This window comes from Streptomyces sp. NPDC102270 (assembly GCF_044766405.1).
In the GTDB taxonomy this organism is placed as follows: domain Bacteria; phylum Actinomycetota; class Actinomycetes; order Streptomycetales; family Streptomycetaceae; genus Streptomyces.
This window is the reverse complement of the sequence record NZ_JBIWLX010000001.1, coordinates 154,461-269,803: the sequence shown is the minus strand read 5'-3', so window position 1 is coordinate 269,803 and position 115,343 is coordinate 154,461. Positions and strand designations below refer to the sequence as shown.

The 115,343-nt window shown below is 70.3% G+C and carries 96 protein-coding genes and 3 tRNA genes (2 of these 99 cut by a window edge); 67 read left to right on the top strand and 32 right to left on the bottom strand.

From position 1 onward, the window contains the following. Positions 1-495: the 5' portion of a hypothetical protein gene (locus ACIRP7_RS01140; RefSeq protein ID WP_403652185.1), read on the bottom strand. Its footprint begins 201 nt before the window's first position; 495 of the gene's 696 nt are visible here — the first part of the coding sequence; its start codon is at positions 493-495; its stop codon lies beyond the left edge, outside the window. Between the two features lie 143 nt (positions 496-638). Here ACIRP7_RS01140 and ACIRP7_RS01135 point away from each other — a divergent pair, with 143 nt between their 5' ends. Next, entirely contained in the window at positions 639-1,049 is a 411-nt protein-coding gene (locus ACIRP7_RS01135) for a hypothetical protein (protein WP_403652182.1), read from the top strand. A gap of 26 nt (positions 1,050-1,075) precedes the next feature. On the opposite strand, the gene pepN (ACIRP7_RS01130) is transcribed toward ACIRP7_RS01135, so the two are convergent. Beyond that, positions 1,076-3,652 carry an aminopeptidase N gene (pepN, locus tag ACIRP7_RS01130; protein WP_403652178.1) on the bottom strand — a complete coding sequence of 859 codons (2,577 nt, stop codon included), beginning with the start codon at positions 3,650-3,652 and terminating at the stop codon, positions 1,076-1,078. A gap of 150 nt (positions 3,653-3,802) precedes the next feature. Here pepN (ACIRP7_RS01130) and ACIRP7_RS01125 point away from each other — a divergent pair, with 150 nt between their 5' ends. After that, the gene (locus ACIRP7_RS01125) at positions 3,803-4,282 is read left to right on the top strand and encodes a DUF1203 domain-containing protein (RefSeq protein ID WP_403652175.1); all 480 of its coding nucleotides are present in this window, start codon (positions 3,803-3,805) and stop codon (positions 4,280-4,282) included. Here the strand turns inward: ACIRP7_RS01125 and ACIRP7_RS01120 are convergent. After that, a complete protein-coding gene (locus ACIRP7_RS01120; protein ID WP_403652173.1) occupies positions 4,279-5,295 on the bottom strand; it encodes an aspartate-semialdehyde dehydrogenase in 1,017 nt (338 codons plus the stop codon). The genes ACIRP7_RS01125 and ACIRP7_RS01120 overlap by 4 nt on opposite strands. Before the next feature lie 207 nt (positions 5,296-5,502). On the opposite strand from ACIRP7_RS01120, the gene ACIRP7_RS01115 reads away from it, so the two are divergent. Both ACIRP7_RS01115 and ACIRP7_RS01110 read left to right on the top strand, forming a co-directional pair. Further along, complete coding sequence (locus ACIRP7_RS01115) at positions 5,503-6,030, top strand: sigma-70 family RNA polymerase sigma factor (protein ID WP_403652170.1); 528 nt, start codon at positions 5,503-5,505, stop codon at positions 6,028-6,030. A 1-nt stretch (position 6,031) separates the two neighbouring features. After that, positions 6,032-6,730 carry a hypothetical protein gene (locus tag ACIRP7_RS01110; protein WP_403652167.1) on the top strand — a complete coding sequence of 233 codons (699 nt, stop codon included), beginning with the start codon at positions 6,032-6,034 and terminating at the stop codon, positions 6,728-6,730. Between the two features lie 61 nt (positions 6,731-6,791). Here ACIRP7_RS01110 and ACIRP7_RS01105 read toward each other — a convergent pair whose 3' ends face one another. Beyond that, the gene (locus tag ACIRP7_RS01105) at positions 6,792-10,100 is read right to left on the bottom strand and encodes a S8 family serine peptidase (protein ID WP_403652164.1); all 3,309 of its coding nucleotides are present in this window, start codon (positions 10,098-10,100) and stop codon (positions 6,792-6,794) included. A gap of 242 nt (positions 10,101-10,342) precedes the next feature. Continuing rightward, complete coding sequence (locus ACIRP7_RS01100) at positions 10,343-10,885, bottom strand: CGNR zinc finger domain-containing protein (protein ID WP_403652161.1); 543 nt, start codon at positions 10,883-10,885, stop codon at positions 10,343-10,345. Positions 10,886-11,007: 122 nt separating this feature from the next. On the opposite strand from ACIRP7_RS01100, the gene ACIRP7_RS01095 reads away from it, so the two are divergent. The 5 genes from ACIRP7_RS01095 to ACIRP7_RS01075 all read left to right on the top strand — a co-directional run bounded on the left by ACIRP7_RS01095 (position 11,008) and on the right by ACIRP7_RS01075 (position 16,045). Next, on the top strand, positions 11,008-11,451 hold the full coding sequence (locus tag ACIRP7_RS01095) for a VOC family protein (RefSeq protein WP_403652159.1): 444 nt from the start codon (positions 11,008-11,010) through the stop codon (positions 11,449-11,451). A gap of 11 nt (positions 11,452-11,462) precedes the next feature. After that, positions 11,463-12,344, top strand: coding sequence for a pyridoxamine 5'-phosphate oxidase family protein (locus ACIRP7_RS01090; RefSeq protein WP_403652156.1), 882 nt, complete (start codon positions 11,463-11,465; stop codon positions 12,342-12,344). Between the two features lie 9 nt (positions 12,345-12,353). Beyond that, entirely contained in the window at positions 12,354-12,800 is a 447-nt protein-coding gene (locus ACIRP7_RS01085; protein ID WP_403652153.1) for an NUDIX hydrolase, read from the top strand. Between the two features lie 231 nt (positions 12,801-13,031). Then, positions 13,032-14,798, top strand: a complete 1,767-nt coding sequence (locus tag ACIRP7_RS01080; RefSeq protein WP_403652150.1) for a TIGR03767 family metallophosphoesterase — start codon at positions 13,032-13,034, stop codon at positions 14,796-14,798. Between the two features lie 98 nt (positions 14,799-14,896). After that, complete coding sequence (locus tag ACIRP7_RS01075; protein ID WP_403652147.1) at positions 14,897-16,045, top strand: serine hydrolase domain-containing protein; 1,149 nt, start codon at positions 14,897-14,899, stop codon at positions 16,043-16,045. An 89-nt stretch (positions 16,046-16,134) separates the two neighbouring features. On the opposite strand, the gene ACIRP7_RS01070 is transcribed toward ACIRP7_RS01075, so the two are convergent. Both ACIRP7_RS01070 and pepN (ACIRP7_RS01065) read right to left on the bottom strand, forming a co-directional pair. Then, positions 16,135-17,193 (bottom strand): hypothetical protein, encoded by a 1,059-nt coding sequence (locus tag ACIRP7_RS01070; protein WP_403652145.1) that lies wholly within the window; start codon positions 17,191-17,193, stop codon positions 16,135-16,137. Between the two features lie 206 nt (positions 17,194-17,399). Further along, a complete protein-coding gene (gene pepN, locus ACIRP7_RS01065) occupies positions 17,400-19,997 on the bottom strand; it encodes an aminopeptidase N (protein ID WP_403652142.1) in 2,598 nt (865 codons plus the stop codon). A 138-nt stretch (positions 19,998-20,135) separates the two neighbouring features. Between pepN (ACIRP7_RS01065) and ACIRP7_RS01060 the strand changes: the two genes are divergently transcribed. Continuing rightward, positions 20,136-20,798 carry a DsbA family protein gene (locus ACIRP7_RS01060; protein WP_403652139.1) on the top strand — a complete coding sequence of 221 codons (663 nt, stop codon included), beginning with the start codon at positions 20,136-20,138 and terminating at the stop codon, positions 20,796-20,798. Here ACIRP7_RS01060 and ACIRP7_RS01055 read toward each other — a convergent pair whose 3' ends face one another. From ACIRP7_RS01055 to ACIRP7_RS01045, 3 genes are all read right to left on the bottom strand, one after another. Further along, the gene (locus ACIRP7_RS01055; protein ID WP_403652135.1) at positions 20,799-21,005 is read right to left on the bottom strand and encodes a hypothetical protein; all 207 of its coding nucleotides are present in this window, start codon (positions 21,003-21,005) and stop codon (positions 20,799-20,801) included. It lies immediately after the preceding gene. A gap of 492 nt (positions 21,006-21,497) precedes the next feature. Then, complete coding sequence (locus tag ACIRP7_RS01050) at positions 21,498-22,925, bottom strand: FGGY family carbohydrate kinase (RefSeq protein ID WP_403652132.1); 1,428 nt, start codon at positions 22,923-22,925, stop codon at positions 21,498-21,500. A gap of 18 nt (positions 22,926-22,943) precedes the next feature. Next, positions 22,944-23,987 carry a 2-hydroxyacid dehydrogenase gene (locus ACIRP7_RS01045; protein WP_403652129.1) on the bottom strand — a complete coding sequence of 348 codons (1,044 nt, stop codon included), beginning with the start codon at positions 23,985-23,987 and terminating at the stop codon, positions 22,944-22,946. A gap of 97 nt (positions 23,988-24,084) precedes the next feature. On the opposite strand from ACIRP7_RS01045, the gene ACIRP7_RS01040 reads away from it, so the two are divergent. From ACIRP7_RS01040 to ACIRP7_RS01030, 3 genes are all read left to right on the top strand, one after another. After that, entirely contained in the window at positions 24,085-25,542 is a 1,458-nt protein-coding gene (locus ACIRP7_RS01040; RefSeq protein WP_403653011.1) for an FGGY-family carbohydrate kinase, read from the top strand. A 67-nt stretch (positions 25,543-25,609) separates the two neighbouring features. Further along, positions 25,610-26,239 carry a histidine phosphatase family protein gene (locus ACIRP7_RS01035; RefSeq protein ID WP_403652126.1) on the top strand — a complete coding sequence of 210 codons (630 nt, stop codon included), beginning with the start codon at positions 25,610-25,612 and terminating at the stop codon, positions 26,237-26,239. A gap of 12 nt (positions 26,240-26,251) precedes the next feature. Continuing rightward, positions 26,252-27,028 (top strand): SAM-dependent methyltransferase, encoded by a 777-nt coding sequence (locus tag ACIRP7_RS01030; RefSeq protein WP_403652123.1) that lies wholly within the window; start codon positions 26,252-26,254, stop codon positions 27,026-27,028. 113 nt (positions 27,029-27,141) lie between these two features. Here the strand turns inward: ACIRP7_RS01030 and ACIRP7_RS01025 are convergent, their stop codons facing one another. The 9 genes from ACIRP7_RS01025 to ACIRP7_RS00985 all read right to left on the bottom strand — a co-directional run bounded on the left by ACIRP7_RS01025 (position 27,142) and on the right by ACIRP7_RS00985 (position 35,928). Beyond that, a complete protein-coding gene (locus tag ACIRP7_RS01025) occupies positions 27,142-27,783 on the bottom strand; it encodes a superoxide dismutase (protein WP_403652120.1) in 642 nt (213 codons plus the stop codon). Between the two features lie 127 nt (positions 27,784-27,910). After that, the gene (locus tag ACIRP7_RS01020) at positions 27,911-29,296 is read right to left on the bottom strand and encodes an amino acid permease (protein ID WP_403652117.1); all 1,386 of its coding nucleotides are present in this window, start codon (positions 29,294-29,296) and stop codon (positions 27,911-27,913) included. 112 nt (positions 29,297-29,408) lie between these two features. Then, on the bottom strand, positions 29,409-30,305 hold the full coding sequence (locus ACIRP7_RS01015; RefSeq protein WP_403652114.1) for a TauD/TfdA dioxygenase family protein: 897 nt from the start codon (positions 30,303-30,305) through the stop codon (positions 29,409-29,411). Positions 30,306-30,319: 14 nt separating this feature from the next. Then, entirely contained in the window at positions 30,320-31,654 is a 1,335-nt protein-coding gene (locus ACIRP7_RS01010) for an LLM class flavin-dependent oxidoreductase (RefSeq protein ID WP_403652111.1), read from the bottom strand. 129 nt (positions 31,655-31,783) lie between these two features. Next, positions 31,784-32,488, bottom strand: a complete 705-nt coding sequence (locus ACIRP7_RS01005; protein WP_403652108.1) for an ABC transporter ATP-binding protein — start codon at positions 32,486-32,488, stop codon at positions 31,784-31,786. After that, entirely contained in the window at positions 32,464-33,309 is an 846-nt protein-coding gene (locus ACIRP7_RS01000; protein ID WP_403652105.1) for an ABC transporter permease, read from the bottom strand. Before ACIRP7_RS01000 ends, ACIRP7_RS01005 begins: the two co-directional genes overlap by 25 nt. Beyond that, on the bottom strand, positions 33,306-34,388 hold the full coding sequence (locus tag ACIRP7_RS00995) for an ABC transporter substrate-binding protein (protein ID WP_403652102.1): 1,083 nt from the start codon (positions 34,386-34,388) through the stop codon (positions 33,306-33,308). Before ACIRP7_RS00995 ends, ACIRP7_RS01000 begins: the two co-directional genes overlap by 4 nt. 180 nt (positions 34,389-34,568) lie before the next feature. Beyond that, entirely contained in the window at positions 34,569-35,777 is a 1,209-nt protein-coding gene (locus ACIRP7_RS00990; protein ID WP_403652099.1) for an ROK family protein, read from the bottom strand. 64 nt (positions 35,778-35,841) lie between these two features. Next, entirely contained in the window at positions 35,842-35,928 is an 87-nt protein-coding gene (locus tag ACIRP7_RS00985) for a putative leader peptide (protein WP_353963568.1), read from the bottom strand. 289 nt (positions 35,929-36,217) lie between these two features. Between ACIRP7_RS00985 and ACIRP7_RS00980 the strand changes: the two genes are divergently transcribed. After that, positions 36,218-36,793, top strand: a complete 576-nt coding sequence (locus ACIRP7_RS00980; RefSeq protein WP_403652096.1) for a biotin transporter BioY — start codon at positions 36,218-36,220, stop codon at positions 36,791-36,793. A 96-nt stretch (positions 36,794-36,889) separates the two neighbouring features. On the opposite strand, the gene ACIRP7_RS00975 is transcribed toward ACIRP7_RS00980, so the two are convergent. After that, the gene (locus ACIRP7_RS00975) at positions 36,890-37,615 is read right to left on the bottom strand and encodes an LPXTG cell wall anchor domain-containing protein (protein WP_403652094.1); all 726 of its coding nucleotides are present in this window, start codon (positions 37,613-37,615) and stop codon (positions 36,890-36,892) included. Between the two features lie 239 nt (positions 37,616-37,854). On the opposite strand from ACIRP7_RS00975, the gene ACIRP7_RS00970 reads away from it, so the two are divergent. Next, the gene (locus ACIRP7_RS00970) at positions 37,855-40,818 is read left to right on the top strand and encodes a protein kinase (RefSeq protein ID WP_403653008.1); all 2,964 of its coding nucleotides are present in this window, start codon (positions 37,855-37,857) and stop codon (positions 40,816-40,818) included. 70 nt (positions 40,819-40,888) lie between these two features. On the opposite strand, the gene ACIRP7_RS00965 is transcribed toward ACIRP7_RS00970, so the two are convergent. After that, complete coding sequence (locus ACIRP7_RS00965; RefSeq protein WP_403652091.1) at positions 40,889-42,301, bottom strand: amino acid permease; 1,413 nt, start codon at positions 42,299-42,301, stop codon at positions 40,889-40,891. 205 nt (positions 42,302-42,506) lie between these two features. On the opposite strand from ACIRP7_RS00965, the gene ACIRP7_RS00960 reads away from it, so the two are divergent. Both ACIRP7_RS00960 and ACIRP7_RS00955 read left to right on the top strand, forming a co-directional pair. Then, positions 42,507-42,992, top strand: a complete 486-nt coding sequence (locus ACIRP7_RS00960) for a ribose-5-phosphate isomerase (protein ID WP_352383960.1) — start codon at positions 42,507-42,509, stop codon at positions 42,990-42,992. 123 nt (positions 42,993-43,115) lie between these two features. Next, on the top strand, positions 43,116-43,925 hold the full coding sequence (locus tag ACIRP7_RS00955; protein ID WP_403652088.1) for an Fpg/Nei family DNA glycosylase: 810 nt from the start codon (positions 43,116-43,118) through the stop codon (positions 43,923-43,925). Between the two features lie 27 nt (positions 43,926-43,952). Here ACIRP7_RS00955 and ACIRP7_RS00950 read toward each other — a convergent pair whose 3' ends face one another. Beyond that, complete coding sequence (locus tag ACIRP7_RS00950; protein WP_403652085.1) at positions 43,953-45,182, bottom strand: GNAT family N-acetyltransferase; 1,230 nt, start codon at positions 45,180-45,182, stop codon at positions 43,953-43,955. Positions 45,183-45,351: 169 nt separating this feature from the next. Between ACIRP7_RS00950 and ACIRP7_RS00945 the strand changes: the two genes are divergently transcribed. Together ACIRP7_RS00945 and ACIRP7_RS00940 are read left to right on the top strand one after the other, a co-directional pair. Beyond that, a complete protein-coding gene (locus tag ACIRP7_RS00945) occupies positions 45,352-46,533 on the top strand; it encodes a PP2C family protein-serine/threonine phosphatase (RefSeq protein ID WP_403652082.1) in 1,182 nt (393 codons plus the stop codon). A gap of 153 nt (positions 46,534-46,686) precedes the next feature. Further along, positions 46,687-47,142 carry an HD domain-containing protein gene (locus ACIRP7_RS00940; protein ID WP_403652079.1) on the top strand — a complete coding sequence of 152 codons (456 nt, stop codon included), beginning with the start codon at positions 46,687-46,689 and terminating at the stop codon, positions 47,140-47,142. 10 nt (positions 47,143-47,152) lie between these two features. Here ACIRP7_RS00940 and ACIRP7_RS00935 read toward each other — a convergent pair whose 3' ends face one another. Continuing rightward, positions 47,153-48,274, bottom strand: a complete 1,122-nt coding sequence (locus ACIRP7_RS00935; RefSeq protein WP_403652076.1) for an acyltransferase family protein — start codon at positions 48,272-48,274, stop codon at positions 47,153-47,155. A gap of 364 nt (positions 48,275-48,638) precedes the next feature. Between ACIRP7_RS00935 and ACIRP7_RS00930 the strand changes: the two genes are divergently transcribed. Together ACIRP7_RS00930 and ACIRP7_RS00925 are read left to right on the top strand one after the other, a co-directional pair. Continuing rightward, positions 48,639-48,833: a hypothetical protein gene (locus tag ACIRP7_RS00930; RefSeq protein ID WP_381331885.1), complete on the top strand. Its 195-nt coding sequence runs from the start codon at positions 48,639-48,641 to the stop codon at positions 48,831-48,833. Positions 48,834-48,902: 69 nt separating this feature from the next. After that, positions 48,903-49,124, top strand: a complete 222-nt coding sequence (locus tag ACIRP7_RS00925; protein WP_403652071.1) for a hypothetical protein — start codon at positions 48,903-48,905, stop codon at positions 49,122-49,124. A gap of 93 nt (positions 49,125-49,217) precedes the next feature. Here ACIRP7_RS00925 and ACIRP7_RS00920 read toward each other — a convergent pair. Then, positions 49,218-49,288, bottom strand: a tRNA-Gly gene (locus tag ACIRP7_RS00920). A gap of 479 nt (positions 49,289-49,767) precedes the next feature. Between ACIRP7_RS00920 and ACIRP7_RS00915 the strand changes: the two genes are divergently transcribed. The 5 genes from ACIRP7_RS00915 to clpX all read left to right on the top strand — a co-directional run bounded on the left by ACIRP7_RS00915 (position 49,768) and on the right by clpX (position 54,556). Beyond that, positions 49,768-49,844 (top strand) — tRNA-Pro (locus ACIRP7_RS00915). A gap of 182 nt (positions 49,845-50,026) precedes the next feature. Further along, on the top strand, positions 50,027-51,424 hold the full coding sequence (tig, locus tag ACIRP7_RS00910) for a trigger factor (RefSeq protein WP_352383945.1): 1,398 nt from the start codon (positions 50,027-50,029) through the stop codon (positions 51,422-51,424). A 328-nt stretch (positions 51,425-51,752) separates the two neighbouring features. Then, positions 51,753-52,358 (top strand): ATP-dependent Clp protease proteolytic subunit, encoded by a 606-nt coding sequence (locus ACIRP7_RS00905; protein WP_403653005.1) that lies wholly within the window; start codon positions 51,753-51,755, stop codon positions 52,356-52,358. Positions 52,359-52,428: 70 nt separating this feature from the next. Then, positions 52,429-53,109: an ATP-dependent Clp protease proteolytic subunit gene (locus ACIRP7_RS00900; protein ID WP_352383943.1), complete on the top strand. Its 681-nt coding sequence runs from the start codon at positions 52,429-52,431 to the stop codon at positions 53,107-53,109. A gap of 160 nt (positions 53,110-53,269) precedes the next feature. Further along, a complete protein-coding gene (clpX, locus tag ACIRP7_RS00895; RefSeq protein WP_389991338.1) occupies positions 53,270-54,556 on the top strand; it encodes an ATP-dependent Clp protease ATP-binding subunit ClpX in 1,287 nt (428 codons plus the stop codon). 74 nt (positions 54,557-54,630) lie between these two features. Here the strand turns inward: clpX and ACIRP7_RS00890 are convergent, their stop codons facing one another. Beyond that, on the bottom strand, positions 54,631-55,659 hold the full coding sequence (locus ACIRP7_RS00890) for a hypothetical protein (RefSeq protein WP_403652066.1): 1,029 nt from the start codon (positions 55,657-55,659) through the stop codon (positions 54,631-54,633). A gap of 136 nt (positions 55,660-55,795) precedes the next feature. Here ACIRP7_RS00890 and ACIRP7_RS00885 point away from each other — a divergent pair, with 136 nt between their 5' ends. The 12 genes from ACIRP7_RS00885 to ACIRP7_RS00830 all read left to right on the top strand — a co-directional run bounded on the left by ACIRP7_RS00885 (position 55,796) and on the right by ACIRP7_RS00830 (position 72,140). After that, a complete protein-coding gene (locus ACIRP7_RS00885) occupies positions 55,796-58,420 on the top strand; it encodes a valine--tRNA ligase (protein WP_403652063.1) in 2,625 nt (874 codons plus the stop codon). A gap of 115 nt (positions 58,421-58,535) precedes the next feature. Then, on the top strand, positions 58,536-60,020 hold the full coding sequence (locus tag ACIRP7_RS00880; RefSeq protein ID WP_403652061.1) for a bifunctional folylpolyglutamate synthase/dihydrofolate synthase: 1,485 nt from the start codon (positions 58,536-58,538) through the stop codon (positions 60,018-60,020). A 9-nt stretch (positions 60,021-60,029) separates the two neighbouring features. After that, a complete protein-coding gene (locus ACIRP7_RS00875; protein ID WP_403652058.1) occupies positions 60,030-60,413 on the top strand; it encodes a DUF4233 domain-containing protein in 384 nt (127 codons plus the stop codon). A 64-nt stretch (positions 60,414-60,477) separates the two neighbouring features. Then, complete coding sequence (gene ndk / locus ACIRP7_RS00870; protein ID WP_403652055.1) at positions 60,478-60,891, top strand: nucleoside-diphosphate kinase; 414 nt, start codon at positions 60,478-60,480, stop codon at positions 60,889-60,891. 309 nt (positions 60,892-61,200) lie between these two features. After that, complete coding sequence (locus ACIRP7_RS00865; protein WP_371584296.1) at positions 61,201-62,220, top strand: rod shape-determining protein; 1,020 nt, start codon at positions 61,201-61,203, stop codon at positions 62,218-62,220. Between the two features lie 115 nt (positions 62,221-62,335). Then, positions 62,336-63,283, top strand: a complete 948-nt coding sequence (gene mreC, locus ACIRP7_RS00860) for a rod shape-determining protein MreC (protein ID WP_403652053.1) — start codon at positions 62,336-62,338, stop codon at positions 63,281-63,283. 11 nt (positions 63,284-63,294) lie between these two features. Next, on the top strand, positions 63,295-63,972 hold the full coding sequence (gene mreD, locus ACIRP7_RS00855) for a rod shape-determining protein MreD (protein WP_403652051.1): 678 nt from the start codon (positions 63,295-63,297) through the stop codon (positions 63,970-63,972). Positions 63,973-64,052: 80 nt separating this feature from the next. Continuing rightward, positions 64,053-66,302 carry a penicillin-binding protein 2 gene (gene mrdA, locus ACIRP7_RS00850; RefSeq protein WP_403652048.1) on the top strand — a complete coding sequence of 750 codons (2,250 nt, stop codon included), beginning with the start codon at positions 64,053-64,055 and terminating at the stop codon, positions 66,300-66,302. Continuing rightward, positions 66,299-67,498, top strand: a complete 1,200-nt coding sequence (gene rodA, locus ACIRP7_RS00845) for a rod shape-determining protein RodA (protein WP_403652045.1) — start codon at positions 66,299-66,301, stop codon at positions 67,496-67,498. The genes mrdA and rodA overlap by 4 nt, the downstream gene beginning before the upstream one ends. A gap of 64 nt (positions 67,499-67,562) precedes the next feature. Next, positions 67,563-69,062: a CHAD domain-containing protein gene (locus ACIRP7_RS00840; protein ID WP_403652042.1), complete on the top strand. Its 1,500-nt coding sequence runs from the start codon at positions 67,563-67,565 to the stop codon at positions 69,060-69,062. Positions 69,063-69,138: 76 nt separating this feature from the next. Next, on the top strand, positions 69,139-71,109 hold the full coding sequence (locus ACIRP7_RS00835; RefSeq protein WP_403652039.1) for a TIGR03960 family B12-binding radical SAM protein: 1,971 nt from the start codon (positions 69,139-69,141) through the stop codon (positions 71,107-71,109). A gap of 347 nt (positions 71,110-71,456) precedes the next feature. Then, positions 71,457-72,140, top strand: a complete 684-nt coding sequence (locus ACIRP7_RS00830) for a replication initiator (protein WP_403652036.1) — start codon at positions 71,457-71,459, stop codon at positions 72,138-72,140. 220 nt (positions 72,141-72,360) lie between these two features. On the opposite strand, the gene ACIRP7_RS00825 is transcribed toward ACIRP7_RS00830, so the two are convergent. From ACIRP7_RS00825 to ACIRP7_RS00810, 4 genes are all read right to left on the bottom strand, one after another. Continuing rightward, positions 72,361-73,980 carry a recombinase family protein gene (locus tag ACIRP7_RS00825; RefSeq protein ID WP_403652033.1) on the bottom strand — a complete coding sequence of 540 codons (1,620 nt, stop codon included), beginning with the start codon at positions 73,978-73,980 and terminating at the stop codon, positions 72,361-72,363. 151 nt (positions 73,981-74,131) lie between these two features. Next, on the bottom strand, positions 74,132-74,971 hold the full coding sequence (locus ACIRP7_RS00820) for a class II glutamine amidotransferase (protein WP_403652030.1): 840 nt from the start codon (positions 74,969-74,971) through the stop codon (positions 74,132-74,134). A gap of 116 nt (positions 74,972-75,087) precedes the next feature. Beyond that, on the bottom strand, positions 75,088-75,786 hold the full coding sequence (locus ACIRP7_RS00815) for a DUF899 family protein (RefSeq protein ID WP_403652027.1): 699 nt from the start codon (positions 75,784-75,786) through the stop codon (positions 75,088-75,090). 181 nt (positions 75,787-75,967) lie between these two features. Further along, on the bottom strand, positions 75,968-76,552 hold the full coding sequence (locus tag ACIRP7_RS00810) for a TerD family protein (protein WP_393599833.1): 585 nt from the start codon (positions 76,550-76,552) through the stop codon (positions 75,968-75,970). Between the two features lie 122 nt (positions 76,553-76,674). On the opposite strand from ACIRP7_RS00810, the gene ACIRP7_RS00805 reads away from it, so the two are divergent. The 16 genes from ACIRP7_RS00805 to ACIRP7_RS00730 all read left to right on the top strand — a co-directional run bounded on the left by ACIRP7_RS00805 (position 76,675) and on the right by ACIRP7_RS00730 (position 100,337). Then, positions 76,675-77,862 carry a hypothetical protein gene (locus tag ACIRP7_RS00805; RefSeq protein WP_403652024.1) on the top strand — a complete coding sequence of 396 codons (1,188 nt, stop codon included), beginning with the start codon at positions 76,675-76,677 and terminating at the stop codon, positions 77,860-77,862. A gap of 48 nt (positions 77,863-77,910) precedes the next feature. After that, positions 77,911-78,675 (top strand): TIGR03936 family radical SAM-associated protein, encoded by a 765-nt coding sequence (locus tag ACIRP7_RS00800; RefSeq protein ID WP_403652021.1) that lies wholly within the window; start codon positions 77,911-77,913, stop codon positions 78,673-78,675. 263 nt (positions 78,676-78,938) lie between these two features. Then, positions 78,939-83,045 (top strand): Rne/Rng family ribonuclease, encoded by a 4,107-nt coding sequence (locus tag ACIRP7_RS00795; RefSeq protein WP_403652018.1) that lies wholly within the window; start codon positions 78,939-78,941, stop codon positions 83,043-83,045. Positions 83,046-83,256: 211 nt separating this feature from the next. Then, the gene (locus tag ACIRP7_RS00790) at positions 83,257-84,324 is read left to right on the top strand and encodes a glucose-1-phosphate thymidylyltransferase (RefSeq protein WP_403652015.1); all 1,068 of its coding nucleotides are present in this window, start codon (positions 83,257-83,259) and stop codon (positions 84,322-84,324) included. Continuing rightward, a complete protein-coding gene (gene rfbB / locus ACIRP7_RS00785) occupies positions 84,321-85,307 on the top strand; it encodes a dTDP-glucose 4,6-dehydratase (RefSeq protein WP_330266958.1) in 987 nt (328 codons plus the stop codon). Before ACIRP7_RS00790 ends, rfbB begins: the two co-directional genes overlap by 4 nt. Beyond that, on the top strand, positions 85,304-86,200 hold the full coding sequence (rfbD, locus tag ACIRP7_RS00780; RefSeq protein WP_403652013.1) for a dTDP-4-dehydrorhamnose reductase: 897 nt from the start codon (positions 85,304-85,306) through the stop codon (positions 86,198-86,200). The genes rfbB and rfbD overlap by 4 nt, the downstream gene beginning before the upstream one ends. Next, entirely contained in the window at positions 86,197-88,197 is a 2,001-nt protein-coding gene (locus ACIRP7_RS00775; RefSeq protein WP_403652010.1) for a glycosyltransferase family 2 protein, read from the top strand. The genes rfbD and ACIRP7_RS00775 overlap by 4 nt, the downstream gene beginning before the upstream one ends. A 10-nt stretch (positions 88,198-88,207) precedes the next feature. After that, a complete protein-coding gene (gene rfbC / locus ACIRP7_RS00770) occupies positions 88,208-88,810 on the top strand; it encodes a dTDP-4-dehydrorhamnose 3,5-epimerase (RefSeq protein WP_352383905.1) in 603 nt (200 codons plus the stop codon). 208 nt (positions 88,811-89,018) lie between these two features. Then, the gene (rplU, locus tag ACIRP7_RS00765; RefSeq protein WP_007381993.1) at positions 89,019-89,339 is read left to right on the top strand and encodes a 50S ribosomal protein L21; all 321 of its coding nucleotides are present in this window, start codon (positions 89,019-89,021) and stop codon (positions 89,337-89,339) included. A gap of 14 nt (positions 89,340-89,353) precedes the next feature. Beyond that, entirely contained in the window at positions 89,354-89,608 is a 255-nt protein-coding gene (rpmA, locus tag ACIRP7_RS00760; RefSeq protein ID WP_007381992.1) for a 50S ribosomal protein L27, read from the top strand. Between the two features lie 107 nt (positions 89,609-89,715). Then, the gene (gene obgE / locus ACIRP7_RS00755; protein WP_403652006.1) at positions 89,716-91,152 is read left to right on the top strand and encodes a GTPase ObgE; all 1,437 of its coding nucleotides are present in this window, start codon (positions 89,716-89,718) and stop codon (positions 91,150-91,152) included. 103 nt (positions 91,153-91,255) lie between these two features. Further along, on the top strand, positions 91,256-92,776 hold the full coding sequence (locus tag ACIRP7_RS00750; protein ID WP_403652003.1) for an FG-GAP and VCBS repeat-containing protein: 1,521 nt from the start codon (positions 91,256-91,258) through the stop codon (positions 92,774-92,776). A 202-nt stretch (positions 92,777-92,978) separates the two neighbouring features. Further along, positions 92,979-94,529 (top strand): alkaline phosphatase D family protein, encoded by a 1,551-nt coding sequence (locus tag ACIRP7_RS00745; RefSeq protein ID WP_403652001.1) that lies wholly within the window; start codon positions 92,979-92,981, stop codon positions 94,527-94,529. A gap of 779 nt (positions 94,530-95,308) precedes the next feature. After that, positions 95,309-96,808, top strand: coding sequence for an SDR family NAD(P)-dependent oxidoreductase (locus tag ACIRP7_RS00740; RefSeq protein ID WP_403651999.1), 1,500 nt, complete (start codon positions 95,309-95,311; stop codon positions 96,806-96,808). Between the two features lie 149 nt (positions 96,809-96,957). Continuing rightward, complete coding sequence (locus ACIRP7_RS00735) at positions 96,958-99,033, top strand: hypothetical protein (RefSeq protein WP_403651996.1); 2,076 nt, start codon at positions 96,958-96,960, stop codon at positions 99,031-99,033. Between the two features lie 110 nt (positions 99,034-99,143). Then, complete coding sequence (locus ACIRP7_RS00730) at positions 99,144-100,337, top strand: glycosyltransferase family 2 protein (protein ID WP_403651993.1); 1,194 nt, start codon at positions 99,144-99,146, stop codon at positions 100,335-100,337. Here ACIRP7_RS00730 and ACIRP7_RS00725 read toward each other — a convergent pair. Continuing rightward, positions 100,321-102,339 carry a hypothetical protein gene (locus tag ACIRP7_RS00725; protein WP_403653002.1) on the bottom strand — a complete coding sequence of 673 codons (2,019 nt, stop codon included), beginning with the start codon at positions 102,337-102,339 and terminating at the stop codon, positions 100,321-100,323. The two genes, ACIRP7_RS00730 and ACIRP7_RS00725, sit on opposite strands and share 17 nt — an antisense overlap. A gap of 313 nt (positions 102,340-102,652) precedes the next feature. Here ACIRP7_RS00725 and proB point away from each other — a divergent pair, with 313 nt between their 5' ends. The 5 genes from proB (at position 102,653) to ACIRP7_RS00700 (ending at position 107,695) form a co-directional block, all read left to right on the top strand. Next, positions 102,653-103,759, top strand: coding sequence for a glutamate 5-kinase (gene proB / locus ACIRP7_RS00720; RefSeq protein ID WP_403653000.1), 1,107 nt, complete (start codon positions 102,653-102,655; stop codon positions 103,757-103,759). Between the two features lie 209 nt (positions 103,760-103,968). Next, entirely contained in the window at positions 103,969-104,520 is a 552-nt protein-coding gene (locus ACIRP7_RS00715) for a hypothetical protein (protein ID WP_403651990.1), read from the top strand. An 87-nt stretch (positions 104,521-104,607) separates the two neighbouring features. Next, complete coding sequence (locus ACIRP7_RS00710; protein WP_352383894.1) at positions 104,608-105,894, top strand: glutamate-5-semialdehyde dehydrogenase; 1,287 nt, start codon at positions 104,608-104,610, stop codon at positions 105,892-105,894. 58 nt (positions 105,895-105,952) lie between these two features. After that, complete coding sequence (locus tag ACIRP7_RS00705; protein ID WP_403651987.1) at positions 105,953-106,546, top strand: hypothetical protein; 594 nt, start codon at positions 105,953-105,955, stop codon at positions 106,544-106,546. A 78-nt stretch (positions 106,547-106,624) separates the two neighbouring features. Then, positions 106,625-107,695, top strand: coding sequence for a hypothetical protein (locus ACIRP7_RS00700; protein ID WP_403651983.1), 1,071 nt, complete (start codon positions 106,625-106,627; stop codon positions 107,693-107,695). Between the two features lie 95 nt (positions 107,696-107,790). On the opposite strand, the gene ACIRP7_RS00695 is transcribed toward ACIRP7_RS00700, so the two are convergent. After that, on the bottom strand, positions 107,791-108,891 hold the full coding sequence (locus ACIRP7_RS00695) for a M48 family metallopeptidase (RefSeq protein ID WP_403651980.1): 1,101 nt from the start codon (positions 108,889-108,891) through the stop codon (positions 107,791-107,793). Between the two features lie 148 nt (positions 108,892-109,039). Between ACIRP7_RS00695 and ACIRP7_RS00690 the strand changes: the two genes are divergently transcribed. The 7 genes from ACIRP7_RS00690 (at position 109,040) to ACIRP7_RS00660 (ending at position 113,417) form a co-directional block, all read left to right on the top strand. After that, positions 109,040-109,198 (top strand): hypothetical protein, encoded by a 159-nt coding sequence (locus ACIRP7_RS00690; RefSeq protein ID WP_088245276.1) that lies wholly within the window; start codon positions 109,040-109,042, stop codon positions 109,196-109,198. A 129-nt stretch (positions 109,199-109,327) separates the two neighbouring features. After that, positions 109,328-109,492, top strand: coding sequence for a hypothetical protein (locus ACIRP7_RS00685; RefSeq protein WP_403651977.1), 165 nt, complete (start codon positions 109,328-109,330; stop codon positions 109,490-109,492). A 79-nt stretch (positions 109,493-109,571) separates the two neighbouring features. Continuing rightward, positions 109,572-110,210: a nicotinate-nucleotide adenylyltransferase gene (gene nadD / locus ACIRP7_RS00680; RefSeq protein ID WP_403651974.1), complete on the top strand. Its 639-nt coding sequence runs from the start codon at positions 109,572-109,574 to the stop codon at positions 110,208-110,210. A gap of 16 nt (positions 110,211-110,226) precedes the next feature. After that, the gene (locus ACIRP7_RS00675) at positions 110,227-112,050 is read left to right on the top strand and encodes a LytR C-terminal domain-containing protein (RefSeq protein ID WP_403651971.1); all 1,824 of its coding nucleotides are present in this window, start codon (positions 110,227-110,229) and stop codon (positions 112,048-112,050) included. 113 nt (positions 112,051-112,163) lie between these two features. Beyond that, positions 112,164-112,607, top strand: coding sequence for a ribosome silencing factor (gene rsfS / locus ACIRP7_RS00670; RefSeq protein WP_352383883.1), 444 nt, complete (start codon positions 112,164-112,166; stop codon positions 112,605-112,607). Further along, a complete protein-coding gene (locus tag ACIRP7_RS00665) occupies positions 112,604-113,263 on the top strand; it encodes a histidine phosphatase family protein (RefSeq protein ID WP_403651968.1) in 660 nt (219 codons plus the stop codon). The genes rsfS and ACIRP7_RS00665 overlap by 4 nt, the downstream gene beginning before the upstream one ends. Before the next feature lie 81 nt (positions 113,264-113,344). Further along, positions 113,345-113,417: transfer RNA gene (locus ACIRP7_RS00660), tRNA-Ala, on the top strand. Between the two features lie 57 nt (positions 113,418-113,474). Here ACIRP7_RS00660 and ACIRP7_RS00655 read toward each other — a convergent pair. Then, entirely contained in the window at positions 113,475-114,338 is an 864-nt protein-coding gene (locus tag ACIRP7_RS00655) for a helix-turn-helix transcriptional regulator (RefSeq protein ID WP_403651965.1), read from the bottom strand. Between the two features lie 120 nt (positions 114,339-114,458). Here ACIRP7_RS00655 and ACIRP7_RS00650 point away from each other — a divergent pair, with 120 nt between their 5' ends. After that, a protein-coding gene (locus tag ACIRP7_RS00650; RefSeq protein ID WP_403651962.1) for an MFS transporter crosses the window boundary here: on the top strand, positions 114,459-115,343 show its 5' portion. 588 nt of this gene lie beyond the right edge of the window; 885 of the gene's 1,473 nt are visible here — the first part of the coding sequence; the start codon lies at positions 114,459-114,461; the stop codon falls past the right edge of the window.

Here is a 115,343-nt window from a genome sequence, read left to right as displayed (position 1 = left end):
ATCACTCCGGTCGTGAGGGGGCGGTGCCGTCCGTCGCCGGATCGGGTGCCCCTGGGCGCGCCTGCCGATCGCCACGGCGGCAGCGTCGTCCCGGGTCGTCTTGCGGTTTGTGCTGGTGAGGGGCTTCTGCCAGTGCTGGGCGCCCCACTTGGAGGTGTAGGCCGGGTCCACGGCGAGAGACTGGATGTGCGCGAGCTGACCAGGGCGGGCCAGCGCCCACTGATCATGCGTGGCCTTGGTGAGCGAACCCGCCCACCGGGACGACGACACCGCCGTCAAAGCCCGCTTACGGGCTGCCCACGTCTGTGCGGAATGCTCCAGGCCCTGCCCGCACCGCATTTTCAGATCCCGGGAGGCGAGGGATCCGAGGTGCGCGCCCACCAGCGCGAGGACCTTCTCATCGGCGGGCGTCAGCTGCTTGAGCCTCGTACGGACCGCCACCCCGGCAGGGCCGGGCACGACGAACGACGCCGCCAGCTCCCGCAACCCGCCCACCCCACACCCCCCATACAGCCCTTCGACAACCCGCTCACCACACCCAACGAGCCCTACCCGCAAAGGTCACACATTCGACGGACGAACTCTCATTCACCTCGCGCGACAACAGCACCCACCGGGAGGCCGCGCGGCTGGGCGAGGTGCTGCTGGGCCGGACCCGGGAACTGACGGCCGTCCTCGGGACACGGCTCGACACGGCCGTACCGCAGGAGCTGGCGCCGCTGCGGGACGCCGCGCGGGAACTCCTCGACGTGGCGCCGTCGATCGTGGCGGGCTGGGCCGCGGAGGAACCCCGGCGGTTCCACGGCCACTTCGCGACCCGGGGGATCTCCGCCCGCCGTATCCCGCTCAGGGTGGCGGCGATGGCGAGCCGCGCCCTGGCCCGCACCGAGCCCCGGACCACCGAGGTCCTCGACGACCTGGTCCGCGAGTGGTGCCAGGAGCTGGAGAAGACCTACGACCTGCGCTGGGTGCCGGTGGCCGCGCAGACCGGGGTGCATGTGCGGACGATGCTGCACACGGCCCGGCTGGTGTGTCTGGGAGGCGGATGACCGGGGCCACCCGCCTCCCCGCTGTCCTACTGAGCCGCCTGCGCGTCCGCCGCCTGGGCCTTCAGCGCGCGCTCCACGCCCGCGCGGGACTCGGAGACGAGCCGGCGCAGGGCCGCGTTCGGCTCGGCCGAGGCCAGCCAGGCGTCCGTCTTGTCCAGAGTCTCCTGGGAGACCTGGAGCGACGGGTAGAGGCCGACCGCGATCTGCTGGGCGATCTCGTGCGAGCGGGACTCCCAGATGTCCTTGACCACCGCGAAGTACGTGTCCGTGTACGGCGCGAGCAGCTCACGCTGGTCGGTCTGGACGAAGCCGCCGATGACGGCCTCCTGGACCGCGTTGGGCAGCTTGTCGGACTCGACGACCTGCGCCCACGCCTCCGCCTTCGCCTCCTCGGTGGGCCGCGAGGCACGCGCGGTCGCCGCGTGGCGCTCACCCGCCGCCGTCTTGTCCCGCTCGTACTCGGCGGCGATCTCCGACTCGTCGTAACGGCCCACCGAGACCAGCCGCTGCACGAACGCCCAGCGCAGCTCGGTGTCGACGGCCAGGCCCTCGACGACCTGGGACCCGTTGAGCAGCCCCTCCAGGAGGTCCAGCTGCTCCGGCGTACGGGCCGTCGCCGCGAACGCCCGCGCCCACGCCAGCTGGTGGTCGCTGCCCGCCACCGCCGACCGCAGGTGGGCCAGCGTGGCGTCGGTCCAGCGGGTCAGCAGGGTCTCGCGGGCGGTGGGGGCGGCGTACAGCTCGATCGCCAGCTTCACCTGCCGGTGCAGCGACTGCACGACACCGATGTCGGACTCCTTGCCGATGCCCGACAGCACGAGGGAGAGGTAGTCGCGGGTCGCGAGCTCCGCGTCCCTCGTCATGTCCCACGCCGACGCCCAGCACAGCGCGCGCGGCAGCGAGGACTCGAAGTCGCCGAGATGCTCGGTGACGAAGGCCAGGGACTGCTCGTCGAGGCGGACCTTGGCGTACGAGAGGTCGTCGTCGTTGAGAAGCACGACCGCCGGGCGGCGCTTGCCGACCAGCTGCGGTACGGCCGTCAGCTCGCCGTCGACGTCCAGCTCGACGCGCTCGTCACGCACCAGCTTGCCGCTGTCGTCGTCCAGTTCGTACAGGCCGACCGCGATGCGGTGGGGCCGCAGCGTCGGCTCGCCCTTCGCGCCCGCGGGCAGCGCCGGGGCCTCCTGACGGATCGCGAACGAGGTGATGACACCGTTCGCGTCCGTGTCGATCTCGGGGCGCAGGACGTTGATCCCGGCCGTCTGGAGCCACGCCTTGGACCAGGACTTCAGGTCGCGCCCGGAGGTGGTCTCCAGGGCGCCCAGCAGGTCGGACAGGCGCGTGTTGCCGTACGCGTGCGCCTTGAAGTACGCCTGTACGCCCGCGAAGAACTCGTCCTCGCCGACGTAGGCGACGAGCTGCTTGAGGACGGAGGCGCCCTTGGCGTACGTGATGCCGTCGAAGTTGACCAGCACGTCGTCCAGGTCGCGGATCTCCGCCATGATCGGGTGCGTGGACGGCAGCTGGTCCTGGCGGTACGCCCACGTCTTCATGGAGTTGGCGAACGTGGTCCAGGAGTGCGGCCACCGGCTGTCCGGGGCGTACGCCTGGCAGGCGATGGAGGTGTAGGTGGCGAACGACTCGTTCAGCCACAGGTCGTTCCACCACTCCATGGTCACGAGGTCGCCGAACCACATGTGGGCCAGCTCGTGCAGGATGGTCTCGGCGCGCATCTCGTACGCCGCGTCGGTCACCTTGGACCGGAAGACGTACTGGTCGCGGATGGTCACCGCGCCGGCGTTCTCCATCGCGCCCGCGTTGAACTCCGGCACGAACAGCTGGTCGTACTTCTTGAACGGGTACGCGTAGTCGAACTTCTCCTGGAACCACGCGAAGCCCTGCCGGGTCACCTCGAAGATGGCGTCCGAGTCGAGGTGTTCGGCGAGCGAGGGGCGACAGTAGATGCCCAGCGGGACGGACTGGCCGTCCTTCTCGTACACGCTGTGCACGGAGTGGTACGGGCCGACGATCAGGGCCGTGATGTACGACGAGATCCGCGGGGTCGGCTCGAAGACCCAGACGTCGTCCTTCGGCTCCGGCGTCGGGGAGTTGGAGATGACGGTCCAGCCGGTCGGCGCCTTCACGGTGAACTGGAAGGTGGCCTTCAGGTCGGGCTGCTCGAAGGAGGCGAAGACGCGGCGGGCGTCCGGCACCTCGAACTGCGTGTACAGATAGGCCTGCTGGTCGACCGGGTCGACGAAGCGGTGCAGGCCCTCACCGGTGTTGGTGTACGCGGCGTCGGCGACGACCCGCAGGATGTTGCGACCCTCCAGCAGGCCCGGCAGGGCGATACGGGAGTCCGCGAAGACCTCCGCCGGGTCGAGCGGGTCCCCGTTCAGCGTGACCTCGTGGACCGTGGGAGCGACGAGGTCGATGAAGGACTCGGCTCCGTTTTCGGCCACGTCGAAGCGCACCGTGGTCACGGACCGGTAGGTACCGCCCTCCTGCGCGCCGGAGAGGTCGAGATCGATCTCGTAGGACTCGACGCTCAGCAGCTTCGCCCGCTGCTGCGCCTCTTCGCGAGTCAGGTTTGTGCCAGGCACGCGGTCATCTCCTCGTTATGTGTGGGTTCGGCGGTTCGGTCATCCTTCCACGAACTGCCTCCCACGGATCGGGGGATTACCCTGCGGTTGCGGGGGCGCCACGTCCGATTTCCGCCGGTCATCCGTGCTCGGCCGCGTCAGCCTGGTCCCATGACGACCTACACCGCACGCCCCGTCGACTTCGCCGCCCTCAAGGAACTCCGCACCACCGACGACGCCGGCCGCTCCCCGGCCCCCTTCACGGACGAGGAGGGCGGTGCCCCGCTCCGCTGCTGTCTGCGCCGCAGTGCGCCCGGCGAGCGGATCGCGCTCGTCTCCTACGCCCCCCTGCGCCGCTGGGCGGCCGAGACCGGCGCCCGGCCCGGGGCGTACGACGAACAGGGGCCCGTCTTCATCCACGCCGACGAGTGCGCCGGGCCGGACGGGCGCGACGGGTACCCCTTCGCCCAGGCTCACCGGACGGTGCGGCGGTACTCCGCCGACGGACGCATCCTCGGCGGTGAGCTGGTCGAGGCTCCCGACGACGACGCCTTCCGAAACGCGTTCGACGACCCGTCCGTGGCACTGGTCCACGTCCGGGCCGTCGAGTACGGCTGTTTCCTCTACGAGGTGCGCAGGCCCCCGGCCTAGCCCTTGAGCTCGGCCGCCACCAGCTCCGCGATCTGCACCGCGTTCAGCGCGGCGCCCTTGCGGAGGTTGTCGTTGGAGATGAACAGGGCGAGGCCGTGGTCGACCGTCTCGTCGCGGCGGATGCGGCCGACGAAGGAGGCGTCCTGGCCGGCGGCCTGCAGGGGGGTCGGGATGTCGGAGAGGGTCACGCCGGGGGCGCCCGCCAGGAGCTCCGTCGCGCGCTCCGGGGTGATCGGGCGGGCGAAACGGGCGTTGACCTGGAGGGAGTGGCCGGAGAAGACCGGGACGCGCACGCAGGTGCCGGAGACCTTCAGCTCGGGCAGCTCCAGGATCTTGCGGGACTCGTGGCGGAGCTTCTGCTCCTCGTCGGTCTCGTTCAGGCCGTCCTCGACGAGGTTGCCGGCGAAGGGCAGGACGTTGAAGGCGATGGGCCGCTTGTAGACCTGCGGCTCGGGGAAGTCGACCGCCCCGCCGTCGTGGGTGAGCTTGTCCGCGTCGGCGGCGACCTTCTGCACCTGGCCGTGCAGCTCCGCCACGCCCGCGAGGCCCGAGCCGGACACCGCCTGGTAGGTGGTGGCGATCAGCGTCTCAAGGCCCGCCTCGGTATCCAGCACCTTCAGGACCGGCATCGCGGCCATCGTGGTGCAGTTCGGGTTGGCGATGATGCCCTTGGGGCGGTCCGTGATGGCGTGCGGGTTCACCTCGGAGACGACCAGCGGGACCTCGGGGTCCTTGCGCCAGGCCGAGGAGTTGTCGATCACGACAGCGCCCTGCGAGGCGACCTTCTCGGCCAGCGCCTTCGAGGTCGAGCCGCCCGCGGAGAACAGCACAATGTCCAGGCCGGCGTAGTCGGCCGTCGCCGCGTCCTCCACCGTCACACCGTCCAGCTCGGTCCCGGCGGAGCGGGCCGAGGCGAACAGGCGCAGCTCCGTGACCGGGAAGTCGCGCTCCTTGAGGATCCTGCGCATGACCGTGCCGACCTGACCGGTGGCTCCGACGATTCCGACCCTCACGGTGACTCCCTATCTCTTCGCACGTGACCGAGGCTTTTCCATCATGCGGCCGACCCGGGGCTCCCTGTCCAATTCTTTGCGCTCCATGCCCGAGGAATGGAACGCCTGAGCGTGTGATGTACGCCTCTGGACAATTTCCCGGGGATCCGCCGAACGTTTCCGCACCCTGCGGCGTCGTAGAGGAAACGCGGTGAGGGGAGGGTGTCTGTGCTGCGCGGAATCGCCCGCCGTGGCCAGGGGGAACAGCGGGAGGACCCCCTGGACGCGGCGCAGGAACGCCGGGTGCGGGCCGTGCTCGCCCTGGGCGGAGTGCCGCAGGCGGACCTGCCGGACGGGGTGCAGCAGGTCCGCCTGCGGTTGCTGGAGCGGGCGGCGAAGGGGTACGAGGCGCCACGGGACGTGTCCGCGTGGGCCGCCGTCGTCGCCTCCAACCTCGCCATGGACTGGCACCGGGCCAAAAAGCGCCAGGACCGGCTGGGGGAGCGGCTGGCCTCGCTGCGCCAGCACGAGCACCCCTCCGGGGAGGACACCAGCGTGCTCTCCCTCGCCGTCGCGCAGGGCCTGGACGAGCTGCCCGACCAGCAGCGCCAGGTCGTCGTGCTGCGGTTCTTCGCCGATCTGCCGGTGCGCTCGATCGCCCAGGAGCTGGGCGTCCCGGAGGGCACGGTCAAAAGCCGCCTGCACACGGCGGTCCGGGCCCTGCGCGCCCGCCTGCACGAGGACGAGGTGGTGTGAGATGACCGCGGAACACGACGGTCTCGACGCCCTGATGGCCGCCATCACCGACGAACCGCTGCCCGGGAGCGCCGCCGACGACCCGGCCTTCCTCGCCGAGCACCGCTCGGCCCGGGCCGATGTCGCCCTCCTGCGCGAGCAGCTGCGGATCATCGGCGAGACGCTGACGGAGGCCGCACCGGTCGCGGAACCCGTGCCGCCACGACGGCCCCTCGCGGCCCGTCGTCGCGCCCGCGTGCTGGCCTTCGGCACCCTCGCGGCGGCCGCCGTCGCCGGTGTCGTCACGGGTCTCGGCTGGCTCGCAGGGCACAACGGTGCGAACAGCCTGAGCTCGGCCGACTCGGGGTCCTCCAAGGCGGAAGCCGGCGTCCGCTTCGGCAGCCCGGCCTACCTGGCCTGTGCCACCACGGTCGCCGAGGGCGAGGTCACCGTGGTCAAGCGGGTCCCCAGCACCGGCGAACTCCAGGTCACCGTGCAGGTCACCCACTACTACAAGCCGACCCGGGGCCTCGCCCACCTCACCTACGTGATCCGTGAGTACGACCTCCCCGAACCCCTGGCCAAGGGCACCCGTGTCCTGTTCGGCGTGACCGAGGGCTCGCCGAGCCCCGACCACTGGGCGGTCGGGGAGCAGGAGATCGCCGTGGAGCGGGCCTGGATCACCGCTTCGCTCCCGGCCTCGCGCGGGCTCGCCTGCTAGGGCACGAGAAAGGGCGGGCGCCCATCGGACGCCCGCCCCTTTGCCGCCGTACGGAGAAGTGTTACGGCGTGACCTTCTCGATCTTCACGTTGCCGACGCCCGCGACCGTGCCGCGCGCGTTGACGAGGCTGACCTGGCCGAAGAACTCACGGCCCTCCGGCGCGGCCGCCAGGGCGGTGACGCTGCCCGAGACGGTCGTCGAGGCGCCCGTGGCGAGCTTCACCGGCGCGTCCGGGACGGTGACGGTGCCCAGGGTGCTGGAGAAGAACACGTCCTGGTAGTCGTACGCCGTGGAACCGGCCGGGACCGAGTAGCCGGCGACCTCGATGGTGTACGTGCCGGCGGCGGGCGAGGCGACCGAGACGGCCTCCTCCGAGTCGCCGTCGGCGGACGTGCCGACCACGGTGCCCGCCGCGTCGTAGACCGTCAGGTCCAGGTCGGCGGAGACGTCCGAGACGTTGCCGATGGCGACGTCGAGCGACTTCGCGCCCGCGGACACCTCGACCGTGGTGGTCTGGGTGGCGCCCTCGGCGATGGTCGGGCGGGCCGTCTTGGACGAGCCGAGCGGACCGCCGGCCAGCTTGCCGTCGATCGCGGCGAGCGTGTTGGTCACCTTCCAGGAGGCGGTGGCCGGGGTGCCGACCTTGGCCTCGGGGACGGTCACGGTCTCCGGGTCGAAGAGCGCGCCGTAGACGGCGACGTCCAGCTTGTACGGGTTGTCGAGCAGCGGCGAGGTGCGGCGCGACTCGACCTCGATCTCCCAGACACCGGCCTGCGGGTCGGCGTAGGAACGGGCGTCGGGCTTGCAGCCGTTGCCGTCGAGGTAGTTGTTGTAGCAGTACGGGGTGCCGGTGTTGTCGACAGGGACGCCGTAGGGGTGGATGGCGATGAAGCGGGTCTGGCTCTTGTCCTTGAGCCCGCCGATCGCGACTTCGAGGGACTTGGCGCCCGCGGGCACGGTCACGAAGTACGACTGGGTGCTGTTGCGCTGCACGGTGTTCGACGCGGTGTAGGTGTACTTCACCGGCGCCGAGACGACGACCGTGGTGAGGATCTGCTGGTCGAGGCCCTCGGTCTTCGGGTCGTCGACGACCAGGATCGCGCTCTTGAGGCCCGCGGACTTCGACTGGGCCTGGACCTTGACGGTCACCGGCTGGTTCAGCGGGAGCCTGATGTCGTCCTTGCCGAGGATCCGGAAGGTGCCACCGGCGTTGTTGTGGAAGTGCAGGGTGTGGAGGAGCGCCTTGTCCGCGCCGGACGTACGGGTGATGGTGACGTCGTACGTCTTCTTCTGACCGGCCTTCAGACCGCCCTCGCGGTCGTAGAGACCGGTGCCGTAGCCCGGGGTCTTCAGGAGCTGGTCGATCGCGGTGTCGACCGGGGCCTTCACGGTGTAGTTATTGGGCACGGCGTCGTGAGCGGTGGCGCCGTCCTTGATGGCGTCCCAGGCGTCCACGATGTCGATGAGGCCCGCGCCCTCCTCGTACGCCTGCACACCCTTGATGTGGTCGGCGGTCGAGGTCAGGGCGGTGCGCAGAGTGGCCGGCGTCAGCGCGAGGTGCTTCTGCTTGGCGGCCGAGATCAGCAGCGCGGACGCGCCCGTGGCCTGCGGCGAGGCCATCGAGGTGCCCTGGAGCATCGAGTAGCCGGCCGGCAGCGTGTAGCCCGACTCGGCGACCGGGGAGCCCGGCAGCCAGGTCTGCGTGGTGTTGATGGCCGCACCCGGGGCGGACAGGGTCGGCGTGAAGCCGCCGTCCTCACGCGGACCGCGCGAGGAGAACGGCATCATCGCGTACTTCTTCTCCACGGCGGAGCCGTAGTTGGAGGCCCAGGTCGCCTTGGAGATGGTCGCGCCGACCGAGATGACCTTGTCGGCCAGGCCCGGGTCGCCGATGGTGTTCGCGCCGGGGCCGGAGTTGCCCGCGGAGATCACCAGCTGGACGCCGTAGGTGTCGATGAGGCGCGTGTAGAGCTCGGCGCGCGCGTTGTTGCCGTCGTTGAGCGCGGGCAGGCCGCCGATCGACATGTTGACGATGTCGACGCCGCGGTTGACGACGAGGTCGATCATGCCCTCGGTCAGCGCCACGTTGGTGCAGCCGCCGGTCCAGGTGCAGGCGCGGGAGGAGACGAGCTTCGCGCCCGGGGCCGCGCCGTTCATCCGGCCGCCGAACAGGCCGTTGGCGGCGGTGATGCCGGCGACGTGGGTGCCGTGCTCGGACTCGATGACACCGATGTTGACGTAGTCGGCCTTGCTGCCCGCGGCGTCGTAGACGACGTCCTTGCGGATCTCGACGACGAACGGCTGGCGCTCGGCGACGTCCGTCGACGGGTCGTCGGTGCCGAAGTAGCCGACCTGGTAGCCGTCCTTGTACGGCTTCATCGGCGTGTCGTCGGCGAAGTTCTGGTTGTTGTTCAGGTCGACCCTGACGGTCCCGGCGGCCTTGTCGTACAGCACGCCCCAGGTGTCGGTGGTGTCGCCGTCCCGGTTCGCGTCACCCTTGGCGTCGCCGCCCGCGGTCGCGGCCTCACGGAACAGGTTGACCTGGTAGGAACCGGCGGGTGCGGTCCAGGTGCGGCCGTCGAAGGTGAAGCTCGGGCCGGAGACCGAGGTGGTCATGCGCCGCCAGGTGGCGTCACCGTCGGAGACCGGGTCGGTCGCCGTCACCCAGTCGACGATCTTCCGCTCACCGGTGGTGGTCTTCTGCAGCGCCGGGTGGCCGAGGTCCACGCCGGAGTCCAGGATGCCGATGGTGACCCCGCGGCCGTCCGCCTTCGGGTGGTCCTTCACGAAGTCGACGGCGCCCGTCTCGAAGGACGGGTTGTACGGGTTCTCGGCGGGGGTCTTCGCGCTCGGCGCCGGGTAGGTCTTCGCGGCCTTGTGCGCGGCGCCCTTCGCGGTGTCGGCGCTCGGCGTCGGGTCGTCCAGCGGGATGTCCTGCTTGACGTCGATGCCGTGCACGGAGGAGAGCTTCGCGGCGCCGGCGATGGCCGAGTCCGCCTTCGCGGTGGGGACGGTCGCCCGGACGTAACCGAGCTTGTCGTACGTGAGGCCCACCAGGCCGCCCTTGACCGCGTCCAGCTCCTCGGCGACCTGCTCGGTCTTCCCGGGGGCGGTGGCGACCATCAGCGTGATGTTCTTGGCGCCGTCGGCCTTGGCCTCGGCGAGCGCGTCGGCGTCGTCCGAACCGAGCTTCTCGTCGGCGGACTTCAGGCCCGGGTCCGACGCCGCGGGGGTGGTGCCCGCCTCGGCGGAGAAGGCCATGGGTATCGGCCCCGCCGCGGAGAGCGCGGCGACCAGTCCCGCGGCCGCCGCTATGCGCGCCACACGTCTCGCGCCCGATATCGGAGCGTGCTGGGGGGTGAGGGTCATCGGCATCCCTTGTAGGTAAAGGAACGAGCGGGTGTGTGACCGGATCCGATCGGACCTGGCCACGGTGATCCGGAAGAAGACCCCGGATGACCGCACAGCTTTACGCATGGGAAGGATGTTTAGGGAGAGTTGACCGAATCGATATGGGTGTATGGGGAAAACCCGCGATGCCCTTTGGGGACATCGGTGAAGAGGCATGAGAAAGCGGGCAATTCACCCCATGGGCCCTTGGGGATGCCTTTTCAGGCGTCCTTCGTGCGCGCGTAATGCCGGGACGCCTTCGCCCGGTTGCCGCAGGTCGCCATCGAGCACCAGCGCCGGGTGCCGTTCCTCGACGTGTCGAGGAAGTGGAGTACGCACGAATCGTGGGCGCATGACCGGATCCGGTCCGGCGCGGTGCTCAGCAACTCCAGGTAGTCGCGGGCGGCGAGCCACCCGGGCCCCCAGGCGGGGTCGCTCAACTCCGGGTGCTCGACCGGGCCTTGGAGGGTGAGCGCAATCCTGATCCGCCCGTGCTCCAGCACGGCGTCGACCAGCGGTGCCCCCTCCTCCGGTGACCCGTCCACCGCCGTGCGCAGCGCCTCCCGGGCCTGCCGGACGTGTCGCAGCATCGCGGCGTCGGGGGTGTGACCGTCACTCAGTCCGGTCGAGTCGAGCCACACCGCGAGCCCGTCGACGTCGGTGAGGAGGTCCTGGAGGGTCCCCTCGCTCATCCACCGCGTGTTGAGCAGATCGAGCGCGAGCGGTTCGCCGGTGAGCGGGCGGGGATCGCGGGGGGCGGACATGCGGGGCTCCCTTCCGTGCTAACCACTCAAGCGTACGTGACTGGTTGCACCTCTTGCTTCTAACCTCTAAAGTCGATTACAAGGGTTAATCGTTCGGGTTACCCACGATGAAGGGGACAGTCGTGACCTTGCGCACCGGCCACATCGGCCTGAACGTCACCGACCTCGACCGCTCGCTCGCCTTCTACCGGGACGTCCTCGGCTTCACGCCCCTCGCCGAGGGCAAGGAGGAGGGCCGCCGGTACGCCTTCCTCGGCGACGGCGACACTCTCGTTCTGACCCTCTGGCAGCAGGCGGAGCAGCCGTACGGATCCGACCGTGCGGGCCTGCATCACCTCGCCCTGGAGGCGGACTCGATCGACCGCGTCAGGGAGTACGAGGAGGCGCTGCGGGCGTACGGGGCGGATTTCGCCCACGAGGGTGTGGTCGCCCACCGCGAGGGCGCCGGGTCGGGCGGCATCTTCTTCCACGACCCCGACGGCACCCGCCTGGAGATCTTTGTGCCGAGCGGTGCCGAGGACGCGCCGGCACCCTCCGGTACGGCCCCGACCTGCGGGTTCTTCTAGCCGTGGGAGCCATGGGGATCTATCACGCGGGCTCGCGGGCCGTGCAGGACCGGGTGGGAGTGCGCGAGCAGGCGGATCACGTGGGCCGCTCGGTCGGCCGGGGCATCCGGGAGGTCGCCGCGGCCTTCCTGGAGCTCCAGCCCCTGCTGGTCGCCGGTGCCGCGGACCCCTCGACGGGCCGGGTCTGGGCGTCCCCGCTCACGGGGGAACCGGGCTTCGTCAGGGCGACGGGCCCGGACCGCGTCTCGGTCGCGGGCGGATGGCTCCCGTCCGACCCCCTCGCGACGGCCTTCACCACCCCCGGCACCCCTGTCGGCACGATCGCCCTCGACCCCCGCACCCGCCGCCGGATGCGCCTCAACGGCCGACTCGGGCCCACGGCACGGGGGTTCGCGATCGAGGCCGACCAGGTGTTCTCCAACTGCCCGAAGTACCTGCAGAAGAGGCAGGCGTACGAGATCGTCGCGGACCGGCACCGGGGCGCCGCGCGGCACGGCAGTGAACTGACCTCCGAGCAGGCGGAGTTCGTGTCGGCGGCCGACACCTTCTTCCTGGCCTCCGTGCACGAGGGCGGCGCCGATGTCAGCCACCGGGGCGGCAACCCCGGCTTCGTGCGCGTCGTTTCACCGGGCGAGCTCAGCTGGCGCGACTACCCGGGCAACTCGATGTTCCTCACCCTGGGCAACCTCACCGCGGACCCCCGGGCCGGCCTGCTGTTCCTCGACTGGACGACCGGCACGACCCTCCAGCTGACCGGGGAGGCGACCACCGAGTTCGGCCCGGAGCGCAGGGTCCGCTTCACCGTACGGGGGGCCGTCGAGACCCCGTCGGCGCTTCCCCTGCGCTGGTCCGCACCCGAATACTCACCGGCCAATCCGGACCCGGCGGACTAACTTGCCCGTATGCGCGAGAAACTGAGGGTGGCGGCCTACGCCATATGCGTCCGCGACGGACAGGTCCTTCTCGCCCGGTGGCTCAACGACGGCAGCCCGGCGTGGACGCTGCCCGGCGGCGGCATGGAGCACGGCGAGGACCCCTACGACACCGTCCTGCGGGAGGTGGCGGAGGAGACCGGCTACCACGTCGAGGTCACCGGAATGCTCGGGGTGCGGTCGGTGCGCTTCCCGTCCCGGCGGCGCTTCGGCCGCACCGTCGACCAGCACAATGTGGGGCTCATGTACGAAGCCCGGGTCACCGGAGGGGAGCTGCGCTTCGAGGTCGGCGGCTCCACGGACATGGCCGCGTGGCACGACCTGGACGCGGTACCCGCGCTGGAACGAGTGCCCATGGTCGACTTCGGCCTACGGCTGTGGCGGGAGCGGCCGGTGTCCGGCCGGCCAGGGGAATAGGTGTCGTACCCCGCGAGATGAACACGGAGTGACCACCCCCGGGCCGTTCGGCGAGCGCTCCCGAACGCGCGGGGTGGGCCAAGATCCACGTACGGTGATCGGCGTTGCGCGTTGCCGTCTCGTTCACGCGCAGGCCATTCCCGGTGCCAAGCATCCAGAGCGAGCGGGAAATTCGCAGCAGTGACTCCCGCGACCACTGCCGACGCAGTTCGCACTCGGGGAGATCGCGCCATGTCGCGCACACGCTCTGTCGCCGGCGCCACGCCGGTGGTCCACCGCCGTACCGTCCTCGCCGCCGCGGGCGCGGCCGTCGTCTCCGCGGGCGTCGGCCACGCCCTGCGGCCCACCGACAGCCAGGCCGCCACGACCACCGGTGCCGCCGAGGCGCCGGTGGCCCAGGCCGTCCACCGGGCCGCCGCCCCGGTCCAGGTCCCCCTCGCCCCGTACACCCGCGGCACCACCGTCGCCTCCGTCGCCGCCCCGCGCACCGGCTCCGGCTACCGGCGCCTGGGCAACGGTCCCGGCTGGAGCCGCAAGGTGCGCTCCGACCTCGCCGCCCCGAAGACCGGGCGGGCCGGCCGCCGTACCGCGCTGGCCGCGTTCGTACAGCTCACCGACCTGCACCTGATGGACAGCCAGCACCCGATGCGCCTGGAGTACCTGCGCTCGACCGACGTGCACGCCTGGCGGCCCCAGGAGGCGCTGACCGTGCCGGGCGCGATCTCGCTCGTCGAACGGATCAACGCGCTGCGCGGCGCCCCCGCCACCGGCGCCCCGCTCCAGTTCGCCATGACGACCGGCGACAACACCGACAACAACTCCCGCACCGAACTCGACTGGTTCCTGACCGTCATGAGCGGCGGCCGGATCACCCCAAACTCCGGGGACCCGCGCCACTACGAGGGCGTCCAGAACAGCGGCCTCAAGCAGTACTGGCAGCCCGACTCGACCACCCGCGACGCCGACAAGCAGCTCGGCTTCCCACATCTGCACGGCTATCTCGCCGCCGCCATACGCCAGTTGAACAGCCCCGGCCTCACCATCCCCTGGTACTCCACGGTCGGCAACCACGACAGCCTGCCGCTCGGCTGCTACGGCCACGGAGACTCCTGGCTCGCCGAGTACGCCGTCGGCGGCAAGAAGCTCATGTCGCTGCCCGCGTCCGAGGCGAAGAAGCTCCAGGACCTGATCCGCAAGGCCTCCGACCCGCAGGGTCACGCCTTCCGCGACCTGCTCAAGGCGCACGCCCGCAGCATGCGCTCGGTCACCCCCGACGAGCGGCGCGCCCCCTACACCGCCCGCGACTACCTCACGGCCCACCTCGACCCCGCGCACCGGGGCGTGGGCCCGGTCGGCCACGGCTACTCCACCGCCAACCTCGACGCGGGCACCCAGTACTACAGCTTCCGCATCGCCGACGACGTCATCGGCATCAGCCTCGACACCACCGACCCGGGCGGCCACTACCAGGGCTCCATCGGCACCGGGCAACTGCGGTGGCTGGACCGGACGCTGCGGGAGAACAAGGACTCCTTCGCCGTCGTCTTCAGTCACCACACCAGCGACTCGATGGACAACACCCGCCCCGACCCGGCCCACCCCGGCGAGCGCCGGCACAACGGCCAGGAGGTCGTCGCCCTCCTCGCGAGCCACAGCAACGTCCTGGCCTGGGTCAACGGCCACATCCACCGCAATGTGATCACGCCGCACCGGGCCTCGGGCGGCCGTTCCTTCTGGGAGATCTCCACCGCCTCCCACATCGACTTCCCGCACCTTGCCCGGGTCGTCGAGCTGGCCGACAACAAGGACGGCACCATCTCGGTCTTCACCACCCTGGTCGAGTCCGCGGCCCCCCACCGCACCGACTTCGCCGACCTCTCCCAGACCGGCCTCGCGGCCCTCTACCGCGAACTGGCCTACAACGCCCCCGGTTCCAGCAACAAGCTCGGCGGCAGTGCGGGGGACCGGAACACCGAGCTGATCCTGAAGAAGGGCTGAAAACGGCTCAACCGGCCGTACCGCCTCAACCTTTCCCTCCCGGTCCGGGTCTCTCCCGCCGATCACGCTCGCCGAGCGTGTCCGGACAGGGGGAAGACATGACCGTACGTACGACCGTGGCGGTGGCGACGACGGCGGTGGCGCTCACGGCCGGCTTCGCCGCCCCGGCGATGGCGGCGCAGGCCACCGGAGCCACTGACAATCACCGCGCGACCCGGCAGGCCGTCCGCGCCGCTGTGAAGGACGGCGTGCCGGGGGTGACGCTCACCGCGAAGGACGGCCGGAGCACCTGGTCGACCACCGCCGGGGTCGGCAACCTCAGGACGCACGCTCCGCGTTCGGCCGACGACCGCTACCGCGTCGGCAGCATCACCAAGACCTTCGTCTCCACCGTGCTGCTCCAACTGGAGGCGGAGGGACGGCTGTCGCTCGACGACACGGTGGAGAAGTGGCTGCCCGGCGTGGTCCACGGCAACGGCCACGACGGCAGCCGGATCACCGTCCGGCAGCTTCTCAACCACACCAGCGGGATCTTCAACTACACCGCCGACGAGACGTTCGCGCGCACGTACTTCCTCAAGGACGGCTTTTTCGAGCACCGGTACGACCGTAAGACGCCCGGGGACCTGATCGCGATCGCCATGTCCCACAAGCCCGAGTTCGCGCCGGGCACCTCTTGGTCGTACTCGAACACGAACTACACCCTGGCCGCGCAGGTGATCGAGAAGGCCACGGGGCGGCCGTACGGTGAGGAGATCCGCTCCCGGGTGATCGAGCCCCTCGGTCTCACCGGCACCTCGGTGCCGGGCACCCGCGTCACCGTCCCGCAACCCAGCAGCCGCGCCTACTCCAAGCTCGCGGAGACGGCGACGGGGCCGACGTACGACGTCACCGAGTTGAACCCGGCACTGGCCTACGGCTCGGGCGAGATGATCTCCGACTCGGCCGACCTGGACCGCTTCTACACGGCCCTGCTGAAGGGCCGGCTGCTCCCGCCGAAGCAGCTGAAGGAGATGAAGACCACGGTGGCCATCGAGGGCCTCCCGAACGCCGGCTACGGCCTCGCTCTCATCGACCGCGAGCTCAGCTGCGGGGTCCACGTCTGGGGCCACGACGGCGGCATCCACGGCTCGACCTCCGTGGCCGTGACCACCGCCGACGGCAAGCACTCCCTCGCCTTCAACTTCAACGGCGACTGGTCGGGGGACACCGACGCGGTGATCGACGCGGAGTTCTGCGGCGAGTAGCCGCCCGGCCCCACGGCACGAGGAGGGGCCCCGGCTCCCCTCGTGCCGTGACCCCTCCTCCCCCCTCCTGGTCCCGCCCCGGTCCGTCGCTACCGGGGCAGCACCACGACATAGGCGGCGGGATCCCGGTCGCCGGAGGCCATCAGGGCGGTACGGATCACCGTCGCCTGCTGGTCCATCGCGTCCCGGAGTTTGCGCGGGGTGATGTGGACGACCGTGATGCCGAGCCGCTCCAGGTGCTCGCGCTTGCGGGCGTACTCGGACCAGAGCGCGTCGTCGTCCTCCCGGTGACCCTGGCGAGGTGCCCGGGTGTCCAGCTCCACCGCGACCGCCTGCTCCGGCCAGTACGCGTCCAGGCCGCCCAGGTGGGGGCCGCCCGGCAGCCTCAGGTCGACGTTCCACACCGGGTCGGGGAGGCCGTACTCCTGGACCATGCGGTACAGACGGTCCTCCGCGATGGCACGGCCCTCGGCGAGCAGGGAGTCCACCGCGTCCACCACGTGCGGGCGGCTCAGCAGCTTGGCATTGCTCAACTCCCGCACGACCGCGGCCGGTTCGCAGTGGCCGCCGCGTACCGCCTCGGTGAGGAGCCGGCGCACCGCGCCCGCGTCCGTGAGCTCGGTGACCGCGTCGGCGAGGGCGCGCGGCACCGGGGCGACCGGGACGCCGGTGACCTGTTCGGCGGCGGGGAGCGCCGAGGTGCGGACGATCCGCGTGCCGCCCGCCGAGCGCAGCCGGCGCATCCTCGGGACCAGGACGTCGATCCGGTCCAGGGAGGGCAGCGGCGGGGTCGAGCTGAAGCCGTGCAGCGTCAGCGCCGCGAGGCCGGTGATCATCGCGTCCGCGTACACCGGGCGGTGCGGCTCCTCCGCACCCGGCTGCGTCGGGACCCCGGCGGTCTGCTCCCGTGCCGCGTACATCAGCACCGCGTGCAGCCGCTCCTCGCTGGTCGGCGGGCCCGGGTGGAGCAGGAAGACGCCCGGGAGGATCTGCTGCCAGGGGCCGCCGGGCCGGCACTGCTCGTTGGCCTCGGCGGCCGAGACGCCGGTCGTGCGCAGCCGGCCGGCCGTCACGACACGGCGGTGCACCTCGGAGAGGTGACGCAGGGGGCGGGGGGAGAGCGGGGGGACCGGGGTGTTGTGGTTCATGCGACGGAGATTCCCGCCTTCGGACCGCCCGATAACCGCTGTTACACGCCTGTCGACAAATGCGGACAAGGTAGTCCTAAAGGACGGGTGTTCGGGTGCCGAGTAGGGACCGAAAACCCCTGGTCCATTCGGGTAGGCCCAGGGGTTACGGCTCCTATTGACCGTATTTCGTAACGGCTACCAGGCGCCCAAGCTCAGGCCAAAGGTCACTCGGTGTTGACGGTGTTGACGGCCTGCGCGTCGCACTCCTGCCCCCGCAGCGCCCGCGCCAGATCGTCCCGCCCCTCCAGCACCAGCCTGCGCAGCGCCGGCGCCGCGTTCTCGTGCGCCGCCAGCCACGCGTCGGCCGCGTCCAGCGTCGCCCGCGAGTCCTGGAGGGAGGGGAACAGCCCGGAGACGACGTTCATCGCGATCTGGATCGAGCGGTCCTGCCAGATCCGCTCGAGCACCGCGAAGTACTTCTCCGTGTAGGGCGCGAGCAGCTCCCGCTGGGCCGGCTGCCGCCAGCCCGCGATCGTCGCCTCGGCCAGCGCGTTGGACAGCGCGTCCGACTCCACGATCTGCGCCCAGCCCTGTGCCTTCACCGCCGCCGACGGACGCGCGGCCAGGCAGCGCACCTGATGGCGCTTGCCGGACGCGGTGTCGTCCCGGGCCAGTTCGGCCTCCAGCGCCTTCTCGTCGGCGAACCCGTGCACGACGAGCGGCTCCAGGAACGCCCACCGCAGCTCCTGGTCGACCTTCAGACCCGGCACGGTCGTCGTGCCGTCAAGCAGCCCCTGCAACATGTCGAAGCCGCCCGGGTCCTCGGCCGTGCGGGCGAAGAAGCGCGCCCACGCCAGCTGGGGCTCGCTGCCCGGCTCGGCCCGCTCCAGCAGCTCGCGCTCGGCACATTCGGCGAGCAGTGCCGCGCCGCGCGGACGCCAGTCGGGGGCCGCGTAGTGCGTGACCGCACCGTCGGCCCAGGCGTGCAGCATCTGCAGCACCCCGATGTCCGACTCGCGCCCCGCGAACCGCGTCACCAGCTCCACGAAGTCCCGCGCGGGCAGCAGCGCGTCCCGGGTCATGTTCCACAGCGCCGACCAGCACAGGGCGCGGGCGAGCGGGTCGGCGAGGTCACCGAGTCCCGCCTTCAGGGTCTCCAGGGAGCCCGCGTCGAAGCGGGTCTTGCAGTACGTCAGGTCGTCGTCGTTGACCAGCACGAGCTCCGGCGCCTCGGCACCGGCCAGCTCCGTCACGACCGTACGCGGGCCGTCGACGTCCACCTCGGCGCGCGCGTACCGCTCCAGCGCGCCCCCGCCGGAGCGCCGGTACAGGCCCACCGCCACCCGGTGCGGCCGCAGCTCCGGGTGCGACTCCGCCGCCTCCTGCACGACCGCCAGCTCGTCGACCCGGCCCTCGGCGTTCAACAGCACCTGGGGAGTCAGGGAGTTGACCCCGGCCGTCTGGAGCCAGGACCGCGACCACGCGCCCATGTCCCGCCCGCTGGTCTCCTCCAGCACCGACAGCAGATCGCCCAGGCGCGTGTTGCCGTACGCGTGCCGCTTGAAGTAGCGCCGCGCGCCCTCCAGGAACGCGTCCTGGCCGACGTAGGCGACGAGCTGCTTCAGTACGGAGGCGCCCTTGGCGTAGGTGATGCCGTCGAAGTTGAGCTTGGCGTCCTGCAGGTCGCGGATGTCGGCGGTGATGGGGTGCGTGGAGGGCAGCTGGTCGGCGCGGTAGGCCCAGGCCTTGCGACGGTTGGCGAAGGTGATCCAGGCGTCGGTGAAGCGGGTCGCGCCGACGTTGGCGAAGGTGCCCATGAAGTCCGCGAAGGACTCCTTCAACCACAGGTCGTCCCACCACACCATGGTGACCAGGTCGCCGAACCACATGTGGGCCATCTCGTGCAGGATGACGTTGGCCCGGCCCTCGTAGGACGCCTGGGTCACCTTGCCCCGGAAGATGAACTCCTCGCGGAAGGTCACGAGCCCCGGGTTCTCCATCGCGCCGAGGTTGTACTCGGGCACGAACGCCTGGTCGTACTTCCCGAAGGGGTACGGGTAGTCGAAGTGCTCGTGGAAGAAGTCCAGGCCCTGCTTGGTGACGAGGAACACGTCGTCGGAGTCGAAGTGGGGGGCGAGCCCCTTGCGGCACAGGGCGCCGAGGGGGATCTCCAGCCGGGTGCCGTCCTCGAGGACGCGCTCGTAGGAGTCCGTCACGTAGTGGTACGGCCCCGCCACCACACACGTGATGTACGTCGAGATCGGCTTGGTCTCCGCGAACCGCCAGACGCCGTCGCTCTGCGAGCCGACCCCGTTGCTCCACACCGTCCATCCTTCGGGCGCCCGCACCTCGAAGCGGAAGGGCGCCTTGAGGTCCGGCTGCTCGAAGTTGGCGAAGACGCGGCGGGAGTCGGCCGGCTCGTACTGCGTGTAGAGGTAGACCTCGCCGTCCTCGGGGTCGACGAAGCGGTGCATGCCCTCGCCGGTGCGGGAGTAGGCGCACTGGGCGTCGACGACCAGTTCGTTGTCGGCGGCCAGGTCCTCCAGGACGATCCGGGAGCCGTCGAAGACCTCACCGGGATCGAGGTCCCGGCCGTTCAGCGAGAGGGCCGTGACGCTCGGCGCGATGAGGTCCGCGAAGCTCGTGCCCCCCGGCTCGTTGCACCGGAAGCGGATCGTGGTCACCGACCGGAAGGTGCGCGGACCGTCCCCGGCCTGGTCACCGACCGCCGAGCGCAGGTCGAGGGACACCTCGTACCCGTCGACGGACAGCAGGGCGGCCCGCTCCCGGGCCTCGTCACGGGACAGATTCTCACCGGGCACGGGCGATGCTCCCTCGGGTGGTGTTCAGCATGCGGACAGGCCCGATCCTGCCATGCGCTCCTGACATCGGTCAGCCGGGAATGGGGTGGGCGACGAGCGGTGTTGGGGGTTGGAGCGAACACTTTTCTTAGGAGACCCATGTCCGAGACCTCGAACGCCTCCGCCAAGACCCCCGTCGACTTCTGGTTCGACCCGCTGTGCCCCTGGGCCTGGATGACCTCCCGCTGGGTCCTGGAGGTGGAGAAGGTCCGGGACATCGAGGTGCGCTGGCACATCATGAGCCTGGCGGTGCTCAACGAGGACAAGATCGACCAGCTGCCCGAGGAGTACCGGGACATGCTGGCGACCAAGGCGTGGAAGCCGGTCCGGGTGGTCACCGCGGCCTGGCAGAAGCACGGCGCCGATGTCCTCGGCCCGCTCTACACCGCGCTCGGCACCCGCTTCCACAACCAGGGCGAGGGCCCGACCGTCGAGGCCATCGCCGCCGCGCTCGACGAGGTGGGCCTGCCGGCCGACCTCATCGACTACGCGGACCAGGAGGACTTCGAGTTCGACGCCGAGCTGCGCGCCTCCCACAAGGAGGGCATCGAGAAGGTCGGCCAGGAGGTCGGTACCCCGGTGATCGCGGTCCCCGGTGCGGACGGCGAGCAGATCGCCTTCTTCGGCCCGGTCGTCACGCCGGCCCCCAAGGGCGAGGACGCGGCGCGGCTGTGGGACGGCACGCTGGCGGTCGCCTCGGTACCGGGCTTCTACGAGCTCAAGCGCACGCGTACGAAGGGCCCGGACTTCAGCAACCTGTGATCACTTCTGCGGCTCGGGGAAGGTGCCGCCGTCGTTCACGTCACCGAGCCGCTGGTATCGCCGGCAGCTCCCGCGTGAGCAGCGGTAGTACGCGTGCAGGCCGGTCCACTTCGGCTTGTTGGCCCGGACGTATGCCCTCTCCTTCTCGTCCCTGAGCGGTTCGAACTCCTCGGACGAGCGGCAGTTCGGGCACGGCATCTTCGGCATGTGACCCTCCACTGGCCAGAGGCCGACCGCCTCGACCCCGCGAGAGCAGGCCCTCGCGGGGCCAAGGCATCAGCCCGGAATCGGTCCCGCCGCACCATCGGCGGAACCGGGCGTTGCTCCGACCCTCCTGACATCGCCGGGGCCGGCCTTGTTCTGAGTTCCTTGAGTGACGAGCGCCGGACTCGCTCCGGGTTTCTTCGCGTTGCCGGGGCCTGGGCTGCTTCGAGCCTCCTCGCGTCGCCGGGGGGCCCACTTCAGGTCTCGTCGTAGCGCCAGCGCCAGGCCGCTCCGAGGCTCCTCGCATCGCCGGTGCCCTTCTGCGCGGAGCCTGCTCACATCGCCGGTGCCCGTCTGCGCGGAGCCGGGCTGCTTCGAGCCCCTCCCGTCGCCGGGCTCAGGCCGCTCCTAGCCTCCTCGCATCGCCGGTGCCCGTCCGCTCGGAGCCTGCTCGCGTTGTCGGCACACCGGCGTGCTCCGGGCCCTTTCACAGCGTCACCGCCTCGCTCGTCCCCGAGCCTCCTTCAGCCGGCCCAGGTGCTCCTCGTACCGCTTGGAGTAGTACGCGGAACGCCCCGGATCCGGCTCGACGATCGCCGTGGGTTCGGTCCAGGCACCCGTGTCCAGAGAGACCCCGTGACGCTCTGCTGCCGCCAGCACCGCTCCACGGGCCCCCACCTCCCCCTCGACAACCCGCAACGGCCGCCCCAGCACATCCGCCAGCAACTGCATCCACGCGGGGCTTCGGGTCCCTCCGCCGCACACCGCGAGCGACCCCGTCAGCCCGGCCGCCTCCAGACAGTGCCGGGCCGCGTAGCCGATCCCCTCGCAGGTCGCCCGGATCAGGTCGGCCTTGGTCGTCTCCAGGGAGACACCGCTGAGTTCGGCCCGCAGATGGGGCTCGACGAAGGGGGCCCGCTCCCCGGAGGGAGCGAAGTACGGCAGCACCCGGACCCCGTGCGCCCCCGGCGCGGTCGCCGCCAGCAGGTCGTCCACCTCGGCGTGGGTGACGCCGGTCGTCGACAGCACCCAGTCCAGCGCCGCCGTCCCCACCATCGCCGGCATCGCCCGCAGCCGGTGCCCGGGCCGGTCGGTGGAGATGTACAGCCCGGCCGGCTCCCCGGTCAGGTCCAGCTCGGTCGTGGCGACCAGCGCGGCGAGACACGTGCCCACGATCAGCAGCCCGTCCCCCGGCGACACCACCCCCGCGCCCAGCGCGCAGGCCGGCAGGTCGTACGGCCCGTTCGTCAGCCGTGTCCCGGACGGCAGCCCCTCACCCCGCGCCTCGCCCGTGGCGATCGGATCGCCGACGGACGCGAGCAGCCGCCGCCGACGGGTGAGCCCCAGCAGCTCCACCACCCGGTTGTCGTACGTCCGGGTCCGCGGGTCGAGGAACGGCATGGACGCGTCCGACACGTCCGTCGTCGCCCGCGCGGCCCCCGTGAGCCGCTGGAAGACCATGTCCTTGCAGTACACGGCGGCCCCGGCGGCGTCCAGGGACTTCGGGTCGTACCGGTCCAGCCAGGCCAGCAACGGCCCCGGCGAGCCCGGGAACATCGCGCCGCCGGTCCGCCGGAACACCGTCTCGAAGGTGCCGTCCGCGAGCCACTGGTCGAGCAGTTCGTGCGCCCGCCCGTCCATCCAGGACAGCGCCGACCGCACCGGCCGCCCTTCCCCGTCGACCAGCCACACCCCGTCGCCCTGTCCGGTCAGCCCGGCCAGCTCCACCGGCTCCGGCACCCGCCCGGTCAGCGTGCCGAGGACGTCGACGACGGCGTCGTAGATCTCGTCCATGTCCTGCTCGACGTACCCGCCGTGCAGGGAGAGCTCCACCGGGCGCGACTCGACGGCCAGTTGACGGCCCTCGGCGTCGAAGGCGGCGGCCTTGACGACGGACGTGCCCACATCGATACCGACGTACATGAAGAAAACCCTCCTAGGTCACGTCAAGCAGTGCGCCAACCGCTCCCCCCGCGCCCAGCGGCCCACCTCCTCCGCCGCGATCCTCGCCGCCTTCTCGGCCACCGCGCGGCTCGCCCCGCCGAGGTGCGGGGTCAACACGACCCGGTCGGCCAGGGCGCGCAGGCGGGAGTCCTGGGGCAGCGGTTCGTGCTCGTAGGTGTCGAGGGCGGCCGCGGACACCCGGCCGGCTTCGAGGGCGTCGCACAGCGCGGACTCGTCGATAAGCGGGCCGCGGGCCACGTTCACCACGACCGCCCCCTCCGGCAGCAGCGCCAGCTCGCGGGCGCCGATCAGACCGCGGGTCTCGGCGGTGAGACGGGCGTGCAGGGTGATCACCCGGGAGCGGGTGAGGAGCTGGTCGAGGGAGGACACGCGCAGGCCGTGGATCTCGCCGCGCACATAGGGGTCGTACACCATCACCTGGGCACCGAAGGCGCACAGCACGCGCGCGACCCGGCTGCCGACGGCGCCGTAGCCGACGAGTCCGACCGGCAGGTCCTCCAGCTCCAGGCCGCTGTGCTCGTACGTGTAGTAGGCGGCGCCGCCCTCCCAACTGCCCTGTCCGGCCAGCAGGTCGTGCGCCTGCGGGATGCGGCGCACGGCGGCGAGCAGCATGCCGACGGTGAACTCGGCGGTGGCGGCGGCATTGCGGCCGGGCGCGAAGCACACCCGTACGTCACGGGCCTTGGCCGCGTCGAGGTTCACGTTGACCGGGCCGCCCCGGCACACGACGACCAGCCGCAGGCTGTCGGCGGCGTTCAACACCCGCTCGGTGACCGGGCCCATCTGGGTGACGAGGACCTCCGCGCCGTCCAGCGCCTCGATCAGCTCGTCCTCGGCGTCGCTCGCCTCCACCACCTCCGCCACGGGCCCGAAGGGTTCCAGGGGCCAGCCGAGCGTCAGCTCCTTCGTCCGGGCGGCGATGCCGCCCAGCTCGGCCTCGACGGCCCCGGCGATCAGCCCCGGCAGTACGAAGTGGTCGCCGGCCGCCACGACACGTACGGGATCGGTCCTCTGGGTCATCGTCGACCTCCGAGTCGTCGCTTCACTGAGACGATGTTGAGCCGCGGATCCCGGGTACGCATAGACCCCGTGCGGGTGGGAGGTCCCGATGACCGGTATGACTGACGAGAACGAGACGGCGTGGCTGGGGATCGACCTCGGCACGCAGAGCGTGCGGGTGCTGGCGGTCACGGCCGACGGGACCGTGCTGGGCCAGGGCTCCGCCCCGCTCGGCGGCCGGCGTGAGGGCGTGCGGCACGAACAGGATCCGGAGCAGTGGTGGGACGCCGTGCGTACGGCGTCCCGGTCCGCGCTGCTCACTCTGACGGGCGTACGGATCGGCGGTCTCGCGGTGTGCGGGACGTCGGGGACGGTCCTGCTGACGGACGCGGAGGGCCGGCCGACGAGCCCGGCGCTCATGTACGACGACGCACGCGCGGCGGGTGAGGCGGCCGGACTGCGGGAGGCGGGGCTCGCGGTCCAGGACACGTGGGCGCTGCCGAAGGCGCTGTGGCTCGCCGGTGCGCAGGGGAAGGGCCGGGTCACCCACCAGCCCGATGTCGTCACCGCGCGCCTGACCGGCGGGCCGGTGCCCACCGACTCCAGCCACGCGCTCAAGACGGGCTACGACGTCGAGCGCGGCGCCTGGCCGGATGTCGCCCTGGACCTACCCGAGGTCGTCCTGCCCGGCACCCGGCTCGGCGAGGTCTGCGCGGCCGCCGCGGAAGCGACCGGCATCCCCGTCGGCACGCCCGTCGTCGCCGGGATGACCGACGGCTGCGCGGCCCAGATCGCCGCGGGCGCCCTGCGGCACGGGTCGTGGAACTCGGTACTCGGCACCACCCTCGTGCTGAAGGGGGCCACCCCGGACCCGGTCCGGGACCCGACCGGCGTGGTCTACAACCACCGTGCGCCGGGCGGCACCTGGCTGCCCGGCGGGGCGTCGAGCGTGGGCGCGGGGGCGCTTCCGGCGGACGCCGACCCCGTCGCGATGGACGAGCGCGCGGCCGCGTTCGAGCCGTCCGGCACGGTGGCCTACCCGTTGGTGTCACGGGGGGAGCGGTTCCCCTTCCTCGCCCCGGACGCCACCGCGTTCCAGCTCGGCACCCCCGCCGACGATGCCGACCGCTGGGCCGGGCTCCTGCAGGGCGTCGGGTTCGCGGAACGCCTCTGCCTCGACTACCTGCACCACCTGGGCGCCCCGCTCGACGGCCCCCTCACCTTCACCGGCGGCGCGGCCCGCAGCCCGTACTGGAACCAGCTCCGCGCCGACATCCTCGGCCGCCCGGCCCGCGTACCCGAACAGACCGAACCGGCCCTGGGCATGGCCGCGTTGGCGCTGCACGGCACGACCGGCACCCCTTTGGCGGAGGCCGCCGAGCACATGGTCCGCATCCGCACGGTCGTGGACCCGCGCCCGGGCCGTACGGCCCTCTTCGCCGAGCCCTACGCCCGCCTCGTCGACGAACTCACCGATCGCGGCTGGCTCCCCGCACCGGTGGCGGCGCACGCGCACAGCCGACTGGACCGGGACGCCCGCCGGTGCTCCCACCCACCCAGGGGAGCGGGGCTGTGACATCAGCGGCTCCGCCGCGGGGCGCGACCAGCCACGACGGCACCGCACCTACCGACAGGACCACACCATGAGCACGAGCACGACCCTGCTGCTGGCCCGGCACGGGCAGACCATCTGGCATGCCGAGAACCGTTACGCGGGCGTGAGCGACATCGGGCTCACCGACAAGGGGCGGGCCCAGTCCGAGGCGCTGGGGCGGTGGGCCGCCGTACACCGTCCCGACGCGATCTGGACGTCCCCCCTGTCGCGGGCGATCGCCACCGCCGACCCGGCCTGCCGGGCCCTCGGCGTCACCCCGCACCGCGAACCCGGCCTCAGGGAGTGCGACTTCGGGGTGCTGGAGGGCCGTACCCTCGCGGAGTTCGCCGCCGAGGTGCCCGACGCGGCCGAGGCCTACCGTGCGGACCCGGTGGCGTACCCCTTCCCCGGCGCGGAGGATCCGACGGCCGCCGCCGCCCGGGGCACGCAGGCCCTGCGCCGCATCGCCGCCGCCCACCCGGGCGAGCGCGTCCTGGTCGTCGCCCACAACACCCTGCTGCGGCTGGTGCTGTGCACGCTGCTGTCGATCCCGCTCGGGCAGTACCGCAGAGTGTTCCCCCGGTTGCGCAACGCGGCGATCACCGAACTCCGCCTCGGCGAGGACGGATCCGCCGCACTTCTCTCCCTCAATGTGCCGTGCGAGCAGGACCGGTCGTAGCACGATAGGTCCATGACGGAGATCGACACCTCGGTGCCGCATTCGGCCCGGATCTGGAACTACTGGCTCGGCGGCAAGGACAACTACCCCGTCGACGAGGCGGCCGGCGACGCCTATACGGCGGTCTTCCCCGGCATCGTCACGATTGCCCGCAGCAGCCGCGCCTTTCTCGGCCGCAGCATCCGCTACCTGGTCGAGGAGGCGGGCGTCCGCCAGTTCCTGGACGTCGGTACCGGGCTGCCCACGGTCGACAACACCCACGAGGTCGCCCAGCGCATCGCCCCCGAATCGAAGATCGTCTACGTGGACAACGACCCGCTGGTCCTCGCCCACGCCCGAGCCCTGCTCACCTCCACACCGGAGGGCGAGACGGCGTACGAGGACCTGACGCTCTACGAGCCGGAGAAGATCCTGGAGGCGGCCTCCCGGACCCTTGACCTCACCCGCCCCACGGCCCTGATCCTCAGCGGCCTGCTGGGCCATGTCGCCGACTACGACCTGGCCCGGGACCTGGTCCGCCGGCTGGTGGCGGGCCTGCCCTCGGGCAGCTACCTCTGCGTCAACGACGGCTCGCGCGGCACCGACCCGGACTACGAACAGGCCCAGGACGCCTACAACGAGACCGGCGCGGTGCCCTACTTCCTGCGTCCGGTCGACAAGATCGAGGCGTTCTTCGAGGGCCTGGAGCTGGTGGACCCGGGCGTGGTCTCCGTCCCGCTGTGGCGCCCGGACGGCGACACGGCCCCCGCACCCATCGGCCAGCACGGCGGTCTGGCCCGCAAGGCCTGACCGGACCCGGGAAGCCCCCGCGAGTCACGTCCTCGCGGGGGCTTCCGTCATTCCGCCCGCCGCATGAAGGCTGAGAAGACGATCACGAGGCGGGACGCTTCGGTGCGGGCCGGTCAGGGCGCCAGGAGCAGCACATCCGCACGGGACCTGGCGGCCTCGTAACGGCGGGCCACGTCCTGCCAGTTGACGACGGCCCACATGGCGTCGATGAAGTCGACCTTCTGGTTCTTGTACTGCAGGTAGAAGGCGTGCTCCCAGGCGTCGAAGACGAGGATCGGGGTGGCGCCCTGCCCGACGTTGCCCTGGTGGTCGTAGACCTGCTCGACGATCAGCCGCCCGCTGAGCGGCTCGTGGGCGAGAACTCCCCAGCCGGAGCCCTGCGTGGTGGCCGCGGCCTTGGTGAGCTGGGCCTTGAAGCCCGCGAACGATCCGAACGACTCGGCGATCGCGTCCGCGAGCGCGCCCACCCCGTCGGCCTCCAGCGGTTCGCCGCCGCCGTCGCCGGTCATGTTGTGCCAGTAGATGGAGTGCAGGATGTGCCCGGAGAGGTGGAAGGCCAGGTTCTTCTCCAGCCCGTTGACCGCTCCCCACGACTCCTTGTCCCGTGCCTCCGCCAGCTGCTCCAGGGTGTCGTTCGCCCCCTTCACATAGGCCGCGTGGTGCTTGTCGTGATGCAGCTCGATGATCTCGGGACTGATCACGGGCGCGAGCGCGGAGTAGTCGTACGGCAGGTCGGGCAACGTGTAGACGGGCATGGGTGGGTCCCCTCCGAACCTCTTATTGCAAAGAGCTTGCAACTACACGCTAGCAACAAAAAGACCCCCGCGGGTGGACCGGGGGGTTTTTCGAAGGGGCGTCCAGGTCTCCAGGGGCGCGTGGGGATCAGTCCTCGGTGCGCGCCCTCTGCCAGGCGAATCCCGCGCCCGCCAGGACCAGCGTCATGCCGCCCGTCCCGTACAGCTGTACGCGGGTGTCCGGCTCCCTGGCCATCAGGACCAGGATCGCCGCCATGCCGGCCAGGGCGACCCACGTCAGATACGGGAAGCCCCACATCCGGACGGTCAGGTTCCCGGGGGCCTCGCGCTCCAGGGCGCGGCGCAGCCGCAGTTGGGAGACGGCGACGAAGCCCCAAACGACCAGGACGACCGCCCCGATCATGTTGAGGAGCCAGGAGAAGACGTCGTCGGGGCGCCAGTAGCTCAGCACCACGCAGACGAAGCCGAACACGCTGGAGGCGAGGACCGCGGCGCGCGGCACACCGCCGCGGACACGGCCGAGGAACCCGGGTCCCATGCCCCGCTCGACCAGGGAGTAGGCGATGCGCGAGGAGCCGTAGACGTTGGCGTTCATCGCGGAGAGCAGGGCGACCAGGACGACGACGTTCATGAGCGGGCCCGCTCCCGGGATGCCCAGTTCGTCGAGGGCGGCGACGTACGGGCCCTTCTCCACGACCGCCTTCGCGTTCCAGGGGACCAGAGTGACGATGACCGCCATCGAGCCGACGTAGAACAGCGCGATACGCCACATCGCCGTACGGACCGCGCTCGCCACGCCCCGCACCGGGTCCTCGGACTCGGCGGCCGCGATGGTGACCGTCTCCAGACCGCCGTACGCGAAGACGGAGGCGAGGAGGCCGACGACCAGGCCCTCGCCGCCGCCCGGGAAGAAGCCCCCGCGGCCGGTGAGGTTCACGGTGCCCGGGGCGGCCGTGCCCGGCAGGAGGCCGCCGATCGCGAGCACCCCCAGGACCAGGAACAGGACGATCGCGCCGACCTTCAGGGCCGCGAACCAGAACTCGAACTCGCCGAAGTTCTTCACCGCGGCCAGGTTCGTGACGCAGAAGACCAGCATGAACAGGGCCACCCAGGCCCATTCCGGGGTCCCCGGCAGCCAGCCGGTCACGATCTTCGCGGCGCCGATGCCCTCCAGGCCCACGGCCGTGCACAGCAGGACCCAGAACGACCACCCGGCGGTGAAGCCGGCCCAGGGGCCGATCGCCCGCTCGGCGTGCGCGGAGAAGGAGCCGGAGGACGGATACGCGGCCGACATCTCGCCGAGCATCCGCATGACCAGCATCACGAGGAGGCCGGAGAGCGTGTAGGCGAGGACGATCGACGGTCCGGCGGCGGCGATCCCCGCGCCCGAGCCGACGAACAGTCCGGCGCCGATCACCCCGCCGAGAGCGATCATCGACAGGTGGCGCTGCTTGAGGCCGTGGGAGAGCGGAGCGTCGGACTCTTGTGGGGTCCTGACGGTGGTGCTGGGCATGGGCGCGGTTCGTCCAGTGCGTGAGACGGCAAAAACGCCCACAGTGTGGGCGGTCTTCCCTGGTCAAAGGGGAGACCGCCCACGATGCGGACCGGTCCGGCACCGGCTGTGACTACGCGGCTACGACCGTGTAGTGCGAGGCGTCGCCCTCGATCGAGTAGCTCTCCTTGCCCTCGATGCCCACCGGCACGTCCCCGGCGACCGTCACCCGGTGCAGCCGGCGCGGCAGACCGTCGTAGTTGTCGACGGCGTAGTGCTGGGTGATGCGGTTGTCGAACAGGACCAGCTGGTTCTCCGACCAGCGGTGGCGCAGCAGGTTCTCCGGGCGGGTCACGTACGACTGGAGGATCTCGAGCAGCTTGCGGGACTCACTCGTCGACAGGCCCACGATCCGCTGCGCGAACCCGCCGATGAACAGCCCGCGTTCACCGGTCAGCGGGTGCACCCGGACCACCGGGTGGACCGTGCGGTACTTGATCGAGGTGAACTGGGCGCGCCGCGCGGCCTGTTCCTCGTCCAGGCTCTCCTCCGGTACGGCGTAGTCGTAGTCGTTGGTGTGCTCGGCCCACAGGTCGTCGGCGAGGCGCCTGAGCGGCTGCGGCAGATCCCGGTACGCGGCCGCCGAGTTGGCGATCAGGGTCTCGCCGCCGTACGGCGGGATCGTCAGGCTGCGCAGGGTGCTGGCCTGGGGCGGGTTGAGGACGAAGGTGACGTCGGTGTGCCAGTGGTTGGCGGCCCGGCCGCCCTCGCTGTCGACGGGCAGGATGTTCGGGGTGCCGTCGACGGCCGGCACGGTCGGGTGGGCGGTGGTGAGTTCGCCGAAGTGCCGGGCGAAGGCCTGCTGGCCCTCGTCGTCGAGGTTCACGTCGCTGAAGACCAGCGCCTTGTGGGTGTTGAGGGCGTCGCGCAGCGCGGTGGCCGTGTCCTCGTCCAGGGGCTTGGAGAGGTCGACACCGGCCACGTGGGCGCCGATGTTCGCGGTGACCTTGCGGATCTCGATACCGGACATGAGAGGGGTCCTTCCTAGGCGTGGACGGGCTGGACGTGCTGGTTGGCGGGGCGGGGGAGGCCGTAGCGCTCCCGCAGGGTCTGGCGCGGTCCGTACTCGGTGCGCAGCAGGCCGCGGGCGCGCAGGATCGGGACGACGTGGTCGACGAAGGTGTCGAGTCCCGAGGGGAGCACCGCGGGCATGATGTTGAAGCCGTCGGCGGCGCCCTGCGTGAACCAGGTCTCGATGGCGTCGGCGACCTGCTCGGGCGTGCCGGCGAAGGTGAGGTGGCCGCGGCCGCCGCCGAGTCTGCCGATCAGCTGCCGCACGGTGAGGCGGTCGCGCCGGGCCAGCTCCACGACGAGCGTGTACCGGCTCTTGGCGCCCTCGACGGCGGACTCGGGCGGCAGGTCGGACGGGAGCTGCCTGTCCAACTCCAGGCTGTCCGCGGGGAGTTGCAGCAGCCGCTCCAGGTTGGCCACGCCGTGCCGGTGCACGATGTGGTCCTCCAGCTCCTGTTCCTTCGCGAGCGCCTCGGCCTCCGTGGCGCCGATGACGGGGACGATGCCGGGCAGCACCTTGATGTGCTGGGGGTCGCGACCCGCTTGTGAGGTCCGTGCCTTGAGGTCGGCGTAGAAGGCCCGCGCGTCCTCGATGGTCTGCTGGGCGGTGAACACGGCCTCCGCGTACCGGGACGCGAACTCCTTGCCGTCCTCACTCGAACCGGCCTGCACGAGCAGGGGGTAACCCTGGGGTGTGCGGGGCACGTTGAGGGCGCCCTCGACGCTGAAGTACGTCCCCCGGTGGCGGGGCGGGTGGATCTTCGCGTCGTCGCCCCAGACGCCGGCCGCCTTGTCGCCGAGGATCGCGTCGTCCTCCCAGCTGTCCCAGAGTTTGAGGGCCACGTCGAGGAACTCGGAGGCTCTGGCGTACCGCTCGGCGTGTGCGGGTTCCGCGTCCAGGCCGAAGTTGCGGGCGGCCTCCGCGCCGGCGGTGGTCACGATGTTCCAGCCGGCCCGGCCGCCGCTGATGATGTCCAGCGAGGCGAACTTACGGGCCAGGTTGTAGGGCGAGTTGTAGGACGTGGAGGCGGTCGCGATCAGCCCGATGTGCTCGGTGGCCGTCGCCAGCGCGGTCAGCAGCGTGAGCGGCTCCAGTGCACCGGCGGGCCGCTGGGCGAGGTTGCTCCACAACTGCGGCCCGTCGGCGAGGAAGAGCGAGTCGAAGGTCCCGCGCTCGGCGATCCGGGCGAGGCGGACGTAGTGGTCGAGCGAGACATGCGCGAAGGGATCGCTCTCGGGCAGCCGCCAGGAGGCTTCGTGGTGGCCGGTGTTCATGAGGAAGGCGTTGAGGTGGAGGTGGCGGGGCATGGGGGTCCTTTGCGGCGTGCTCGGGGGAGTGGCTCGGGTGCCGGCCGGCTGCGCTCAGCCCGTCCGGCGTTTGAGGACGAGGCCCCTTCAGGGCCGGTGGGGTCTGGGGGCGCAGCCCCCCAGGGACGGTCATCTGACGTCTGCGGTCACTCCCAGCGCCGTCAGCAGCCGCGCCCGGTACTCCTCCCGGGGCCGGGCCCGGTCGATGGTCTCGTCGAGGCCGATCCGCCCCTCCTCCAGAACCAGCACCCGGTCGGCCAGCGCGATCGCCTCGTCCACGTCGTGCGTCACCAGCAGCACCGACGGCTGATGCCGCTTCCACAGCTCCCGCAGCAGCGCGTGCATCCTGATCCGGGTCAACGCGTCCAGCGCCCCGAACGGCTCGTCCGCAAGCAGGAGTTCGGGCTCCCTGACCAGCGACCGGGCCAGTGCGGCGCGCTGTTGCTCACCGCCGGACAGCTCGTTCGGCCAGGCCCGCTCGCGCCCGGCGAGACCCACCTCGGCAAGCGCCTCGCGCCCCCTGTCCTCCCCGTCCGTCCCCAGCAGCACGTTGTCCAGCACCCGTCGCCACGGCAGCAGCCGGGAGTCCTGGAACACCACGGACACCCTCTCGGGGGCCGTCAGCTGCCCGCTCCCCACCACCTCGTGGTCCAGCCCCGCCACCGCCCGCAGCAGCGTGCTCTTGCCGGAGCCGCTGTGCCCGAGCAGGGCGACGAACTGTCCGGCCGGGATGTCGAGGTCGATGCCGTCGAGGACCGTACGCCCGTCGAACGACCGGGTCAGCCCCCGGATCCGTACGGCCGGCCGGGTCAGCTGCTCAGTGTGCGGCGCCATGACAGCACCCTCCGTTCGACGAGACGGACCGCGCTGTCGGAGACCAGGCCGAAGACCCCGTAGACCACGAGACCGACGAGGATCACATCGCTCTGGCCGTAGTTCTGGGCCTGGAACATCATGTAGCCGAGTCCGCTGGTGGCGTTGATCTGCTCCAGGACGACCAGGCCCAGCCAGGAGCCGGTGACACCGAGCCGGAGTCCCACGAAGAATCCGGGCAGCGCGCCGGGGATGACGATCTGCCGTACGAACGCGAACCTCGACAGCCCCTGTACCTCGGCGAGTTCGACGAAGCGGTGGTCGATGCCGGCCAGTGCGGCATGGGTGTTCAGATAGATCGGGATGTAGACGACGATCGCGATGATCGCGACCTTGAAGGACTCGCCGATGCCCAGCCAGAGGATGAACAGCGGGATCAGGCCCAGCGTCGGAATCGCCCGGTTGAGGTTCACCGTCCCGTCGATCAGCGCCTCACCGACCCGGCTGAGCCCGGCGGCCAGGGCCAGCAGGACACCGGCGGCCAGCCCGATGGCGAAGCCGGACGCGGCCCGCTCGAGCGAGGTCACCATGTCGGTGGGCAGCGTCCCGGCGGTCCACAGATGGACGCCGGTCCTGACCACGGTCCAGGGCGCGGGGACCGCGGCCGGGTCGAGCCGCCCCGCGGCGGAGGCCGCGGCCCACAGCGCGAGGAGGAGAACCGGGCCGACGAGCCGGGCCGCGGGCAGGCGCTTGCCGGGGGAGAGCCGGCGTCGCCTGCGGACCGGGGACGCGTCCGGGGCGACCACGGTCGTGGTGGCGGTCGCGGTGGTCACGGCGCTCACCTCCGGTACTCCGCGGGCACGGCCTTCGCGGCGATGCCCTCGAAGCGGTGGTCGAAGAGGCCGCCCACATCGAACTTCTTCACGAAGCCGCCCTCGGCCAGCAGATCCGCGGTCTCCTGCTCCCACTTGATCGCCTCGTCCCAACTCGTGGGAAACAGAGGCTTGTTGGCGAGCGCTGTGACGGCCTTCGCCTGGGCGAGGGTCAGGTTCTGCGTCTTCACGTAGAACTCCTCGTTCCAGATGTCGGGGTTCTCGTACGTCCACACCTGGCCCTTGGCCCAGTACGGGATGTAGGCGGCGACCGCGGCGGCCTTCGCGGGGTCGCTCAGCACGGAGGCCGGCGCCCACAGCAGGTTGAGCAGGTCGACCACGTCGGTAGTGATGGCGCGGGCACCCTTGTGCCCGTACTGCTGGAAGTAGGCGGGCGACTGGCTGTTGGGCAGCGGTGCGACGTCCACCTGGCCGGACTGCAGGGCCGTGAAGAACTGGTTGCTGGTGAGCGGGACGAGCTTGACCTCGTCGTAGGCGAGGCCGGCCTTCTTCAACGCCCGGAGCAGGACCACCCCTTGGGCCTGCCCCTGCGAGAACGCCAGCTTCTTGCCCTTGAAGTCCTCGACCGATCGGATGTCGCTGCCGGGCTTGGTGGCGAAGAGGTAGTTCGGCTTACGGGTGATGTTGAGCGCGACGATTTTCGCGTCGTAGCCCTGGAAGTGCGCCTGGATCGGCGGGATTCCCGCGTTGTTGGCGACGTCGAGGGAGCCGGCACGGAAGGCGTTGATGACGTCGGGGCCGGCGCTGATATTGGCCCAGGTGCTCACCTTGAACGGAGGAGCGCCCAACTTACCGAGTTTCAGCTGTAGTTGTTGGGTTCCGGAGTACGAGGCGATCTTCAGGCTGGTACCGGCCGGGACCTTGGCGACGAGCGGCGCGGACAGGGCGTCCTTGCTGTCGGCGGCGGCACTGCTGTCGGCGCAGCCGCTGAGGCCGGCGACACCGGCCGCGGCGCCGAGGACCGAGGTGAGGAACAGCCGCCGGTCGATTCCGGACGTGCCGATTCGGGACGTGCGGGAAAAGGGCATGGGAAGGCTCCCTGAATCAGTGCATGAGAAAGTCACGGAGAAATGAGTTCATGCAGGGGAAATGAGCGCGTCACGCGGGGCAACGTGTCAGCAACAAAGGGCGCGACAGTACAGGTGCGGGCTAATGAACAGGATGTTCGCGGCCACAAGGAGCCCCTGTCAACATTCGGAGTTTCTGAATTAAATAGCCTCAGGTGACGCGGCCAATGGATCCCGGTAGAGCACGTCGAGGGCCACCGAACCGCCCGCCACGGCAAGGACGGAATCCGGGAAACTCGACGGAATGACGGAAGCCGCGCGGTCGTCGCCGACGCCCTCGCGCAGGGCGACGAGGCAGTCCTCCCGGTGGAGGATGCCGACCTCGGTCACCACGACCGTCTCCGGGTTCAGCACGTCGAGGAGCAGCCGCGCCGCCCGCCCCACGGCGCCCGCCCGCTCGGTCAGCAGCCGGGCCGCCGCCGGGTCGCCCGTGGCCGCCGCCGCGACCACGTGCATCGGGTTCACGCCCTCGACGATTCCCGCCTGCCGGGCCCGTCGGCACAGTGTCCGCTCGCTCAGCTCGACCTGCAGGCACCCGGTTCGCCCGCAGTCGCAGGGCTCGGTGCCGCCCGGCACCGGGAGATGGGCGATCGCGCCCGCCTGGGAGCGCGGCCCGTGGTGCACCTCGTCGTTGGTGGCGAACGCCGAGTCCACCACGTTGCCGACGAACAGGTGCAGCACGCTCCGGCTGCCGCGCGCCCGCCCGAACAGCCGCTCCGCGTTGACCAACGCCCGCGCGTGCCCGTCCACATGGACCGGCAGACCGGTCCGGGCGCCGAGCAACTCCCGTACCGGCACGTCGTGCCAGCCCAGCAGGGGGTGCTCGACGACGGTCCCGGAGTCCCGGTCCACCCAGCCGCCGGCCGCGAAGCCGACGCCCAGGCAGCGCAGCCGCGGCGACCGCCCCAGCAGTGCGCCAAGCCCGTCGGCGGCCCGCGCCAGGATCTCGGAGGCGCCGGCCCCGTTGTGCCGGAGCTCCCGTGCGGCCACCACCCGGCCGCGCAGATCGAGCAGGGCAACGGTCGTATAGGGGACGGCCACATGGACCCCGCCCACGACGAACCGTGACTCGTCCAGGTCGACGGGCACATGGGGGCGGCCCACACCATGGGACTGCCGGGGCGTCTCCGACTCACGGATGAGACCGAGCTCGGTGAAGCGCGAGCAGTAGTCCGTCACGGACGCCGGGGACAGTCCGGTCAGCCGCGCGATGGTGCTGCGTGCCACCGGCCCGTGCTCCAGCACGGACCGCAGGACGACGCTGGCGCTGGTACGGCGCCGGGACGTGGAAGGGGGAGTGGAAGGGCGAGTGGCGGGAGCGGTGGCAGGGGGTGCCGTGGTACGGGGCATGGAAGACCGTCCTCGGGAACGGGGGCCGACACGTCTCGGAGAGTGAGGCGCGCCGGAGCCCGCCTCACACCGGACGGCGACAGACAGCCGTGCCCACGCGTCGCAGGTCGACGTGGCGACGCGAGGAGAAGTACCGGGACTGGGCGACCATGCCTGGAAGGGTAGGTCAGAAACGGTGAATCCGACCAGACCACTAGGGTTCGTTCGGTGATTCCGTTCGTTTGGTGATTCCCAACAGCGGCCCGACCTCGCCCCCCTGTAGCCGGTGCCACCTCACCTCAGTGACCGGCATCACGCCGAACCGGGTGTAACCGGCATCCTTTGTCCGGAGCCCACCAAGCCCCGGCTCCCGCCTTTGTCGGGCGCTGACGGTGATCGGCCGGAACACGCTGGGATAGCGTCACGATGTCCCCCGCCGTTCACACCCTCGCGGAGTCCCCATGAGCACCGCCGTCGCCCCCGCCCGCACCGGCCAGGTCCTCGCTGACCTGATCCCCGCCTCCCGCGTCCGGGACGTCGCGCTCGTGGTGGGCGGCGCCGCGCTCACCGGCCTCGCCGCACAGCTCTCCGTGCCCGTGCCGGGCTCCCCGGTGCCGGTGACCGGCCAGACCTTCGCCGCGCTGCTCGTCGGCACCACCCTCGGCGCCCGCCGCGGTGTCGCCTCCCTCGCCCTCTACGCGCTGGCCGGCCTCGCCGGACTCCCGTGGTTCGCCCAGGGCACCTCCGGGGTCTCCGTCTCCTTCGGCTACATCCTCGGCATGATCCTCGCCTCCGCCGCCGTCGGCGCCCTGGCCCGCCGCGGCGCCGACCGGAACGTGTGGCGGACGGCGGGCGCCATGCTGGTCGGCGAGGCGATCATCTACGCGATCGGCGTCCCGTACCTCGCCTACGCCGCCGACATGTCGCTGTCCGCCGCGATCGCGGCCGGCCTCACTCCCTTCCTCCTCGGCGACGCCCTCAAGGCGGCCCTGGCGATGGGCGTCCTGCCGACCGCCTGGAAGCTCGTCAAGCGCTGACATTCCTCCGGTTTCCCGCAGAGGTTCATGCCGGACATGCCGAAGGCATGACCTGACAACCCGTCAGGTCATGCCTTCGCCGTTTTCCGCTCCGGATCAGCCGGTGCGCTGCGGCCGCCGCTGCGACCACCACAGCCCGGCCACGCCCGCCGCCATCAGCGAGGCGCCCGCGGCCCCGAGCGGCAGCAGGTCCCGCCCGACACCGGTCTTCGGCAACTCGCCCGGGGTGTCACCGCCGGGCGCCACCGGCTTGTTGTCGGTGCCCAGCAGCAGCGGGGTGGCCGGGGCGTTCGGCGACGGATTCGTCGTACCGAACGGAACCGGGCCCTGCTGCCAGAACGTCTTCTTCCCGTCACCGGCCTGCACCGGCAGACAGATCTTTCCGGTCTTGTCGAGATCGAATGTCGCGTCTACGGCGTAAGACTTCGACTTACCGGCCGCGAGATTGTCGATAGGGCAGGCGAAACCGCTGTTCGAGCCTTCCGGTAGATCCTTTTCTGCAATCTGAGAGCAGCCTTGAACGTTTTTGACCGTCATGCCGTCGAATCCGACGACCAAAAGCCTGATCTTTCCGCTGTCCTTACTCCCGCCGTTCTTCACGGTGGCCGTGAGGTCGGTCTTCTGCGAGCTGTTGTCGACGGAGATCGTCCCGGGCAGTGTCGTCGTCAGCTCCACGCCCGCCGGCGCTTCGTCAACGGCCTTTCCCCCTTTGCTGCTTGCGGGTCCCTCGTCCGCGCTCGCGGTGAAGGAAAAGATCATCACCGTCGAGAAGGACGCCGTGACCAGCGATCCGGCGATGGTCGTCATGCGACGAGAACTCATGTTCGCCCCCCTTGGCTGCGCCTGAATTCGCAGTACTTGAAGAGGTACCACAAGATTTCTCCGCACTATGCTGGTACGGCGCGAAGTGTGACCATTGTGTTCCAGTCGGGGCATCGTTGAGGGGGTGCAGCGGATTGCCGGGGAATACGGGAGACACGGGAAATGCGAGGCGCGGCGGAGTTCCAGGGCTCCTGGTGACGGGACGCTATCGCCTGGTCGAAAGTATCGGCCAGGGGGGAATGGGGCGGGTGTGGCGGGCCGCCGACGAAATGCTCGACCGCCAGGTCGCGGTCAAGGAGATGCGGATCGACGGCCTCGACGCCGAGGACACCCGCACCCGCCGTGAACGGACCCTGCGCGAGGCCAGGGCCACGGCGCGCATCGACCACCCCAATGTCGTACGGGTCTACGACGTCGTGGACGAGGGCGAACGCCTCTGGATCGTCATGGAGTTGGTCAACGGCCGTTCCCTGGAACGCATGACGGTGGAGGACGGCCCACTGGGCCCGCGCGAAACGGCGCTGCTCGGCCTGGGGCTGGTGCGGGCCCTGCGCCAGGTCCACGCGCGAGGCGTCCTGCACCGGGACATCAAACCCGGGAACGTCCTGGTGGAGTCCGGTGAGCGCACTGCCCGCCGGATCGTGCTCACCGACTTCGGCATCGCCGCGATGCAGGACGCCGAGGCGCTGACCATGGTCGGCATGCTCGTCGGTTCCCCCGACTACATGGCCCCCGAGCGGGTCTCGGGCCGTCCGCAGGGCCCGCCGTCGGACATCTGGTCCCTGGGAGCGACGCTGTGCGCGGCACTGGGCGGCCGCTCCCCCTTCTCGCGCGACACCACCCTGGCCACGCTGCACGCCGTCCTCTACGAGGAGCCGGAACTCCCCGCGGCGGCGGGCCCGTTGACCGAACTCCTGACGGCCCTGCTGGAGAAGGACCCGTCGATACGCCCGGGCCTCGACGAGGTGGAGTCGACCCTGCACACGGTCGCATTCCCGGCGCCCACGCCGACTTTGAGGATGGGGACGGGGGATGACGCCGGCGACACGGGGACGTCGGAGCGGGTACCTCGGGTGGGAGGTGTGCAGGCACCGGGTTCGGACCAGGCGGACTCTGCGCAGGTGGCGGGGGCGGGACAGGTTGACGGGGATCCCCTGTCGGGGGCGGCGCCGGGATCGGAGCGAGCGGGGAGTTCTGCGCCGGCATGGGCCCAGGGGGAGTTGAGTGGCCCTCGGGATCCGAGGGGGCCGGGAACATCTGGGGCCACGGGAGTCCCTGGGACTGCGGGGGCTCCAGGAACGCCGGGTGGTTCGGGCGCTTCCGAGGCGCGGGGTGCCGATGAAGCGGGCGGGGCGGGAGAGGGGTCCGAGAGGCCGGGCGCTTCGGGAGTTCCGGGCGAATCCGAGGTGCCGGGGGACCCGGGAACACCGGGAGCCTCACGGGACGCGCGAGGAAACTCGCCGGAGGCGACGGGTATGCCCAGCGGTTCAACGGATACGTCAACGGCCCGACAGGGCTCATCAAAGACCCCGCCGGTCCCAGGGCCGTGGACACCGCGGGAGTCGCCCACCCCGGCCTATCTGGAGACCGGGGTCGTACGGGCTGCACGGGATCCGCGGGTGCCGGAGCCGGATGCCGGGCCCGAGGCGGCCGTGGACGAGCCTGCCGACGTGGAGCCGGCGGATGCGGTCCCGGGCTTCTCGGGTGCGGGGGTTGCTCGGGCTTCGGACTCAACGCCGGAGGAGTCCCGGTCAGCAGCCGAGGCGGCCTGGGGTTCGAGCACATCGCCAGAGGAGGCTCGGTCTGATGCGGAGGATGCGGAGCAGTCGGACGGAGTGGTGCCCAGGCGCGGGTCCTCGGAGTGGGCCGGGACCGGGACCGGGGCGGGGGGCGTGGGCCCGGACGGAGCGGGTGACGACGCCGTAGCCGCGCGACCCGAACACCCCACCCCAGCCGGGCCGTTCCTGCCGTCCGGGTCCCAGGAGGCCTCGGCCGACCACGTCGCCAGTGCTTCCACCGAGGCCGCCTCGGAGGAGCGTTCGGAGGTTCGGTCGGAGGCGCCGTCCGGGAGCTCGGTGGGAGCCGTACTCCGGGCAGGGGCCGCCACGACCAGTACACCTCTCGCGAGCGCCCCCACCCAGGACTCCCTCGCGGCGGGCGCCCCGACGGAGCACTTCCCGATGCCGGACGCGCCGACCAGGGACGCCCTCACGCGAGCGGCCTCCGCCCCCACCCGTGTTGGTCCGGTACCGAAGACTCACCGTCGCCCCCACCACCCGGGTCAGGACCCCGATCCAGCCCCCGAGCAAGGACGACCGGCGCAGGAAGGCGCAGCCGGCGGCGGACCCGGCATCGACAACGACGACCCCGCCACCGATCCCCTTACTCGCCCCCACCCGGGCCAGGACCCTGCCCCCCGCCCGGGACAGGGGCCGGTGCAGGAAGGCGACGGCGACAGCGGACCCGGTATCGACGCAGCCGACCCCGACCCCGACCCCGGCCCGGCCCTGGTCCTCGGCCCCCATCCCCACCGCATACCCCCGGGCGAACCCCCCGCCACCGCCCACCGTGGTCGGCGCCGGACCACCCTGGTTGCCGTCGGAAGCGTGGTCGCCGCAGGTGTCGCCGTGGTCGCGATCATCCTCGCCACCACGTCCGGCCCACCCGGCGACGACAAGGCGGGCGGTTCCCCGTCCGCCTCGGCCTCGGCCTCCGTCTCCTCCTCGGCCCCTGGCGGGACCCCGTCCGCCACCGTCGAGGGCACCTCCCGCCCCCGTTCGCTCCCGCCCGGCGCACACGAGGAGGCCGGCGGATTCGCGTGGGCGACTCCGACCGGCTGGCGGCGGGACGTGAAGACGGGGGCCGAGGTCCACTACACCTCGCCGGACGGGAAGCAGGAGCTCGCGGCCAAGTCGTCCCTCGCCCGAGGCGACCTGATGGAGACCTGGCGGACCTCCGAGCAGAACGCCCACCAGGGCCAGGACTACGCCAAGATCCGCCTGGAGGAGACGACGTTCCGCGATCACCCCGCGGTCGTCTGGGAGTACACCTTCACCCTCGGCGGCGTCCCCTGGCACGCCCAGCTGCTCGGCTTCGACGTGGGCGACAAGTCGTACCAGATCAACACCTGGTACCAGCCGGACATCGAGACGCAGGCCCTCACGACGTACGAGAAGGTGAAGGACAGCTTCACAGTGCTCTGAGCCTGCACGGAGAAAGGGCCCCGCGGCACACGCCACGGGGCCCTGCACGCACGTCCGTTCAGCCGTCCGTTCAGCCGACGGAAACCTTGTCCGTCACCTCACCGGCCGAGGCGGCGGTCGCCCGCCCGCGCCCGACCTTCTCCTTCACCACGGCGATGACCAGCACCCCCGCCGCGACGAGCAGCGACAGCAGCACGGTCTCCCGCCCGTCGTGCTCCGTGTCGGTCAGCATGTAGCCGAGGACGAACACGATCAACGCGGCCGTCGCCCAGGTCAGATACGGGTACAGCCACATCTTCACGACCAGCTTCTCCGGCGCCTCGGCCTGGATGATCTTCCGCATCCGCAGCTGCGAGAAGCAGATGACCAGCCACACGAACAGGGCCACCGCACCGGAGGAGTTGACGAGGAAGAGGAAGATCTTGTCGGGGGAGAGGTAGTTGAAGAACACGGCGACGAAGCCGAACACCACCGACGCGAGGATCGCGGCCATCGGCACACCCCGGCCGTTGACCCGCGCGAACGCCTTCGGCGCGTCACCCCGCTCGCCGAGCGAGAAGGCCATCCGGGAGGCCGTGTAGAGGCCGGAGTTGAGACAGGACAGCACCGAGGTCAGCACGATGAAGTTCATGATCTGACCGGCGTGCGCGATCCCGAGGGAGTCGAGCGCGGCGACGTAGGACCCGCTGTCCTGGATGGACTTGGAGTCCCACGGGATCAGCGTGACGACGACGAAGATGGATCCCAGGTAGAAGACCGCGATACGCCAGATGATGCTGTTGGTCGACTTGGTCACGGCCCGCTGCGGGTCCTCCGACTCACCGGCCGCGAGGGTCGCGATCTCGCTGCCCATGAAGGAGAAGACGACGAGCAGTACGCCGGTGAGGATGGCACCGGGCCCGTGCGGCAGGAAACCGCCGTGGTCGGTCAGGTTGGAGAGCCCCGCCTGGTCGGCGTCGACACCCGGCAGCACGCCGAACACGGCGAGCAGGCCGATGACGATGAACGCCCCGATCGCCACGACCTTGATCCCGGCGAACCAGAACTCGAACTCGCCGTAGGACCCGACGGAGACGAGGTTGGTGGCGGTCAGCACCACCATCACGATCAGCGCCCACCCCCACTGCGGTACGGCGGGTATCCACCCCTCGAGGATCTTGGCGCCGGCGGTCGCCTCGACGGCGAGGACGACGACCCAGAAGAACCAGTACAGCCAGCCGATGGAGAAACCGGCCCAGCGGCCGAGGGCCCGGTCGGCGTGCGCCGAGAAGGAACCGGAATTGGGATTCGCGGCGGACATTTCACCGAGCATCCGCATCACGAGGACGACCAGCGTGCCGACGAGCGCGTACGACAGCAGGATGCCGGGTCCGGCGGTGGCGATACCGGAGCTGGAGCCCACGAAGAGGCCCGCCCCGATGACGCCGCCGATGGCGATCATCGAGAGGTGACGGTTCTTGAGTCCGGCCTGGAGACCAGTCATACGGGGAATTCCTTCGTGCCGGGTGTGGGGAGGCCCGTACGAGCGGTGTACGGGTCGGTCCAGTGAATCGGAGGCAAAGAAATTCGTGAACCTTTGAATCCAGATCGTTACTTGAGGTTTCCTTGAGGTTCCATTGTCAGGCTCACTGTTTTCCTGGCCGACACCCGGGGCTGCTGCCCCGAAACAGCCGTGTCACACTCGTTCCATGCGCGTGTATCTCGGCTCCGACCATGCGGGCTTCGAACTCAAGAACCACCTCGTCGACTGGCTCAAGGCGGCCGGCCACGACGTGGTCGACTGCGGCCCCCACATCTACGACGCCCAGGACGACTACCCGCCCTTCTGCCTCCGCGCCGCCGAGCGCACCGCCGCCGACGCCGACTCCCTCGGCATCGTGATCGGCGGCTCCGGCAACGGCGAGCAGATCGCGGCGAACAAGGTCAAGGGTGTTCGGGCATCCCTCGCCTGGAGCGAGGAGACCGCTTCGCTGGGCCGCCAGCACAACAACGCCAACGTCGTCGCGGTCGGCGCCCGCATGCACTCCACGGAGGAGGCGACGAAGTTCGTCGAGACCTTCCTCGCGACGCCGTTCTCGGGCGACGAGCGCCACCAGCGCCGCATCGACATGCTGTCCGACTACGAGACCACGGGCGACCTGCCGGCGATCCCGGCGCACCACCCCCAGCAGTAGCCCTCAGCGGGGTTCGTGGCCGGGTGCGGGTGCGTGGGGGCTGGTCGCGCAGTTCCCCGCGCCCCTGAGTGGGTGACCTGCACGAAATCCAGCCCTTGGGTATGTGACGAAAGAGGAACCACCGTGCCTGAGGGGCACACCATCCACCGCCTGGCACAGGACTACGCCGAAGCCTTCACCGGCACGAAACCCCGCGTCACCAGCCCCCAGGGCAAGTTCTCCGACGCCGCGGCCCTCCTCACCGGCTCCGAAGTCACCCGCACCGACGCCCACGGCAAGCACCTCTTCCTCGGCTTCCGGGACACCGACTGGGTCCACATCCACCTCGGCCTCTTCGGCAAGGTCACCTTCGGCGCGACCCCCGCACCCCCGCCCACCGACACGGTCCGCCTCCGCCTCGCGAACACCACGGCGTACGTCGACCTCCGCGGCCCCACCACCTGCGCCCTGATCACCCCCGCCGAGAAGCAGTCGATACACGAGCGCCTCGGCCCGGACCCCCTGCGCGAGGACGCCGACCCGCACGCCGCGTACCGGCGGATCTCCCGCAGCCGTACGACGATCGCCGCCCTGCTGATGGACCAGAAGGTCATCGCGGGCGTGGGCAACGTCTACCGGGCGGAGGTCCTCTTCCGTCACCGCATCGACCCGTACCGCGCGGGCAAGGACATCACCCCCGCCGAGTGGCACGCGATCTGGACCGACCTCGTCGCGCTCATGCGCGAGGGCGTGCGGAACAACCGCATCGACACCGTCCGCCCGGAGCACACCCCCGAGGCGATGCGCCGCCCGCCACGCGTCGACGACCACGGCGGCGAGGTCTACGTCTACCGCAGGGCCGCCCTGCCCTGTCACCTCTGCGGCGACGAGATCCGCACCGCCGACCTCGCCGCCCGCAACCTCTTCTGGTGCCCGACCTGCCAGAGGCCTTGAGCGGGACCTGGAGACCTTGAGAAGGACCTAGAACCCGTGCGGCAGCCAGGGCGCCACCGCCGACCCGAACCCCACCGCCGCCTCGGCCAGCGCCCCCTGTCGCAGCTCCCGCACCAGGCCCGCGCCCGCCAGCGCGGCCAGGCTCACGCCGCCGAGGTAGGCCGCTCCCAACTCCCTTACCGACAGGGCGAGGTCGGCCGGGTCCGTCGTACGGTCGCACGACGCGCCCTTCGCGTCCCCGCTGAGCCGCCAACGGCCCGCGTTCCAGGGGCAGAAGGAGTCCTCGACCTCCAACACCACGTCCACCGGCGCCTGATAGGTCCGCGCCTGGAGCGCGGCCCCCACGTCCACCAGCCGTACGTGCAGCGAGTCCCGCACCAGCAGTGAACAGCGCCGGACGTCGGAGACGAGGTACTGCCAGGCCTCGTCGACCGGTCGCCGCCGCACATCGATCCGCGAGGTGAGGTCGAGGTCGAACAGGAACCGCCACAGCGCGCCGTGCGTGGCCGGATCCAGCGCCTCCAGGTCGGAGACCACCACGGTGCCCCTGGGTCCGGCCGGTTCCCAGTCCGCCTTGACCCGGTACCGCACGAAGCCCACGACCGACCCGTCCCGCTCCGCGACCACGCACTGCAGGGGTGAGGCACCGTCCCGGTCGCTCTCGGGGTCGAGCAGCCACATCCGCTCCCAGCCGGGAAGCCGGGTGACCATTCCGGGCCGCTGCGGCACGAGCCGGGCGTACACCGCCTCGCACGCGTCGAGCACGTCGGCGGGCGCCGCGTACCGCAGCCGTACGTCGTCGGTGCCGGGCGGCACGGACAGCCGTACCCGGGTCGTGTCGATGTCGGCGTTGAGGTGGTAGGTGCCGACGCCGTACCCGAACCGGCCGTAGATCACCGGCTCGGAGGCCGTGAGCACGGCCAGCGGCTCGCCCCAGGAGCGCACGTCGTCCAGCTGGCGGCGCATCATCGAGGTCAGCACCCCGCGCCGCCGGTGCGTGCCGGCCACGCCGACCATGGTGACGCCGGCGGCGGGCACCGAGGCGCCGCCCGGCACGGTCATCCGGAAGCCGAACGCCCCCGCCGTACCCACACACCGCTCGCCGTCCCAGACGCCGATGGAGCGGTCGTACGCGGTGAGCTCACGAAACAGCTCCCGCTCCTCGGCCGACTCCGGAACCCCGCCGAAGGCGCGGATCAGGTTGTCGTACCACTCGTCCCAGTCGTCCTGCCGTAGCACCCGCAAGTCAGTCCCCATGAACCATGCCTACCAGGGCAGTGCGGGACGAGCGAGGAAATTTCACCGGGGCCCCTCATCGGCCGGAGCGTGTACGGCCCTTGAACAGCTGTGAAGTTGAACCTCGCACGGGGGACAAGTCGTACCTCCTGTGCCAAGCAGAGGGTTCGACGGATAAGGTCCCGAACTAATGGCAGCAGGACGAGAGCGGCGCGCGGAAGCCGAGACGTTCACGGCCCGGTGGAAGATGCAGTGGCACCGGGTCCGCGTCGGCCTGCGCAGAAGCGCCGTGGACTACTTCCGGGGCGACGGCTCGGACTGGGTCGCGCTGGCCGGTCTGCTCCTGACCGTCCCGGTGATCGCGTCCGTCACCCTGATGAACTCGGTGTGGTGCTCACCGGCCGCGCTGGTCCTCCCGATCGTCGCCGGCGGTCTGCTGCTGCGCCCGGCGAGCCTGCTCGGCCTGTACGCGGCGGCGGCGACCGCGCTGATCGTGGAGTCGGTGCGGCTGGGGCCGTACACCGAGGGGCCGTCCCGGGTCACCCCGGGCGTGGTCCTGGTCGTGGCCGCCTGCGGTTTCTTCGGCCTGCTGATCGCCCAGTTCCGCAGCCGGGTCGGAGTGCCCTGGCGGCGCGGCGGCACCATGCTGTTCGACCTGCGCGAACGCATCCGGGTCCAGAGCAAGCTGCCGCACCTGCCGCAGGGCTGGCACCGGGAGATGGCGCTGCGTCCCGCGGGCGGACAGTCGTTCTCCGGTGACTTCGTTGTCGCGGCCCGTACCAACGGCGGCCGGACGATGGAGGTCGTCCTGACCGACGTCTCGGGCAAGGGCATGGACGCGGGCTCGCGTGCGCTGCTGCTGTCGGGGGCGTTCGGCGGCCTGCTCGGTTCGCTGCCCCCGCACGCCTTCCTGCCCGCCGCGAACGGCTATCTGCTCCGTCAGGACTGGGACGAGGGCTTCGCGACCTCGATCCACCTGGTCCTGGACCTGGACTCGGGCGACTACGAGCTCTACTCGGCCGGCCATCCGCCGGGACTGCAGCTCAGCGCGGGCAGCGGCCGCTGGGAGGAGAAGGCCGCGGAGGGCCCGCTCCTCGGGGTCTACGACGGCGCCCAGTTCGACCCGGTCAAGGGATCACTGCGGCCCGGCGATGTCCTGATGCTGTTCACCGACGGCCTGGTGGAGACGTCCGAACGCGACATAGTCGAGGGCATCGACCGGCTGACGGGGGAGGCCGACCGGTATGTGGCCGGCGGGTTCCACGGCGCCGCCTGGCACCTGATCGAGGCGGTGGCGAAGGACGTCAACGACGACCGCGCGCTGCTGCTGATCTGCCGCGAGGGCCCCACGGCTCAGTCGATGCCGCACTGATTGTGGTGAACTTCCTCGGTGATTCCGGGCTCGTGGCAGGTCTGGGACCCGTGGCGGGAGCGGTAGGCCGAGCCGTTGTCGGTCAGGACGCTCTCGGCCTCACCGCGGCCGTCCTCCCGCCCGCGCTGCGCTGCGGCACGCCACACTGGAGGAATGACCGACGAGTTGACGCTGGCCGAGGTCGAGGCCCTCGCCCGTACCGCACACGAGGGCCAGACCGACAAGGCCGGCCGGCCCTACGCCGAACACCTGCGGGCCGTCGCCGAGGGCGTACGCGCGCGTGGCGGTGACGACGACCAGATCGCGGCGGCCTGGCTGCACGACTCCGTCGAGGACGACGCGCTCTCCGCGCAGTGGCTCGCCGAGGCCGCGCTGAGCCGTCGTACGAAGGACATCGTGCTCGCCGTCACCAAGCGGGCCGGTGAGCCGCCCGAGGCGTACGCCGGGCGCATCCTCGCGACCTCGGGCGCGCTGCTGGTCAAACAAGCCGACCTGGCGCACAACGCGGACCCGGCACGCCTGGCGGTCCTCGACGAGGCCACCCGGCAGCGACTCACCGAGAAGTACGCGGGGATGCGCGCCCTTCTCGGTCTGCCGGCGTCCGGCTAGGCGCAGGCATCTAGGCGCTGACCTTCTCCCGGGGAGCCGCCGCCTTCTGATCGTCTCCCCGCCTCACCTCGGCCGCCTCCCGCCTGAACGCCCAGTTCATGTCGGGCTCCATCACGCACCGGAAGACCCGGCGCACCGGCGCGGTGCACAGCAGGGTGACGGCGACCGCGGCGAGGGCGCTCACGAAGAGCTCACCGGCCGGACGGTGCAGCCAGGCGTGGTCGAACCAGCCCGCGAAACCCGCGCCCTTGATCAGGAAGCCGTGCAGCAGATAGCCGTACAGCGTGCCCGCGCCGAGCGCGGTGAACCACATGCGCCGGCCCGGCACCCAGGCGAAGAAGCAGGCCGTCAGCAGCAGCGAGGCACCGAACATGGCCAGCACCATGACCGGTCCCGTCCACCAGGGAGCGCCCATCTCCTGGGCGGCGTTGCGGTGGTAGAACCACTCGGTGTTCATCCGCGGCACCGCCCACCAGCCGACGGCGAGGGCGGCGGCGAACACCGGCACCGCCGCGATCCGCATCGAACGCCGGCGCACCAGGCGGAAGTGCTCGGGCTTCATGACCAGGCCGAGCACGAAGTACGGCAGGAACTGCAGCACCCGCTGGAGGTCCAGGTCGTCACCGATGTCCGGGGTCACGGACGCCAGCATCGCGATGCCGAGCGCGAGCGGCAGCGGCCACCGCACCAGGTTCCAGATCGGCGTGGTCAGCCGCCAGATGAACAGCGCCACCAGGAACCAGGTCAAAAACCATGGGTCCAGGAGGCTGATCTCCATGCCCGGGTCGTGGTCGGCGTAGCGCTTGAAGAGGGAGTACGCCGTCTCGAAGACGATGTACGGCACCGCGACGCCGGTGACGAGCCGCTTCAGCCGGTCCGGGCGCATGTCGAAACTGCGCGAGAAGAAGCCGGAGATGACGATGAACGCCGGCATGTGGAACGAGTACACCACCGTGTACACGCCCTCCAGGATCCTGCTGTCGCCCTTGAGCGGCTCCCAGGAGTGCGCGACGGCCACCAGGACGATCGCCAGGTACTTGGCGTTGTCGAAGAAGGCGTCGCGCTGCTTGGTGGACGGCGGGTCCTGCGGCGAACGCGGACGGGGGACTGCGTCGGCGGCGGCTGGAAACATCTGAGGCACCCTAGCCCCGGCTGTGTGTCTCCGTAAAACCGGCTGTCTCGTTGCTGGTTGTGCACTTCTGAGCCGTCGTCAACAGGCTGTTTTGTCACCATCAATCCCCCCGAAATGCCGCATAACCATGCCCGTCGCACACCTGTGTTAGTGCTTCGAATTCCCTGCGGACGGAATGTGCGGACGCGGTGACCGCGGACCGAAAGGAACCGGCCAGGGGGTGCGGGGCGTGTACCGGCATGGCCAAACGTTGGCTCACCGGCCGCATATGCGGGCCGCGTTGGTGGCACGATGGTTCTGGCGGGGGTCGCGGGGTCGCGTCCCCGGGCCGGGAGAGCGGGACCGACCGAGGGTGTGATCAGTTGTGGCCATTTCGCTGTCAGTGGTGCTGCTGTTGGGGATCATCCTCGTGGTGTTGATGCGGGGAGGCTCCATCAAGGCCGGCCCCGCCATAGTCGCGGTGCTCTTCGGCTTCTTCCTCGCCTCGACAGGCATGGCCGACGACATCCAACGCTTCCTGGACTCGATAGCGCAAACCATCAACTCGATCCAGTTCTAGCCCGGGACACGTCTCCGGCCCACGGTGGATCATGAGCACATGCCTCCTCGATCAAGCCGCATCGCCGGCATGGGGCTCCTTCTGCTCGGTATCGCCCTCGTGCTCTGGAGGGTCTTCGGTAGCCCTCAGGACTGGGAGGGCGGCATGAGGTGGTTGCGTACCGGTCTCATGCTGGGAGCTCTGGGGGCGATCGGCCTCAGCGCACGACTGATATTCCCCGACACCGAGGGCGATGCACCGGATGAGGTGTCCGAGAAGGCCGACGGAGCAGCTCCGGAGGAGAGGCCATGAGCCGGTCCGTTGCTCAACGCCCTTACCGCACCGGGGAACACCGAAGGCCCAGGGAGAGGGAATCCGCCTCTTACCTGGGCCTTCGGCCTTCAGAGCGGGCGACGGGAATCGAACCCGCGTAGCTAGTTTGGAAGACTAGGGCTCTACCATTGAGCTACGCCCGCACAGCACGCGCCGCGGCCCGATGGCCGACGGCACGAAAGCATCGTACCGGGTCGTCACCCCTCGTCGCACACCCCTTCCGTCCCGCCGCCGACCGCACGGCGCACGGACGGGGCTCGCAGCGGACGCCGGGGGCGCGCAAAGTCCTCCGCCGCACCCCCTCGCGATCCGCGCACTCCAAAAGCCCCACCCGTATCCGCCACCGCCGCCGGGCGGCGTGCGTTGCGGGGCCGGCCTGCGCATCCGTTTCCTCCGGCCTCCGCTCCCGCCGCGGCCCGAGCGACACCCGGGCGTACGACGCGCTCGCCGCGAGGTGGGACACCCTGCCCGTCGGAGTTTCCCTTCGCCCTCCCGCAGGGCCCCATGTCGAAGCTGTTCAGGTGGGCGGTCCCACAGCCCGCTCGGGGTGCTTCTGGGACGGGGCTCGTGAAATGCGGCAACCCCGCTGCCTGCGGGCATGTACCCTACGTGTCGCACCAGACGGGGTGTGGCGCAGCTTGGTAGCGCGTCCGCTTTGGGAGCGGAAGGCCGTGGGTTCAAATCCCGCCACCCCGACCACCTGCGCGATCAGTCGCGTGACCGAGTCCGTGATCGCCTTTGGGGCGTGTCGCCGCTGCCGTTACTATGCAAGCTGCACGCCCGTGTGCCTCTCCATTCCAGAAGATCCTCCGGGCGGCGATCCGCCGGAGCCGCTCTGGCCCCGGCAGAATCCGAGAAGTCAGCCACAAGGAGACCGAACCGTGAAGAGCGCCGTGGAGACCCTGAACCCGACTCGGGTTCGGCTCAGCATCGAGGTGCCCTTCGAGGAGCTCAAGGACAGCCTCGACGCGGCGTACAAGAAGATCAACCAGCAGGTCACGGTGAAGGGCTTCCGCAAGGGCAAGATCCCGGCGCGCGTCATCGACCAGCGGTTCGGCCGCGGTGCGGTCCTGGAGGAGGCGGTCAACGACGCGCTTCCGAAGTTCTACACCGAGGCGGTCAACGAGGCCGAGATCGACGTCCTGGGCCAGCCCGAGGTCGACATCACCGAGCTGAAGGACGGCGAGACGCTGAACTTCACCGCCGAGGTCGACGTCCGCCCCGCCATCGAGATCCCGGACTACTCCGGCATCGAGGTCGAGGTCGACGCGGTCGAGGTCAGCGACGAGGACGTCGAGAAGGCCGTGACCGAGCTGCGTGAGCGCTTCGCGTCGACCTCCCCGGTCGAGCGGGCCGCCGAGGACGGCGACGTCGTGACCATCGACCTGGAGGCCAAGGTCGAGGGCGAGGTGCTGGAGGACGGCGTGGCGAGCGGCGTCTCCTACACCATCGGCTCCGGCGAGCTGCTGGACGGCATCGACGACGCCGTGAAGGGCCTGGAGGCCGGTGGCGAGGCCACCTTCACCTCCGAGCTCAAGGGCGGCACCGCGGCCGGCAAGGAGGCCGAGGTCACCGTCAAGGTCACCCAGGTCGCCGCCCGCGAACTGCCCGAGCTGGACGACGAGTTCGCGCAGCTCGCTTCCGAGTTCGACACCCTCGACGAGCTGAAGGCCGACAGCCGCAAGCGCCTCGAGAACATGAAGCAGTACGACCAGGCCACCCAGGCCCAGGAGCGCGTCCTGGAGAAGCTCCTGGAGCTCGTCGAGGTGCCCGTCCCCGAGAAGCTCCTCGAGGACGAGATCAACACCCGCAAGCACAACCTGGAGCACCACCAGCTCGGCCAGATGGGCCTCGACCTCGAGAAGTACCTCGAGATCCAGGGCAAGACGGCCGAGGAGTTCGACACCGAGACCAAGGAAGCCGCGGTCAAGGGCATCAAGACCCAGTTCGTGCTCGACGAGCTCGTCAAGCGCGAGAAGCTGAACGTCAACCAGGAGGAGCTCACCGAGCACCTCATGCGCCGTGCCGCCTCCTCCGGCATGTCCCCCGACCAGTTCGCCCAGGCGGTCGTCGAGGGCGGTCAGGTCCCGCTCCTCGTCGGCGAGGTCGCCCGCGGCAAGGCCCTGGCCGTCGTGGTCGAGGCCGCCACGGTCAAGGACACCAACGGCGAGGTCGTCGACCTGGACGACGACGAGGATGAGACGGCCGAGACCGTCGAGGCCGTCGAGGCCGCGTCCGAGGAGACCCCGGCCGAGGCCGAGGAGAAGACCGAGGGCTGAGCCCACGGCACCTCGAACGTCGTAGGAAGGGCCCCGGAGACCATGTCTCCGGGGCCCTTCCCGCATGGGCCCGGAGGACCCGGCCGGGGGCGCGGAGAAGGGCGCGGCGGGTCACCGATCGCCCGTGCCCGGCCCCGAACCGGCGATACCACGGCGCTACGCCCCCGGCGAACACCCCCCTTACTGGGATTCCCCAAGGGGACCAGCGCGTTAGGGTCCATGAGTACCAGGGCAGGGAAGTCCCTCGAACTGCCCAGCCCCCGGACGGGAACACGTAAGACGGCCCGGTGCCGTCGTAAGACGAGCAGGTGGATACGTGACGAATCTGATGCCCTCCGCCGCCGGCGACCCCTCCATCGGTGGTGGCCTCGGTGACCAGGTCTACAACCGGCTGCTCGGCGAGCGGATCATCTTCCTCGGCCAGGCGGTCGACGACGACATCGCCAACAAGATCACCGCGCAGCTGCTGCTCCTTGCCGCTGACCCGGAAAAGGACATCTACCTCTACATCAACAGCCCCGGCGGATCGATCACCGCGGGCATGGCGATCTACGACACCATGCAGTACATCAAGAACGATGTGGTGACCATCGCCATGGGTCTCGCGGCCTCGATGGGCCAGTTCCTGCTCAGCGCGGGCACTCCCGGCAAGCGCTTCGCGCTGCCGAACGCCGAGATCTTGATCCACCAGCCGTCCGCCGGCCTCGCCGGTTCGGCCTCGGACATCAAGATCCACGCCGAGCGGCTGCTGCACACCAAGAAGCGCATGGCCGAGCTCACCTCGCAGCACACCGGCCAGACCATCGAGCAGATCACCCGCGACTCGGACCGCGACCGCTGGTTCGACGCCCACGAGGCCAAGGCCTACGGCCTCATCGATGACGTGATCGCCACGGCCGCCGGCATGCCGGGCGGCGGCGGCACCGGGGCCTGAGCCCCATGCGGGGCCACAACGCCCCCGCACAGCCCCTCAGCCGACCGCCTGAGCCCCTAGGAGACAGACAGTGAACGACTTCCCCGGCAGCGGCCTCTACGCCCGCACCGAGGCCGAGTACACCGGCCCGCGTGCCGAGTCCCGCTACGTGATCCCCCGCTTCGTCGAGCGCACCTCGCAGGGCGTCCGCGAGTACGACCCGTACGCGAAGCTCTTCGAGGAGCGCGTGATCTTCCTCGGCGTGCAGATCGACGACGCCTCCGCCAACGACGTCATGGCGCAGCTGCTGTGCCTGGAGTCGATGGACCCCGACCGGGACATCTCGGTCTACATCAACAGCCCCGGCGGCTCCTTCACGGCGCTCACGGCCATCTACGACACGATGCAGTTCGTGAAGCCGGACGTCCAGACGGTCTGCATGGGTCAGGCGGCCTCCGCCGCCGCGATCCTGCTGGCCGCCGGTACGCCCGGCAAGCGCATGGCACTGCCCAACGCGCGCGTGCTGATCCACCAGCCCTACAGCGAGACCGGCCGCGGTCAGGTCTCCGACCTGGAAATCGCCGCCAACGAAATCCTCCGGATGCGCGCGCAGCTGGAAGACCTGCTGGCCAAGCACTCCACCACGCCGATCGAGAAGATCCGCGAGGACATCGAGCGCGACAAGATCCTCACGGCCGACGACGCCCTGGCGTACGGTCTGATCGACCAGATCATCTCCACCCGGAAGATGAACAACGCCGCCGTCCGCTGACGCGGACCCGTAGGATATGCCGCCCCTTGGCACAGCGCACGTCGAAGTGAACCCTGCCAAGGGGGGCCCGAACGGGGGGCCCGGCAAGGTACCGTCGGACATAAGGCAGCACCAGGAGCCGCTGGACCTAGGCGTCTCCCAGGCGAAGGGGAAGCACACCGTGGCACGCATCGGTGACGGCGGCGATCTGCTCAAGTGCTCGTTCTGCGGCAAGAGCCAGAAGCAGGTCAAGAAGCTCATCGCAGGGCCTGGTGTGTACATCTGCGACGAGTGCATCGACCTCTGCAACGAGATCATCGAGGAGGAACTCGCCGAGACGAGCGAGGTGCGCTGGGAGGAACTCCCCAAGCCCCGCGAGATCTACGAGTTCCTGGAGGGCTACGTGGTGGGCCAGGAGCAGGCCAAGAAGGCCCTCTCCGTGGCGGTGTACAACCACTACAAGCGCGTCCAGGCCGGCGAGAACGGCGGCGGCAGCAGCCGTGACGACGCGATCGAGCTGGCGAAGTCCAACATTCTCCTGCTGGGACCCACGGGTTCCGGCAAGACGCTCCTCGCCCAGACCCTCGCCCGCATGCTCAACGTCCCGTTCGCGATCGCCGACGCGACCGCGCTCACCGAGGCGGGCTACGTCGGCGAGGACGTCGAGAACATCCTGCTGAAGCTGATCCAGGCGGCCGACTACGACGTCAAGAAGGCCGAGACCGGGATCATCTACATCGACGAGATCGACAAGGTCGCGCGGAAGAGTGAAAACCCGTCGATCACGCGCGATGTGAGCGGCGAGGGCGTGCAGCAGGCCCTGCTGAAGATCCTGGAAGGCACCACGGCCTCCGTGCCGCCGCAGGGCGGACGCAAGCACCCGCACCAGGAGTTCATCCAGATCGACACGACGAACGTCCTGTTCATCGTGGGCGGTGCCTTCGCGGGCCTGGAGAAGCTCATCGAGTCCCGGGCCGGCGCCAAGGGCATCGGCTTCGGCGCGACGATCCGCTCCAAGCGCGAGCTGGAGGCCAAGGACCAGTTCGAGGACGTCATGCCGGAGGACCTGGTCAAGTTCGGCATGATCCCCGAGTTCATCGGCCGCCTCCCGGTCATCACGAGCGTGCACAACCTGGACCGGGAAGCCCTCCTCCAGATCCTGGTCGAGCCGCGCAACGCGCTGGTGAAGCAGTACCAGCGGCTCTTCGAACTCGACGGCGTGGAGCTGGACTTCGAGCGCGAGGCCCTGGAGGCCATCGCCGACCAGGCCATCCTCCGCCAGACCGGCGCGCGCGGCCTGCGCGCCATCATGGAAGAGGTCCTGCAGGGCGTCATGTACGAGATCCCGTCCCGCAAGGACGTGGCCCGTGTCGTCATCACGGCGGACGTGGTCCACTCCAACGTCAACCCGACGCTCATCCCGAGGGACGCGCGCGGTCGCGGTCCGGGCGAGCAGAAGACGGCGTAGTTTCCCAGGACATGCGAAGGGGCCCCGGTCAACCGACCGGGGCCCCTTTCGCCGTTGAGGTGCCGGCGCGTCCGTCAGGCCTTGACGCGCACGTCGTTGCGGACCTTGGCGGTCAGTTCGGCCGCCTCCGTCATGGTGGTGCTCTTGCCCTCGGTCAGGGCGGCCATGTCGTACGCGAAGACGTAGGTGACCGTGCTGTGGTCACCCCAGATGCACACCGGCATGGTCAGGGTCGTGCCGGACTCGGTGGTCTTGATCTCCTGGCACTTCATGACGCCGTTCTCGAAGCCCGCGGGAGTGAACTCCTGGGGGCTGCCCACGAACGTGCCCGAGCTGGAGTCCTTCGAGGAGCCCTCCTTGGCCTGGGCGAACATCGAGTCGACGACCTTCTCGGGGTTGTCGATCGTGCCGTACACACCGGCGATCATCAGGGACTTGGTGCTCAGACCGGTGCCCGAGGAGTAGGTCGCGCTGACGTCCTTGGCGCCCTTGACGCCCCACGACTCGGCGTCCTTGACGTCGCTGTCGCTCAGCGCGCCGAGTCCGTCGCCGCTGCCCTTCTTGTACTCCCCGTTGAGGATCGTCGCCGGTGCCGTCAGCTTGTGCGCCCCGTCGTCGTCGACGTTCGAACCGCCGCCGGACCCGCCACCGCTGAAGACCAGGGACGCGCCGACCGCGATCGCGGCGACGACCACCACCGCGCCGACGATGATGCCGATCTTCTTCCCCTTGCCGCCGCCGGGCGCGGGCGGCTGCGGGACACCGTAGGGGGCCTGACCATACGGGGGCTGCTGCCCGTACGTCGGCTGCTGCCCGTACGTCGGCTGCTGCCCGTACGTCGGCTGCTGGCCGTAGGGGGCCTGCGGCTGGCCGTACGGCGGGGTCTGCGGCGGCACTCCGCCCTGCTGCGGATATCCGTAACCCGGTTGCTGCGCGGGCTGCTGGGGCGGCGGTGTCTGCTGGGGGTAGCCGTAGCCGGGCTGGGGCGCCTGCGGAGCCTGCGGCGGCTGGCCGTAGGGGCCCGGCTGGCCGTACGGCCCGGGCTGCGGCGGCTGCCCGGGCTGCTGAGGCTGCCCGTACGGGCCCGGCTGGTTGTGACTCATCTCTGGGTTCCCCTCCAGATGCTTACGTGTTCCCGACATCCTGGCTCAGGCACCGGCGGCGCACCGCATCGGGGCCCTCGCCGTTACAGAACAAACGCGTTTCGGGACACGCCCGCGACACCCCTAAACTGGCCCCGTGACCGAGAACGCTCAGCAGCAGCCCACAGCGCCCAGCACCGAACTGCCGACCCAGTACGCGCCGGCCGAGGTAGAGGGGACGCTGTACGAGCGCTGGGTGGAGAAGGGTTACTTCACCGCCGACGCGAAGAGCGACAAGCCGCCGTACACCATCGTCATCCCGCCGCCGAACGTCACGGGCAGCCTGCACCTCGGGCACGCCTTCCAGCACACGCTCATGGATGCCCTCACCCGCCGCAAGCGCATGCAGGGCTACGAGGCGCTGTGGCTGCCGGGCATGGACCACGCCGGTATCGCCACTCAGAACAAGGTCGAGCAGCAGCTCGCCGAGGAGGGCAAGTCCCGCCACGACCTGGGCCGCGAGGAGTTCGTCGAGCGCGTCTGGCAGTGGAAGGAGGAGTACGGCGGCCGGATCCTCGGCCAGATGCGGCGCCTCGGTGACGGCGTCGACTGGAGCCGTGAGCGCTTCACGATGGACGAGGGCCTCTCCAAGGCCGTCCTCACCATCTTCAAGCGGCTCTACGAGGACGAGCTGATCTACCGCGCCGAGCGCATCATCAACTGGTGCCCGCGCTGTCTGACGGCCATCTCCGACATCGAGGTGGAATACCAGGAGGACGCGGGCGAGTTGGTCTCCATCCGCTACGGCGAGGGCGAGGACAGCCTCGTCGTCGCGACCACGCGCGCGGAGACGATGCTCGGTGACACGGCCGTCGCCGTCCACCCCGACGACGAGCGCTACCAGCACCTCATCGGCAAGCAGATCAAGCTCCCGCTCACCGACCGCACCATCCCGGTCGTCGCGGACACCCACGTCGACCCCGAGTTCGGCACCGGCGCGGTGAAGGTGACCCCCGCGCACGACCCGAACGACTTCGAGATCGGCCGCCGCCACGACCTGCCGTCCCTGACGATCATGGACGAGCACGGCGTGATCACCGTCCACGGTCCCTTCCTCGGCCTGGACCGCTACGAGGCCCGCTCGGCTGTCGTCGGCGCCCTCAAGGAGCAGGGCCGGATCGTCGCCGAGAAGCGCCCGTACATGCACTCCGTCGGGCACTGCTCGCGCTGCAAGACCACCGTCGAGCCCCGCCTGTCCCTGCAGTGGTGGGTCAAGGTCGGCCCGCTCGCCAAGGCCGCCGGTGACGCGGTCCGCGACGGCCGAGTCAAGATCCACCCCGAGGACATGTCGAAGCGCTACTTCGACTGGGTCGACGCCATGCACGACTGGTGCATCTCGCGCCAGCTGTGGTGGGGCCACCGCATCCCGATCTGGTACGGCCCCGACGGCGAGGTCGTCTGCGTCGGACCCGACGAGGAGCCGCCCACCGGCGAGGGCTGGACCCAGGACTCCGACGTCCTGGACACCTGGTTCTCCTCCGGCCTGTGGCCGTTCTCCACGCTCGGCTGGCCCGAACAGACCGAGGACCTGCGGAAGTTCTATCCGACCGACGTCCTGCTGACCGGCCACGACATCATCTTCTTCTGGGTCGCCCGGATGATGATGTTCGGCCTCTACGCCATGGACGGCCAGGCCCCCTTCCACACCATCGCGCTGACCGGCCTGGTCCGCGACGAGTTCGGCAAGAAGATGTCGAAGTCGAACCCCAACGCGGTCGACCCGCTGGTCTGGATGGACGCCTACGGCTCCGACGCCGTCCGCTTCACCCTCGCCAACGGCGCCAACCCGGGCGCGGACGTGCCGATCGGCGAGGACTGGGTCAAGGCCTCCCGGAACTTCACCAACAAGCTCTGGAACGCCACCCGCTTCGCCCTCATGAACGGCGCCATGGTCGAGGGCCCGCTGCCGGACGCCTCCGAGATGTCGGCGACGGACCGCTGGATCCTCTCCCGTCTCAACACCACGGTCGCCCAGGTCGACGCGTACTACGACGACTACCAGTTCGCCAAACTCGCCGACGCGCTCTACCACTTCGCGTGGGACGAGGTCTTCGACTGGTACGTCGAGCTGTCCAAGACGACCTTCTTCGCGGGCGGCGAGCAGGCCAGGATCTCCGGCCGGGTCCTCGGCGAGGTCCTCGACGTGACGCTGCGGCTGCTGCACCCGGTCATCCCGTTCGTGACGGACGCCCTGTGGACCACCCTGACCGGCGGCGAGTCCCTGGTCGTCGGCGAGTGGCCGGCCGACAGCGGCTTCCGCGACAAGGACGCCGAACTGGAGATCGCGCTGGTCCAGCGGGTCGTCACCGAGGTCCGCCGGTTCCGCAAGGACCAGGGGCTCAAGGACGGCCAGAAGGTCCCGGCCCGCCTGGAGCTCACCGGCACCGCCCTCGCCCCGCACGAGGCCGCCATCCGCCAGCTCCTGCGCCTCCAGCCGGAGGGCGAGACCTTCGCGGCCACGGCGACCCTCCCGGTGGCCGGTGCCACGGTCGCCCTCGACCTGTCCGGCACGATCGACGTGGCGGCGGAACGCAAGCGCCTCGCGAAGGACCTGGCGGCGGCCGAGAAGGAGAAGGCCCAGGCGGGCGCCAAGCTCGGCAACGAAGCGTTCCTCGCGAAGGCCCCGGACAACGTGGTGGACAAGATCCGCGGCCGCCTGGCCAAGGCGGACGAGGACATCGCGAGGATCAAGGCCCAGCTGGAAGGCCTGCCTCAGGCGTGAGGCATGGGGCCCTGGGTCTTCTGGACTCCGGGCCCTGCGCCTGCCCGGCCGCCCCCGAAGCGCAGCCACCCCACTCCGTGGGCGCTCTGTCGGTCGCCGTCCGTAGACTGACTGCGTGAGTGACACCGACCCCTTCGACGAGATCGTCGCCGCCGAGACCGACCGCGACCCCGACCTCGCGGTCATCGAGGCCGGCAGCCGCACCCTGCGCACCCAGGGCGCCCCGCCGGAGGCCGACGTGCCCGGACGCCCTGAGGACCCGGAGGTCGACAAGGCCCTGCGCAAGGTCGAGGCGGAGCTCGCCGGCCGCTGGGGCGAGACCAAGCTGGAGCCCTCGGTCAGCCGTATCGCCGCCCTGATGGACCTGCTGGGCGAGCCGCAGCGGTCGTACCCCTCGATCCACATCACGGGGACCAACGGCAAGACCTCCACCGCCCGCATGATCGAGGCCCTCCTGGGCGCCTTCGAACTGCGCACGGGCCGGTACACCAGCCCCCACGTCCAGTCGGTCACCGAGCGCATCAGCCTGGACGGCGCCCCGATCTCGGCCGAGCGGTTCATCGAGACGTACGACGACATCAAGCCGTACATCGAGATGGTCGACGGTCAGCAGCAGTACCGGCTGTCCTTCTTCGAGGTGCTGACCGGCATGGCGTACGCCGCCTTCGCGGACGCGCCCGTCGACGTGGCCGTCGTCGAGGTCGGCATGGGCGGCTCCTGGGACGCCACCAACGTCATCGACGGCGATGTCGCCGTGATCACGCCCATCGATCTGGACCACACCGACCGGCTCGGCGAGACGCCCGGTGAGATCGCCGTCGAGAAGGCCGGGATCATCAAGCAGGACGCGGCCGTCATCATGGCCCAGCAGCCGGTGGACGCGGCGCAGGTCCTGCTGAAGAAGTCAGTCGAGGTGGACGCGACCGTCGCGCGCGAGGGGCTGGAGTTCGGCGTGGTCTCCCGGCAGGTCGCCGTCGGCGGGCAGCTGCTGACCCTGCGCGGTCTCGGCGGTGAGTACGAAGAGGTGTACCTGCCGCTGCACGGCCCCTACCAGGCACACAACGCGGCGGTGGCGCTCGCCGCCGTGGAGGCGTTCTTCGGGGTGGGTGCCCAGCGCCCGGACCCGCTCGACATCGACACCGTCCGCAAGGCCTTCGCGGCCGTCTCCTCCCCGGGCCGCCTCGAAGTCGTACGGCGTTCCCCGACCGTCGTCCTGGACGCCGCCCACAACCCGGCGGGCGCCCGCGCGACGGCCGAGGCGGTCGGCGAGGCCTTCGACTTCAGCCGGCTCATCGGCGTGGTGGGCGCGAGCGGCGACAAGAACGTTCGGGGGCTTCTGGAGGCCTTCGAGCCGATCCTCGCCGAGGTCGTGATCACGCAGAACTCCAGCCACCGCGCGATGGACGCCGACGAGCTCGCCGCGATCGCCGTCGAGGTGTTCGGCGAGGAGCGCGTGCAGGTCGAGCCGCGGCTGCCGGACGCCCTGGAGGAGGCGATCACGCTGGCCGAGGAGGACGGCGAGTTCGCGGGCGGCGGTGTGCTGGTCACCGGCTCGGTCATCACGGTCGGCGAGGCCCGGCTGCTGCTGGGAAGGGGCTGAGCCGCGGCCATGCGTACGCTCTGTGCATCGACCCTGATCGGCGAGTTGTTCGTCATCGGCTTCGCCGGACTGGTCGCGATGAAGGACCCCGACCTGGCCACGTCCACGGTGTGGACGGTCAGCGGCATCGCCATGTTCCTGTGCCTCGCGCTGTGCGGGATGGTGACCCGGCCCGGCGGCGTCGCCCTCGGCTGGGCGCTCCAGGTCGCCCTGATCGCCTCCGGCTTCGTCATCCCGACCATGTTCTTCATGGGCGCGATCTTCGCGGCGTTGTGGTGGGCCTCCGTGCACTACGGCCGGAAGATCGACGAGGCGAAGGCGAGATTCGCCGCGCAGGCGGACCAAGCCGCCCAAGCCGGCCCGGCGCACTCCACTACACCTGACGCTGTGTGACGAACGTACCGACACGCCCTGTAACCTCGTCCCACCGCACATGTCAGCAGGTTAGGAGCCCCTCGTGAGCCAGCGCACCCTCGTCCTCCTCAAGCCCGACGCAGTCCGTCGTGGCCTGACAGGCGAGATCATCAGCCGTATCGAGCGCAAGGCCGGCTGGCAGATCACCGCGCTGGAGCTGCGCACCCTGGACCAGGACACGCTGGAGCAGCACTACGGCGAGCACAAGGGCAAGCCCTTCTACGAGCCGCTGGTGGAGTTCATGGCCTCCGGTCCGGTCGTCGCGCTGATCGTCGAGGGCGAGCGGGTCATCGAGGGCGTCCGCGCCCTCGCCGGCCCGACCGACCCGATCTCCGCCGCGCCCGGCTCCATCCGTGGCGACTTCGGCGTCATCGTCCGCGAGAACCTGATCCACGCGAGCGACTCGGAGGAGTCCGCGGAGCGCGAGGTGAAGATCTTCTTCCCCGGGCGCGCATAGTCCGGCGCGTAGGTTTCGTGGCATTTTCTGACAGGGTGTCAGTTCACCTGACTGTCTGACCTGGGGCGGCCGTACGTTTTCGGCCGTCCTCCGGCATATGCGTGCCGATCGGGGGAACGCGTGCCCCCTATGGACCGTCTCCACAAGCGAGGCGGTGTTCGATCTGCTGACAATGGCGAAGACCCTCGCGCAGTGTTCGTGCAGGCGCGTCTACGATGGAAGCCTTCACGTCACTGCACCCACTTCGCCGACCTGAAAAGCCCTCAAAAGCTCCCAGGGAAGGCCACACGAATCCTGATGGGGAACTCAATGTCGTTCATCGGCCGTGACATGGCTGTCGACCTCGGGACCGCCAACACGCTGGTGTACGTCAGGGGTCGCGGGATCGTACTCAACGAACCGTCCGTCGTCGCGATCAACACCAACACGGGTGGCATCCTCGCGGTCGGCGCCGAAGCGAAGAAGATGATCGGGCGGACCCCCGGCAACATCGTTGCCGTGCGGCCGCTGAAGGACGGCGTGATCGCCGACTTCGAGATCACCGAGCGGATGCTGCGCTACTTCATCCTGAAGATCCACAAGCGGCGGTATCTCGCCAGGCCGCGCGTCGTCGTGTGTGTCCCCTCGGGCATCACCGGCGTCGAGCGCCGCGCCGTCATCGAGGCGTCGTCCCAGGCCGGCGCCCGCCAGGTGCACATCATCGAGGAGCCCATGGCGGCCGCCATCGGCTCCGGCCTGCCGGTCCACGAGGCCACGGGCAACATGGTGGTGGACATCGGCGGCGGCACCACGGAGGTCGCGGTCATCTCGCTCGGCGGCATCGTCACCGCCCAGTCCATCCGCGTCGCGGGCGACGAGCTGGACAACGCGATCATCCAGCACATCAAGAAGGAGTACTCCCTCCTCCTCGGTGAGCGGACGGCCGAACAGATCAAGATCACGATCGGCTCGGCATACGACCTCGATGCTGACGAACACACCGAAATCCGCGGCCGGGACCTCGTCTCCGGGCTGCCCAAGACCGTGGTCATCTCGGCCGCCGAGGTCCGCAAGGCGATCGAGGAACCCGTCAACGCCATCGTCGACGCGGTCAAGACGACCCTCGACAAGTGCCCGCCGGAGCTCTCCGGCGACATCATGGACCGCGGCATCGTCCTCACCGGCGGCGGCGCCCTGCTGCGCGGGCTCGACGAGCGGCTGCGCCGGGAGACCGGCATGCCGATCCACATCGCCGAGGACCCGCTGGACAGCGTGGCGCTGGGCGCGGGCAAGTGCGTCGAGGAATTCGAGGCGCTCCAGCAGGTGCTGGACGCCCAGCCGCGCAGATGACGTAACTCTTCGATTCCGCCGTACGAGATGATCTCCTCTCGTGCGGCGGATCGTTGATATAGAGGCATAAGCTCCCACAAACGCAACTTCAATGAGAAGGGCACGGCCGCCGCACGTGAGGGACACACGAGAGAGCCGGCTGCTCCTGGTGCTGCTGATCGCCGTCGCGTTCGCGCTGATCACGGTGGACATCCGCGGCGGGGAGGACTCGCCGGTCGACGGTGCCCGCCAAGGCGCGGCCGCCGTGTTCGGCCCCATCGAGAACGGTGTGTCCGCCGCGGTCGACCCGGTCGGCAACGCGGTCTCCGCCATCCGCGACTCCGGCGAGCGGCACGACCGGCTCGCCGAGCTGACGAAGGAGAACGCCGCCCTCAAGGCGCGACTCGGCAGCGACGACCGCAACTCCAGCCGCCTCAAGCAGCTCGACAAGATGCTGAAGATCGCCGGCGAGGGACAGTACGGCATCAAGGGCGCCGAGGTCATCGCCATAGGAGCGGCCCAGGGCTTCTCCTGGACCATCACCATCGACGTCGGCGTCAACGACGGCATCCAGCGCGACATGACCGTCCTCAACGGCGACGGACTGGTCGGACGCGTCACCACCGTCGGCCCGAACACCGCCACCGTGCTCCTGGCCAACGACCCCGACTTCACCGTCGGCACCCGCATGGAGGCCGGCGACGAGCTCGGCTTCGCCTCCGGACAGGGCGACCGCCCGCTGCGCGTCGAACTCCTCAACGGCAAGGCCGAGGTGAAGAAGGGCGACCGCCTGGTCACCTTCGGCTCGCAGGCCGACAAGCCGTTCGTGCCCGGCGTCCCGGTCGGCGTGGTCTCCCGCGTCGACCCCTCCGGCGGCGACCTCACCCGCACCGTCTACGTCACGCCGTACGTCAGCTTCACCAAGCTCGACATCGTCGGTGTCGTCGTCCAGACCCCGAAGAAGGACCCGCGCGACACGGTGCTGCCCGCCAAACGGAAACCGACGCCCACGCCGACCGTGACGGTCACCGTCACCCCGTCCGCCACTGCGCCGGTCGGCGGCCAGATCCAGCAACAGCAGTAGGAGCTGTAGTCATGCGCGTCAACCGGATCCTGCTGTCCTCCGCCCTGATCGTGGTCGCCCTGGTGGTCCAAGTGAGCGTCCTCGCCCGCCTGCACCTCCCGGGCGCAGTCCCCGACCTGCTGCTCCTCACCGTCCTCGGCCTCGCCCTGGTCTACGGCCATGTCGGCGGCGCCCTCGTCGGCTTCGCCGCCGGACTCCTCGCCGACCTCGCCCCGCCCGCCGACCACGCCGCCGGCCGCTACGCCCTGGTGCTGTGCGTCATCGGCTACCTCGCCGGCCTCGCCAAACCGGAGAACGGCAGACTCAAGTCGGCCACCGGTCCCATGGTCGTCGTGGCCGCCGCCGCCATCGGCACCACCCTGCTCTACGCCGGGGTCGGCGCCCTCGTCGGCGACACCGCCGCCCGTCATGTCGGCCTGCCCAGCCTGCTGTTCACCGCTGCCCTGTACGACCTGCTGCTCGCCCCGTTCGTCGTGCCCGGCATCATGGCGCTCGCCCGGCGCGCCGACAACGACCCGCTCGCCGAGGCCGGTTCCACGGCCAAGTCGGCGGACATCTCCTCGGGCTGGCTCTCCTCGGGCACCGGCCTGAAGATCGGCGGCCAGCGCGGCGGCCTCGGCGGCCTGAAGACCAAGACGCGGACCCGTACCGGGCGGGTGGGCCGCATCAAGGGGGTCAAGCGGCTGTGACCCCAGGCGAGTCGGCGGCCCGCGTTCACAGGTTCGCCGTATATGACACGTACACACACTGAGAGGGGGCGGCAGCCGCAGTGACCAATATCCCCGAGACCGGACGGACCCCACGGGTCCAGATCCGACTCGTCGTCATCCAGATCCTGGTGCTGTCCCTCCTCGGCACCCTCGGCGGCCGCCTCTGGTACCTCCAGATCCGCGAGGGCGACGCGTACGCCAAGGAAGCCTCCGGCAACCACGTCCAGCAGGTCGTCGACCCCGCCGTACGCGGCTCGATCCTGGACGCCCGCGGAGTGCCCCTGGCGGACAACGAGACCCGCCTGGTGGTCTCCGCCTCCCGCACCGACCTGCTGAAGATGAAGGACGACGGCAAGGCCGTCCTCGCCAAGCTGGCCAAGGTCCTCGGCATGTCCGCCCAGGACGTCATGCTCAAGGTCCGGCTCTGCGACGCCAAGACGCCCCAGCCCTGCTGGAACGGCTCGCCCTACCAGCCGATCCCCATCACCGACGAGGCCACCCCCAAGCAGGCCCTGCAGATCCGCGAGCGCGCCGAGGACTTCCCCGGCATCAGCGCCGAACCGCAGGCCGTACGCCGCTACGCTGCCCCCGGCAAGGCCAACACCGCCCAGGTCCTCGGCTACCTCTCCCCGGTCACCGACGAGGAGATCACCAAGGCCCAGGACACCGACTCGCCCTACCTGCGCTCCGACCAGGTCGGCCGCTCGGGTCTCGAGCGCCAGTACGACAAGGAACTGCGCGGCAAGGCCGGCGTCACCCGCTACGAGGTCGACAACCTCGGCCGTGTCATCGGCGAGGCCGAGGCCGACGCGGCCCAGCCCGGCGCCAACCTCGTCACCAGCATCGACGCCCGCGTCCAGCGGGTCGCCGAGTACGAGCTGAACCAGGCGATGAAGATCGCCCGCAAGCAATTGGACAAGATCACCGGCGAGAACTACAAGGCCGACTCGGGCGCCGTCGTCGTGATGGAGGCCAAGACCGGCCGGATCGTGGCGATGGCGTCCGCCCCGACCTACGACCCGAACGTCTGGGTCGGCGGAATCTCCGCCAAGGACTACAAGAGGCTCACCGGCAAGGGCTCCGACTACCCGCTGCTCAACAGGGCCATACAGGGTCAGTCCGCACCCGGTTCGACGTTCAAGGTCGTCTCCACGGCCGCCGCGGTCGAGGCAGGCTACGAGTGGGACGGCGGCTACCCCTGCACCAGCTCGTACTCGGTGGGCGGCCAGGTCTTCAAGAACTTCGAGGGGGAGAGCTTCGGCCCGATCTCGCTCGGCCGCGCCCTGGAGGTCTCCTGCGACACCGTCTTCTACGGTCTCGCCGACCGGGAGTGGAAGAAGGACGGCGGCATCAACCCCAAGAAGGGTGAGCCGAAGGACTACTTCTACAAGGCCGCCCACCAGTTCGGCCTCGGCAAGGAGACCGGCATCGACCTGCCCAACGAGGTCACCGGCCGCGTCCCCGACCGCCAGTGGAAGGAGTCGTACTGGAAGGCCAACAAGGACTCCTGGTGCAGGACCGGCAAGAAGGACGGCACCTACGTCGAGAAGATCGCGTACGAGAACTGCCTCGAGGGCAACAAGATGCGCGAGGGTGACTCCATCAACTACTCCATCGGTCAGGGCGACACCCTCGTCACCCCGATCCAGGAGGCCAGGATCTACGGGGCGCTCGCCAACGGCGGGACCATATACCAGCCGAGCATCGGCAAGGCGATCATCAGCGCCGACGGCAGGACCGTCCAGGAGATCAAGCCCAGGGCGACCGGGAAGCTTCCGATCAACCAGGCCACCATCAAGGGCATGGACGCCGCCCTGGAAGGCGTCGTCACCCGCGGTACGGCCGCCTGGAAGTTCGGCGGCTGGCCGCAGGACAAGATCCCGCTGCACGCCAAGACCGGCACCGCCGAGGTCTACGGCAAGCAGACGACGTCCTGGCTGGCCACGTACTCCAAGGACTACACGGTCGTCATGACGATCGCCCAGGCCGGCACCGGCTCCGGCGCCTCGGGTGAGGCAGTGCGCCACATCTACAACGCCATGTACGGCGTCTCGGCCGACGGCACCATCGACAAGAAGAACGCGCTGCTGCCCACCCCCGAGAAGAGCCTGCCCAAGGTCCAGACCGACGGGACCATCAAGTCCCCGAAGATCGCCAAGGACCCGGCCAAGGACCAGCGGGCGAGCCAGGAGGCCACGCCCGAGCCGGCCGCGACGCAGCAGGGCGCGACCGTGAACACGCCGACCAACGGGAACCGTGACACCCGCAGGCGGCGCCGCAGGAGGGGAAGCCGGAGGATGCTCACATGACCGGGGCGAACAGCTTCCAGGTCTCCGGGTACGGCCCCGCGCGCGCGGGCTGGACCCGGCTGCTGGCCCGCGACTCACTCGCCCGCCGGCTGGACTGGCCGATACTGTTCTCGGCCCTCGCCCTGTCCATGATCGGCTCGGTCCTGGTCTTCTCGGCGACCCGCAACCGCACCGAGATCAACCAGGGCGACCCCTACTTCTTCCTGATCCGCCACCTCATGAACACCGGCATCGGGTTCGCCCTGATGATCGGCACGGTGTGGGTCGGCCACCGCACCCTGCGCACCGCCGTGCCCCTGCTGTACGGCGCCTCGCTCTTCCTGCTCCTGCTGGTCCTCACCCCGCTGGGCTCCACGGTCAACGGCGCCCACTCCTGGATCGTGCTCGGCGGCGGCTTCTCGCTCCAGCCCTCGGAGTTCGTGAAGATCACGATCATCCTCGGCATGGCGATGCTCCTCGCGGCCCGGGTCGACGCGGGCGACAAGCCCTACCCCGACCACCGCACAGTGCTCCAGGCCCTGGGCCTGGCCGCCGTCCCGATGCTGATCGTGATGCTCATGCCCGACCTCGGGTCGGTCATGGTCATGGTCATCATCGTGCTCGGTGTGCTGCTCGCCTCCGGCGCCTCCAACCGCTGGGTCTTCGGACTGCTGGGCGCGGGCACGCTCGGAGCGGTCGCGGTGTGGCAGCTCGGGGTGCTGGACGAGTACCAGATCGCCCGTTTCGCGGCCTTCGCCAACCCGAGCCTCGACCCGGCGGGCGTCGGCTACAACACCAACCAGGCCCGGATCGCCATCGGTTCGGGCGGGCTCACCGGCGCGGGCCTCTTCCACGGCTCGCAGACCACCGGCCAGTTCGTCCCCGAACAGCAGACCGACTTCGTCTTCACCGTCGCCGGCGAGGAACTGGGCTTCGTCGGCGCGGGCCTGATAATCCTCCTGCTCGGGGTCGTCCTGTGGCGGGCCTGCCGGATCGCCCGCGAGACGACCGAGCTGTACGGCACGATCGTGGCCGCCGGGATCGTCGCCTGGTTCGCCTTCCAGGCCTTCGAGAACATCGGCATGACCCTCGGGATCATGCCGGTCACCGGTCTTCCGCTGCCGTTCGTGTCCTATGGCGGATCCTCGATGTTCGCGGTCTGGGTGGCCATAGGGCTGCTGCAGTCGATCAAGGTGCAGCGGCCGATGTCGGCTTAGCCGGGGTCAGCCGGGTGGCGGTGACCCCCTGCCGAAACCCCGGGCCGACCACTAGATTCGAATCATGGCGGACACAAAGCGGGAGATCGAACGCAAGTATGAGTCCGAGGACAGCGGCCTGCCCGACCTGACCAAAGTCGCCGGGGTCGAGACCGTCGTCGACAAGGGTGTCGCCCGGCTGGACGCCACCTACTACGACACACCCGACGAACGCCTCATGGCGTCCTCCATCACCCTGCGCCGCCGCACGGGTGGATCGGACGCCGGCTGGCATCTGAAGTTCCCCGTCTCCGAGGGCGTACGCGACGAGATCCGGGCCCCGCTCTCCGACACCCTCCCCGACGAACTCGTCGCCCTGGTCCGCTCCCGCGTCCGGGACGCCGAGCTGCTGCCCGTGGTCCGGCTGCGTTCGGAGCGCGATGTGCGCCACCTCCTCGACACGGACGGCCGGCTGCTCGCCGAGGTCAGCGTGGACGCCGTGCACGCCGAGCGGCTCAGCGGCGGCGTCGGCGGCGCCCAGTGGACCGAGATCGAGGTGGAACTCGCCGACGGCGGCGACCCCGCCTTCCTCGACAAGGTGGACAAGCGCCTGCGCAAGGCAGGCCTACGGCCCTCAGGGTCCTCCTCGAAGCTGGCCCGGGCCCTCGCGGAGACCGCGCCCAGGAAGAAGAGCCCCGTCACCGGGGCCCCGGTGACCGCGGGCGACCACGTCCTCGCGTACGTCCGCACCCAGCGGGACGCGATCGTCGCACTCGACCCGGCCGTCCGCCAGGACGCCGAGGACTCCGTGCACGGCATGCGCGTCGCCACCCGCCGGCTGCGCAGCACCCTCAAGTCGTACGGCAAGGTCCTCGACCGGGCCGTCACCGACCCGATCGGCGACGAGCTGAAGTGGCTCGCCGGCGAACTGGGCGTGGACCGGGACCGCGAGGTGCTCAGCGAGCGCCTGTCGGCCGCCCTCGACGAGGTGCCCGGGGCGCTGGTCTCCGGGCCCGTGGGCGAACGCCTCAGCGCCTGGTCGGGGGTCCGGCCCGGCGGGGCGAGCGCGCGGTTGATCGGAGTGCTCGACTCCCGGCGATACCTCGCCCTGCTCGACACTCTCGACGCGCTGATCGCGGACCCGCCACTGCTCAAGGCGGCCGGGAAGAAGCCCCACAAGGTGATCGCCAAGGCCGTGCGGAAGGACTTCCGCACGGTCTCCGGGCACGTCGGGCGGGCGCTGGAACTGGAGCCCGGCACCGACCGGGACGTCGCGATCCACGAGGCCCGCAAGAAGACCAAGCGCACCCGCTACGCGGCCGAGGCGGCCCGCCCAGCCCTCGGCAAGCCGGCCAAGACCATGGTCAAGTCCATGAAGGCTCTCCAGAACCTGCTGGGGGAGCACCAGGACAGCGTGATGGCCCGGCAGACCCTGCGCGAGCTGTCCGCGGTCGCCCACGCGGGCGGGGAGAGCGCCTTCACGTACGGCCTGCTGTACGGGCGCGAGGAGCGCCGGGCGGCGGCGGTGGAGGCGGAGCTGCCCGGGGTCTGGGACGGGATCAAGGGGGCGGCGGACGCCCTGTGACCTTTCGGGCGTACGGGGGCCGGCCGCGGCCGCGTTAGGCTAGATGGTCACCCCTGTCCGTCCATGGAAGTGCGAGATGTCAGCCGAAACCGCAGTGTCGGTGTTCCCGCAGCTCGAAGCTCTGCTCCCGCATGTGCAGAAGCCGATCCAGTACGTCGGCGGTGAGCTCAACTCCACCGTCAAGCCGTGGGAGTCCTGCGATGTCCGCTGGGCACTGATGTACCCGGACGCGTACGAGGTGGGGCTGCCCAACCAGGGCGTCATGATCCTCTACGAGGTCCTGAACGAGCAGGAGGGCGTCCTCGCCGAGCGCACCTACAGCGTGTGGCCGGACCTGGAGGCGCTGATGCGCGAGCACCGGGTCCCGCAGTTCACGGTGGACAGCCACCGGCCCGTGGGTGCCTTCGACGTGTTCGGCCTGTCCTTCTCCACCGAGCTGGGCTACACCAACATGCTCACGGCCCTTGACCTGGCGGGCATCCCGCTGGAGTCCAAGGACCGTACGCTCGACGACCCGATCGTGCTGGCCGGCGGCCACGCGGCCTTCAACCCCGAGCCGATCGCGGACTTCATCGACGCGGCGATCATCGGCGACGGTGAGCAGGCCGTGCTCGACATGACGAAGATCATCCGCGAGTGGAAGGCGGAGGGCCGGCCGGGCGGCCGCGAAGAGGTCCTCTTCCGCCTCGCGAAGACGGGCTCGGTGTACATCCCGGCGTTCTACGACGTCGAGTACCTCCCGGACGGCCGTATCGCCCGCGTGGTCCCCAACAAGTCGGGCGTCCCGTGGCGCGTGTCCAAGCACACGGTCATGGACCTCGACGAGTGGCCGTACCCCAAGCAGCCCCTCGTCCCCCTCGCGGAGACGGTCCACGAACGCATGTCCGTCGAGATCTTCCGCGGCTGCACCCGCGGCTGCCGCTTCTGCCAGGCGGGCATGATCACCCGCCCGGTCCGCGAGCGCTCCATCACGGGCATCGGCGACATGGTGGAGAAGGGCCTGAAGGCGACGGGCTTCGAGGAGGTGGGCCTCCTCTCGCTGTCCTCGGCGGACCACTCGGAGATCGGCGACATCGCGAAGGGCCTGGCGGACCGGTACGAGGAGGACAAGATCGGCCTGTCCCTCCCCTCCACCCGCGTGGACGCCTTCAACGTCGACCTGGCGAACGAACTGACCCGCAACGGCCGCCGCTCGGGCCTGACCTTCGCCCCCGAGGGCGGCTCGGAGCGCATGCGCAAGGTCATCAACAAGATGGTGTCCGAGGAAGACCTCATCCGTACGGTCTCGACCGCGTACGGCAACGGCTGGCGCCAGGTGAAGCTGTACTTCATGTGCGGCCTGCCGACGGAGACGGACGAGGACGTCCTCCAGATCGCGGACATGGCGACGAAGGTGATCGCCGAGGGCCGCAAGGTCTCCGGCCAGAACGACATCCGCTGCACGGTCTCCATCGGCGGCTTCGTCCCCAAGCCCCACACCCCCTTCCAGTGGGCCCCGCAGCTCTCCGCGGAGGAGACGGACGCCCGCCTGCAGAAGCTCCGCGACAAGATCCGCGGCGACAAGAAGTACGGCCGCTCGATCGGCTTCCGCTACCACGACGGCAAGCCGGGCATCGTCGAGGGCCTTCTGTCCCGCGGTGACCGCCGCATCGGCGCCGTGATCCGCGCCGTCTACGAGGACGGCGGCCGCTTCGACGGCTGGCGCGAGCACTTCTCCTACGACCGCTGGATGGCCTGCGCCGACAAGACGCTGCCCGCCTTCGGCGTGGACGTCGACTGGTACACCACCCGCGAGAAGACCTACGAGGAAGTCCTCCCCTGGGACCACCTCGACTCCGGCCTCGACAAGGACTGGCTCTGGGAGGACTGGCAGGACGCCCTCGACGAGACAGAGGTTGAGGACTGCCGGTGGACGCCTTGCTTCGACTGCGGGGTGTGTCCGCAGCTGGACACGGCCATACAAATCGGCCCGACCGGGAAGAAGTTGCTTCCGCTGACGGTCAAGAACGGTGGTCCGGCGCCGGCTTCGAGTGGTCACACGCACTGAGGTGAGCGAGGCACTCGATCGGGTGGTTGAGGCGTTGGCAGGGGCGAGTGAGGAGGAGTTGCAGGCTGCGCTTGTTGCGGCTGGCGCCTCGGCTTCTCGTCCCGCATCGTTGTCGGCGCCTAGCCGAACGCCGCTGCCAGGTCCTGGAGGTCCGTCGCGGATCGTGTCCGTGGTGGAGTGGGTATGAGCCCCAGGGCCTCCTTTCGGTCATATCGTCTGCTGAGTGCATGATTCGCTAGGTCTGTAGCCACGATTACTGGCATGGCGACCTCGGGGGCGAGACGCAGTCGGTTCGGTGGTTTGGGGCAGTGGTGGGGTGTCCTGGCCGGGGCACTTCTCATTGCGGCATGGATCAATGCGGCAGCCGGCCCAGTGGTGATCATTGTCTTGTCGGCCTTGGTCCTGCTGTGGTCTTTCTTCCAAGCACCGGTGACCTGCGGGGCACCGGTCCGAGGGCGGCCCGACGGCTGCCGCAACAACGCCACGGGCATCCTCATGGGCTGCCACACGTTGCGCGATGGGGCGTCCAGATCGACGTCCGGCCCCTGCGTATCGATGGGCGTGGACTCGATGATGACGCCGGTGCCGCATACGTGGCCAAGTACGTCACCAAGGGGGCGAGCGAGACCGGCGCCGGCCTGGACCACTCGCTCTCCACCGTCGCCGAAATCGACACGGCACCGGTCAACGGTCATGTCCGTACGCTCATGCGTACCTGCTGGCGCCTTGGTGGACTTCCTGAGTACGCGCCCCTCCGCCTTCGGGCCTGGGCTCACACGTTGGGCTACCGGGGCCACATCCTGACCAAGTCCCGCGTCTACTCGACGACGTACGCAGTGCTCCGCGCCGAACGCGCTGACCACATGGGCCATGGCGACCTGCCCGACGCGGTCACCGAGAGGCACTGGCGCTACGTCGGTTCCGGCCACACGCCAGGCGCTGCGTTCATCGCTGCCGGAATCGCCGATGACCTCGCGGAGTCCCGGCGGCTCGGCCTTGAGGCGAGGCGTGAGGGGGAGTGGTGCGGATAGCCGCGCTCCCTGAACGCGAGCCCCGACAGCCTCTTCGCTCGTTGTCGCCCCGACCTGACGACGACAGGGCCCGGATCTTGATCGAAAGCGAGATCGTGATGGTTGACGATGACGGTACGGAGGAGCCGTTCGACCCCGTGTCGTGGTTCGAGTGAGTGGGGACGCTGCCTACCACTGCTCTTCAGTGCGGCAGCACCGCATCCATAGGTCACGCCTGTCGTCAGAAGGCTTCAGCGAAATCGTCTTCTTTGAGTATCAGACGGTCCCGCACGTCCCTGGGAATCATGAGCTTCATGTGGATGCGTGGCGCGCGTACGCCTGCGACCTTGCTCCGTTTGATCTTGCACTGCACGCCGACCCGGAGCAGATCCGCGGCCATGGCTTCCATGCCGCCCTCCTCCCAGTGGGCCCGGAAGGTCTTGCCGTTGTGCACGGCCACCCATCGATCCTTGGTCGACTCGGGGTCGATGGCCTCCAGCTGCTTGATGAGGTCGTCGAGGGTCTTCTCCGCCTTCTCCTTGGTGAACCGAGTCTTCGTGAAGCGGCCTCCGGGCTCAAGCCCCGTCATGTAGTAGCTGATGGACTGTTCGAGGCGCTGCTGTTCCTTGCGGGCCTCAGCGCCTTGCCGGTACTCGTGCGTCATGACCGGCTCGTCGCCCAGGACCTTCAGGACGTCCTCGACGAGCTTGCCGTAGATCTCATAGGGGTTCGGTGCGCCCTGGCCTCCGGCCTTGCACTTGCCGCACCGGAGGTACATGTAGGACCGCTCTTTGACTCGGGTCTTCTGTACCGTCATGTTGGTGCCGCAGTCGTCGCAGATCAGGACCCCGAGGAACTGTGTGGCGCCGCCCGGAGCGCGGGTGGGCTGGTTCTTTCCACGTCGGTCTAAGGCGGCCTGGAGGCTGCTGAACTCGTCCTCGGTGAAGATCGGCTCTGCCACGCGGATGGGCTTGGCGTCACTGCCCAGCACGACCTTCGAACGGCGCACGCCTCCGTTCTTGTCCTCTTCTACGCGGTAGCCCATCAGGGCTGGGTTCCGGAGCCGACGGATGAGGGTCGCCGTTGTCAGGCCTGGTCCGCAGACTCCTGCGCGGACGAGAACCCTGGCCATACGGCGAGCGGAAGCCGGCTTCGCGCGCATGGCGGCATTGCGGCACCAATGCAGCGCCCTGTACGCATCGTCGTTGAAGACGAGGACGACCCTGCCGCCGTCGTCCTCCGCTGTCTCGTAGCCGTATGCGGGCTTGCCTACGAGCCAGCTGCTCTGAGTCTTGGTGTACTCCCAGAGGCTCGCGACGCGCGTGCTCGTGTTGGCGGCCTCGATCTCGGCGATGCCGCCGACGATCGTCACCATGATCTTCCCGGCGGTCGTGGTCAGATCGATCGAGTCGTTCTTGGAGACCAGGTTCTTGCCGTACTTCAGGCACCAATCGATCATGGTGCTGAGGTCTGTGAGCCGTCGTACGAAGCGGTCCAGCTTCCAGAAGAGCAGTACGTCGAACTCGGGCGCCTTGTTGTTGAGCCAGTCACCGAGCTCCTTGCGCTTCCACGGTGGGACCTTCGTCGCCGACACGTTGAGATCGCTCGCAACGCCGACCACCCGGTAGCCGCGTTCCCTGGCGAGCACGCGGAGATCGAGCTCCTGCCGGACAGGCGACGTCGTGTCATCCGTCAGGACGGACAGCCGCACTGACAAGAGTGCGCGCGGTGCGTCGTGGGGTAACAGGGCCTCCGCCCTCTGCAGCTCTTCCAAGAGTGCTAAGTCGGCCTCACTCCATTCGGACTCAACGTCGTACTGCCCACGGTCAGTTGGAGTGCGTGTCCTCGTCCGTTTCCCCATGTCGGCCACGGTAGCGTTGTTTTGGCCCCGTTGGTATATGGCTGCAGCTGGACACCCACATCCAGATCGGACCGACGGGGAAGAAGCTGCTGCCCCTGACGGTCAAGAACGCTGGTCCGGCGCCCGCTTCGAGTGGGCACTCTCACTGAGGCTACGGCTGGGGGAGTTGGGGCTTGAAGGGGTGGAGCATGTCCTGGCCCGGCTGGACGAGGCCGTAGCTGCTCTCGGGTACTTCGTTCCAGGCGCCGGGCAGGTCGCCCAGGGGCTCGGAGACGACGAGGCGGGTCTCTTCACCGACCTCTTGGAGGAACTCGGCGTCCGGGTGGAGCGCGCGCAGGGACTCCACCCGGGTGCTGTAGAACAGGGACCGCGACGAGCCCTCACTGGAGTAACGGAAGGCCCAGAGGCGGTCACCGTCGGAGAGGGCGATGGTCATCTGGAGGGGGTGGGGGACGCCGTGTCTGCGGCCCGTCTCCTCGACCAGGCCGGCCATGCGGGCCACGGCACCCGGCGGGTCCTCGGTGAGACCGAACGTCAGGGACAGGTAGAACATCAGCTCGGAGTCGGTGGAACCCTCCAACTCGGGGTAGAGGGCCGGGTCGACGGCCAGGGCCAGGTCACGTCTGAGCAGATGGAAGTCGTTGATCATGCCGTTGTGCATCCACAGCCAGCGGTCCCTTCGGAAGGGGTGGCAGTTGGTCTGCTGGACGGCTGTTCCGGTCGTCGCCCTGATGTGGGCGAAGAAGAGACCCGAACGGACGTGGTGAGCGACTTCCTGCAGGTTCCGGTTGTTCCACGCGGGGCCCACGTCCCGTAGCACCGCCGGTGTGGTGAGCTCCTGCGCGTACCAGCCGATGCCGAAGCCGTCACCGTTGGTGGTCTCCACTCCCATGCGGGAGTGCAGGCTCTGGTCGATCAGATTGTGGCGAGGCTCGAACAGGACGCGGCTGAGAAGGACGGGTGTGCCTGAGTAGGCGATCCAACGGCACATGTGCGCACTCACCTTCCTCGCACGAAGGGCGGCGTCACTCCTGCCTTCAGTATGGACCGACCGGGCGAGGAGAGCAGGACGTGGAGGGTCCGCGGCCGCCCCGCCCGGGTTCGGGCTCAGTGCCCGTCGGCCGGCCTCGGGCCGTAGAGCGCCGCGATGTCCTTCGACGTGGCCCAGCGGCTGTAGGTGGGGGACTGGGGCCAGCCGTCCGGGGAGTCCTGCCATTCCTCCTGGCGGCCGTACGGGAGGAGGTCGATCAGGGCGAAGGTGTGGCTCAGTTGCTCGGTGCCGCGGCCGTTGGTGTGCCAGGTGCGATAGACGGTGTCGCCGTCGCGCAGGAAGACGTTGACCGCGAATCCTCCGTCGGGCGGGGCGCCGACTTCGGCCCCGAAGGGGCTGTTCACGGTCGAGTACCACGGCATCCTGTTGCCGACCCGCTCCTTGTAGGCGAGGGCTTCCCCGATCGGGCCCTGGGTGACGACGACGAACCGGGCGTCGTAGTTGTCCAGGAACTCCAGACGGGTGTACTGCGAGGTGAAGCCGGTGCAGCCCGGGCACTGCCACTCCTGACCGGCGGACCACATGTGGTGGTAGACGATCAGTTGGCGCTTGCCCTCGAAGACGTCCGCCAGCCGTACGGGGCCGTCCTCGCTCTCCAGTGTGTAGTCGGGCATCTCGACCATCGGCAGGCGACGGCGCTCGGCCGCGATGGCGTCGAGTTCCCGCGTCGCGGCCTTCTCCCGGGCTCGCAGTTCCCCGAGCCGGTGCTCCCACGTCGCGGCGTCGACGACGGGAGGCAGTGCTTGTGCGGTCATGGGTCCCCTCACAGAGTGAGTGCGTACGCGGCTTTCGCTTCTGCAGAGGCAGACCTTGTCGGGCTTCAAAACTCATCGGTCGATGGAGAGGGAGAGGGAGAGCTCGAAGGGGGGGCGAGGGGGAGGGCTGCCCATGGTGTGGCCCCCGGCCCTCTCCCCCGGATCCTTGCCCCGCCGTCGGCTACTTGCTCGCGGCGAAGCGCATCAGGGCCAGTTCGTCGCCCTGCTTGATCTTGCCGGTGGTGTTGATGACTTCGAGCTTCCAGGTGTTGCCGACTCGGACCGCCTTGGCGACCGCACAGCCGTTGTCCGTGGTGAGCATGCTGGGCCAGATGTCGGCGACCTGCTGGGAGCTGCCGCCGGTGGCGTCGTAGACCTTGAAGCTGATGTTGCGGGCCTTCTGGAAGGAGCTGCCCTTCTTGTAGGCGGCGGCGACGAAGACGATCGACGTGATGTGCGGCGGGAGCTTCGCGAACTCGACGGTGACCGTCTCGTCGTCGCCGTCCCCGTGGCCGGTCTGGTTGTCGCCGCTGTGGAGCAGGGAGCCGTTGCCGATGGGGTCGAGCGAGTCGAGGCCCGCCAGGCGCACCGGGTCGCCGTCGTGCATGGCTATGGCGATCAGATCGAGATCCGTGCCGGTCTTGCGGCGGAGCTTGCCGATCACTCCGCCGCTGGCACCCGCGGTGGGGTCCCAGGAGACCCCTATGGACAGGTGGGTCACGCCGTCCAGGTCGGCGGGGCCGTCTTCCTTCGTAAGCGTAATCATGGGGACATAGTGCACGGGCTCTCACCGAGGTCCCAGACCGGACCCGCCTCGGTAGGCTCTCCGCACCGCGTCTCCTGCCGCGGTACTGGATCCGGACGGGGAACTGAGGCGTCTACGTCGTTATGGACCTGGAGAAGCAGCCCGCGCCACAGGCGCCCCCACCCCCGTCCCCGGCCCCGCCCGAGGGATGTCTCACTGTCGCGATTCGCATCCCCGTACGCATCGTCGTGCTCGTGCTGGTCGTGCCCGTGCGGCTCGTGTGGGACGCGCTCGTCGTGGCGGGGCGGTTCCTGCGGGACAGCCTGCTGCGGCCGCTGTGGCGGGCCCTGGTCGTGTGGCCCTGCGTGGCCGTGTGGCGATACGTGGTCGTGCCCCTCGCCAAAGCGGTCGGCTGGCTCGGCAAGGTACTCCTCGTCGTCCCCCTGGTGTGGCTGTACCGGTCTGTACTGACGCCGGTCGGGCATGGCGTCGCGTGGGTCGTGCGGGGAGTCGTGGCGGGGCTGGGGTGGGTGTACGCGCGCGTGCTCACTCCGGTCGGGCAGGGGACGGTGTGGCTGCTCAGGGGCCTGGGCGCCGGGATTGTCTGGATTCTCACACTGGCCGGACGCGGCCTCGCGTGGGTCGGGCACGGGATCGTGGCCGGCCTGGTGTGGGTGTACGCGTGCATGTTCACGCCGGTCGGGCGCGGGATCGTATGGCTCGTCAAGGGGGTCGGCGCCCTGCTCGTCTGGATCTTCACGCCGATCGGGCGCGCGATCGCCTGGTGCGCCCGTGGGCTCGCCTGGCTGGTGAGCGCCGTCGTCGGCGCCGTCGTCAGTGGCATCGGGCTCGCCCTGTACTGGATCGCGCGCATCCTGCTCGTGCTGCCCGCGCTCGCCCTGTGGCGCTGGGTTCTCGCGCCCGTGGGAAGGGTTCTCGTCGTCGTCGGCCGGGAGGTCCGGGACGCGCTCGGGCACGCCTGGCGGATCGCCGGGCACATCTCGCTCGCCGTCGGCCGGTTCCTCGCGACCCTCTTCCGGTGGATCTTCGTCGAGCCGGTGCGCTGGGTGTACCGCGAGGTCCTGACCCCTGTCGGGCACGTGATCCGGGACGCCGTGCTGCGCCCCGTCGCCGAGGCCGCGCGCAGTGTGGGCCGGATCACCCGGGCCGCACTCGCCTCCGCCCGGGAGTCGGTACGGCAGGCCCGGGCCGATGTCCGGCGCATGCTGTTCGGGGATCGGGGGCAACCGCAGGTGGTGTCCCCCCGGGAACCGACGGGCGCCGACACACGTACTCTTGGTAGCAGTACGACCGCACTCACGAAGGACTGAGCGACACTGGGCAAGCGACAGCCCGAAGGCCCGCCGCCCGCACCGGCGGTGCAGCGCATCCGACTGCGCTACACCAAGCGCGGCCGCCTCCGGTTCACCAGCCACCGTGACTTCCAGCGCGCCTTCGAGCGTGCGCTGCGCCGCGCCGAGGTGCCCATGGCGTACTCGGCGGGGTTCACACCGCATCCGAAGGTGTCGTACGCCAATGCCGCACCCACCGGCACGGGCAGTGAGGCGGAGTACCTGGAGATCGCGCTCACGCAGGCGCGCGACCCGGAGAAGCTCCGGCTCCTCCTCGACGAGTCGCTCCCCGCCGGGCTCGACGTCGTCGACGCGGTCGAGGCCCGGACCTCGGGACTCGCCGACCGGCTCACCGCTTCCGTGTGGGAGCTCAGGCTGGACGGCGTGGACCCGGCGGAGGCCGGGCGCGCGGTCGCCGCGTTCAACACCGCCGAGGCGGTCGAGGTCCAGCGCACCACCAAGAACGGCCTTCGGACCTTCGACGCCCGCCCCGCGGTCGTACGACTTGAAACGCACAGTGAACCTGCTGATAGGCCGACCGACCAGCCCTGTGCGATACTGCGGCTGGTTGTTCGGCACGTGACGCCTGCCGTTCGACCCGACGACGTCCTGTCCGGTCTCCGCGCCGTGGCCGACCTGGCGCCGCCGGTCCCCGCAGCGGTGACCAGGCTGGCGCAGGGGCTGCTCGATGAAGAGACCGGCACGGTGACCGACCCGCTCGCGCCCGACCGCGAGGCAGTTACGGCCCACTCAACGGCCGAAGCGACTGCCGCCGCGAAGGCGCCGGCGTAAGGAAGGTCCCGCGAAGGACGGGCGTCGTAGCGCAGCCCTCGTACTCGGGAGCCACCTGGGTCGGGCAGCGCACCGACCACAAGACTTTCGCCAGGCCGTACCCAACAAGGGCGTACGGAACCGGCGAGACAGGACACAGAGAGCTCCCGTGCGGCGCCCGCGCCCCGGACGGCGGCACCGCGCATCGCGCGAGCCGCGGACGTCACCGGCATTCTCGCCGGACCAGGTGCGGCGCCCGGGAGCCTGACGGGAGACAAGCCCGCATGCTCGAACCGACCGAACCCCTCGAGGGTTCCGAACAGAACACTCCGAGCGACACCCTGCCGCCGCGTCGTCGGCGCCGTGCCGCTTCCAGGCCGGCGGGACCGCCGGTCGCCGCCGCTCCGGGCGGCGAGGAGATCGTCGCTCCGGCCGTACCGGCCGCGGAGGCGGAGGACCTCGTGACGGACGAGGAGGAGAAGCTCGACGAGACCGTCGAGAACACCGCGAACACCGAGAGCGCTGAGACGCAGGAACCGGCCGAGACCGCCGCGCCCGCCGCGCGTCCGCGTCGGCGTGCGACCCGTAGGGCGTCCGCCCCCGCCGGGGCGACCGCGGCTCCCGAGGCCGCCGAGACCGTGGTGCCGGTGGTCGCCGCCGAGGCGCCCGCCGTCGAGACAGCGACCGAGGCTGCCGCTGAGGTCGAGGACGCGGCTCCGCCCGCCGGGCGTACCCGTCGGCGCGCCACCCGTCGGGTGTCCGCGCCCGCCGGTGCCGCCGCGGCCGGTGAGGCCGAAGCCGGTGAGACCGCGGCTCCGGTGAGCGCCGAGACGCCTGCCGCGGCCGAGACCGCCGACGAGGCGCCCGCCGGGCGTACGCGTCGCCGGGCCTCGCGGCGTGCCGCCGCGCCCGCCGGTGCTCCGGAGGCCGCCGAGGTCGCCGAGGCCGTGGAGGCGGCGCCCGCTGCCGCTGAGGTCACCGAGACCGTCGCGCCGGTGGTCGCCGAAGTGCCCGCCGAGAGCGCCGATGCCGAGGACGCGGGCCCGCGTCGTACCCGCCGCCGTGCCACGCGTCGCGTCTCCGCGCCCGCCGGTGTCCCCGAGGGCGAGGCCGTCGAGGCCGCGCCGTCCGAGCCGGTTGCCGAGGCCCCCGCCGTGCGGGAGCCCGCCGCTGAGGCCCCCGCTCCCGCCCCCGCCGCCGAGGAGGCCGCCCCGCGCCGTGGCCGTCGGCGGTCCGTCCGGCAGGCCGCCACCGGGTTCTCCGAGCCCGCGCGCCGCGCCGGAGGTACCGAGGACGAGGACGGTTCGCCGCGTCGGCCGGCCCGGCCCGCGGTCGCCGTGTTCCAGGCGCCCGTCTTCACCGAGCCGCAGTTCCAGACCCCGCAGCGGGCCGCCGCCGAGGCCGCCGCCGAGGCGGAGGCCGGGCAGAGCGAGCCGGCCGAGTCCGTCGAGCCGGTCGAGGAGATCGCCGAGGAGCAGACCGGGTCGCGGCGCCGTCGCCGGCGCCGGGGTGCCGGTGACGAGCCCGAGGCGCAGGAGACCGTCGCCGAGACCGTCGTCGAAGAAGAAGAGGCGGACGACGCCGGCGAGGACTCCGTCGAGGACTCCGCCGAGGAGGACGACGCCGAGGAGAGCGGGTCGCGCAGGCGCCGCCGCCGCGGTGGCCGTCGCCGTCGCCGCGGTGAGTCCGCCGAGGCGTCCGGTGACGACGACCCGGAGGACTCCGACGAACAGGACGCCGAGCAGACCGGGCGGTCCGGACGGTCCGCGCAGTCCGTGCAGTTGGCACCGGAGGAGGACGACGCCGAGCAGGACGACGAGGACGACGAGGACGCCCGTTCGGACGAGTCCGGCGGCTCCAGCTCCAGCCGTCGCCGCCGTCGCCGCAGGCGTCGGGCAGGTGACTCCTCCGTCGACATCGAGCCCGGTGACGGCGACCCCGAGCGGACCGTCGTCAAGGTGCGCGAGCCGCGCGCCAAGGCCGAGCCGTCCGACGAGGTGCAGTCCATCAAGGGCTCGACCCGTCTGGAGGCCAAGAAGCAGCGCCGCCGCGAGGGCCGCGAGCAGGGGCGCCGTCGCGTCCCGATCATCACCGAGGCCGAGTTCCTGGCCCGCCGCGAGGCCGTCGAGCGCGTGATGGTCGTCCGGCAGAGCGGTGAGCGCACCCAGATCGGCGTCCTCGAGGACGGTGTGCTCGTCGAGCACTACGTCAACAAGGAGCAGGCCACCTCGTACGTCGGCAACGTCTACCTGGGCAAGGTCCAGAACGTGCTGCCGTCGATGGAGGCCGCCTTCATCGACATCGGCAAGGGCCGCAACGCGGTGCTCTACGCCGGTGAGGTCAACTTCGAGGCGCTGGGCATGGCCAACGGGCCGCGCCGCATCGAGTCCGCGCTCAAGTCCGGCCAGCCCGTGCTCGTCCAGGTGACGAAGGACCCGATCGGGCACAAGGGTGCGCGTCTGACCAGCCAGGTCTCCCTCCCGGGCCGCTACCTCGTGTACGTCCCCGAGGGCTCCATGACCGGCATCAGCCGCAAGCTGCCCGACACCGAGCGCGCCCGTCTGAAGACCATCCTCAAGAAGATCGTCCCCGAGGACGCGGGCGTCATCGTGCGCACCGCCGCCGAGGGTGCGAGCGAGGACGAGCTGCGCCGCGACGTCGAGCGGCTGCAGGGGCAGTGGGAGGACATCCAGAAGAAGGCGAAGAGCGGCAACGCCCCGACGCTGCTCTACGGCGAGCCGGACATGACCGTCCGGGTCGTCCGCGACATCTTCAACGAGGACTTCTCCAAGGTCGTCGTCAGTGGTGACGAGGCCTGGTCGACCATCCACGGGTACGTCTCGCACGTCGCCCCGGACCTGGCCGACCGGCTGTCGCGGTGGACCTCCGAGGTCGACGTCTTCGCCACGTACCGGATCGACGAGCAGCTCGCCAAGGCGCTGGACCGCAAGGTCTGGCTGCCCAGTGGCGGTTCGCTGGTGATCGACCGGACCGAGGCGATGGTCGTCGTCGACGTCAACACCGGCAAGTTCACCGGCCAGGGCGGCAACCTGGAGGAGACGGTCACCAGGAACAACCTGGAGGCGGCCGAGGAGATCGTGCGTCAGCTCCGGCTGCGCGACCTCGGCGGCATCATCGTGATCGACTTCATCGACATGGTGCTGGAGCAGAACCGGGACCTGGTGCTGCGGCGTCTGCTGGAGTGCCTGGGCCGGGACCGGACCAAGCACCAGGTCGCCGAGGTCACCTCGCTGGGCCTGGTCCAGATGACCCGTAAGCGGGTCGGCCAGGGCCTGCTGGAGTCCTTCTCGGAGACCTGCGTCCACTGCAACGGCCGCGGTGTCATCGTGCACATGGAGACGCCGACCTCCGCCGGTGGCGGCAGCAAGCGCAAGAAGCGCGGGCGCGGCGGCGACGGGCAGGAGCACACGCACGAGGCCGTGGCCGCCGTGGAGGCGTCCGAGGACCTCGAGGTCGAGACCGAGGCGGAGCTCGCCGCCGAGGTGGCCGAGCCGATCGCGCTCACGCCCGCCGAGTTCGCCCCGGACGAGGAGCTGTACAGCAGCGTCGCCGAGGCGGAGGCCGCGGCCACGCGTGGGCGTGGCCGTCGCAGGTCCGGCCGCCGGGCGTCCGCTCCCGCCGGTGCCCCTCGGGGTGCCGGGTCGAGGCGGTCGGGCGGTGCCGAGGCGCCGGCCGATCAGGAGAGCCCGGTCTTCGAGGACGTCGAGGTGCCGACCGCTCAGGCCGTGCCGGCCGAGGTCGAGGTCGAGCGTCCCGTGCAGCCGGAGCCGGCCGCCGAGGTGCAGGCCGAGCCGGTCGCGGCGGAGGACCCGGTCGTCGAGGCCGCTCCCGTGAGCGAGCCCGCCGCCGACGAGGCCGCTCCCAAGGGCCGTACGCGTCGCCGGGCCACCCGTAGGGCATCGGCGCCGGCCGGTTCCCCGACGGGTGCGGAGGCAGCCGTGGTGACGGTCGCCGAGGCCGCGCCGGTGGTCGAGCCGCAGGCCGAGGAGCCGGTGGCGGTGTCGGCCGAGGCCCAGCCCGAGGCGGTCGCCGAGAGCGCCCCGGTCCGTCCGCGCCGCCGTGCCGTCCGCAAGGCCACCGCGCCCACCGCGTCCGGGGAGGCGGCCGTCGTGGTCGTGCCTTCGGCCGAGGCGCCGGTCGAGGTGGCGGAGCCCGCCGAGGAGGCGGCTCCGGCCAAGAAGACGGCCCGTAAGACGGCCAAGAAGGCCACGGCGAAGAAGGCCGCGACCAAGAAGACCGCTGCCAAGAAGACGGTCGCGACGAAGACCGCCGCCAAGAAGACGACCGCGAAGAAGGCGACGTCGAAGAAGACGGTCTCGGCCGAGCAGCAGTCACCGCGGTCCGTCTCGACCCCGGCCGAGGAGGCCTGACGGACGGTCACCGCCTAGTTTCGGCCGTCTGAAGATCGAAATCCGTTCCCGGTTCGCCGGGGGCGGATTTCGTGATTCTGTGGCTATTGCGTCCGACGGAAAGTTGTCAACCGGTGATCGATCGTGTGAATGGCCGGTGAATCCCCGGCCTGTCCTCAGGGTTATGATGTGAGCCGTGATTGACGCTTAATTTAGACAAATAGGGATTTTCGTGAAGGCTCTCGTGCTCTCCGGGGGAGCGGGCACCCGCCTCCGCCCGATCACCCACACCTCCGCCAAGCAGTTGGTGCCGGTCGCCAACAAGCCGGTGCTGTTCTACGGCCTGGAGGCGATCGCCGAGGCCGGAATCAGCGAGGTCGGCATCGTCGTCGGCGACACCGCGGACGAGATCCGGGAGGCGGTCGGTGACGGCTCCCAGTTCGGGATCAAGGTCACCTACATCCCGCAGGAAGCGCCGCTGGGCCTCGCCCACGCCGTTCTCATCGCGCAGGACTTCCTCGGTGACGAGGACTTCGTCATGTACCTCGGCGACAACTTCATCGTCGGTGGCATCACCGGTCTGGTGGACGAGTTCCGCGCCGAGCGGCCCGAGGCGCAGATCCTGCTGACCCGCGTCCCCAACCCCACCTCCTTCGGCGTCGCCGAACTCGACGGCAACGGCCGGGTGGTGGGCCTGGAGGAGAAGCCGAAGCAGCCCAAGAGCGACCTCGCCCTCGTCGGCGTCTACCTCTTCACCCCGGCCATACACGAGGCCGTCCGCTCCATCGAGCCCTCCTGGCGCGGCGAGCTGGAGATCACCCACGCCATCCAGTGGCTGATCGACCAGAAGCGCGACGTCCGCTCCACGACCATCTCCGGCTACTGGAAGGACACCGGCAACGTCACCGACATGCTGGAGGTCAACCGGTCCGTCCTGGAGACCGTCGAGCCGGTGAACGAGGGCACGGTCGACGAGGCCAGCGAGATCATCGGCCGGGTCCGCGTCGAGGCGGGCGCCAGCGTCCGTGGCAGCCGGATCGTCGGCCCCGCCATCATCGGCGCCGGCACGGTCGTCAACGACGCCTACATCGGCCCGTTCACGTCCGTCTCCGAGGACTGCCGGATCGAGGACAGCGAAATCGAGTACTCCATCGTGCTGCGCGGCTCGTCCGTGACCGGCGTGCGCCGCGTGGAGGCCTCGCTCATCGGACGTGACGTCGAGGTCACGCCCGCGCCCCGTAACCCCAAGGCACACCGGCTCGTGCTCGGTGATCACAGCAAGGTGCAGATCTCTTCATGACCACTCGGATTCTGGTGACCGGCGGTGCCGGCTTCATCGGCTCGCACTACGTCCGTACCGTGCTCGGCCCCGAGGGCCCCGGTGACGTCTCGATCACCGTCCTCGACAAGCTGACCTACGCGGGCAACCCGGCCAACCTCGACGAGGTGCGCGAGCACCCCGGATTCGCCTTCGTGCAGGGCGACATCTGCGACCCCGAGCTGGTCGGCAAGCTGATGGCCGAGCACGACCAGGTCGTCCACTTCGCCGCCGAGTCGCACGTCGACCGTTCCATCGACGGCGGCGCCGAGTTCGTGCGCACCAACGTGGTCGGCACCCACACCCTCATCGACGCGGCCCACCGCGCGGGCATCAAGACCTTCGTGCACATCTCCACCGACGAGGTCTACGGCTCGATCGACGAGGGTTCCTGGCCCGAGACGCACCCGCTGGAGCCCAACTCGCCGTACTCCTCGGCGAAGGCGTCCAGCGACCTGATCGCGCTGTCGTACCACCGCACCCACGGCCTGGACGTGCGCGTGACGCGCTGCTCCAACAACTACGGGCACCACCACTTCCCCGAGAAGGTCATCCCGCTGTTCGTGACCAACCTCCTCGACGGCAAGAAGGTCCCGCTGTACGGCGACGGCGGCAACGTCCGCGACTGGCTGCACATCGACGACCACGTCCAGGGCATCGAGCTGGTGCGCACCAAGGGCCGTGCCGGTGAGGTCTACAACATCGGCGGCGGCACCGAGCTCTCCAACAAGGAGCTCACCGGGCTGCTGCTGAAGGCCTGCGGCGCCGACTGGGAGACCAGCGTCGAGTACGTCGAGGACCGCAAGGGCCACGACCGCCGCTACTCCGTCGACTGCACCAAGATCCGCGAGGAGCTCGGCTACGAGCCCCGCAAGAGCTTCGAGCAGGGCCTCGCGGAGACCGTGCAGTGGTACCGCGACAACCGTGCCTGGTGGGAGCCGCTGAAGGAGCGGGCCGCGCTGTGACCGACAACCGCACCTGGCTGGTCACGGGCGCCGGCGGCATGCTGGGCCAGGACGTCCTGGCCCGGCTGGACCGGTCGGGGGAGCGGTTCGTCGCCCTCGACCGCAAGGCGCTGGACCTCACCGACGCCGACGCCGTGAGCGCGGCACTCGAAGAGCACCGGCCCGCCGTGGTTGTCAACTGCGCCGCCTGGACCGCCGTCGACGACGCCGAGACCCGTGAGGACGAGGCGCTCGCCATCAACGGCGACGGGCCCCGTCACCTCGCCGAGGCCTGCGCCCGCACCGGCGCCGTCCTGCTGCACGTCTCCACGGACTACGTCTTCGCCGGGGACGCCCAGCAGCCGTACGCCGAGGACGCACCCACCGCGCCCCGCAGCGCCTACGGCCGCACCAAACTGGCCGGGGAGAAGGCGGTCCTGGCGACCGAGCGCGGCTACGTCGTGCGCACCGCCTGGCTCTACGGCAGCGGCGGCCCCAATTTCGTCCGCACGATGATCAAGCTGGAGGGCGTCAAGGACACCCTCGACGTCGTCGACGACCAGTGCGGCCAGCCCACCTGGAGCGCCGATCTCGCGGGCCTGCTGGTCGAGTTGGGTCTCGGCGCCCTGGTCGGCACCGCCCCGGCCGGCGTCTACCACGGCACCAACTCCGGCGAGACCACCTGGCACGGCTTCACCCAGGAGATCTTCCGCCTGCTCGGCGCCGACCCGGACCGGGTCCGTCCCACCACCAGCGAGGCCTTCGTGCGGCCCGCTCCGCGTCCCGCCTACAGCGTCCTCGGTCACGGCCGGTTCGCCGAGGCCGGCATCGAGCCGCTGCGCGACTGGCGCACGGCTCTCACCGAGGCCTTCCCGGAGATCCACCGGGTCCATCTGAAGGAGAACACGGCGTGACGGTCAAGGTCAGCGTCGTCATCGCGGTCTACAACCCCGGCAAATACGTCGAGGACTGCATCACGGGCCTGCTCCGGCAGAGCCTGACCCCGGACGAGTTCGAGGTCTTCTTCGTCAACGACGGCTCCACCGACGAGACCCCGGCCCGCCTGGACCAGCTCGCCGCCGAGCACCCGCACTTCCACGTCATCCACCAGGAGTCCTCCGGCTGGTCGGGCAGGCCCCGCAACACCGGCATCGACGCCGCCCAGGGCGAGTACGTCATGTTCGTCGACCACGACGACTGGCTCGGCGACGAGGCCCTTGAGCGGATGTACGACTACGGCAAGGCCAACGAGGCCGACGTCGTCGTGGGCAAGATGGCGGGCATCGGACGCCCGGTCCCGCAGGAGCTGTTCCGGGTCAACCGGCCGCGTGCCAGCGTGTCCAACGCGCCGCTGATCGACAGCCTCACCCCGCACAAGATGTTCCGGCGGGAGTTCCTCAACGAGCACGGGATCCGCTTCAAGGAGGGTCGCCGTCGGCTCGAGGACCACGTCTTCGTCGTGGAGACCTACCTGCGCGCGAAGAACGTCTCCGTCCTCGGCGACTACCTGTGCTACTACCACATCACCCGTGACGACGGCTCGAACGCGGGCTTCCAGCGCTTCGACCCGGTCGGCTACTTCGGCAACCTGCGCGAGGCCCTCGACGTCGTCGAGTCGCTGACCGAGCCCGGCGCGCTGCGCGACAAGCTGTTCAGCCGCTGGCTGCGCAACGAGATGGTCGAGCGGCTGCGCGGCAAGCGCCTCCTCAAGCTCCCCGAGGACTACGCCGAGGAGCTGTACACCGAGATCCACAAGGTGGTCACCGAGCGCTTCGGACCCGGTGTCGTCGCCCGTCTCGGCCTCACCCAGAAGGTCGTCGCCGGGCTGATCTTCGCCGACCGCTACCAGGACATCCGCACGCTCGCCGAGTGGGAGGCCGGGATCAAGCCCACCGGCGAGCTCACCTCGCTGGAGTGGCGGGACGGCACCCTGAGCGTCGGCTTCGACTCCGAACTGCACATCGGCGACGAGCCGATGGCCTTCCGCCAGGAGGGCGAGCGCCGGCTGCTCGGTCTGCCGCTGTCCGACGAGGCTCTCAAGGCGCTCGACGACCAGGGCATCGCGCTGGACGCCCCGCTGGCCAAGAGCGACGTGGACCTGGTGGTTCGGCACCGCGAGGACGCCCGGCAGTTCTACCTCCCCGTCAAGAGCGAGCTGCACGAGGTCGCGGCCGGGGACGGTGCCTTCCGGCAGCGGATCTCCGCCCGCGCCGAGCTCGACCCCGAGACCGCGGCCTCCGGAGCCCCGCTCGACAAGGGCATCTGGGACCTGCACCTCAGGATCAAGTCCTGCGGCTGGAGCAAGGAGACCCGGCTCGGCGCGGTGCGCGGCGCGGACGTCGAGGCCGGCCGTTCGGCCGCCCTCACCGGCGAACCCGCACGGCTCGTCCTGCCGTACTGGACCGACGGACCGGGCAACCTCTCGCTCGACGTCGACCAGCACACGAACAAGCTGGAGGGCGAGGCCGTCGCCGTCATGCCGCCCGCCGAGGCCGCGGTGGAGGGCTCCGTCGTACGGCTGCCCCTGCCGCTGCACGTCGTCGCGGCCGGCGGGGACCCGGTCCAGCTCCGCTTCGAGCGCAAGAACGTCGGCAAGTACCCGGCGGACGCCACCCTGGACGGCCGTACGGTCACCGCCGAACTGCCGCTGGACACGCTCACCGGCATGCGCTGGGCGGTCCGGATCGGCGTGCCCTCCGCGGCTCGCGGTGAGCGCAAGTGGACCCGGCTCCCGGTCGACGTGGTGGTCGCCGCCGACGGCACCGCCCAGGTGATCGACCGGCACACCCCGTCGGCCGCGAAGAAGGCCGCTCCCAGTGCCCCGAAGAAGAAGGCGGCCGCGCCGCGCCCGCTGTGGCGCCGGGCCGCCGGGCGTATCAAGCGCGCCCTGACCAACCAGAAGAAGGGCTGAGACCCCCGCGATGCGACCCCTTTCCATCTCCGGTGCCTGGGTGTTCGAACCGAAGGTCTTCCCCGACGGCCGGGGCAGCTTCCACGAGTGGTTCAAGGCCCCCGTCTTCGCGGAGGCCGCGGGCCACCCGCTCGGCCTGGCCCAGGCCAACATGTCGGTGTCCAGCCGGGGCACCCTGCGCGGCATCCACTTCGCCGATGTGCCGCCCGGGCAGGCCAAGTACGTCAAGTGCGTGCGCGGCGCGGTCCTCGACGTGATCGTGGACATCCGCACCGGCTCGCCGACCTTCGGCCAGTGGGAGATCGTCCGCCTGGACGATCAGGACCACCACGCCGTCTACCTCTCCGAGGGACTCGGCCACGGGTTCATGGCGCTCACCGACGACGCCACCGTGGTCTACCTGTGCTCCGAGGGGTACGCACCCCAGCGCGAGCACGGCATCCACCCGCTCGACCCGGAGATCGGCATCGAGTGGCCCGAGGGGATCGCCCCGCTGCTGTCCCCCAAGGACGAGCAGGCGCCCACCCTGGCCGAGGCCCGTGAGCAGGGGCTGCTGCCCTCCTACGAGGAGTGCGTGGCCTACCGTGAGAGCCTCGGCTCCCTCGGTTCCTGAACCCGCGGGTTTGAAGTGAGGCGGGGCCCGGTTTGACCCGTTCGGCCGTGGCCCCGTAACCTGGAGCGTCGGCGTGTCCACTGGTGACACGCCACATCCCCGTAAACCTCTTCCTCTCGGGCCGCTGTTCTGGCCGGGAGAGGCCGCTCGCTCTGCCGGGCGGCTGGACTGCGGGGGTGCCGTTCCCGAGCGAGAGAGTGAGATCCGCGTGTACGCCATCGTGCGCAGCGGTGGTCGCCAGCACAAGGTTGCTGTCGGCGACATCGTTGAGGTTGACAAGATTTCCACTGCCAAGGTTGGCGACACGGTCGAGCTCTCGACCCTGCTCGTTGTCGACGGCGACGCTGTGACCAGCGACCCGTGGGTCCTGGCCGGCATCAAGGTCCAGGCCGAGGTCGTGGACCACCACAAGGGCGTCAAGATCGACATCCTTCGCTACAAGAACAAGACCGGCTACCGCCGTCGTCAGGGCCACCGCCAGCAGTACACGGCGATCAAGGTCACTGAGATCCCCGCGGCTGCGAAGTAAGGGACTGAGGAGAGATGGCACACAAGAAGGGCGCATCGTCCACCCGTAACGGTCGTGACTCCAACGCTCAGCGCCTCGGCGTGAAGCGTTTCGGCGGTCAGGTCGTCAACGCGGGCGAGATCCTGGTCCGCCAGCGCGGCACCCACTTCCACCCGGGTGCGGGCGTCGGCCGCGGCGGCGACGACACGCTGTTCGCGCTGAACGCCGGTGCGGTGGAGTTCGGCACCCACCGTGGCCGCAAGGTCGTGAACATCGTTCCGGTCGCCTGATCGGAAGCTTTCGCGAGGCGGACCTCACTTCCCTGGTGGGAAGCGGGTCCGCCTTTCGCGTGTTGTACCCATAGGTATTCCGTACGTTTTTCTGGAGGCACTGAACCATGACCACCTTCGTGGACCGCGTCGAACTGCATGTCGCCGCGGGTAACGGAGGTCACGGCTGTGCCTCCGTCCACCGGGAGAAGTTCAAGCCGCTCGGCGGTCCCGACGGCGGAAACGGCGGGCGGGGCGGCGACGTCATCCTGACCGTCGACCAGTCCGTCACCACGCTGCTCGACTACCACCACTCCCCGCACCGCAAGGCCACCAACGGCAAGCCCGGCGAGGGCGGCAACCGCTCCGGCAAGGACGGTCAGGACCTGGTCCTGCCGGTGCCGGACGGCACGGTCGTCCTCGACCGGCAGGGCAATGTCCTCGCCGACATGGTCGGGCACGGTACCTCCTACGTCGCCGCCCAGGGCGGCCGCGGCGGCCTCGGCAACGCGGCGCTGGCCTCCGCCCGCCGCAAGGCTCCCGGATTCGCGCTGCTCGGCGTGCCCGGCGACCTGCAGGACATCGTCCTGGAGCTCAAGACGGTCGCCGACGTCGCGCTGGTCGGCTACCCGAGCGCGGGCAAGTCCTCGCTGATCTCGGTGCTGAGCGCGGCCAAGCCGAAGATCGCCGACTACCCCTTCACCACGCTGGTCCCCAACCTGGGTGTGGTGACCGCCGGCGAGACCGTCTACACCATCGCCGACGTACCGGGCCTGATCCCGGGCGCCAGCCAGGGCAAGGGCCTGGGCCTGGAGTTCCTGCGGCACGTGGAGCGCTGCAGCGTCCTCGTGCACGTCCTGGACACCGCCACGCTGGAGTCCGACCGCGACCCGATCTCCGACCTCGACATCATCGAGGCGGAGCTCAAGGAGTACGGCGGCCTCGGCAACCGTCCCCGCGTCGTCGTCCTGAACAAGATCGACGTACCGGACGGCAAGGACCTCGCCGAGATGGTGCGGCCGGACCTGGAGGCGCGCGGCTACCGCGTCTTCGAGGTGTCCGCGGTCGCCCACATGGGGCTGAAGGAGCTGTCCTTCGCACTCGCCGACCTGGTCGGCAGGGCGCGGGCCGCGAAGCCCAAGGAGGAGGCGACCCGGATCGTCATCCGGCCCAAGGCCGTGGACGACACCGGCTTCACCGTGGTCCGCGAGGAGGACGGTCTCTTCCGGGTGCGCGGCGAGAAGCCGGAGCGCTGGGTGCGGCAGACCGACTTCAGCAACGACGAGGCCGTCGGCTACCTCGCCGACCGCCTCAACCGCCTCGGTGTGGAAGAGGCGTTGATGAAGGCGGGCGCCCGCTCGGGCGACGGCGTCGCCATCGGCCCCGAGGACAACGCGGTCGTCTTCGACTGGGAGCCGACCGTCATGGCCGGCGCCGAGATGCTCGGCCGGCGTGGTGAGGACCACCGCTTCGAGGAACCCCGGCCCGCCGCCCAGCGCCGCCGCGACAAGCAGGCCGAACGGGACGAGGCGAGCCAGGAGTTCGACGACTTCGAGCCCTTCTGAGCGAACACGGGGCGGCGTCCCGGCCCACCGCAGGACAACCAACCGCCCTTCCTGTGAGTCGTACGGGGCAATCCGTACGACCGTCACAGGAGGGGGACGCGGCATGCGCGGACAACGAAGAGGGTGGCGCACGGGACTCGCCGTCGTCCTGGCGGTCGGCGGGGTCGTGGCCCTGCCCGCCGCCGCGGGGGCCGCGGAGGCCGCGCCGCGCCAGGTGCGGGACGACTTCAACGGGGACGGCTACGCGGACCTCGCGGTGGCCGCGCCCGACGGCACCGTCGCGGGGAGGGCGAAGGCCGGGTTCGTCGGGGTGCTGTACGGCTCGGCGAGCGGCCTGAAGACCTCCACGAAGCAGGTGTTCAGCCAGAACACGGCGGGCATCCCGGGCGGTTCCGAGACGGGCGACCGGTTCGGCAGCGCGCTCACCAGCGCCGACCTCGACCGGGACGGGTACACCGACCTGGTCGTGGGCGTCGGGGGCGAGAACAGCGGTTCCGGTCTGGTGCAGGTCGTCTGGGGCGGTGCCCGCGGTCTGTCGGGCGGTGCCACCCTCGCCTCCGGCGCGACCGGCGACCGGCTGGGCGCCCAGGGCCGGCTCGCTGTGGGCGACATCGACGGGGACGGCGCGAGCGACCTGCTGACCGTGGTGCACCAGCACGACCTGGTGGCGACCGGCGGCCCCTTCACCCGCGGTGGCTCCGCCACCGGGAAGCGCCAGGTGGTGAAGGACAGGTACGACAGCCGGGTCCTCGACCTCGACGTCGGCGATCTCAACGGCGACGGGATCACGGACGTCGTGGCCGCGGAGAACGGCACGGACACGTTCGACTCCCGGCGGATCGCGTACTGGTGGGGCACCAAGGACGGCCTCACGCCGTGGACCCTGGTCTACGACATCGACGGCGCCGCGCTCCAGGGCGGCGAGAACCTCGCGGTCGGGGACGTGAACCGGGACGGCTACGCCGACATCGTGGTGGGCCGGACCGTCGAAGGCTACGAGAGCGACGGGGACACCTACCGGGCCAAGGGCGGCCGTATCACCTGGATACCCGGCACCTCGGGAGCTCCTGACGGTGTGTCGGCCCAGTTCGTCAACCAGGACAACCCCGGCGTGCCCGGCACCGCCGAGAAGGGCGACGGCTTCGGCACCGACGTCCAGCTCGCCGACGTCGACGGGGACGGGTACCTCGACGTGGTCACCGGCGTGCCCGGCGAGGACCTGGGCCCCGCCACCGCACCGAACTCCGTCAAGGACGCCGGCGCGATCGTCGTGCTGAGCGGCCGGGCCGACGGGCTGACGGGAGTGGGCTCCCACCAGGTGGTCACGCAGGACAGTCCGGGGGTGCCGGGGGCCACCGAGAAGGGTGACGTCTTCGGCGGGGCCGTCCATGCGGGTGACACCAACGGTGACGGACTGGCCGACGTCGCGGTCGGCGCGCCCGGGGAGAACGCGGGCGCCGGGGCCGTGTGGTCCTTCCGCTCCCGGGCCCAGTACGTCGTCTCGCCCGGCGGCCTGCCGATTCCGGCCACCGTCCTGGCGCCGAACGGCACGCTCACCTTCGGCCACGCCCTGCTCGGCACCACGGCCGCGAAGGCCCGTCTGGGCTCGGACTTCGCCAACTAGTACCCAAAAGATCGTCAGACGGCGGTGTCCTGAAGGCCGTTGCGCCGGGATCACGTTCATCATGTGATACCCGAGTCGCAACGGCTCTTCTGTTGTCTACCTATTTGTCATGCACGCGAACACTCTGGTTCAACGCACGGATCACCCCGAAGCGTGAGCTTCCAGGGTGTCCAAGAGGTCAGCGACGCAAGGGAGTTCGCCCATGTACGGAGCAGCATCACCCGACCGACGCCGCTTTCTGACCGCGGGCGCCGCCGTGCTCGGCGCCGCCGCCTCCGCCCAGCTGTGGCTGCCGGGCACCGCGCGGGCGGCGGAGACCCCGCTGCCCGACGGGGTGTTCAGCCTCGGCGTGTCCTCCGGTGACCCGCTGCCGGACGGCATCGTGCTGTGGACGCGGCTCGCCCCCGATCCGCTGAACGGCGGAGGCATGCCCGACAGGGTGGTGCCGGTCGACTGGGAGCTCGCCGAGGACCAGCGCTTCAGAAAGGTGGTCCGCCGGGGCACCGCCCAGGCCCTGCCCGCATACGGACACAGCGTTCACGTCGATGTACGGGGCCTGCGCGCGGGCCGCACCTACTGGTACCGCTTCCGCGCCGACGGCCAGCTCTCGCGCACCGGCCGCACCCGCACCGCCCCCGCCCGGCACAGCTCGGGCGGCAGCCTCCGGGTGGCGCTCGCCTCCTGCCAGAACTGGCAGAACGGCTACTTCACGCCGTACGCCGACATGCTGGACCAGGACCCCGACGTCGTGCTGTTCGTCGGCGACTACATCTACGAGTCGGCGCCCTCGTCGGCCGGTCCGCGGCGGCACGAGGGCACGGGCGAGCCGTACACCCTCGTCCAGTACCGCAACCGGTACGCCCAGTACCGCACCGACCCGGACCTCGCCGAGATCCACGCGAACGCCCCCTGGGTGGTCACCTTCGACGACCACGAGGTCGACAACGACTGGGCCGGCGAAGTCCCGCAGGACCCCGACAAGCAGCCGCACGACGCGTTCGTGGCCCGGATCACGGCGGCCTTCCAGGCGTACTACGAGCACATGCCGGTGCGCGCCACCGCCGTCCCGAACGGCCCGCACATCCAGATGTACCGGCGGTTGGAGTTCGGCCGGCTGGTCCGGCTGAACGTGCTCGACACCCGGCAGTTCCGCAGCGACCAGGTCACCAGCCAGGCGGCCGCCCAGGACCCGTCCCTCACCATGCTCGGCGCCGAGCAGAAGCAGTGGCTGCTGGACTCGCTGCACGGCTCACCGGCCCGCTGGAACCTCATCGCCTCGCAGATCATGATGGCCGAGACCGACATCCTGCCCGGCGAGGGCAAGCTCTGGTACTACGACGCCTGGGACGGCTACCAGGTCGAACGCAACGCCCTCCTGGAGGAGTTCAAGCGCGTACGCAACCCCGTCGTGCTCTCCGGCGACCGCCACCTCACGATGATCAGCGACCTCAAGGAGGACTACGCCGACCCGTCCTCCCGGGTCGTCGGCGCCGAGTTCGTCGGTACCTCCATCTCCAGCAACGGCGACCAGGACCAGGCCGCCTTCCACGCCCAGTGGGACCCGCTGCGGGCCGACAACCCGCACTGGAAGTTCATCGACGCCCACCGCGGCTACCACCTCTTCGACATCGACCGGCACGGCATCGACGCGCAGGTCCGCGCAGTGGACACGGTGGTCAGGCCGGAAGCGACGACGACCACGCTGGCACAGCTGCGGGTGGAAGCGGGCAAGCCGGGGGTCCGCCCCGTGTGAGCGCGGGCGGCCCGAGAGGGGCGTGGTCCTCGTCGCGGTCCCACGCTCCTCTCCGCACAGCAGACACCCGCCGGAAGCCGCCCTGACCGCGTGCGGGAGGCCCGCGACGACCGGTGACACCGCCCCACCGGGAAGCACCGGACGCGGCTTCCGGAACAGGTCGGGGGCACCGGTGGGAAGACTTCGGTGATCAGCGGCGAGTTCTTCGCCGACGCCGAGGGTGATGCCACGATCGCGCGGATCGTCGAGCAGCTCGGCGGGGAGCGCGGCCACGTGCTGGTCACCCTGCGGCCGGCGGCGACGATATGCCCGCGCCCCGCTTCTGGCACCGCCACCGGCAACAGCTCGTCGGGCTGCCCGAAAATCTCCTCCAGCCCGTTCCGGACAGCGCGAATCGCTCTCTTACCCTTGCCGAGACCGAAATGCTGCGGAATCTTGACAAGGAATTCCGGGGCAATGGACTGCCGGACGAGTTGTATTCCCAGCTGATCCGCAACAGGGCCGTCATGCATATGAAGAACGCGTGCAGTCCGGTGCCCGACGACGTGATGCGGATCACGGGCGACCGCGGGCTCCTGTCCGCCGTACGGCACCCCCCGCCCCGCGGGTCGCCCCCGGGGTCGCGGCCCGGGCACTGTACGGGGCGCTCGCCGTCACCTCCAGTGCAAGATGAATGACAGGTAGCGCGCACATATGCGGTGAACGGCGGTCGCCTTGCACAGCGGTAACCGCAAGTGGGACCATTTCCCCGTTCCCTGTCGCCCCGAGGTAGGTCTTCTGTGTCCCAGCACATCGCCAAGCCCCGTACCACCGCAGTGATCCTGGCCGGTGGTACCGGTCAGCGCGTGGGTCTCTCGATCCCCAAGCAGCTGCTGAAGATCGCCGGCAAGGCAGTCATCGAGCACACCCTGACCACCTTTGAGAAGGCCGACTCCATCGACGACATCATCGTCCTGATGGCGCCGGGCTACGTTCCGGACATAGAGAAGATCGTCGCCAAGGCCGGGTTCACGAAGGTCAAGAAGATCATCGAGGGCGGCGCCACCCGGAACGAGACCACCGAGCGCGCCATCGCGGCCCTCGGCGAGGGCCTGGCCGAGGGAGAGGACCTCAACGTCCTGTTCCACGACGCCGTACGCCCGCTGCTCTCGCGGCGCGTCATCGACGACTGCGTGGTCGCCCTGGAGCGCTTCCAGGCCGTCGACGTCGCCATCCCGTCCGCGGACACCATCATCGTCACGCGCAAGCACGGCGACGACGGCGAGTTCATCACCGAGATCCCGGACCGCTCCCGGCTGCGCCGCGGCCAGACCCCTCAGGCCTTCAAGCTGTCCACCATCAGGCGCGCCTACGAGGTCGCCGCCGGGGACCCCAACTTCCAGGCCACGGACGACTGTTCGGTCGTGCTCAAGTACCTGCCGGACGTGCCGATCCACGTCGTCGCGGGCGACGAGTACAACATGAAGGTCACCCAGCCTGTCGACGTCTTCATCGCCGACAAGCTCTTCCAGCTCGCCTCGACCGCGGCCCCCGAGCAGGTGAGCGACGAGGCCTACCGTGAGCTGCTCACCGGCAAGACCGTCGTCGTCTTCGGCGGCTCCTACGGCATCGGCAAGGACATCGGCGAGCTCGCCGAGTCCTACGGCGCCAAGGTGTACGCGCTGGGCCGCTCCACCACCGGCACCCACGTCGAGAACCCGGAGGAGGTCGACGACGCGCTGTCCAAGGCGTACGCCGAGACCGGGCGCATCGACTACGTCGTCAACACCGCGGGCGTGCTGCGCATCGGCAAGCTGGCCGAGACCGACAACGCCACCATCGAGGAGGCGCTGAAGGTGAACTACCTGGCGCCCGTGCAGATCGCGCGCTCCTCGTACAAGTACCTGGCGGAGACCAAGGGCCAGCTGCTGCTGTACACCTCCAGCAGCTACACCCGCGGCCGCGCCGAGTACAGCCTGTACTCCTCGACCAAGGCGGCGATGGTCAACCTGACGCAGGCACTGTCCGACGAATGGGCGGGTGACGGCGTCCGGGTGAACTGCATCAACCCCGAGCGCACCGCCACCCCCATGCGCACCAAAGCCTTCGGCCAGGAGCCCGCGGGCAGCCTGCTGTCCTCCGAGGCGGTGGCCCGCACCTCGCTCGACGTGCTGCTCTCCGAGCTCACCGGGCATGTCATCGACGTCCGTCAGCAGGACCCGACGGCCTCCGCGGGCCAGGCCTCCGGCTTCGAGGCCGCACTGGCCAGTGTCCTGGACCGTCAGGACGGCGTGGCATAATCAGGGACAATTAGTCTTCGGTAAATTCAGGCCTCTGTGGCTGCCCGTTCCTGGTGCATTCACAGGGGCCTGAAGCCTTAAGCAAGACCTGAAGCCTCAAGCAGCGTTAATTCGTAAACAACCGGCATCCCTCCCAGAGCAGGTTTTCAGTGATAAGCACCGCTATTCGCGTCGCCCGGGTGGGCAGCGCGGCCGAGCTGGCCGCGGCGGTCCTCATGCTGGTGGGTTTCCCCGCCATAATGGTGGCCGCGCTCATCCCGAGCGTCCCTGCCTTCGCGGCCGCGACCGCCGTCACGTACCTTGCGGACCACTATCTGCACCGCCAGGGCAGTTATCTGATCAACCGCCTCAGCAAGGTGCGCGCCGGGCTGTCGATCCGCTTCCTGATCAGACAGCTCCTGCTGATCCTGCTGCTGGCCCGCCTCGACCTCTCCAACAACCTGATCTTCTACGGCGCCACCGCCTGCTTCATCGCGTTCTACGGCCTCCAGGCCCCGCACGGCGCGCTGGTCACCCTGATCCGCAACCGCCGCCGGCTCCCGGTCGCCACCCGCAACGTCGACCTGGCCTCCCGCCTCCGCATCCCGGACGCCCCGCCGCTCGGCCTGCTGAACCGGTCGGCCGAGAAGATGCTCCACCTCGACCTCGCGGCCGTGGTCGGCATACTGGTCGCCGCCGCGATGGACTCGGCGCTGCCGGGCTTCATCGGCATCGGCGTGACGATAGTGCTCGGCTCCCTGTACGTCCTGGCGCTGACGCCGTACGTGCGCGGCAAGAAGGTCCCGCCGAACGCCGACAAGGTCCTCGCCAAGGTCGACGAGTGGCTGCGCGACCACAAGCCGGAGACGGTGCTCTACTTCTCCGGGTCCAAGGACTCCGTCTACCAGGTCAACATGTGGCTGGAGACCATGGAGCAGCTGGACTCCAGGCCGCTGATCATCCTGCGTGAGCGCGTCATCCTGCAGAACCTCGCGCCCACCACGGTCCCCGTCATCTGCGTGCCCGGAGGGGTGCACCTGATGAACATGGACCTGTCCACGGTGCGCGTCGCGCTGTACGCGGCGAACGTCGGCAAGAACATCCACCTGCTGCGCGTGCCCACCATGAAGCACGTCTTCATCGGCCACGGCGACAGCGACAAACTGGCGAGCGTCAACCCGTTCAGCAAGGCGTACGACGAGGTGTGGGTGGCCGGCCGGGCGGGCCGCGACCGCTACGCCATCGCCGACGTCGGGGTCCGCGACGAGGACATCGTCGAGGTGGGCCGCCCGCAGCTGGCGCCCATCCAGAAGCGGCAGGGTGCGCCCGAAGGGCCCCGCGGCGGAGCCGCTGATGGATACTGCCCCACCGTGTTGTACGCGCCCACCTGGGAGGGCTGGGACGGCGACCCGGGCAACACCTCGCTGATGCTGGCCGGCGAGAACATCGTGAAGAAGCTGCTGAAGGCGGACCCGCCGGTCCGTGTCCTCTACAAGCCGCACCCCTTCACCGGCACGGTCCTGCCCAAGGCGGCCGCCGCGCACGAGAAGGTCACCGCGCTGATCGTGCAGGCCGCCGCCGAGCGCGCCACGGACCCCCGCTTCCCGACCGACGCGGCCGCACTGGCCGCTGCCACGGCCGAACTCGCCCGCATCGAGGCGCGGCTCGCCGTCCTGGTCGGCAGCGGCGGCGAGAAGGGCGACGAGGCCGAGGCCAGCCGTGACGGCGTGGTCGACGTGGCCAAGTACGAGGAGATCGCCCGGCTGCGCGGCGAGTGGAACGACGTGTACTGGCGCTCCTTCCCCCAGTGGCAGCACCGGGTGGTCACGGGCGCCGAACCGCGGCTGTACGACTGCTTCAACGTCTCCGACGCGATGGTCTCCGACATCTCCAGCGTGGTCTCCGACTTCATCGCGAGCGGCAAGCCGTACGCGGTCACGGACTCCGCGGAGCTGGGCGTCGAGGAGTTCAAGCGGCAGAACACCGCTGTGCGGGCGGCCACGATCCTGTCCAACAAGGCCACCGAGCTGGGCGAGCTGCTGGACGCGGTCCGTGATCCGGCGGCCGACCCGCTGGCCGAGGACCGGGTGGAGCTCAAGCAGTACCTGCTCGGACCGGACGAGCCCCTGTCCATCGAGCAGTTCAACACCGCGGTGGCGAATCTCGCGATCAAGGCCGAGGCGCGCAATGTCGGCCAGGAGTCGCGGCCCGCGGCCTCGGCGGCGGAGGCCACGACCAAGGCCTGACCTCCCCTTCGCAAAGAAAGGGCCCGGTTTCGGGGGTGATCCCGAAAACCGGGCCCTTTCTGCGTATGTCCCAGTGCCGGAAGCAGAATCGGACCGTGGCTGGGGGAGAAGTGACCATTGCGCAGCCTGATGTGACCGTGGTCATCGGGGCGTACGAGGCAATGCCGTATCTGGTCGACTGTCTGGCCTCCGTCGAGGCACAGACCATCGGCCACGCGCGCGTCGAGGTCATCGCGGTGGACGACGGCTCGGCGGACGGCACCGGGGAGTACCTGGAGGAGTTCGCCGCCCGCACCTCCCTCGACGTCACGGTGGTCCGGCAGGACAACTCCGGCGGCCCCAGCGGCCCGCGCAACGTCGGTCTGGGCAAGGCGACCGGGCGGTACGTCTTCTTCCTCGACGCCGACGACCGGCTCGGCCCCGAGGCCCTGGAGCGGATGGTCGCGATGGCCGACCGCAACGGCACGGATGTCGTCCTCGGCCGGGTCGAGGGCGTCAACCGCAAGCCGCCGACGTCGATGTGGGGGCAGACCCTGGAGCGCACCGACGTCTTCTCCTCCAACATCAAGTTCACGCTGAGCGCCCAGAAGCTGTTCCGCCGCGCGTTCCTCGAACGGCACAGCATGCGCTTCGACGAGTCCCTGTGGACCGGCGAGGACGCCCTGTTCACCATGGAGGCCTATCTGCGGGCCGACGGCGTCTCCGTGATCGCCGACCACACCTGCTACTACCTGGTGGGCCGCGAGGACGGCAAGCACGTCACCAGGACCGGCAGCCACACCCTGCGTTTCGACTCCGCCCGCGCCCTGATGAACCTGATCGCCGACATGGTCCCGGCGGGCGCGAGGCGTGACGCGCTGATGGTGCGCCCCTTCCTCGTCACCCTGCTCCCGCAGTTCGGGCCGAAGTTCCTGAAGGACGGCGAGGCGGTCCGCCAGGAGAAGCTGGAGCTGGCGAAGCCCCTGCTGGACGCCTACTGGACCGGTGAGGTGGCCCACCGCCTCCGCGTCCACGAACGTCTGCGGCTCCAGCTGGTGGCGATGGGCCGCCCGGATCTCCTGACGGAGGTCCTGGAGTTCATGAGGGCGAAGAAGACCCCGGAGGCGGTGCTGGAGAAGGGCGGCCGCCGGGTGTATGTCGCCTACCCGTTCTTCCGGGACCGCTCGACGGGCCTGCCCGACTCCGTCTACCTGGCCGAGCCGAGGGAGGCCCGGGAGGTGCCTGGTTACCGGGAGGTCGGCGTCGACCAGCTGCTGCGCCGGGCGGTACGCAAAGCACGCAGGGTCCTCATCCCGACAGGGTGAGCGTCCCGGAGGCCGACCCGGTCTCCTCCTCCCGCCGCTGCCCCGGCAGCCTCCGCGCCCGGGCCACCGCCCCCAGAGCCTGTACGGCCCTGTCGAACCGTTCCTGCGAGGACGGCTCGTCCGGCCCCAGCAGCCGCCGCTTCAACTCCGCCCGCGCCCCGGCGAGTTCGTCCAGCTCGGGGTGGCGTACGGCATCCAGCAGCGCCCGCACCCCCACCGCGTCCGGGGTCAGCACGGTCGCCGCCCCCGCCGTGGGGAACGCCGCGCGGAACTCGGCCTCGCTCAGTCCGCTGGTGTTGGCGACCGCGTACGGCTTTCCGCTCGCCAGGAAGTCGCTGACCACGCTGGACACATCGCTGATCAGCAGGTCGGCCCGGTTGAAGCAGGCGTACAGCGCGGGCCGGGCGCCGGTGACGACCTGGTGCTCCCACTCCGGCAGCGAGGCCCAGTACGCCCGCTCCCAGGCCGCCGTCGCCCGGGCCACCGCCTCGGCCCGGCCCGGCTCCGGCGTGGACTGCAGCAGCATCCGCTCGGCCGAGTCCGCCGCCACCCGGAAGGAAGCTGTGGTGAGCCGGTCCAACTCCCGTGTCCTGCAGGAGAGTTCGCCGTCGTCGGCGGGTCGTTCCCCCGCCCGCTCCCGGTTCGCCACCCGCACCAGCTCACGGATCCTCAAGTCCGCCGCGCCCGCCCGCGCGTCCACCGACCCGGTCAGCGGATGCGGCTTGTACAGCAGCCGCACCCCCGGATCCGCGAGCAGCGCCCGCACGATGTTCTCGCCCGCCTCGATCACCGAGGTGTTGCCGGGGTTGCCGTCCCAGCCCTCCCAGGTCGGCGCGTACAGCACCGTCATGTACGTCCCGGCCGGCGGTCCCTCGTACGGCCGTACGGCCTCCAGCTGCGGGCGGCCGATCTCCACCACGTCCTTGTCCTCGACGCCCACCTGGGCCGCCGCGTACCGCTCGCGGGCCGCGGGACCGGCCACCCACACCTCGTCGTACGCCTTCGCGTACGGGTTGCAGGAGGACAGCTTGTCGCTCTCGCCGTGGTTGACGAAGGTGTGCTTGATCGTGGGGATGCGCAGGACCTGGGAGGTCTTGCCCGAGTTCGACGGGTGGATGAGGACCTGGAGCGTGGACTGCTCCAGGCGCAGCAGCGTGGACACCTTCGGCAGGCAGACGATCGGGACGTCGGTCGCGGCGATCTTCTGCATCATGAACCGCTCGCGCAGGATGATGACCGGCTTCCCCCCGAGCTTCGCGAGCGGCTCCAGCCACATGTCGGCCTGGTAGGCGGAGGAGACCCCGCCGGAGAAGTACAGGCCGACGGTCGGCCGGTACTCGGCGAGCCACGCGTCGAACCAGTCCAGCACCTCCTGCTCGCCCGCCGGACGCCGGCTCGGCAGCAGCCGTACGAGAAGGTCGTACAGGCCCATGAGGGCGAGCCCCAGGGACATCGCGATGCCGAAGGCCGCGCAGCGGGGCTCGCCGGTGGCCGCCGTGACCAGCAGGCCCGTCGTGGCGGGCAGGCCGTGGACCAGGAGGCGGGGCCCCGGGCGGCGCAGCAGGGCGGGCGGGGCCGGGGTCAGGCGGAGCGCGGAGGCGTCGATGTTGCGGGTGACCACCGGGAGGGTGCGGGTGCGGCGGACCAGGACAGAGGCCGCCTGGATGGCGCAGTGCAGCGCGTAGCAGGCGAGCAGCCCGGCCACCAGCGCGGTGTACGCCGTCTCCTCGTCCTCCGGGGTCAGCCGCAGCAGGCCGAGCACCAGCAGCAGGTCGCGCAGGACGTGCCGCACGGTGATGTCCGCGTGGGTCTTGGCGAACAGCGACACCATGCCGCGCTGCCAGCGGTGCAGGACACCCTCGACGGCCAGGGAGGCGGCTGTCGCGGCGAGCAGCAGCGGGACGTGCGGACGCAGGGCGGCGACGGCCTGGGCGACGACGGCGGCTGCCAGGACGGCGGCGACGAGCGCTCTCGTCGCGGTCTGCCGGCCCGGCAGCCGCAGCGCGGACCGGAGGTGGGAGAGGCGCTTTCGCACGGGGACACTCCAAGGTCGTCGCGAGACGGACGCCCTGGTTAACGCGTGCCGACCGCCCGACGACACGCGCGTGTCCCCTGCTCTCCGGGACGGCCAGGTCTATGCGCCCGCCCGGTCCGGCCGGGCCGGGCGACGGCCCGGGCCAGGAGATCCACCGTCCGCCGCAGGTCCGGGACGTGGACGGATGCGCGTCGGCACGTCCCGTTCGCGTACATTGCGGGCGAGGACCCACACGTGGCGCGAGGGGACAGGACACAAGGTGGCAGGGGCAAGGCAGGCCGTGGGCGAGGCCCGCAGGATCGTCGTCAAGGTCGGTTCCTCGTCGCTGACCACCGCTGCCGGCGGCCTCGACGCCGACCGGGTCGACGCGCTCGTCGACGTCCTCGCCAAGAGCCGCAGCGGAGGCGAGAAGGAGATCGTCCTCGTCTCCTCCGGAGCCATCGCCGCCGGCCTAGCCCCGCTGGGCCTGCGCCGCCGCCCCCGCGACCTCGCCCGCCAGCAGGCCGCCGCCAGCGTCGGCCAGGGCCTGCTCGTCGCCCGCTACACCGCCTCCTTCGCGCGCTACGGCGTCCGCGTCGGCCAGGTGCTGCTGACCAGCGACGACATGAGCCGCCGCGCCCACCACCGCAACGCCTCCCGCACCCTCGACAAGCTCCTCGCGATGGGCGCCCTGCCGATCGTCAACGAGAACGACACCGTCGCCACCGACGAGATCCGCTTCGGCGACAACGACCGGCTCGCCGCCCTGGTGGCCCACCTGGTCCACGCCGACCTGCTCGTCCTGCTCTCCGACATCGACGGCGTCTACGACGGCGACCCCAGCAGGCCCGGCACCTCGCGGATAGCTCAGGTGCGCGGACCCGAGGACCTGGCGGGCATCGAGATCGGCAGCGCCGGCAAGGCGGGCGTCGGCACCGGCGGCATGGTCACCAAGGTCGAGGCCGCCCGGATCGCGGCCGCCGCCGGCATCCCCGTGGTGCTGACCAGCACGGTCCACGCGGCCGAGGCGCTGTCCGGCGGTGACACCGGCACCTACTTCCACCCCGCCGACAAGCGTTCCGCCGACCGGCTGCTGTGGCTCCAGCACGCGTCCACCCCGCAGGGCTCGCTGACCCTGGACGACGGCGCGGTGAAAGCGGTCGTCGACCGCCGCAAGTCGCTGCTGCCGGCCGGGATCGCCTCCGTCGAGGGCGAGTTCGTCGCGGGCGACCCCGTCGAACTGCGCGACGGCACCGGGCACGCCGTGGCCCGCGGGCTCGTCAACTTCGACGCCAGGGAGATCCCGCGGCTGATCGGCCGCTCCACCCGGGAGCTGGCACGCGAGCTGGGGCCGGCCTACGAGCGGGAGGTCGTCCACCGGGACGATCTGGTGATCCTGCACCCCTGATGACCGTCTGAGGACCGCCCCGCGCCCCACGGGGCCCCGGATGCCGGGGGTACCGTCCGAAAACGGGGTGAACGCCCTGCCAAGGGCGTCGCCCTGAGGTGGACGTTCCGCAAAACCGCCCCACGAGCCCTTGCGGCCTGCTCAACTTTGTCCCAGGGACAACATTCCGCCCGACCCGTGGGGTCGACCTGTGCATGAAGGAGGCCGTCGTGAGACGAGTGCGCCCTGGGGCGGCGTCCCGCGCTGGTGCGGCGGCTTCATCCGGTCGCCCCGGGGGGACCGTGGCGAGGGCGGCCGGCGGTTCCCCGGCCCCGGCCGAGGACGAGACCGGGGGCAGGGCCACGCGGGCGGCCGGTGAGGAGCGGACCCTGACGAGCGTCGCGGCCGGCGACCGCTACCAGGGCGAGGAGCCCCAGGATCTGCCGCGCCTGTGGCATGTCACCCTCAGCGTCTCCGGTGACGAGGCCCCGCTGAAAGAGGTCCGGCGCGCCCTCGAACAGCTCGCCCACGACCACCCCTTCCTGCTGACCAGTCGCTACGCCAACGACCACGCCGAGATCCGGTACTGGGAGGAGGCCCGCGACCTGCACGACGCGGCCGCCGTCGCCCTGCGCCTGTGGGGCGAGCACCGCCAGACCGCGGGGCTGCCGCCGTGGGAGATCGTCGGCCTGGAGGTCATCGACCGCCAGACCTACCACCAGCGCATCGCCGAGGGGTACGGTCCGCCGCCGGCCTCGCCGGTCGGGGTCCACCCGTTCTGATCGTGTCCCGGCGGGTGTCCCTTTGATCCCGTCTCGCGCTGTGGAACAACGGGTGGACGGCCTCGCCCGGCGCACTACCCTTCCGGTATGACCTCGCTCTCGCCGTACGACTCCATGACTCCGGTCACCCAGGCCGCCTACCGGGCCAAGGCCGCCGCCGCCGACCTCGCCCCGCTGCCGAGGGCCGAGAAGGACGACGCGCTGCTCGCCATCGCGGACGCCCTGGAGGTCCGCACGAGCGAGATCGTCGAGGCCAACGCCAAGGACATCGCCAAGGCCCGCGAGGCCGGTACCAGCGAGGCGATCATCGACCGGCTGACCCTCACCCCGGAGCGGGTGCGCGCCATCGCCTCCGACGTCCGGGACGTCGTCGCACTGCCCGACCCGGTCGGCGAGGTCGTGCGCGGTTCGACCCTGCCGAACGGCATCGACCTGCGCCAGGTCCGCGTCCCGCTCGGCGTGGTCGGCATCATCTACGAGGCCCGCCCGAACGTCACGGTCGACGCCGCCGCCCTCTGTCTGAAGTCCGGCAACGCCGTCCTGCTGCGCGGCTCGGGCTCCGCGTACGAGTCGAACACCGCCCTCGTCCGGGTGCTGCGCGACGCCGTGGGCGGCGCCGGACTGCCCGCCGACGCCATCCAGCTCGTGCCCGGCGAGTCCCGCGAGAGCGTGCGCGAGCTGATGCGCGCCCGCGGCCTGGTCGACGTGCTCATCCCGCGCGGCGGCGCCTCGCTGATCCAGACCGTCGTGACCGAGTCGATCGTCCCCGTCATCGAGACCGGCACCGGAAACTGCCACGTCTACGTCGACGCCCAGGCCGACCTCGACATGGCGATCGACATCCTGATCAACTCCAAGGCCCAGCGGGTCAGCGTCTGCAACGCCGCCGAGACCCTCCTGGTCCACCAGGACATCGCCCCCGAGTTCCTGCCGCGCGCCCTGGACGCCCTCGCCGAGGCCGGTGTGACCGTCCACGCCGACCAGCGGGTGCTGGCGTACGCCAAGGACACCAAGGCGACCGTCGTCGAGGCCACGCTCGAGGACTGGGACACCGAGTACCTCTCCTACGACATCGCCGCCGCCGTCGTCGACTCGCTCGACAAGGCCGTCGAGCACATCCGGCTGTGGACCTCCGGCCACACCGAGGCCATCGTCACCACCTCCCAGCAGGCCGCCCGCCGCTTCACCCAGCTGGTCGACTCCACGACCGTCGCGGTCAACGCCTCCACCCGCTTCACCGACGGAGGCCAGTTCGGCTTCGGTGCGGAGATCGGCATCTCCACCCAGAAGCTGCACGCCCGCGGCCCGATGGGCCTGCCGGAGCTGACGAGCACGAAGTACATCGTCACCGGCGACGGCCACATCCGCCGCTGAACGCGGCGCGCGAGAGGTGTCTCACAGGGCGGATGAATTTCCCCACCGTCTGCCCAAATTGACCCCCCAGGTCTACTCTGGATTCGTGCCGGAGGACGTGGGGGGCACGCCGTTCCCTGACGGCTGGGAGCCCGACGACGACCACGACCGCGGGGTGTCGGACGAAGAGTTCGCCTCCGTGGTCTTCGACGAGGCCTTCGTACGGGCGGCCGTGGTGCACGAGCCGACCGCCGTCGAGCGCCTCCTGGCCGCGGCCCGGGCGAGAGCGGAGGCCTCCGAGGCCGAGGCCCGCCGCGCCCGCCCCAGAGCCGAGCGGTACGACGACGGCTACGGACCCGGCGGTTTCGGCCATGATCCGGAACTCGACGACCTGGACGACACCGATATCCTCGAGGGTCGCTACGGCGCCCCGGGGACGTACGGCAAGCAGGTCCGCTGGCACCGCCCCGTCGCCTGGATGCTCGCGCTCGTCATGGGCATCGGCATGGTCGCGCTGGCCTTCACGGCGGTCTACCGGGGCGCCTCCTCGGGCAGCCGCGACCGGGTTCCGCCGCCCGCCTCGACCGGTCTGGAACAGGGCAGCACGGTGACGCCCTCGGCGTCGGCCGACTACTCCCAGCCAGCCGTCTCCGCGGTCCCGCGAACGCCCTGACGCTCCTGGTGAGAACCTGTCAGAACTTGTCGCGCAGCGGGGCGTTTACCTGAGCGCCCCGAGACCTACCCTGAAGATATGGGAGGGCCGGCAGACCCACCCGAGGGGACACCCGAGGGCGGCCCCGTGGGTGGTGAGGACGAGTACCGATCCGTCGTCTTCGACGAGTCGTTCGTCCGCGCTGCCCGCCTCCAGGAGTACTCCGCGCAGGAGCGCATCACCGACCACGCGCCCGCCGTCCGCCGTCGCCCGCCGCTGCGCCGGGGACTGTCCCGGCAGGTGCTGATCCTGGTCCTGCTGATCGCCGTCGCCTTCGGCACCGCGATCTACATGGGTGTACGGCACCCCTACCAGAACTCCGCGGTCCGGCAGCCCGTCGAACCCCTGCGGATGACCGTCATCCCGCTGGCCCCCGAGGGCGAGGTCCCGGGACACACCGACGCCGAGTACCTGTACGCGCACAGCCCCGCCGCGCAGTACCGCGTCGGCGCCGAGGGCATCCCGCTGCCGGCCTCCCGCCGGACCGCGCACTTCTCCGACAGCCAGGTCGTGTCCGCGCTGACCACGGCCAAGGACTACATCGTGCGGTCCTCGCTCGACCCGGACGTCCTCGTCCGCGACCAGGTCCGCGCCGTGCGGGTGCTCCTCGACACGGAACAGCTCGACCAGTTCGACCAGAGTTTCGCCCACCCCGCCGCCGACGGCCGGCACGCGCCGACCGGGTGGCTGGTTCGCTTCGACCCCGCGCAGGTGCGCCTGGCCGAAGCCGGGATCCGGGTGCAGGGCAGCCTCCAGGCCGCCGAGACCGACGCCTCGACGCTGGAGGTCACGGCGGACCACACGTTCGTGTACGCGTTGCGGGCGGCCGCGGCAGGTGCCTCCCCGGCGGCCGCGCTGTTCACCGTCCGGCGTGAGCTGCACTTCCGGTTCGACCGGGACGATCTGCGGATGCACACGGCCCAGCTGGTCGTGTCGTACGTCCAGGCCGGGCCGCTGTCGTGCGCTGAGGACTCCACGAACCGGTTGCATCCGTTGCTGGCCGGCCAGACCGCGAAGGCGGGCGGACCGGCCGGGACCGATCCGTATGCGACGGGGAGCGCGACGGCGCTGTGCGGGTCGCTGGCCACCAGTGCGCAGCCGAAGGTGTGACGGCGGTTCGTCGTCGGCTGCGGGTTCGGTGGGACTGCGGGATCGGTGGGACTGCGGGATCGGTGGGTCTGTGGGTTCGGTGGGCGTGGGTGGGTTCAGTCGCCCTGGGCCGGTCCGTTCCCTTCGGTCGGCCGGTCGTCGTCCCTCGGGGCCGAATTCGAGAAGCCGCCGAAGCCCCTTCGCACCCTGCCGCCCAGGTCGCCCGCTCCGCCCGCGATGTCGCTGACCAGCTTCATCAGGGGGTCCTTGGAGCTCTTGACGTTGGTCGCGTAGCTCGCGGCCGACTCGCGGAAGGAGTCCGTGACCGAGGTGTCCTTGTCCTCCGTGCGGCGCGGGTAGTGGCCGTCCATGATCCGCTGGTGGTCGCGGGACTCGGCCCACTTCTTCAGCTCGGCCGCCCGCACGGTGGTGAAGGGGTGGGAACGCGGCAGGACGTTCAGGATCTTCAGCACGGAGTCGCGCAGGTCACCGCCGGCCTCGTACTCCTCGGCCTGCTTCAGGAACGCGTCCACGTTCATCTCGTGCAGATGGTGACCGCCGGCCAGCTTCATCAGGCCGCGCATCGAGGCCTTCAGGTCCTGGCCGACCAGGAGACCCGCCCGGTCCGCCGACAGCTCCGACTTGCGGAACCACTCCCGCAGCGCGGTCACGATCGCCATGATCGCGATGTTGCCCAGCGGGATCCACGCCACCCTGAGGGCGAGGCTGGTCAGGAACAGCAGGATGGTCCGGTAGACCGAGTGACCGGAGAGGGCATGGCCCACCTCATGGCCGACGACCGCCCGCATCTCCTCCTCGTCGAGCAGGTCGACCAGACCCGTGGTGACGACGATGATCGGCTCGTCCAGGCCGATGCACATCGCGTTCGGCTGCGGGTCCTGGTTGACGTACATCGGCGGGACCTTCTCCAGGTCCAGGATGTAACACGCGTCCCGCAGCATGTCGTTGAGGTACGCGAACTGCTGGTCGGAGACGCGCACCGAGTCGGACAGGAACAGCAGCCGCAGGCTCCGCTCGGGGAGCAGTCCGCTGAGTGCCTTGAACACCGTGTCGAAGCCGCTCAGCTTGCGCAGCGCCACCAGGGCGGAGCGGTCGGCGGGGTGCTCGTACGCACGCGAGGAGATACCCGGGAAACGCCTGCGCTGCCTGCTCGGCACCTGCTCGTGTCCGTTGTTCTGATGGCCGTCGTCGGACATGTCTTCCCCCATGTGCGTCTTTGGCTGTGCCTCTTCGGCCTCTGTGATCCTTTACGGACCCTTGTGCGGCCCTTTGCGCCCCCCCGAAGCAGAGCCCAGCCTAGGCGGAGATAGCGTGGACGGGCAGTACAGCGAAGGAGTCCACATCATGGAGCACACCCGGGCCGCCTGGCTCACCGAGGCCGCGAGCGCCGCCGAGCAGCAGGGATCCGGAAATCTGCTCCGGGTGGTACTGGTCGTGATGTTCCTGGGCTGTGCGTTCACCGCGTGGTTCCTGCTGCGGGGGTACAAGCGGAAGGACGACTGAGGAAGGGCGAAGGTTCCCCGACGCCCTGAGCGCGGCCTCCAATGGTGGAGTCGGCGTGATGGCCCCCACCGCGCCCGCTTACCATGAGCCGACGTCTTTATCCCGCCCACCGGATAGGTCCTGCCGAAGATGAGCTTCCACAGCACCGCTGCCCAGTTGGTCACCCTCGCCGCTGAGGGCCAGGAGCACGGCGGCAACCACGAGAGCCTCAACCCCCTGGTGACCGGCGGTGGCGCGTTCCTCATCCTGCTGCTCCTGCTGTGGATCACCACCCGTTTCAACCGCGACCGCTGAGGCGCCGGGTGCCCGGAGCGGGGCACTGCGGGTCTCCGCCTGCCCGGTTCCTCAGGCCGGGCCGGTAGGGTCTGCACGCATGGGAGAGCAGGACATGCCTACCGGCCCGGGCAACGGCCCGTCGAGCCCCGGCAAGCGCCGACTGGGCGTCATGGGCGGAACGTTCGACCCGATCCACCACGGGCACCTCGTGGCGGCCAGCGAGGTCGCCGCGCAGTTCCACCTGGACGAGGTGATGTTCGTACCGACGGGCCAGCCGTGGCAGAAGAGCCACCGCGCGGTCTCCCCGGCCGAGGACCGCTATCTGATGACGGTCATCGCGACCGCCGAGAACCCGCAGTTCTCGGTCAGCCGCATCGACATCGACCGCGGTGGCGCGACCTACACCACGGACACCCTGCGCGACCTCAAGGCCCTCAACCCCGACACCGACCTCTTCTTCATCACGGGCGCCGACGCCCTCGGCCAGATCCTCACCTGGCGTGACACGGAAGAGCTGTTCGCCCTGGCACACTTCATCGGAGTCACCCGGCCCGGCCACACCCTGGCCGACCCGGGACTCCCCGAGGGCGGCGTCTCACTCGTCGAGGTCCCCGCCCTCGCCATCTCCTCCACCGACTGCCGGGCGAGAGTCGCCAAGGGCGACCCCGTCTGGTACCTGGTGCCGGACGGAGTCGTGCGGTACATCGACAAGCGCGAGCTGTACCGCGGCGAGTGAGCCGAGAGGGGCACCGGTGAACGACCGATACGACGCGGGCTACGGCGACGACCAGGAGAACCAGTACCAGCTCGTCGGCTACGACGACTACGGCCGGCCGGTGTACCAGCAGGTCCCGCCGCAACAGACCCCGCAGCAGCAGTACGACCCCTACGCCCAGCAGGGCTACGGCTACGACCCGTACGCCACCGGCGGGCAGCAGGCCACGCCGTACGGCACGGGCACCCAGAACCCCGTCCCGTCCTACGACCCCTACGCGGCGGACACCGGTCAGCAGGCGCCCGTGCCGCCCTACGACCCCTACGCCGACGGGGGCGGCCAGGGCGGCGGTCCGGCGACGGCGTACGACCCCTACGGCCGGGCCGCCGCGAGCGGCCGGCAGCCCCGCGTCGCCGGGCAGACGGCCTACATCCCGCACCAGGGCGGACCGGCCGAGGGGACACAGGCGGGCCAGGGATACGCCGGAGGGACACAGGTCGGCCACGGCCACACCGCGGGAGCACCGGCCGATCAGGGGTGGGTCCGTGCCGGTGCGGAGCCCGCCGACGGGGACGAACGGCAGTACCACACCGCGCAGTTCGCCTTCGTCGAGGAGCCCGACACCGACTCCGAGGACGTCATCGACTGGCTCGACTTCACCGAGAACCGCACCGAGCGCCGCGAGGAGGCCAAGCGTCGCGCCCGCAGCCGGCTCGTCGCCCTGGTCGTCGTCCTCGCCCTGGTCGCGGTGGGCGGAGTCGGCTACCTCTGGTACGCCGGGAAGCTGCCAGGACTGTCGGACACGGAGAGCAAGAAGGGCACCACGATCGCGGCGAGCGCCCAGAACCGCGACGTGATCGTCGTCCATCTGCACAACACCACGAAGGGCGGCACCTCCACGGCGCTGCTCGTCGACAACACCACCATCAAGCAGGGCACCACCGTCCTGATCCCCAACTCCCTGAACCTGACGGCCGACGACGGCTCCACGACGACCCTCGCCAAGTCCGTCGACGACGACGGCTCCTCCGGAACCGTCGGCTCCCTCGACACCGTCCTCGGCACCGACATCGAGGGCACCTGGCGCCTGGACACCCCCTATCTGCAGAACCTGGTCGACCTCGTCGGGAACATCGACGTCGACACCAACGCCGCCGTGCCCGATCCGGACGCCAAGAAGAAGGGCCAGGCGCCCCTGGTGAGCAAGGGGAAGGACCAGACCCTCAGCGGCAAGATGGCCGTCGCCTACGCCACCTACCGTGCCTCCGGCGAGGCCCAGAACGCCCAGCTGGAGCGGTTCGGCCAGGTCCTGCAGGGCGTCCTGCGCAAGCTGTCCTCCGACCCGACGGCCGCGACCACCACCGTGCAGACGCTGGCCCAGATCCTCGACCCGTCCCTGACGGACAAGGACCTCGGAACCTTCCTCGCCAAGCTCGCGGACCTCGCCAAGAGCGGCGACTACAGGACCGCGCTGCTGCCCGTCCAGCAGGACGGCACCCTGAGTGCGGAGGCCAGTGCGAGCGTCGTCAAGGACGTCCTCGGCGGCAAGGCGAAGAGCCCCGACAAGGACGCGGCCGTGAGCGTCTCGGTCCAGAACGCCACCGGCACCAGGGACAACACGGAGAAGGCCCGCGTCGTCCTCCTCAACGGCGGCTTCACCTTCATCGACGGCGGCACACCCTCCTCGGCCCGGGCCACCTCCAAGGTCGTCTACGCCGACGACGCCGACAAGGCGAACGCCACCGAGGTCGCCAAGACCCTGGGCCTGCATACCAGTGCCGTCGGCAAGGGCACGATCTCCTCGAGCGCGAACGTCTCCGTGATCCTCGGCCAGGACTACAAACCCGACTCCTCGTCCTAGGCCCGGCCCCGGGCCCGCAGCGGCACCCCGCGTGATCTCCGCCATCGCGTGGGGTGCCGTCGGCGGTCCGTGAGACCCTTGGTGTCAAGTGACCGCCGACCGAAAGCCTTGTAGTGACCGCCACTGACCGTTCCCTCGAGCTCGTCCACACCGCCGCGCAGGCGGCCGCCGACAAGCTCGCCCATGACGTGATCGCGTACGACGTCAGCGACGTCCTCTCGATCACCGACGCCTTCCTGCTGGCGTCCGCACCCAACGACCGCCAGGTCAAGTCCATCGTCGACGAGATCGAGGAGCGGCTCTCGAAGGAGCTCGGCGCCAAGCCGGTGCGCCGCGAGGGCGACCGCGAGGCCCGCTGGGTCCTGCTCGACTACGTGGACATCGTCGTCCATGTCCAGCACAGCGAGGAGCGGGTCTTCTACGCCCTGGAGCGGCTGTGGAAGGACTGCCCCGAGCTGGAGCTGCCCGCCGACGCCAAGGCGACCCGCGGCAAGGCGCAGGAGCACGCCGCGCTCCGGACCGAGGAGGACGACGCCGAGTACGGGGAGCCGCGGTGACCGCTCCCGCCGACCGCAAGGGCCGGGGCCGTCGCGTCATCCTGTGGCGGCACGGCCAGACCTCCTGGAACGTGGAGCGTCGCTTCCAGGGCACCACCGACGTCGAGCTCACCGAGATCGGTGTCGGCCAGGCCCGTCGTGCCGCCCGGCTGCTGGCCTCCCTCGAGCCCGACGCGATCGTCGCCTCCGACCTCCAGCGGGCCGCGAACACCGCCGCCGAGCTCGCCGCGCTCACCGGACTGGACGTGACCCACGACGAGGGCCTGCGGGAGACCTACGCGGGCGTCTGGCAGGGGCTGACGCACGAGGAGATCATCGCCCGGCACGGCGAGGAGTACGCCGCGTGGAAGCGCGGTGAGCCGGTGCGTCGCGGTGGCGGTGAACTGGAGACCGAGGTGGCCGACCGCGCCGCCCCCGTGGTGCTCCGGCACGCCGAGAAGCTCCCCGAGGACGGCACGCTCGTCGTGGTCAGCCACGGTGGCACGATCCGGACCACCATCGGCCGGCTGCTCGGCCTGGACTCCCGGCACTGGGAGAGCCTCGGCGGCCTCTCCAACTGCTGCTGGTCCGTCCTCGGCCAGGGCGCCCGAGGCTGGCGCCTCCTGGAGCACAACGCCGGAACCCTTCCCGAGCCGGTGCTCGGCGACGACGACTGAGGGCTACGGACCGGATTTCACTTTCCGGCAGGTCGCAGGCTAAAGTTCTTCTTGTTCGCCCGCCGAGCGGGAAGAACACAAGGGGCTATAGCTCAGTTGGTAGAGCGCCTGCATGGCATGCAGGAGGTCAGGAGTTCAATTCTCCTTAGCTCCACAGATCGACACTCTGTTGAGTTGTCAAAGATCGGTGATCATCAGGGTCCCGTCTCCGTCAGGAGGCGGGATTTTCTGTGTGCTCCTGTTCCGTGTGCTTTCGCAGTCGCGCCGCTTTCTCCCGTGTCTCCTCGTCCTCCGGTGTGTAGACCACGATCCGGCACTCCGGCATCCCGTCGATCGACAGCGACTGGGAGGTCATCCGCAGTTCGCCCACGGCCCGGTGACGGAAGGTCTTCACCCGGGGCCCCGGCGGCACCACCTGACCGCTCTCCCAGAGCTCGGCGAAGTACGGGCTGGCCGCCGACAGCCCGCGAATGAACTCCTCCCAGGCCGGCTCGCCCACATGTCTGCCGTACGAGGACCGCAGCGTCGCCACCATCACCGGCAGCTCGCGCTCCCGGTGCAACAGGGGGCAGGCCTCGTCGGACACCGTGAACAGCGTCCACAGCGCGTTCGCCCTCCCGAGGCCGATGATCTCCGGTATCAGGAACAGGTCGCGGTAGCCCGTGTTCGTGGCCAGGATGTCGTAGCGCGAGTTGTAGACGACCGCCGGGAGCGGGTCGAGGGCGTCGATGATGCCCTGCACCTCCGGGCCCGTCGACCGCGTCAGACCCTCCGGGTCCGGGGCGAACGCCACCTGCGCCAGGCGGTACAGATGCTCCCGCTCCGGCGGGTCGAGCCGCAGCGTACGGGCCACGGCGTCCAGGACCTGCGCGGACGCGTTGATCGGCCGGCCCTGCTCCAGCCACGTGTACCAGGTCACACCCACACCGGAGAGCTGGGCGACCTCCTCGCGGCGCAGTCCCGGGGTGCGGCGCCTGAGACCCGGCGGCATGCCCACGTCCGCCGGGGTCACCCGGGCCCGCCTGCTGCGCAGGAACGAGGCCAGCTCGGGCCGTCGTCGCTGTGTCGTCCTCATCGTCACGTCCCCCTCGTCACGACCATCCTCGGTGCCGCACCCGGCGCTTGCCAGGTGCTGGCAGTACCAGCATCGGCGGGCTCTCGGCACCCGTACCGGGATGTCCTCATGCTCGACGGCATGACGACAACGCCCCGGACGGGACCGAATCCCGCGTCCGTTTCCCCACCTGCCAGAAGTGAAGCACCCGCCACTGACAACCGGCCCCGGCCGCTGCTCGCGCTCGTCCTCGCCGCCCAGTTCATGGCGCTGCTCGACGTGTTCATCGTGAACGTCGCGGCCCCCACGATCGGCACGGAACTGCATGCCTCCGGCGCCCAACTCCAGCTGGTCGTCGCCGGATACGCCATCACGTACTCCGTTTTGCTGATCACCGGCGCCCGGCTGGGCGAGCGGTTCGGCCACGGCCGGGTCCACCTCGCCGGGCTCGCCCTGTTCACGACGGCGTCACTCGCCTGCGGGCTGGCCCAGGGCGCCACCGAGCTGATCGTCTTCCGGCTGGTGCAGGGCGCCGGTTCGGCGGTGATGATCCCGCAGGTGCTGAGCCTGATCCAGCGCAACTTCACCGGCGAGGCCCGGATGAAGGCGCTCGGCGCTTACTCGGCGGTCCTCGCGGTCGGCGCCGCCGCCGGGCAGGTCGTCGGCGGAGTCCTGGTCAGCGCCGACCTGTTCGGCACGAGCTGGCGGCCGGTGTTCCTCGTGAACGTCCCCGTCGGCCTCGTCCTGCTGGCCGTGGGCGCGCGTGTCCTGCTCCCCGGGGACCGTCCGACACCCCGGGACCGGGCGCGCGGCCTCGACCTGCCCGGCCTGGTGCTGCTCGGCGCGGCCGTGTCACTGTGCACGGTGCCGCTGGTGCTCGGGCAGGAGGAGGACTGGCCGCTGTGGTCCTGGCTCTCCCTGGCCGCCGCCGTGATCCTGTTCGCCGTCTTCTGCGGCTACGAGTCCCGGCTGGCCGGGCGCGGCGGTGCCCCGCTGATCACGCCGAGCGTGCTGCGCCATCCCGGC

Excerpts from the sequence above, each read along its gene's own strand:
- ACIRP7_RS01125 (WP_403652175.1), top strand. The coding sequence starts at position 3,803 with ATGACGACCTACACCGCACGCCCCGTCGACTTCGCCGCCCTCAAGGAA.
- ACIRP7_RS01110 (WP_403652167.1), top strand. The coding sequence starts at position 6,032 with ATGACCGCGGAACACGACGGTCTCGACGCCCTGATGGCCGCCATCACC.
- ACIRP7_RS01105 (WP_403652164.1), bottom strand. The coding sequence starts at position 10,100 with ATGACCCTCACCCCCCAGCACGCTCCGATATCGGGCGCGAGACGTGTG.
- ACIRP7_RS01100 (WP_403652161.1), bottom strand. The coding sequence starts at position 10,885 with ATGTCCGCCCCCCGCGATCCCCGCCCGCTCACCGGCGAACCGCTCGCG.
- ACIRP7_RS01090 (WP_403652156.1), top strand. The coding sequence starts at position 11,463 with ATGGGGATCTATCACGCGGGCTCGCGGGCCGTGCAGGACCGGGTGGGA.
- ACIRP7_RS01085 (WP_403652153.1), top strand. The coding sequence starts at position 12,354 with ATGCGCGAGAAACTGAGGGTGGCGGCCTACGCCATATGCGTCCGCGAC.
- ACIRP7_RS01080 (WP_403652150.1), top strand. The coding sequence starts at position 13,032 with ATGTCGCGCACACGCTCTGTCGCCGGCGCCACGCCGGTGGTCCACCGC.
- ACIRP7_RS01075 (WP_403652147.1), top strand. The coding sequence starts at position 14,897 with ATGACCGTACGTACGACCGTGGCGGTGGCGACGACGGCGGTGGCGCTC.
- ACIRP7_RS01070 (WP_403652145.1), bottom strand. The coding sequence starts at position 17,193 with ATGAACCACAACACCCCGGTCCCCCCGCTCTCCCCCCGCCCCCTGCGT.
- ACIRP7_RS01060 (WP_403652139.1), top strand. The coding sequence starts at position 20,136 with ATGTCCGAGACCTCGAACGCCTCCGCCAAGACCCCCGTCGACTTCTGG.
- ACIRP7_RS01055 (WP_403652135.1), bottom strand. The coding sequence starts at position 21,005 with ATGCCGAAGATGCCGTGCCCGAACTGCCGCTCGTCCGAGGAGTTCGAA.
- ACIRP7_RS01050 (WP_403652132.1), bottom strand. The coding sequence starts at position 22,925 with ATGTACGTCGGTATCGATGTGGGCACGTCCGTCGTCAAGGCCGCCGCC.
- ACIRP7_RS01045 (WP_403652129.1), bottom strand. The coding sequence starts at position 23,987 with ATGACCCAGAGGACCGATCCCGTACGTGTCGTGGCGGCCGGCGACCAC.
- ACIRP7_RS01040 (WP_403653011.1), top strand. The coding sequence starts at position 24,085 with ATGACTGACGAGAACGAGACGGCGTGGCTGGGGATCGACCTCGGCACG.
- ACIRP7_RS01035 (WP_403652126.1), top strand. The coding sequence starts at position 25,610 with ATGAGCACGAGCACGACCCTGCTGCTGGCCCGGCACGGGCAGACCATC.
- ACIRP7_RS01030 (WP_403652123.1), top strand. The coding sequence starts at position 26,252 with ATGACGGAGATCGACACCTCGGTGCCGCATTCGGCCCGGATCTGGAAC.
- ACIRP7_RS01025 (WP_403652120.1), bottom strand. The coding sequence starts at position 27,783 with ATGCCCGTCTACACGTTGCCCGACCTGCCGTACGACTACTCCGCGCTC.
- ACIRP7_RS01020 (WP_403652117.1), bottom strand. The coding sequence starts at position 29,296 with ATGCCCAGCACCACCGTCAGGACCCCACAAGAGTCCGACGCTCCGCTC.
- ACIRP7_RS01015 (WP_403652114.1), bottom strand. The coding sequence starts at position 30,305 with ATGTCCGGTATCGAGATCCGCAAGGTCACCGCGAACATCGGCGCCCAC.
- ACIRP7_RS01010 (WP_403652111.1), bottom strand. The coding sequence starts at position 31,654 with ATGCCCCGCCACCTCCACCTCAACGCCTTCCTCATGAACACCGGCCAC.
- ACIRP7_RS01005 (WP_403652108.1), bottom strand. The coding sequence starts at position 32,488 with ATGGCGCCGCACACTGAGCAGCTGACCCGGCCGGCCGTACGGATCCGG.
- ACIRP7_RS00995 (WP_403652102.1), bottom strand. The coding sequence starts at position 34,388 with ATGCCCTTTTCCCGCACGTCCCGAATCGGCACGTCCGGAATCGACCGG.
- ACIRP7_RS00990 (WP_403652099.1), bottom strand. The coding sequence starts at position 35,777 with ATGCCCCGTACCACGGCACCCCCTGCCACCGCTCCCGCCACTCGCCCT.
- ACIRP7_RS00985 (WP_353963568.1), bottom strand. The coding sequence starts at position 35,928 with ATGGTCGCCCAGTCCCGGTACTTCTCCTCGCGTCGCCACGTCGACCTG.
- ACIRP7_RS00980 (WP_403652096.1), top strand. The coding sequence starts at position 36,218 with ATGAGCACCGCCGTCGCCCCCGCCCGCACCGGCCAGGTCCTCGCTGAC.
- ACIRP7_RS00975 (WP_403652094.1), bottom strand. The coding sequence starts at position 37,615 with ATGAGTTCTCGTCGCATGACGACCATCGCCGGATCGCTGGTCACGGCG.
- ACIRP7_RS00970 (WP_403653008.1), top strand. The coding sequence starts at position 37,855 with ATGGGGCGGGTGTGGCGGGCCGCCGACGAAATGCTCGACCGCCAGGTC.
- ACIRP7_RS00965 (WP_403652091.1), bottom strand. The coding sequence starts at position 42,301 with ATGACTGGTCTCCAGGCCGGACTCAAGAACCGTCACCTCTCGATGATC.
- ACIRP7_RS00960 (WP_352383960.1), top strand. The coding sequence starts at position 42,507 with ATGCGCGTGTATCTCGGCTCCGACCATGCGGGCTTCGAACTCAAGAAC.
- ACIRP7_RS00950 (WP_403652085.1), bottom strand. The coding sequence starts at position 45,182 with ATGGGGACTGACTTGCGGGTGCTACGGCAGGACGACTGGGACGAGTGG.
- ACIRP7_RS00945 (WP_403652082.1), top strand. The coding sequence starts at position 45,352 with ATGGCAGCAGGACGAGAGCGGCGCGCGGAAGCCGAGACGTTCACGGCC.
- ACIRP7_RS00940 (WP_403652079.1), top strand. The coding sequence starts at position 46,687 with ATGACCGACGAGTTGACGCTGGCCGAGGTCGAGGCCCTCGCCCGTACC.
- ACIRP7_RS00935 (WP_403652076.1), bottom strand. The coding sequence starts at position 48,274 with ATGTTTCCAGCCGCCGCCGACGCAGTCCCCCGTCCGCGTTCGCCGCAG.
- ACIRP7_RS00925 (WP_403652071.1), top strand. The coding sequence starts at position 48,903 with ATGGGGCTCCTTCTGCTCGGTATCGCCCTCGTGCTCTGGAGGGTCTTC.
- ACIRP7_RS00905 (WP_403653005.1), top strand. The coding sequence starts at position 51,753 with ATGCCCTCCGCCGCCGGCGACCCCTCCATCGGTGGTGGCCTCGGTGAC.
- ACIRP7_RS00890 (WP_403652066.1), bottom strand. The coding sequence starts at position 55,659 with ATGAGTCACAACCAGCCGGGCCCGTACGGGCAGCCTCAGCAGCCCGGG.
- ACIRP7_RS00875 (WP_403652058.1), top strand. The coding sequence starts at position 60,030 with ATGCGTACGCTCTGTGCATCGACCCTGATCGGCGAGTTGTTCGTCATC.
- ACIRP7_RS00865 (WP_371584296.1), top strand. The coding sequence starts at position 61,201 with ATGTCGTTCATCGGCCGTGACATGGCTGTCGACCTCGGGACCGCCAAC.
- mreD (WP_403652051.1), top strand. The coding sequence starts at position 63,295 with ATGCGCGTCAACCGGATCCTGCTGTCCTCCGCCCTGATCGTGGTCGCC.
- rodA (WP_403652045.1), top strand. The coding sequence starts at position 66,299 with ATGACCGGGGCGAACAGCTTCCAGGTCTCCGGGTACGGCCCCGCGCGC.
- ACIRP7_RS00840 (WP_403652042.1), top strand. The coding sequence starts at position 67,563 with ATGGCGGACACAAAGCGGGAGATCGAACGCAAGTATGAGTCCGAGGAC.
- ACIRP7_RS00835 (WP_403652039.1), top strand. The coding sequence starts at position 69,139 with ATGTCAGCCGAAACCGCAGTGTCGGTGTTCCCGCAGCTCGAAGCTCTG.
- ACIRP7_RS00830 (WP_403652036.1), top strand. The coding sequence starts at position 71,457 with ATGGATCAATGCGGCAGCCGGCCCAGTGGTGATCATTGTCTTGTCGGC.
- ACIRP7_RS00825 (WP_403652033.1), bottom strand. The coding sequence starts at position 73,980 with ATGGGGAAACGGACGAGGACACGCACTCCAACTGACCGTGGGCAGTAC.
- ACIRP7_RS00820 (WP_403652030.1), bottom strand. The coding sequence starts at position 74,971 with ATGTGCCGTTGGATCGCCTACTCAGGCACACCCGTCCTTCTCAGCCGC.
- ACIRP7_RS00815 (WP_403652027.1), bottom strand. The coding sequence starts at position 75,786 with ATGACCGCACAAGCACTGCCTCCCGTCGTCGACGCCGCGACGTGGGAG.
- ACIRP7_RS00810 (WP_393599833.1), bottom strand. The coding sequence starts at position 76,552 with ATGATTACGCTTACGAAGGAAGACGGCCCCGCCGACCTGGACGGCGTG.
- ACIRP7_RS00805 (WP_403652024.1), top strand. The coding sequence starts at position 76,675 with ATGGACCTGGAGAAGCAGCCCGCGCCACAGGCGCCCCCACCCCCGTCC.
- ACIRP7_RS00795 (WP_403652018.1), top strand. The coding sequence starts at position 78,939 with ATGCTCGAACCGACCGAACCCCTCGAGGGTTCCGAACAGAACACTCCG.
- rfbB (WP_330266958.1), top strand. The coding sequence starts at position 84,321 with ATGACCACTCGGATTCTGGTGACCGGCGGTGCCGGCTTCATCGGCTCG.
- rfbC (WP_352383905.1), top strand. The coding sequence starts at position 88,208 with ATGCGACCCCTTTCCATCTCCGGTGCCTGGGTGTTCGAACCGAAGGTC.
- rpmA (WP_007381992.1), top strand. The coding sequence starts at position 89,354 with ATGGCACACAAGAAGGGCGCATCGTCCACCCGTAACGGTCGTGACTCC.
- obgE (WP_403652006.1), top strand. The coding sequence starts at position 89,716 with ATGACCACCTTCGTGGACCGCGTCGAACTGCATGTCGCCGCGGGTAAC.
- ACIRP7_RS00750 (WP_403652003.1), top strand. The coding sequence starts at position 91,256 with ATGCGCGGACAACGAAGAGGGTGGCGCACGGGACTCGCCGTCGTCCTG.
- ACIRP7_RS00745 (WP_403652001.1), top strand. The coding sequence starts at position 92,979 with ATGTACGGAGCAGCATCACCCGACCGACGCCGCTTTCTGACCGCGGGC.
- ACIRP7_RS00710 (WP_352383894.1), top strand. The coding sequence starts at position 104,608 with ATGACCTCGCTCTCGCCGTACGACTCCATGACTCCGGTCACCCAGGCC.
- ACIRP7_RS00700 (WP_403651983.1), top strand. The coding sequence starts at position 106,625 with ATGGGAGGGCCGGCAGACCCACCCGAGGGGACACCCGAGGGCGGCCCC.
- ACIRP7_RS00695 (WP_403651980.1), bottom strand. The coding sequence starts at position 108,891 with ATGTCCGACGACGGCCATCAGAACAACGGACACGAGCAGGTGCCGAGC.
- ACIRP7_RS00690 (WP_088245276.1), top strand. The coding sequence starts at position 109,040 with ATGGAGCACACCCGGGCCGCCTGGCTCACCGAGGCCGCGAGCGCCGCC.
- ACIRP7_RS00685 (WP_403651977.1), top strand. The coding sequence starts at position 109,328 with ATGAGCTTCCACAGCACCGCTGCCCAGTTGGTCACCCTCGCCGCTGAG.
- nadD (WP_403651974.1), top strand. The coding sequence starts at position 109,572 with ATGGGAGAGCAGGACATGCCTACCGGCCCGGGCAACGGCCCGTCGAGC.
- ACIRP7_RS00655 (WP_403651965.1), bottom strand. The coding sequence starts at position 114,338 with ATGAGGACGACACAGCGACGACGGCCCGAGCTGGCCTCGTTCCTGCGC.